General features: G+C 43.2%; 113 protein-coding genes (2 of these 113 cut by a window edge). 53 read left to right on the forward strand and 60 right to left on the reverse strand.

Annotated elements, in window-relative coordinates; translation table 11 throughout:
* Positions 1-21 carry the 3' end of a DNA polymerase III subunit delta gene (gene holA, locus BW980_RS10695; protein ID WP_076455204.1) on the forward strand. The gene continues 981 nt to the left of window position 1, outside the view, so only the last 21 of its 1,002 coding nucleotides appear in the window; its start codon lies off the left edge, out of view; the stop codon is at positions 19-21.
* A gap of 7 nt (positions 22-28) precedes the next feature.
* On the opposite strand, the gene BW980_RS10700 is transcribed toward holA, so the two are convergent.
* The 8 genes from BW980_RS10700 to BW980_RS10735 all read right to left on the reverse strand — a co-directional run bounded on the left by BW980_RS10700 (position 29) and on the right by BW980_RS10735 (position 12,559).
* Positions 29-403, reverse strand: a complete 375-nt coding sequence (locus BW980_RS10700; RefSeq protein ID WP_076455205.1) for a DoxX family protein — start codon at positions 401-403, stop codon at positions 29-31.
* Between the two features lie 145 nt (positions 404-548).
* Positions 549-2,960 (reverse strand): alpha-ketoacid dehydrogenase subunit alpha/beta, encoded by a 2,412-nt coding sequence (locus BW980_RS10705; RefSeq protein WP_076455206.1) that lies wholly within the window; start codon positions 2,958-2,960, stop codon positions 549-551.
* A gap of 162 nt (positions 2,961-3,122) precedes the next feature.
* Positions 3,123-5,987 (reverse strand): gluzincin family metallopeptidase, encoded by a 2,865-nt coding sequence (locus tag BW980_RS10710; protein ID WP_076455207.1) that lies wholly within the window; start codon positions 5,985-5,987, stop codon positions 3,123-3,125.
* Entirely contained in the window at positions 5,987-6,673 is a 687-nt protein-coding gene (locus tag BW980_RS10715; protein WP_076455208.1) for an LOG family protein, read from the reverse strand. The genes BW980_RS10710 and BW980_RS10715 overlap by 1 nt, the downstream gene beginning before the upstream one ends.
* 183 nt (positions 6,674-6,856) lie before the next feature.
* A complete protein-coding gene (locus tag BW980_RS10720) occupies positions 6,857-7,405 on the reverse strand; it encodes an HNH endonuclease (protein WP_076455209.1) in 549 nt (182 codons plus the stop codon).
* Positions 7,406-7,447: 42 nt separating this feature from the next.
* Positions 7,448-10,288 carry an excinuclease ABC subunit UvrA gene (gene uvrA, locus BW980_RS10725; RefSeq protein ID WP_076455210.1) on the reverse strand — a complete coding sequence of 947 codons (2,841 nt, stop codon included), beginning with the start codon at positions 10,286-10,288 and terminating at the stop codon, positions 7,448-7,450.
* Between the two features lie 191 nt (positions 10,289-10,479).
* Entirely contained in the window at positions 10,480-11,253 is a 774-nt protein-coding gene (locus BW980_RS10730; protein ID WP_076455211.1) for a TIGR03915 family putative DNA repair protein, read from the reverse strand.
* A gap of 46 nt (positions 11,254-11,299) precedes the next feature.
* Positions 11,300-12,559: a putative DNA modification/repair radical SAM protein gene (locus tag BW980_RS10735; RefSeq protein WP_076455576.1), complete on the reverse strand. Its 1,260-nt coding sequence runs from the start codon at positions 12,557-12,559 to the stop codon at positions 11,300-11,302.
* 172 nt (positions 12,560-12,731) lie between these two features.
* Between BW980_RS10735 and BW980_RS10740 the strand changes: the two genes are divergently transcribed.
* The gene (locus BW980_RS10740; protein WP_013995808.1) at positions 12,732-13,496 is read left to right on the forward strand and encodes an XRE family transcriptional regulator; all 765 of its coding nucleotides are present in this window, start codon (positions 12,732-12,734) and stop codon (positions 13,494-13,496) included.
* A gap of 7 nt (positions 13,497-13,503) precedes the next feature.
* On the opposite strand, the gene BW980_RS10745 is transcribed toward BW980_RS10740, so the two are convergent.
* From BW980_RS10745 to nfsB, 9 genes are all read right to left on the reverse strand, one after another.
* Entirely contained in the window at positions 13,504-13,968 is a 465-nt protein-coding gene (locus BW980_RS10745) for a GNAT family N-acetyltransferase (protein WP_217694799.1), read from the reverse strand.
* A 68-nt stretch (positions 13,969-14,036) separates the two neighbouring features.
* Positions 14,037-14,414: a nuclear transport factor 2 family protein gene (locus BW980_RS10750; RefSeq protein WP_076455212.1), complete on the reverse strand. Its 378-nt coding sequence runs from the start codon at positions 14,412-14,414 to the stop codon at positions 14,037-14,039.
* A gap of 26 nt (positions 14,415-14,440) precedes the next feature.
* Positions 14,441-15,061 carry a MarC family protein gene (locus BW980_RS10755; RefSeq protein ID WP_076455213.1) on the reverse strand — a complete coding sequence of 207 codons (621 nt, stop codon included), beginning with the start codon at positions 15,059-15,061 and terminating at the stop codon, positions 14,441-14,443.
* Between the two features lie 188 nt (positions 15,062-15,249).
* Positions 15,250-16,740 carry an aldehyde dehydrogenase family protein gene (locus BW980_RS10760; protein WP_076455578.1) on the reverse strand — a complete coding sequence of 497 codons (1,491 nt, stop codon included), beginning with the start codon at positions 16,738-16,740 and terminating at the stop codon, positions 15,250-15,252.
* Positions 16,741-16,777: 37 nt separating this feature from the next.
* Positions 16,778-18,625, reverse strand: a complete 1,848-nt coding sequence (locus BW980_RS10765) for an antibiotic biosynthesis monooxygenase (protein ID WP_076455214.1) — start codon at positions 18,623-18,625, stop codon at positions 16,778-16,780.
* A gap of 10 nt (positions 18,626-18,635) precedes the next feature.
* On the reverse strand, positions 18,636-19,577 hold the full coding sequence (locus BW980_RS10770) for an NADP-dependent oxidoreductase (RefSeq protein ID WP_076455215.1): 942 nt from the start codon (positions 19,575-19,577) through the stop codon (positions 18,636-18,638).
* 23 nt (positions 19,578-19,600) lie between these two features.
* On the reverse strand, positions 19,601-20,461 hold the full coding sequence (gene budA / locus BW980_RS10775) for an acetolactate decarboxylase (RefSeq protein ID WP_076455216.1): 861 nt from the start codon (positions 20,459-20,461) through the stop codon (positions 19,601-19,603).
* 33 nt (positions 20,462-20,494) lie between these two features.
* Entirely contained in the window at positions 20,495-21,118 is a 624-nt protein-coding gene (locus tag BW980_RS10780) for a putative quinol monooxygenase (RefSeq protein WP_076455217.1), read from the reverse strand.
* A 30-nt stretch (positions 21,119-21,148) separates the two neighbouring features.
* On the reverse strand, positions 21,149-21,802 hold the full coding sequence (gene nfsB / locus BW980_RS10785; protein ID WP_076455218.1) for an oxygen-insensitive NAD(P)H nitroreductase: 654 nt from the start codon (positions 21,800-21,802) through the stop codon (positions 21,149-21,151).
* Positions 21,803-22,041: 239 nt separating this feature from the next.
* On the opposite strand from nfsB, the gene BW980_RS10790 reads away from it, so the two are divergent.
* Positions 22,042-22,425, forward strand: a complete 384-nt coding sequence (locus BW980_RS10790; RefSeq protein WP_076455219.1) for a winged helix-turn-helix transcriptional regulator — start codon at positions 22,042-22,044, stop codon at positions 22,423-22,425.
* Positions 22,426-22,467: 42 nt separating this feature from the next.
* Here BW980_RS10790 and BW980_RS10795 read toward each other — a convergent pair whose 3' ends face one another.
* From BW980_RS10795 to BW980_RS10830, 8 genes are all read right to left on the reverse strand, one after another.
* A complete protein-coding gene (locus BW980_RS10795) occupies positions 22,468-23,364 on the reverse strand; it encodes a DUF6999 family protein (RefSeq protein ID WP_076455220.1) in 897 nt (298 codons plus the stop codon).
* Between the two features lie 9 nt (positions 23,365-23,373).
* Positions 23,374-25,224, reverse strand: a complete 1,851-nt coding sequence (locus BW980_RS10800) for a StlD/DarB family beta-ketosynthase (protein ID WP_076455221.1) — start codon at positions 25,222-25,224, stop codon at positions 23,374-23,376.
* 3 nt (positions 25,225-25,227) lie between these two features.
* The gene (locus BW980_RS10805) at positions 25,228-25,947 is read right to left on the reverse strand and encodes a sterol desaturase family protein (RefSeq protein ID WP_083690469.1); all 720 of its coding nucleotides are present in this window, start codon (positions 25,945-25,947) and stop codon (positions 25,228-25,230) included.
* Positions 25,948-26,641: 694 nt separating this feature from the next.
* Positions 26,642-27,502 (reverse strand): nuclear transport factor 2 family protein, encoded by an 861-nt coding sequence (locus tag BW980_RS10810; RefSeq protein WP_083690470.1) that lies wholly within the window; start codon positions 27,500-27,502, stop codon positions 26,642-26,644.
* Positions 27,503-27,751: 249 nt separating this feature from the next.
* Positions 27,752-28,597 (reverse strand): SDR family oxidoreductase, encoded by an 846-nt coding sequence (locus BW980_RS10815; protein ID WP_076455581.1) that lies wholly within the window; start codon positions 28,595-28,597, stop codon positions 27,752-27,754.
* Positions 28,598-28,710: 113 nt separating this feature from the next.
* Complete coding sequence (locus BW980_RS10820) at positions 28,711-29,583, reverse strand: AraC family transcriptional regulator (protein WP_076455222.1); 873 nt, start codon at positions 29,581-29,583, stop codon at positions 28,711-28,713.
* 74 nt (positions 29,584-29,657) lie between these two features.
* On the reverse strand, positions 29,658-30,065 hold the full coding sequence (locus BW980_RS10825) for a VOC family protein (protein WP_076455223.1): 408 nt from the start codon (positions 30,063-30,065) through the stop codon (positions 29,658-29,660).
* 47 nt (positions 30,066-30,112) lie between these two features.
* Entirely contained in the window at positions 30,113-31,318 is a 1,206-nt protein-coding gene (locus tag BW980_RS10830; protein WP_076455224.1) for a winged helix-turn-helix domain-containing protein, read from the reverse strand.
* 229 nt (positions 31,319-31,547) lie between these two features.
* Between BW980_RS10830 and BW980_RS10835 the strand changes: the two genes are divergently transcribed.
* Positions 31,548-32,828, forward strand: a complete 1,281-nt coding sequence (locus BW980_RS10835; RefSeq protein ID WP_076455225.1) for a serine hydrolase domain-containing protein — start codon at positions 31,548-31,550, stop codon at positions 32,826-32,828.
* Positions 32,829-32,906: 78 nt separating this feature from the next.
* Here the strand turns inward: BW980_RS10835 and BW980_RS10840 are convergent, their stop codons facing one another.
* A complete protein-coding gene (locus BW980_RS10840) occupies positions 32,907-33,905 on the reverse strand; it encodes an alpha/beta fold hydrolase (RefSeq protein WP_076455226.1) in 999 nt (332 codons plus the stop codon).
* A 370-nt stretch (positions 33,906-34,275) separates the two neighbouring features.
* A complete protein-coding gene (locus tag BW980_RS10845) occupies positions 34,276-34,725 on the reverse strand; it encodes an META domain-containing protein (RefSeq protein WP_076455227.1) in 450 nt (149 codons plus the stop codon).
* 446 nt (positions 34,726-35,171) lie between these two features.
* Between BW980_RS10845 and BW980_RS10850 the strand changes: the two genes are divergently transcribed.
* From BW980_RS10850 to BW980_RS10895, 10 genes are all read left to right on the forward strand, one after another.
* Positions 35,172-35,789 (forward strand): hypothetical protein, encoded by a 618-nt coding sequence (locus BW980_RS10850; protein ID WP_076455228.1) that lies wholly within the window; start codon positions 35,172-35,174, stop codon positions 35,787-35,789.
* Between the two features lie 267 nt (positions 35,790-36,056).
* Positions 36,057-36,722, forward strand: a complete 666-nt coding sequence (locus tag BW980_RS10855; protein WP_076455229.1) for a hypothetical protein — start codon at positions 36,057-36,059, stop codon at positions 36,720-36,722.
* Positions 36,723-36,915: 193 nt separating this feature from the next.
* Entirely contained in the window at positions 36,916-37,884 is a 969-nt protein-coding gene (locus BW980_RS10860; protein ID WP_076455230.1) for a bile acid:sodium symporter family protein, read from the forward strand.
* A gap of 143 nt (positions 37,885-38,027) precedes the next feature.
* Positions 38,028-38,744 carry a peroxiredoxin gene (locus BW980_RS10865; protein WP_083690471.1) on the forward strand — a complete coding sequence of 239 codons (717 nt, stop codon included), beginning with the start codon at positions 38,028-38,030 and terminating at the stop codon, positions 38,742-38,744.
* Between the two features lie 284 nt (positions 38,745-39,028).
* The gene (locus tag BW980_RS10870; RefSeq protein WP_076455232.1) at positions 39,029-40,066 is read left to right on the forward strand and encodes an alpha/beta hydrolase family protein; all 1,038 of its coding nucleotides are present in this window, start codon (positions 39,029-39,031) and stop codon (positions 40,064-40,066) included.
* A 376-nt stretch (positions 40,067-40,442) separates the two neighbouring features.
* Positions 40,443-41,360 carry an NAD(P)-dependent alcohol dehydrogenase gene (locus BW980_RS10875; protein ID WP_076455233.1) on the forward strand — a complete coding sequence of 306 codons (918 nt, stop codon included), beginning with the start codon at positions 40,443-40,445 and terminating at the stop codon, positions 41,358-41,360.
* A gap of 107 nt (positions 41,361-41,467) precedes the next feature.
* Positions 41,468-42,244 (forward strand): LuxR C-terminal-related transcriptional regulator, encoded by a 777-nt coding sequence (locus BW980_RS10880; protein WP_076455234.1) that lies wholly within the window; start codon positions 41,468-41,470, stop codon positions 42,242-42,244.
* 146 nt (positions 42,245-42,390) lie between these two features.
* Positions 42,391-42,942, forward strand: a complete 552-nt coding sequence (locus BW980_RS10885; protein WP_139327655.1) for a hypothetical protein — start codon at positions 42,391-42,393, stop codon at positions 42,940-42,942.
* A gap of 192 nt (positions 42,943-43,134) precedes the next feature.
* Positions 43,135-44,019 (forward strand): DUF4261 domain-containing protein, encoded by an 885-nt coding sequence (locus BW980_RS10890; protein ID WP_076455236.1) that lies wholly within the window; start codon positions 43,135-43,137, stop codon positions 44,017-44,019.
* 224 nt (positions 44,020-44,243) lie between these two features.
* Positions 44,244-45,044, forward strand: a complete 801-nt coding sequence (locus tag BW980_RS10895) for a DUF695 domain-containing protein (RefSeq protein ID WP_076455237.1) — start codon at positions 44,244-44,246, stop codon at positions 45,042-45,044.
* 64 nt (positions 45,045-45,108) lie between these two features.
* On the opposite strand, the gene BW980_RS10900 is transcribed toward BW980_RS10895, so the two are convergent.
* Positions 45,109-45,561 (reverse strand): Lrp/AsnC family transcriptional regulator, encoded by a 453-nt coding sequence (locus tag BW980_RS10900; protein WP_076455238.1) that lies wholly within the window; start codon positions 45,559-45,561, stop codon positions 45,109-45,111.
* Between the two features lie 158 nt (positions 45,562-45,719).
* Here BW980_RS10900 and BW980_RS10905 point away from each other — a divergent pair, with 158 nt between their 5' ends.
* The 4 genes from BW980_RS10905 to BW980_RS10920 all read left to right on the forward strand — a co-directional run bounded on the left by BW980_RS10905 (position 45,720) and on the right by BW980_RS10920 (position 49,525).
* Positions 45,720-46,838: a histidine decarboxylase gene (locus BW980_RS10905; RefSeq protein WP_076455239.1), complete on the forward strand. Its 1,119-nt coding sequence runs from the start codon at positions 45,720-45,722 to the stop codon at positions 46,836-46,838.
* Positions 46,839-46,989: 151 nt separating this feature from the next.
* The gene (locus BW980_RS10910; RefSeq protein WP_076455240.1) at positions 46,990-47,523 is read left to right on the forward strand and encodes a dihydrofolate reductase family protein; all 534 of its coding nucleotides are present in this window, start codon (positions 46,990-46,992) and stop codon (positions 47,521-47,523) included.
* A gap of 56 nt (positions 47,524-47,579) precedes the next feature.
* Positions 47,580-48,020 carry a hypothetical protein gene (locus tag BW980_RS10915; RefSeq protein ID WP_076455241.1) on the forward strand — a complete coding sequence of 147 codons (441 nt, stop codon included), beginning with the start codon at positions 47,580-47,582 and terminating at the stop codon, positions 48,018-48,020.
* Positions 48,021-48,391: 371 nt separating this feature from the next.
* Entirely contained in the window at positions 48,392-49,525 is a 1,134-nt protein-coding gene (locus tag BW980_RS10920; protein WP_076455242.1) for an MBL fold metallo-hydrolase, read from the forward strand.
* An 18-nt stretch (positions 49,526-49,543) separates the two neighbouring features.
* Here the strand turns inward: BW980_RS10920 and BW980_RS10925 are convergent, their stop codons facing one another.
* From BW980_RS10925 to BW980_RS10935, 3 genes are all read right to left on the reverse strand, one after another.
* Positions 49,544-50,260 carry a hypothetical protein gene (locus BW980_RS10925; protein ID WP_076455243.1) on the reverse strand — a complete coding sequence of 239 codons (717 nt, stop codon included), beginning with the start codon at positions 50,258-50,260 and terminating at the stop codon, positions 49,544-49,546.
* A 10-nt stretch (positions 50,261-50,270) separates the two neighbouring features.
* Positions 50,271-51,974, reverse strand: a complete 1,704-nt coding sequence (ggt, locus tag BW980_RS10930) for a gamma-glutamyltransferase (protein WP_076455244.1) — start codon at positions 51,972-51,974, stop codon at positions 50,271-50,273.
* Positions 51,975-52,035: 61 nt separating this feature from the next.
* On the reverse strand, positions 52,036-52,620 hold the full coding sequence (locus BW980_RS10935; protein WP_076455245.1) for an acyl carrier protein phosphodiesterase: 585 nt from the start codon (positions 52,618-52,620) through the stop codon (positions 52,036-52,038).
* 75 nt (positions 52,621-52,695) lie between these two features.
* On the opposite strand from BW980_RS10935, the gene glmM reads away from it, so the two are divergent.
* Entirely contained in the window at positions 52,696-54,084 is a 1,389-nt protein-coding gene (gene glmM, locus BW980_RS10940) for a phosphoglucosamine mutase (RefSeq protein WP_076455246.1), read from the forward strand.
* 152 nt (positions 54,085-54,236) lie between these two features.
* Here glmM and BW980_RS10945 read toward each other — a convergent pair whose 3' ends face one another.
* Positions 54,237-55,124, reverse strand: coding sequence for a lysophospholipid acyltransferase family protein (locus tag BW980_RS10945; protein ID WP_076455247.1), 888 nt, complete (start codon positions 55,122-55,124; stop codon positions 54,237-54,239).
* Positions 55,125-55,180: 56 nt separating this feature from the next.
* Here BW980_RS10945 and BW980_RS10950 point away from each other — a divergent pair, with 56 nt between their 5' ends.
* Together BW980_RS10950 and BW980_RS10955 are read left to right on the forward strand one after the other, a co-directional pair.
* Positions 55,181-55,831 (forward strand): rhomboid family intramembrane serine protease, encoded by a 651-nt coding sequence (locus BW980_RS10950; RefSeq protein ID WP_076455248.1) that lies wholly within the window; start codon positions 55,181-55,183, stop codon positions 55,829-55,831.
* Positions 55,832-56,010: 179 nt separating this feature from the next.
* On the forward strand, positions 56,011-57,651 hold the full coding sequence (locus BW980_RS10955; protein WP_245800036.1) for an LVIVD repeat-containing protein: 1,641 nt from the start codon (positions 56,011-56,013) through the stop codon (positions 57,649-57,651).
* Between the two features lie 75 nt (positions 57,652-57,726).
* Here the strand turns inward: BW980_RS10955 and BW980_RS10960 are convergent, their stop codons facing one another.
* Together BW980_RS10960 and BW980_RS10965 are read right to left on the reverse strand one after the other, a co-directional pair.
* Positions 57,727-58,845, reverse strand: coding sequence for a TlpA disulfide reductase family protein (locus BW980_RS10960; protein ID WP_076455250.1), 1,119 nt, complete (start codon positions 58,843-58,845; stop codon positions 57,727-57,729).
* 100 nt (positions 58,846-58,945) lie between these two features.
* Complete coding sequence (locus BW980_RS10965) at positions 58,946-59,464, reverse strand: hypothetical protein (protein ID WP_076455251.1); 519 nt, start codon at positions 59,462-59,464, stop codon at positions 58,946-58,948.
* A gap of 87 nt (positions 59,465-59,551) precedes the next feature.
* Here BW980_RS10965 and BW980_RS10970 point away from each other — a divergent pair, with 87 nt between their 5' ends.
* Complete coding sequence (locus tag BW980_RS10970; RefSeq protein WP_076455252.1) at positions 59,552-62,461, forward strand: FAD-binding and (Fe-S)-binding domain-containing protein; 2,910 nt, start codon at positions 59,552-59,554, stop codon at positions 62,459-62,461.
* A gap of 4 nt (positions 62,462-62,465) precedes the next feature.
* Here the strand turns inward: BW980_RS10970 and BW980_RS10975 are convergent, their stop codons facing one another.
* Positions 62,466-63,326 carry a UDP-2,3-diacylglucosamine diphosphatase gene (locus BW980_RS10975; RefSeq protein WP_076455253.1) on the reverse strand — a complete coding sequence of 287 codons (861 nt, stop codon included), beginning with the start codon at positions 63,324-63,326 and terminating at the stop codon, positions 62,466-62,468.
* 355 nt (positions 63,327-63,681) lie between these two features.
* On the opposite strand from BW980_RS10975, the gene aroC reads away from it, so the two are divergent.
* Together aroC and BW980_RS10985 are read left to right on the forward strand one after the other, a co-directional pair.
* A complete protein-coding gene (aroC, locus tag BW980_RS10980) occupies positions 63,682-64,752 on the forward strand; it encodes a chorismate synthase (protein ID WP_076455254.1) in 1,071 nt (356 codons plus the stop codon).
* 98 nt (positions 64,753-64,850) lie between these two features.
* The gene (locus tag BW980_RS10985; protein ID WP_076455255.1) at positions 64,851-66,176 is read left to right on the forward strand and encodes a dicarboxylate/amino acid:cation symporter; all 1,326 of its coding nucleotides are present in this window, start codon (positions 64,851-64,853) and stop codon (positions 66,174-66,176) included.
* A gap of 45 nt (positions 66,177-66,221) precedes the next feature.
* Here the strand turns inward: BW980_RS10985 and BW980_RS10990 are convergent, their stop codons facing one another.
* From BW980_RS10990 to BW980_RS11000, 3 genes are all read right to left on the reverse strand, one after another.
* Entirely contained in the window at positions 66,222-66,629 is a 408-nt protein-coding gene (locus tag BW980_RS10990) for a thiol-disulfide oxidoreductase DCC family protein (RefSeq protein ID WP_245800037.1), read from the reverse strand.
* A 107-nt stretch (positions 66,630-66,736) separates the two neighbouring features.
* Entirely contained in the window at positions 66,737-68,911 is a 2,175-nt protein-coding gene (locus tag BW980_RS10995) for an endonuclease MutS2 (RefSeq protein ID WP_076455257.1), read from the reverse strand.
* 78 nt (positions 68,912-68,989) lie between these two features.
* The gene (locus tag BW980_RS11000; RefSeq protein ID WP_076455258.1) at positions 68,990-69,499 is read right to left on the reverse strand and encodes a DUF3124 domain-containing protein; all 510 of its coding nucleotides are present in this window, start codon (positions 69,497-69,499) and stop codon (positions 68,990-68,992) included.
* A gap of 140 nt (positions 69,500-69,639) precedes the next feature.
* On the opposite strand from BW980_RS11000, the gene BW980_RS11005 reads away from it, so the two are divergent.
* Positions 69,640-70,305, forward strand: coding sequence for a uracil-DNA glycosylase (locus tag BW980_RS11005; protein ID WP_076455259.1), 666 nt, complete (start codon positions 69,640-69,642; stop codon positions 70,303-70,305).
* Here the strand turns inward: BW980_RS11005 and BW980_RS11010 are convergent.
* The 6 genes from BW980_RS11010 to BW980_RS11035 form a co-directional block, all read right to left on the reverse strand.
* Positions 70,295-70,726: a hypothetical protein gene (locus tag BW980_RS11010; protein ID WP_076455260.1), complete on the reverse strand. Its 432-nt coding sequence runs from the start codon at positions 70,724-70,726 to the stop codon at positions 70,295-70,297. The two genes, BW980_RS11005 and BW980_RS11010, sit on opposite strands and share 11 nt — an antisense overlap.
* Positions 70,727-70,800: 74 nt before the next feature.
* Positions 70,801-71,658: a substrate-binding domain-containing protein gene (locus BW980_RS11015; RefSeq protein ID WP_076455261.1), complete on the reverse strand. Its 858-nt coding sequence runs from the start codon at positions 71,656-71,658 to the stop codon at positions 70,801-70,803.
* Between the two features lie 126 nt (positions 71,659-71,784).
* Positions 71,785-72,657, reverse strand: coding sequence for a nucleoside phosphorylase (locus BW980_RS11020; protein WP_076455262.1), 873 nt, complete (start codon positions 72,655-72,657; stop codon positions 71,785-71,787).
* A gap of 4 nt (positions 72,658-72,661) precedes the next feature.
* Positions 72,662-73,594: a DUF1835 domain-containing protein gene (locus BW980_RS11025; protein ID WP_076455263.1), complete on the reverse strand. Its 933-nt coding sequence runs from the start codon at positions 73,592-73,594 to the stop codon at positions 72,662-72,664.
* Positions 73,595-73,712: 118 nt separating this feature from the next.
* Complete coding sequence (locus BW980_RS11030; RefSeq protein ID WP_076455264.1) at positions 73,713-74,042, reverse strand: translation initiation factor; 330 nt, start codon at positions 74,040-74,042, stop codon at positions 73,713-73,715.
* Positions 74,043-74,044: 2 nt separating this feature from the next.
* Positions 74,045-74,995 (reverse strand): isopenicillin N synthase family dioxygenase, encoded by a 951-nt coding sequence (locus BW980_RS11035; RefSeq protein WP_076455265.1) that lies wholly within the window; start codon positions 74,993-74,995, stop codon positions 74,045-74,047.
* A gap of 129 nt (positions 74,996-75,124) precedes the next feature.
* Here BW980_RS11035 and BW980_RS11040 point away from each other — a divergent pair, with 129 nt between their 5' ends.
* The 11 genes from BW980_RS11040 to BW980_RS11090 all read left to right on the forward strand — a co-directional run bounded on the left by BW980_RS11040 (position 75,125) and on the right by BW980_RS11090 (position 84,715).
* Positions 75,125-77,101: an alpha-ketoacid dehydrogenase subunit alpha/beta gene (locus tag BW980_RS11040; protein WP_076455266.1), complete on the forward strand. Its 1,977-nt coding sequence runs from the start codon at positions 75,125-75,127 to the stop codon at positions 77,099-77,101.
* A gap of 140 nt (positions 77,102-77,241) precedes the next feature.
* Positions 77,242-77,724 carry a lipocalin-like domain-containing protein gene (locus BW980_RS11045; protein WP_076455267.1) on the forward strand — a complete coding sequence of 161 codons (483 nt, stop codon included), beginning with the start codon at positions 77,242-77,244 and terminating at the stop codon, positions 77,722-77,724.
* Between the two features lie 10 nt (positions 77,725-77,734).
* Entirely contained in the window at positions 77,735-78,430 is a 696-nt protein-coding gene (locus BW980_RS11050) for a YiaD family glycine zipper/OmpA-like lipoprotein (protein ID WP_076455268.1), read from the forward strand.
* Positions 78,431-78,520: 90 nt separating this feature from the next.
* On the forward strand, positions 78,521-79,642 hold the full coding sequence (locus BW980_RS11055; RefSeq protein WP_076455269.1) for an NAD(P)/FAD-dependent oxidoreductase: 1,122 nt from the start codon (positions 78,521-78,523) through the stop codon (positions 79,640-79,642).
* Positions 79,643-80,347, forward strand: coding sequence for a methyltransferase domain-containing protein (locus BW980_RS11060; RefSeq protein WP_076455270.1), 705 nt, complete (start codon positions 79,643-79,645; stop codon positions 80,345-80,347).
* Positions 80,348-80,363: 16 nt separating this feature from the next.
* Positions 80,364-81,419 carry a type III polyketide synthase gene (locus BW980_RS11065; protein ID WP_076455582.1) on the forward strand — a complete coding sequence of 352 codons (1,056 nt, stop codon included), beginning with the start codon at positions 80,364-80,366 and terminating at the stop codon, positions 81,417-81,419.
* Between the two features lie 34 nt (positions 81,420-81,453).
* On the forward strand, positions 81,454-82,230 hold the full coding sequence (locus BW980_RS11070) for an enoyl-ACP reductase FabI (RefSeq protein ID WP_076455271.1): 777 nt from the start codon (positions 81,454-81,456) through the stop codon (positions 82,228-82,230).
* A gap of 53 nt (positions 82,231-82,283) precedes the next feature.
* Positions 82,284-82,727 (forward strand): 3-hydroxyacyl-ACP dehydratase FabZ family protein, encoded by a 444-nt coding sequence (locus tag BW980_RS11075; RefSeq protein WP_076455272.1) that lies wholly within the window; start codon positions 82,284-82,286, stop codon positions 82,725-82,727.
* Positions 82,720-83,994, forward strand: coding sequence for a beta-ketoacyl-[acyl-carrier-protein] synthase family protein (locus BW980_RS11080; RefSeq protein WP_076455273.1), 1,275 nt, complete (start codon positions 82,720-82,722; stop codon positions 83,992-83,994). The genes BW980_RS11075 and BW980_RS11080 overlap by 8 nt, the downstream gene beginning before the upstream one ends.
* Positions 83,995-84,030: 36 nt before the next feature.
* A complete protein-coding gene (locus BW980_RS11085) occupies positions 84,031-84,285 on the forward strand; it encodes a phosphopantetheine-binding protein (RefSeq protein ID WP_013995706.1) in 255 nt (84 codons plus the stop codon).
* A 1-nt stretch (position 84,286) separates the two neighbouring features.
* Positions 84,287-84,715, forward strand: coding sequence for a hypothetical protein (locus BW980_RS11090; protein ID WP_076455274.1), 429 nt, complete (start codon positions 84,287-84,289; stop codon positions 84,713-84,715).
* Positions 84,716-84,757: 42 nt separating this feature from the next.
* Here the strand turns inward: BW980_RS11090 and BW980_RS11095 are convergent, their stop codons facing one another.
* Both BW980_RS11095 and BW980_RS11100 read right to left on the reverse strand, forming a co-directional pair.
* Complete coding sequence (locus BW980_RS11095; RefSeq protein ID WP_076455275.1) at positions 84,758-85,714, reverse strand: TerC family protein; 957 nt, start codon at positions 85,712-85,714, stop codon at positions 84,758-84,760.
* Between the two features lie 118 nt (positions 85,715-85,832).
* Positions 85,833-86,345 (reverse strand): YceI family protein, encoded by a 513-nt coding sequence (locus BW980_RS11100; RefSeq protein ID WP_076455276.1) that lies wholly within the window; start codon positions 86,343-86,345, stop codon positions 85,833-85,835.
* Between the two features lie 149 nt (positions 86,346-86,494).
* On the opposite strand from BW980_RS11100, the gene BW980_RS11105 reads away from it, so the two are divergent.
* Positions 86,495-86,812 (forward strand): hypothetical protein, encoded by a 318-nt coding sequence (locus BW980_RS11105; protein ID WP_139327656.1) that lies wholly within the window; start codon positions 86,495-86,497, stop codon positions 86,810-86,812.
* A gap of 445 nt (positions 86,813-87,257) precedes the next feature.
* Entirely contained in the window at positions 87,258-87,596 is a 339-nt protein-coding gene (locus tag BW980_RS11110; RefSeq protein WP_076455278.1) for a hypothetical protein, read from the forward strand.
* A 531-nt stretch (positions 87,597-88,127) separates the two neighbouring features.
* Here the strand turns inward: BW980_RS11110 and BW980_RS11115 are convergent.
* The 7 genes from BW980_RS11115 to BW980_RS11145 all read right to left on the reverse strand — a co-directional run bounded on the left by BW980_RS11115 (position 88,128) and on the right by BW980_RS11145 (position 95,125).
* Positions 88,128-88,625, reverse strand: a complete 498-nt coding sequence (locus BW980_RS11115; protein WP_076455279.1) for a GNAT family N-acetyltransferase — start codon at positions 88,623-88,625, stop codon at positions 88,128-88,130.
* Complete coding sequence (locus tag BW980_RS11120) at positions 88,622-88,912, reverse strand: type II toxin-antitoxin system TacA family antitoxin (RefSeq protein WP_076455280.1); 291 nt, start codon at positions 88,910-88,912, stop codon at positions 88,622-88,624. Before BW980_RS11120 ends, BW980_RS11115 begins: the two co-directional genes overlap by 4 nt.
* Before the next feature lie 344 nt (positions 88,913-89,256).
* A complete protein-coding gene (locus BW980_RS11125; protein ID WP_076455281.1) occupies positions 89,257-90,645 on the reverse strand; it encodes an FAD-binding oxidoreductase in 1,389 nt (462 codons plus the stop codon).
* Between the two features lie 55 nt (positions 90,646-90,700).
* Positions 90,701-91,438: a methanethiol S-methyltransferase gene (gene mddA, locus BW980_RS11130; protein ID WP_076455282.1), complete on the reverse strand. Its 738-nt coding sequence runs from the start codon at positions 91,436-91,438 to the stop codon at positions 90,701-90,703.
* Positions 91,439-91,573: 135 nt separating this feature from the next.
* On the reverse strand, positions 91,574-92,665 hold the full coding sequence (locus BW980_RS11135) for a nickel-binding protein (RefSeq protein ID WP_076455283.1): 1,092 nt from the start codon (positions 92,663-92,665) through the stop codon (positions 91,574-91,576).
* Between the two features lie 182 nt (positions 92,666-92,847).
* Entirely contained in the window at positions 92,848-93,357 is a 510-nt protein-coding gene (locus BW980_RS11140) for a hypothetical protein (RefSeq protein WP_076455284.1), read from the reverse strand.
* A 250-nt stretch (positions 93,358-93,607) separates the two neighbouring features.
* The gene (locus tag BW980_RS11145; protein ID WP_076455285.1) at positions 93,608-95,125 is read right to left on the reverse strand and encodes a hypothetical protein; all 1,518 of its coding nucleotides are present in this window, start codon (positions 95,123-95,125) and stop codon (positions 93,608-93,610) included.
* A gap of 305 nt (positions 95,126-95,430) precedes the next feature.
* Here BW980_RS11145 and BW980_RS11150 point away from each other — a divergent pair, with 305 nt between their 5' ends.
* Positions 95,431-96,201 (forward strand): response regulator transcription factor, encoded by a 771-nt coding sequence (locus BW980_RS11150; protein ID WP_076455286.1) that lies wholly within the window; start codon positions 95,431-95,433, stop codon positions 96,199-96,201.
* Positions 96,202-96,375: 174 nt separating this feature from the next.
* Here BW980_RS11150 and BW980_RS11155 read toward each other — a convergent pair whose 3' ends face one another.
* The 3 genes from BW980_RS11155 to BW980_RS11170 form a co-directional block, all read right to left on the reverse strand.
* A complete protein-coding gene (locus BW980_RS11155; protein WP_076455287.1) occupies positions 96,376-97,305 on the reverse strand; it encodes a DUF4625 domain-containing protein in 930 nt (309 codons plus the stop codon).
* Positions 97,306-97,542: 237 nt separating this feature from the next.
* On the reverse strand, positions 97,543-98,037 hold the full coding sequence (locus tag BW980_RS11165) for a hypothetical protein (RefSeq protein WP_139327657.1): 495 nt from the start codon (positions 98,035-98,037) through the stop codon (positions 97,543-97,545).
* Between the two features lie 29 nt (positions 98,038-98,066).
* On the reverse strand, positions 98,067-98,831 hold the full coding sequence (locus BW980_RS11170; protein ID WP_076455290.1) for a hypothetical protein: 765 nt from the start codon (positions 98,829-98,831) through the stop codon (positions 98,067-98,069).
* 350 nt (positions 98,832-99,181) lie between these two features.
* Here BW980_RS11170 and BW980_RS11175 point away from each other — a divergent pair, with 350 nt between their 5' ends.
* Positions 99,182-100,489, forward strand: coding sequence for an NAD(P)/FAD-dependent oxidoreductase (locus BW980_RS11175; protein WP_076455291.1), 1,308 nt, complete (start codon positions 99,182-99,184; stop codon positions 100,487-100,489).
* Between the two features lie 191 nt (positions 100,490-100,680).
* On the opposite strand, the gene BW980_RS11180 is transcribed toward BW980_RS11175, so the two are convergent.
* On the reverse strand, positions 100,681-101,241 hold the full coding sequence (locus tag BW980_RS11180) for a DUF6642 family protein (RefSeq protein ID WP_175609880.1): 561 nt from the start codon (positions 101,239-101,241) through the stop codon (positions 100,681-100,683).
* A gap of 280 nt (positions 101,242-101,521) precedes the next feature.
* Between BW980_RS11180 and BW980_RS11185 the strand changes: the two genes are divergently transcribed.
* From BW980_RS11185 to BW980_RS11215, 7 genes are read left to right on the forward strand one after another with little or no spacing between them, the layout of a single operon-like run.
* Entirely contained in the window at positions 101,522-102,076 is a 555-nt protein-coding gene (locus BW980_RS11185; protein ID WP_076455293.1) for a LemA family protein, read from the forward strand.
* Positions 102,077-102,078: 2 nt separating this feature from the next.
* Positions 102,079-103,233 carry a glycosyltransferase family 4 protein gene (locus tag BW980_RS11190; protein WP_076455294.1) on the forward strand — a complete coding sequence of 385 codons (1,155 nt, stop codon included), beginning with the start codon at positions 102,079-102,081 and terminating at the stop codon, positions 103,231-103,233.
* 1 nt (position 103,234) lies between these two features.
* Positions 103,235-104,188, forward strand: a complete 954-nt coding sequence (locus BW980_RS11195; RefSeq protein WP_076455295.1) for a hypothetical protein — start codon at positions 103,235-103,237, stop codon at positions 104,186-104,188.
* Positions 104,189-104,193: 5 nt separating this feature from the next.
* On the forward strand, positions 104,194-104,601 hold the full coding sequence (locus BW980_RS11200) for a hypothetical protein (RefSeq protein ID WP_076455296.1): 408 nt from the start codon (positions 104,194-104,196) through the stop codon (positions 104,599-104,601).
* Positions 104,601-105,704 (forward strand): glycosyltransferase family 4 protein, encoded by a 1,104-nt coding sequence (locus BW980_RS11205; protein ID WP_076455297.1) that lies wholly within the window; start codon positions 104,601-104,603, stop codon positions 105,702-105,704. The genes BW980_RS11200 and BW980_RS11205 overlap by 1 nt, the downstream gene beginning before the upstream one ends.
* The gene (locus BW980_RS11210; RefSeq protein ID WP_076455298.1) at positions 105,701-106,318 is read left to right on the forward strand and encodes a hypothetical protein; all 618 of its coding nucleotides are present in this window, start codon (positions 105,701-105,703) and stop codon (positions 106,316-106,318) included. The genes BW980_RS11205 and BW980_RS11210 overlap by 4 nt, the downstream gene beginning before the upstream one ends.
* A complete protein-coding gene (locus BW980_RS11215; protein WP_076455299.1) occupies positions 106,318-107,124 on the forward strand; it encodes a hypothetical protein in 807 nt (268 codons plus the stop codon). Before BW980_RS11210 ends, BW980_RS11215 begins: the two co-directional genes overlap by 1 nt.
* Before the next feature lie 64 nt (positions 107,125-107,188).
* Here BW980_RS11215 and BW980_RS11220 read toward each other — a convergent pair whose 3' ends face one another.
* From BW980_RS11220 to BW980_RS11230, 3 genes are all read right to left on the reverse strand, one after another.
* Positions 107,189-108,520: a hypothetical protein gene (locus BW980_RS11220; protein WP_139327659.1), complete on the reverse strand. Its 1,332-nt coding sequence runs from the start codon at positions 108,518-108,520 to the stop codon at positions 107,189-107,191.
* Positions 108,521-108,597: 77 nt separating this feature from the next.
* Complete coding sequence (locus BW980_RS11225; protein ID WP_076455301.1) at positions 108,598-109,293, reverse strand: hypothetical protein; 696 nt, start codon at positions 109,291-109,293, stop codon at positions 108,598-108,600.
* A 57-nt stretch (positions 109,294-109,350) separates the two neighbouring features.
* Positions 109,351-110,277 carry a hypothetical protein gene (locus BW980_RS11230; protein WP_076455302.1) on the reverse strand — a complete coding sequence of 309 codons (927 nt, stop codon included), beginning with the start codon at positions 110,275-110,277 and terminating at the stop codon, positions 109,351-109,353.
* 303 nt (positions 110,278-110,580) lie between these two features.
* Between BW980_RS11230 and BW980_RS11235 the strand changes: the two genes are divergently transcribed.
* From BW980_RS11235 to BW980_RS11260, 6 genes are all read left to right on the forward strand, one after another.
* The gene (locus BW980_RS11235; protein ID WP_076455303.1) at positions 110,581-111,195 is read left to right on the forward strand and encodes a TetR/AcrR family transcriptional regulator; all 615 of its coding nucleotides are present in this window, start codon (positions 110,581-110,583) and stop codon (positions 111,193-111,195) included.
* Between the two features lies 1 nt (position 111,196).
* A complete protein-coding gene (locus BW980_RS11240; RefSeq protein ID WP_076455304.1) occupies positions 111,197-112,444 on the forward strand; it encodes a TolC family protein in 1,248 nt (415 codons plus the stop codon).
* A gap of 11 nt (positions 112,445-112,455) precedes the next feature.
* A complete protein-coding gene (locus BW980_RS11245; RefSeq protein ID WP_076455305.1) occupies positions 112,456-113,352 on the forward strand; it encodes an HlyD family secretion protein in 897 nt (298 codons plus the stop codon).
* On the forward strand, positions 113,349-114,251 hold the full coding sequence (locus BW980_RS11250) for an ABC transporter ATP-binding protein (protein ID WP_076455306.1): 903 nt from the start codon (positions 113,349-113,351) through the stop codon (positions 114,249-114,251). The genes BW980_RS11245 and BW980_RS11250 overlap by 4 nt, the downstream gene beginning before the upstream one ends.
* Positions 114,248-114,976: an ABC transporter ATP-binding protein gene (locus BW980_RS11255; protein WP_076455307.1), complete on the forward strand. Its 729-nt coding sequence runs from the start codon at positions 114,248-114,250 to the stop codon at positions 114,974-114,976. Before BW980_RS11250 ends, BW980_RS11255 begins: the two co-directional genes overlap by 4 nt.
* Positions 114,977-115,087: 111 nt before the next feature.
* Positions 115,088-115,343 carry the 5' portion of a GxxExxY protein gene (locus BW980_RS11260; RefSeq protein ID WP_076455308.1) on the forward strand. The gene runs 131 nt beyond the window's last position, so the window shows 256 of its 387 coding nt (coding positions 1-256); the start codon lies at positions 115,088-115,090; the stop codon falls past the right edge of the window.

Genomic DNA, 115,343 nt, shown 5'->3' on the forward strand with positions numbered 1-115,343 from the left:
TTATTGGTGAAAATTATATAAAGGGGACTTACCTTTTGTCTACGCTGTATTTACCGGGGCCAACAAGCATTATGGTTATGAATATGGTCAAGTAAACCAAGGCCATTTCTTTCTTTTGAAAAGGGTCTGCACCATGAGCAATAAAGGCAGCTACGGCCATAGTGATTGCTGTAGGTATTGCCGCCCATCTTGTCTTAAATCCGAAAATGATTAAAATAGGGCAAACCAATTCTGCCAATACGGCTAAAAATAGTGAGGGGGTGGAACCAATACCTATCGGGTCGGCAAAGTCAGCGCCATTGATCAACATTTGTAATTTTCCATACCCGTGAACGGCCATCATTGAAGATGCGGCAATACGTAAGAAAGCAAGGCCGATATCCTTTAAAAGTGTGTTAGACATAGTAGATTTCAATTTATAATAAAGATAAAAGTATTCTTTTTTACGAATTGGGCAAAATGCATTCCGACAAATGCCATACAAATATGGGGCAGGCAGGGCCTAGCCCATAGGGCGTAGTATGTCAATTGGGTTGATACTTAAAGTGTTAGCGTAATTTTGGGTAATTTTGAGGGTCGGCCTCGCTCATAATGGCATATACCTTTTCAAAAACATCTTCGGCATTGGGTTTTGAAAAATAGTCGCCATCGGTACCGTACGCAGGCCTATGTGCTTTGGAGCTCAAGGTTTGCGGAGCGGAATCCAAATAGGCGTAGGCCCCTTGTTTTTCGATGATTTCGTTTAGCAAATAAGCGGAACAGCCTCCGGGTACGTCCTCGTCTATGACCAATATTCGATTTGTTTTTTGTACGCTCTTTACCGTGTCTTCGTACACGTCAAAGGGCAATAGGGTCTGTGCGTCGATTACCTCTGCATCGATACCTACTTCTTTTAGCTCGTCTGCCGCTTGCATAACGATCCTAAGGGTAGAGCCGTAAGACACCAATGTAATATCGCTACCCTCTTTTAAGGTCTCGACCTTTCCTATGGGCGTGCAAAATTCACCTAGGTTGGTAGGTTTGTCCTCCTTTAACCGATAACCGTTCAGGCTTTCTATGACCAGGGCGGGTTCGTCGGTTTTTAGAAGGGTGTTGTAAAAACCTGCAGCTTGGGTCATGTTTCTAGGGGATAGGATATACATACCGCGCAAGGCGTGTATCAGGGCCGCCATAGGCGAACCGGAGTGCCATATACCCTCAAGACGGTGTCCTCTTGTCCGTACGATAAGGGGTGCTTTTTGCTTTCCGAAGGTACGGTAGCGCAGGCAGGCAACATCGTCGGTCAAAGTGGCCAAGGCATAAAAGATATAATCGAGATATTGAATTTCGGCAATGGGTCGGAGACCGCGTAAGGCCATACCTGTGCCTTGTCCGATAATAGTAGTTTCGCGAATGCCCGTATCGGAAACGCGAAATTTGCCAAACTTGTCCTGTAGGCCTTCAAGCCCTTGGTTTACATCACCGATGGTCCCACTGTCTTCCCCGAATACCAAGGTGTTCGGGTATTGTTCAAATATCTTGTCGAAATTGTCACGAAGTATGATACGGCCATCTACTTTTTCCGTATTGGCGGGATAGTGTGGTTTTACCTCTTTTACACTCAAGGCGCCTGTGGGGCCATCATTGTATAAATCGGCACTGTATTTTGGTTGGGTTTCCTCTAAAAAGGTATTCGTCCATTTTAGAAGGGCTTCCTTTTCGGGAAAGGACTCGCCCAAAACATATCGTAAGGCTTTTCTGGAACTAACGGCCAAATCTTTTTTAATCGGCTCCTCTATGGCTATCAGATCGTTTTTGACCTTGGCTATGAAATTTTTGTTTTGACTTTTTGCAGCCACTTGGTCCAAGAGGACCACCAATTCCTTTTTTAGGGTTTTGTGTTCGGAAAGGTATTCCGACCAAGCTTCCCTTTTTGCCGAACGCACTTCTCGTATAATGCTTTTTTCCAGGGCTTTGAGTTCCTCGTCGGTCGTGATTCCGGTTTCGAGTATCCATTCGCGAAAACGCTTGTTGCAATCGTTATCCTTTTCCCACTCCAGTCGCTCCTTACTCTTGTAGCGCTCGTGTGAACCCGATGAGGAATGTCCTTGGGGTTGGGTGAGTTCGGTAACATGTATGATTACGGGTACGTGTTCTTCGCGAGCAATGTCGGAAGCATTCTCGTAAGCGTGCATCAGGGCGGTATAGTCCCATCCTTTGACCTTGAACATTTCAAAGCCGGGTTTTTCGTCGGTGCGTTTAAAGCCGCTTAGCATTTCGGAAATATCTTCTTTGGTGGTATGGTATTCGGCAGGTACCGATATACCGTAATCGTCGTCCCAAATACTGATGACCATGGGAACTTGTAGTACTCCCGCGGCATTGATGGTCTCTAGGAACATCCCTTCACTGGTACTGGCATTACCAATAGTTCCCCAAGCTACTTCGTTACCGTTTTTGGAAAATTTCGAAGCATCTATATTGTTCAGGTTGCGATACATTTTGGAAGCCTGTGCAAGGCCAAGAAGGCGAGGCATTTGACCTGCGGTACACGAAATATCGCCACTGCTGTTCTTTTGTTCGGTAAGGTTTTTCCAGCTGCCGTCTTCGTTTAGGCTATGGGTGACATAATGCCCTCCCATCTGACGGCCTGCACTCATAGGCTCCTTTTCTATATCGGTAGTGGCGTAAAGACCGTGAAATAAATCCTTCGGGGTCATTAGGCCCAAGGCCATCATAAAAGTCTGGTCGCGATAATAACCACTTCTGAAGTCCCCGTCCTTGAACGATCGGGCCATGGCCAATTGCGGTAGTTCTTTGCCGTCTCCGAAAATGCCGAATTTTGCCTTACCGGTCAAGACCTCTTTTCTACCCAATAAACTGCAGGTCCTGCTAAGCACCGCAATTTTATAATCGTTTAAAATTTGGGTTTTAAAATCATCAAACGAAATGTCATTACTAGTTTTAGGCGAAATATCCATTAAGCAAATCGAGTTTCTACAAAAATAACAAACTGAAAGCATTTTTACAATGCCAATTTATCATAGTTGATTAAAAAATAATTAATAATATACCTTTAGAAATGATCTTTTGGTAATTTTAAATCCGTATTTCGATTTTTTTTTAGAGATTCTTTGATCGGGTCAGAACCACTTTCTGGTAAACAGACCAATAAGGGTTTTTGGGCTTACGGTAACGATAAAGCGAATTTTTTCTCCGTATTGGGGCTGGGCGACTTCCCATCCATTATTGGAATACATCGGAAAATAAAGTTCAAAATAGTCGGTCAGTAGATTGAGGCGGACCCCCGCATCGTAAACGAACTTGCCACTTACCCCTTTGTTCTTTACATAACCTAGGTCACTGTATACTTCAATCCATCGCCAAAGGTTGACACTGGTATTTATGGTCGTTAGGTAGTCGTTGGCGAATCGATATTCTTGGGGAAGAAAAGACTTAAAACCACCTTCCGCTATTATGATCTGCTGACTGTAAATGCCGGAATCTTCAGATCGTCCGAGGTAGCCGTAGTCGAACAGATAATCGGTAGGTCGGTCAAGGGCAAAGCTGAAGTAGTTCGGGTCTTTGTACTCGGTAGTCTTGTTTCTGATAAACTTACCCGCGTAGAAGCGGAAGTTGAATTGACGGTTGTTCTCGAAAAGTTTACGATATTCAAGTTCAAAGGCCACCTTACTGAAATCACTGGCGTGTTGTGCGTCGGCAAACCAAGAGATATAGTTGATGATTCCCGGATTGCGATTGGTGTATCTTAGGTTCAGTACGCTGTAATCGGGAGGCGTTTCAAAATCGCCGAGATTTTCGGCCTTGTCCCTTAGTACGTTAACGTACCTTAAGTTTAAAAACTCCCTTTTGTTCGAAATCAGATTGGAGGGTCTCCAGCCGAAGGTGACAGAAGGGGTTATGGTAGAGTAGCGCGAATTGGCCTGAAAGTGATAGGTAGAACCGGCTACACTGTAATTGGCCACGTAAAGTCCGCTCTTGCTCAGGTATTTTCTATAGGTAACCCTTCCCGAGCCCACAAAGGCTTTTTCACGAAAGGAGTAGGAGGGGGCAAAATCGTAAACGAAGGGGCGCTCTAATAAGGTTTTGTTGTAGAGGCGCATACCGGGCGTCCATCCGTCGTAAATATTGAAATTTAAAATCGGTACGTAAAAGACCTGATTGTAGTAGGGGTTTTCGGAATCGCGAAAGAACGTAAATTTCAACTTTTTGTTTCCGGAAAAGAAGCCGCCTAAAGATTTCCAGTTGTCCCTTTGGTTGAATTCGGGTATTTTCTGGTCGTAGTTCAATACCAGACGTTTTTCACCGTTCTTCGGAATGGTCACCGTCTTGATCGTATTGATGTCCGAAAACCAATATTTAGATACTACCGAATCGTTCTTGAGCCCGAATAGGGAAATGGGAACATTGGTTCCTTTTTTGTTCTTTATGGTCACCCGAAGTGAATCTTCGGTCTTTTCTACCTTTTTGATCTTAAAGTCTATTTTTCTATCGGTGGAGACGTATTCGTTAAAGAACCAGTCGATGTCAATATTGGTTTCCCTTTTTAAAATAGACTCAAAATCGAGGGTCTTGACTTGACTTAGTTTATAATGTTTGTAAAAGGTTTTTATGCTTTTGTCGACCTTTTCCTTACCGATATAACTGGCGAGGTAGGAGAGACCGAGTCCGGCCTTATACTTGTTGGCTATTTTTTGGTTGAACTTGATGAGTGAGTCGTTACTGGTATTCAGCGGTTGGTCTAAATTGGTACGTGCAGTAAGCATATAGAGGAAGGGATACTGCTCGTTAAAGTCCATTTTAGCCAGATTGAAACTGCGAATACCCCAGATCCTTGATAGTTTTCCCAATAGTTTTTGATCGGGATAGTATTTTTCAACATAGGCAATCATCAGGTAATTGGCGATGGCATCGCTTAGCCATTGTTCTTTTCGAGGGTCGAGAAATAAGGTTTCTTCAAGAATATTGATCAGTGCTGTCTTTAAAAACTTCATTTCAAATTGAAACTGTTCTTCGTAGGGCCTGATGAAGGAGGGCAATTGGTTGATGCCGTACAAGGGATTTTTTTCATAGTCCAATTGGCTGACCAAGAGCTGGGAATGGGGAAATTTGCCTAGGTTGTTCTCGATAAACTCCGTTACCCGATTGATGGAAATGCCCTTGCCGATTTCGTCATATTTTGAGGCTTCAATATCGGTTATGACCGTCATCTGTGGTGTTACGTGGGTAACGAAGCGCTTTTGGGGGCTCAGTAAGATCTCGCAGTTTTTTTGTTGTGTAGCCGAAAGTTGGGCCATTTGACCGTTCGGGAAATTACTATTGCCCAATATGGTAAAGTTGGAGGCCAAGTATAAGTGGGGCGGGTAGACGAAATTGACCACCGTTTCCGTCACTCCGGTATAAAGGTCTTCAAGGTTTTTGTTAGAGTACAGATGCCACGTGCCGTCAAAGTAGGCGGGGGTCAGGTACCAATCCTTTAGATAGAAACTGTTCTTTTTCTTGTCGTAACCATAAGGCGTAAACTTGTTTTCAGGAAGCTTTATAGTATAGGTAAGGAAGAGCTTGGTCGATTCACCTGGCGGTAAGGGACTGTTCAATTCTACCTTCAAGATGTCCAGTTCCTTGGTACGCCGCCAAAAGAGGCCCCTATACTCATCGTCAACGGCACTTATGATCGTGGTATATCCGCGTTCTTCGTTCTTTGCGAGGTGCAAACTCTTTTTGAATTCCTCTGAAAACCGCTTGGCCAACCCCGTGTTTTTACTGGCGTAGGCATGGGCCCAATCATTGAAATAAAGGGTGCTAAGGGTGACGTTCGAATTGTTGTGATAGGTGAATTCCTGTTGAATACGTATTTCCTTGCTTTCCCCGTCGAGGTTGGCCGTGAGTACGTTCTGGTGCTGCGCCGAAAGTACCCCGATACCGGATATCGATACAGCACCTAGAAAAAAACAATATATGAGGGATTTTAATTTCAAGGAAGGCATTAAAAATTAGGACTCAGATTTCGGCCTTTGTAGAAAGCATCGATAATATCGACCACTTCATCTTCGGTGTCCGCAATCTTAATAAGGTCTAGGTCATTGGGACTAATATTTTTTACGCCGAGCATGGTATTCTTTATCCAATCTATCAACCCGGACCAGAATTCGCTGCCGACCAAGATGATGGGAAACTTTTCTATTTTATTGGTTTGGATAAGGGTAATGGCTTCAAAGAGTTCGTCAAGGGTGCCAAAACCACCGGGCATTACGACAAAACCTTGGGAGTATTTTACGAACATGACCTTTCTGACGAAAAAGTAATCGAAGTCCAAGCTCTTATCCGAATCGATATAGGGGTTGTCGTGTTGTTCAAAGGGCAGGTCTATATTCAGTCCTACCGACGTACCATCGGCAAGGTGGGCCCCTTTGTTACCAGCTTCCATAATGCCTGGCCCTCCACCGGTAATGACACCGTAGCCTGCTTCTGCAATACTTTTGGCAATGCTTACGGCCAACTCGTAATACCTTTCACCCTCCTTGGTACGGGCCGAACCGAAAATAGAAACACAGGGGCCAATGGTACCCATCTTTTCAAATCCCATTACAAACTCGCCCATTATTTTAAAAATGGCCCAAGAATCGTTCGTTTTTATTTCGTTCCAACCTTTGTGGTGTTGTTCTTTTCTCATGTATGCTAATTCATTTATTCGTGGGTTGTTTACCCGACTAACAGTATTGACTATGGCTTGGATAAGGGCGGGGTGCTAGCTCCCGTCACTTAAAATCAGCCAATGAATTTATTACTTTTATTTTAGAGTGGCACAAAACTCGTTTAAATTTTAAGCTATAAGTAAAACTCCCTGTGCCCGTATTTAGTATTCGGTTACCGAACTCCAGTTTTCACCTGTTTTAATGCGGTGCAACTGCATTTCCGAAATGCCGAATTGTTTTGCGATCATTTTTAAACGTGTCCTGCGGTTGGGGTCGTTTAGTTTTCTCTTGATCAATTTGACCTTGGTTTCCGTAAGCTTGGAGTAGGTAATTCGCCTTGGTTTGTTCTTCCATTTAGGGCTACTGAACTGGTGCTCCTCCTTTTCTTTTTTTGTTGCCCATTTCAGGTTGTCCACATGGTTGTTCGTCTTGTCGTAATCGAGATGAATGACGAAAACGCCATCTTTTTGTTCTAAAAAATGTTCGGCTACCAATTTGTGAACGTACCTACTGGTCGATTTTCCGTTCCGTTTTTGCTTTAAGGGCAAGTTTTGGTATCCATTTATGAAGGATTCGGTAACCAAGAACTCTTCAGGGCCTTTACAATTGAGTATCCGGCCGTAATTTGATATTTTAAACTTTTCGTTTTCCGCTATCTTATCATCGAATTCAATTTCTTTCCATTCTTCGTTCCAATAGTTTCGCGTCATTTTCTATGTTCTTTTTCAAATACATATAATATTTCTTTCTTTTCAGTCCGGTATGTTCAGCTCAGGTCTCAAATATTTGGCCGTATAACTTTTTTTGTCCTGGGCCACTTCTTCGGGTGTTCCTTGGGCAACGACCTTGCCGCCGCCACGCCCCCCCTCATAGCCGATATCGATAATATAGTCGACCATTTTAATAACATCCATATTGTGCTCAATGACCAATATGGTATTTCCTTTGTCTACCAATCGGGTCAAAACTTCCATTAAAACACGAATATCTTCAAAGTGGAGTCCTGTTGTGGGTTCGTCCAAGATATAAAAAGTATTGCCCGTATCCCGTTTAGAAAGTTCCGTGGCCAGCTTAATGCGCTGGGCTTCACCTCCGGAAAGGGTAGTGGACTGCTGTCCTAGGGAAATATATCCCAATCCGACATCTTGTATGGTCTTTAACTTACGATAAATTTTGGGGATAAGCTCAAAAAAATCAACCGCTTCGTTGATCGTCATCTCCAAAACGTCTGCAATAGATTTGCCCTTATATCGTATTTCAAGGGTTTCACGGTTAAAACGCTTGCCATTACAGGTTTCACATTCTACGTATACATCGGGTAAAAAATTCATTTCTATGACCCGGAGTCCCCCACCTTGGCAAGTTTCACATCGGCCGCCTTTGACGTTGAAACTAAATCGGCCGGGTTTGTACCCCCTAATGGCGGCTTCCGGGGTTTTGGCAAAAAGCGAACGGATTTCGCCGAAAACACCGGTATAGGTGGCCGGGTTGGAACGTGGGGTTCTTCCTATAGGCGACTGGTTGATGTCTATTACCTTGTCAATATGTTCTAGGCCCGTAATTTTTTTATAGGGCATAGGTTTTTTTACGCCATTGAAATAATGGGCGTTCATAATAGGGTAGAGGGTTTCGTTGATCAAGGTCGATTTTCCACTGCCTGAAACTCCAGTAACACCGATCATCTGTCCTAAAGGAAAAGAGACCGTAACGTTTTTCAGGTTGTTTCCGGTAGAGCCGGAAAGCGTTATTTTCTTGCCATTGCCCTTTCTGCGCTTTTTGGGAACTGCAATTTCCTTTTTGCCCGTAATGTAATCGGCCGTAAGGGTATTTTCGTTTTTTAGCTCATCGGGATGCCCTTGGGAAATAATTTCACCGCCGTGTTTACCGGCCCTAGGTCCGATATCGATCACATGGTCGGCGCATTCGATCATATCGCGGTCGTGTTCTACTACGATAACGGAGTTTCCGATGTCTCTTAGGGCCTCCAAAGATTTGATCAGGCGGGTGTTGTCCCTTTGGTGAAGGCCAATGCTAGGCTCATCGAGAATGTAAAGTACCCCGACCAATTGAGAACCGATCTGGGTGGCCAGGCGAATACGCTGGGCTTCCCCTCCCGAAAGGGATTTAGAGCTTCGGTTCAAGGAGAGGTAATCAAGGCCTACATCCAAGAGGAATTGAATACGGGTCTTGATCTCTTTAATGATCTCTTCGGCAATCTTAAGCTGGTTGCCTTCCAGTTTCTTCTCAAGCCCCTTGAAGAATTCGGCCAATTCCGCAATATCCAAATGGGCCAATTCCGCGATGTTCCTTTCGTCTATTTTAAAGTAGAGGGACTCTTTTCGCAGGCGGGCGCCTTCGCATTCGGGACAAGTGATTCTGTCCATATATTCCTTGGCCCAGCGCTTTAATGCCGTTGTTCCTGCTTCCTCGTATTGGCTTTTGATAAAGTTGGCAATACCTTCGTAGTCGATTTTATAGTTGCGCTTTACGCCTAGGGTCTTCGAATCTACCTCAAAGGTTTCGTGTCCGCCGTTGAGTAGCACATCGATGGCCTCTTCGGAAATGCTGGAGATGGGATCGGTGAGCTCAAAGTTGTAGCGTTGGCCAATGGTCTCTATCTGCTTGAACGCCCACGATTTTTTATAATCGCCCAAGGGAGCGATCCCCCCGGATTTTATGGATAATTTTTTATTGGGAAAAATCTTTTTTTCGTTTACCTCGTATACATGGCCCAACCCGTTACAATTGGGGCACATGCCCTTGGGTGAATTAAAGGAAAAGGTATTGGGTTCGGGTACGGGGTAGGAGATGCCCGTTGAGGGACACATCAGGTCTCGGCTAAAATACCGCGCCACGGTCTGCCCTTCTTCCAAGACCATGAGTACGTTTTCACCACTGTACATGGCGGTATTTATGGTTTCGGAAAGACGCTTGTCCATGTCCTCGGTATCGGAAACTTTAAGGCGGTCGATAACGATTTCAATGTCGTGGGTCTTGTAGCGGTCTACTTTCATGCCCTTGACGATATCCTTCACTTCGCCATCGATCCGTACTTTTACGAAGCCTTGTTTGGCAATTTGCTCAAAAAGCTCGCGATAATGCCCTTTTCTTGATTTGATGACCGGGGCGAGTACGTTTATCTTTTTTCCGTTATAGTCTTTCTTAATAAGTTCCTTGATCTGGTCGTCGCTATAACTCACCATTTTTTCGCCCGTATTGTAACTGTAGGCATCGCCGGCACGGGCAAAAAGTAAGCGGAGGAAGTCGTATATCTCCGTAATGGTGCCCACGGTCGAACGCGGTGATTTGGATGTGGTCTTCTGTTCTATGGCAATCACCGGTGAAAGTCCATCGATCTTGTCTACATCGGGTCTTTCCAATCCCCCTAAAAACTGACGGGCATAGGCCGAGAAGGTTTCGATGTAACGACGTTGGCCTTCGGCATAGATCGTGTCGAAGGCAAGGGAAGATTTCCCACTTCCTGAAAGTCCGGTTATAACCACCAGCTTTTCCCGGGGTATGGTAACATCTATATTTTTAAGGTTATGGACACGGGCGCCCTGAACCTCAATATTTTCTTCGTAATTTATCATTTTCTATAGCAAAGTGGCAAAGGTACGTTTTTGACCCTTAAGAAAGAAGCGACCTTTACTTATATCTATGTTAAGGTAATTAGGGCCAACACCCTAAATAAAAGGTGTTTCGAACGATATGGGCACACATTTAACGCGATAAAAGCCCTCTCTTTGCGCAGTATTTTCAAAGCGGGCGTTAAGCGGTGGGGCTAAACCGCTTTTTTTTCGCTTAAATATTTCCAATACCGCTTGGGTACATGTTGTTTGTGAAGCTTTAAATTAATGCGCGATTTTATATTGGTGCTTTTAAAGTAATTGTTCCAGAGGTCTTGATAGTTGTATTCCTCATCGGTAAAATGGGCACTTTTGTTTATGCTGTTGGTATGGATGTCATCAAGGTCTAGGGATACGATTTCCACTCGGTTCAAATCGTAAAAAATTCCGTATTTCCGTTTGATATCGTAAATCAGCCATTGCTGGTCGGCATATCTTGAGCGAAAGTGTTTTGAAATAAGGGGAAGCACATTGAAATCAGGCTCTATGTTGGCGAAATAGATTTCGTCTTTGGTCAATTGAAACCTTACAAAGGCTTCCATACGATGCTTTTCACGACCCACGGAACGAGCGAGTTGACTGATCTTTAGCACGAGGCCGTCCGAGTAATCGGAGGCAATGGAAGTATCGGAGGCGAACATTTTCCGAATAAAGCGGTAGAGCAAGATCTCAATGCCCTTATGCTCGCTTAAAAATGCAAAGTAGATGTCCTTTATGGCGCTGTGGCTCTTCTTATGAATTCCGTTCCAGACCCTTTTGGCCTTGTCCATTTGGGTGAAAATGGTTTCCGTTTCCGAGAATAGTCCGTTTTGGCAGACCGAGTGTTTCTGAATATCGGACACCACTGCCTTTTCTTCAAAGGCCACAAATATGGCCGTAAGAAATCCGTTGAAACTACCGTCGTAAATAAGGGTCTTAGTCGAATTCATAATACATGCTTTTTTTCGGTTACTACTTTAGCTTATGTGCATTCCATTAAAACAATTGCAATTGGTTACTATATTCCTTTCTAAACTTTCCTGTCGAATTCTGAAGGATCAATCCCTTTATCTTGGCGCCTTCCATATCCCTATGTTCCCATTTGCTGGAATCACAGACAATGAAATACTTGGCACGGTTCAAGGCCACGCCAATTTTTTTAAGGTGCTCCCAGTTGAGTTTTCTAAAGCGCCGGGCACTAATGATTTTATGGACGCTTTTCATACCGAGGCCCGGTATGCGCGCCAATACGCTTTTATCGGCTTTATTGATGTCTATGGGGAAGTATTGCATGTTCCGAAGGGCCCAGCCTAATTTAGGGTCTACGTCCATATCGAGGTTGGGGTGGTCGTTGTTTAGAAGTTCTTGGACCCCAAAGCCGTAGAAGCGCAAGAGCCAATCGGTCTGGTAGAGTCTATTTTCCCTGAGCATGGGCACTTGGGTCCCGATGGCAGGTAATCGGCTATCGTCCGCTACCGGTACATAGCCCGAATAATAGACCCGCTTCATATGGTAGGTTTTGTAATAGTATGTGGCCGAGTACATAATATCTTTGTCCGATTCCCCGGTTGCGCCTACGATCATTTGGGTGCTTTGCCCGGCAGGGGCGTATTTAGGGGTGCTTTTAATGATTTTTTTCTCCGATTTATATTGAATGATTTCGTTTTTCACCTTTAGCATAGGCTTGGTAAAATCTTCGTGTTTTTTGTCGGGGGCCAAAAGTTTGAGCTCTGAAATTGTGGGCACCTCGATGTTGACCGATAATCGATCGGCGTAGAGTCCCGCTTCACGCATAAGCTCGTCACTTGCCCCGGGAATGGATTTTAAATGGATGTAACCGTTGAAATTCTCTTCCAAACGGAGTTTTTTGGCAACGGCCACTAAGCGCTCCATGGTGTAATCGGGACTTTTAAAAATGCCCGAGCTGAGAAATAGGCCTTCGATATAGTTACGGCGATAAAAATTGATGGTCAGGTCTACTACCTCTTGGATCTTGAATGCGGCCCGTTGCACGTCGTTACTCTTGCGGGTTACACAGTAGGCACAGTCAAAAATGCAGTGGTTGGTCAAGAGGATCTTGAGCAGGGAAACACACCTGCCGTCTTCCGTATAGCTGTGGCAGATACCCATGCCGCTACTGTCGCCTAGCCCATTTGTGTTGTTCTTGCGAACGCTTCCGCTGCTGGAGCACGAAACGTCGTACTTGGCGGCATCGGCCAAGATGTTCAATTTTTCCTTTATTCTATCAAATGACAATGACATAGGTGGGTTTGTATTTATTCCAAAATTATGGAAAAAATCCATATTATGGATATAATCCAAATAATATTTTGGATATATTCCAAAATGTGTATATTTGAAAATGAAAGGGTGGTGGAAACTTCAAGCCCTCGACAGTTTTGAACAAGAGACCCAATGCAAGAGTTCTATGGAAAATGAAATCACATTAAAACGATTTATCGAGGTACGCCGAGACTTGGGCTATACCCAAGCCGAATTTGCAAAATTATTAGGGCTGTCGAGTACTACGGCCGATATTGAAAGGGGGAGGACCAAACTTTCGGGAAAGGTGGTAATGGAGCTGTTGAAGCAGTTTAAGATCAATCCCCTATGGCTATTTGGAAGTAGCGACAATCAGTACTTGGAGACTTCGAAGACCAGCGTTATCCCAAAAGTCGTAACGGTCGATAACTCGGGAAATGAAAATATGGTCTTGGTGAATGCCAAGGCAGCGGCTGGCTATCCGCAAAACATTCAGGATACAAGCTGGTACGAACAGTTGCCGGCCTTCGACCTTCCGATACCGGAATTCAGGAATGCTACCTATCGGGGGTTTCAGGTAGAAGGGGATAGTATGCTCCCGAATTTAAAACCGGGCGAATGGGTCTTGGCCAGGGCCGTAGAGCATATCGACGATGTGAGTCCCAATAAAATGTACGTAGTGGTTTTGGAAGATGCGGTATTGGTCAAAAAAGTGGAAAAGCGCCCGAATTCGAACAACATTACCCTGGTTTCATTGAACGAGACCTATCCTCCCTATGAAATCAAACCGTATCAAATACAGGAAATTTGGCAGGTAAGTAGTAGGATTACCTTCGGGGAAGACGCTACTACGGAGAAAGGGCTTTTAAAACAATTGAAAGAGTCTATGGACGAACTCAAAAGTCAGTTACGCCACGTAAAGAAGGTCTAGACCTACTTCATGACCTTGGTACTTTTAGATTGTAGACCCCGCTTTCACGCAGGGTAAAACCTAGGCTTTTGTACAGGGCGATCGCCTTGGTTCTATGGTGGCCCGAAAATAAAAGGATATCATCTATATTCTTGTGTTGGGCCTCTTGCAAGAGTTTCTCCATTAATTTTCTACCGATTCCCTTACCTCGATGGTCGGCATCGACGACGACATCCTCCACCAGTCCCCGATAACCTGAAATCACTTTATAGGTAGCCAATAAGGCCATGCCAACGATTTGCCCTTCTTCTTTACAAACCACAAAGATAACTTGGTTGTCATCTTGAAGTATTTGATGCAAAGGTCGCTGTTCATTCTTGTCGTTCAGTTGTTTATATAGATTTTTTATCTGTAACTGAATGTCGTCGTTCAGGTCGTATTTGTGTAAAATTTCAATAGTCATACCAGGTGATTTGTCGTCTTTAAAGGCCATAAAACTAAGCATATATTGGATGCGAACATCTTCGTTTTTCTTAAATTGATCCTAAAATATAGAAGGGGTCAGTACATGGTATTTGGGTTTGCCGATGTTTTAGGAATCTGTTGAATGGAGTCCCAGTGTTCGCATATTTTCCCCTCCGTGTCAAAGCGGAAAAAATCCATGGTGATATATTGGTCGTTATCTGGCCAGATTTGGTGCGTGTGCAGGGCCACTAAATCACCCTCGGCAACGGCCCGAACGAATTTAATGGACTTTTCGGGATATTCCCTTTGCATTCTCTCAAAGTAATCGATAAAGCCTTTAGGGCCATTGGCCACATGGGGGTTGTGTTGAATATAGGTCCCGCCACAATACTTTTCTATGGCCGCCTTGGGCTTGCCTTCGTAGGCCATTCGGTAAAAGTCAATGGCATTTTTCTTGTTTTCCTTGATATTCATATATCTAAATTTTTAATGGACTTGGGTTAGCTGGATAGGGTGAAGGATATTTTGATACCCTGTATGATCATGTCGGTTCCTATAATGGCGATGATCAATCCCATGATTTTCCCGATTACCGATATGACGTTATGCCCGATTTTTTTGATAAAGAGTTCACTTAACATAAACGAGATATAGGTCATCCAGCACAAGAGGCCGAAAATCACGATGACCATTATGATTTTGAGGTATCCGGCGTTTGAAACAAAGTTCATTCCGGTAACAATGGTTCCCGGTCCCGCCAAAATAGGAATGGCTAGGGGCGATATGGCAATATCCTCATCAATATGGGTTTCCTTTAAATGCTTTACGTTAGACTTTTTAGACTGGAGCATATCAAAACCTACTACGAAGATTAAAATCCCCCCTGTAATCTTAAAAGCGGGTATGGTAATACCGAAAAGGAGGAAGATGAATTTCCCTAGAACGAGGAAGAGCGTAACTATGATAAAGGCCGTAAGTGTTGCTTTTTTACTGATGTTCCGTTGGGTGGTTCTATCGGCCCCACCTGCCAAGGATAGAAAGACGGGTATGTTCGACAGCGGATTCATTATAGCAAAAAATCCGGTGAACACGGTAATGGAAAAGGTCATAAGGTTATCCATGTAAAAACAATTTTCCTTTATTGAAAAACCAAAACTGAATTCCGTTTTTCGCGAGGGTTAGCATTTCTTTTTCATCTTTTTTCCAAGGGGAAGGGATGTGATTTACAAGATAGCCAAAAAAACCGTATGACCGGGTAGGGGGGGTACCTGCCCAGACATACGGGAATGTTACATATAGGGGACAGTTTTTATTGAAAATCCGCTGCCCTAAACGGATACTTTCTCGGTTCTTTCTGAATGGTAATCCAATGGGCAACGGTAAACGACTTGACGCCCCATTGTCCGTTAAACCTACCTAAACCGGAATTTTTAACACCACCAAAGGGAGCATAGGCGCTATCGTTGACGGGTTGGTCGTTAATGTGTGTCATACCAGCTTCGATTCCTTGTGCAAATTGCATGCCTTTGGCTTCGTCTCTAGTAAATACAGAACTAGATAAGCCATAATCTGTTGCATTTGCCAATCGTAAAGCATCATCCATATCCTTGGCACGGGCAATGGATACAGCTGGGCCAAAAATTTCATTTTTAAATAGGGGGCAATTTTCATCAACATCCACAAAAACATGTGGAGGCATGTGCCAACCTTCGGCTTCGCCACCAAGGGCCATTTTGTAGCCTTGGGCCTTTGCTTCGTCTATTAAATTTTTAACCGTGTCAAACTGTGCTTGATCAATGATCGGTCCGATAAAGGTGTCGGGGTCGTTCATGTCCAATCTTTTTAGGGTCTTAACCTTGGCTATGAATTTTTCGGTGAATTCATCATAGACTTTGTCTTCTACGATAATTCTGTTTATCGCCATACAAATCTGACCTTGGTTCATAAATTTACCCCATGCGGCAGCTTCAACCGCTTGATCAATATCTGCATCTTCTAAAACAACAAACGGACTGTTGCCACCTAGTTCTAACTCGATGTTTTTTATAACTTCTGCACTCAATGCATTTTGGCCCACTTGACGTCCCACCGGTGTAGATCCTGTAAAAGAAATCAGTTTTGAAATGGGGTGCTTGGTAATGGCCGTACCAATGGTACCTCCACCACCGGGCAATACGCTCAATAATCCTTTTGGAAATCCGGCTTCCTCTAGAAATGAAGCAAATAATAATCCTCCCGTAACTATTGATGTCGATGCTGGTTTTAGAACCACAGCATTACCAACGGCCAATGCCGGACCTAAAGTACGTGCCGTTAATTGCCCAGGAAAGTTCCAAGGCGATATTAAGCCAATGACGCCCAGAGGTTGTCTAACGGCAAGCGATTCTTTTCCGTCAATATCACGAGGTAATATTTTGCCTTCGACCAAGAGGGGCAAATGCACTGAACTTTCAAATACACTGGCGACCAATTCGGCTTCAAATAGGCCTTTGGCCAATGTTGCACCGACTTCCTTTCTTGCCCACTCTGCAAATTCTTGCTTCCGGTTTCTTACCACTTCGGCCAATCTTTGCATCATCCTACTTTTCTCGGGAGGTAATACCGCGGCCCATTTTTTCTGTGCTACCGCTGCTATTTCAAAAGCCTCGTCTACATCTTCGGTTGTTGCACTTTTTAACGTAAACAACTCCTCTTGGTTCCAAGGGTTGATATCTTTTATTGCCGGGCCTTTTCCGTCTTTCCATTCGCCTCCAACAAATATTTTTTGCGTGTAATTGGGTAATTGTTCTTGTGTTTTCATTTTCAATATGTTTAATATGTTCTTATTTATAGTCCTTCTAATTTTCAATTGGGTTCACAAAAAACTCTTGCAGCGAAGATTCTACAATAGCCACTTTCATTAATTTACCTGTAAGCTGTGTGTAAGATTGTTTTCTGTGGATAATGCCGGCTTCATTATTCTTCCAATGTTCTTGTATTACAAAAGAATTTTCTTTTCCCTTTATACTGTAAAATTCAAAGCGAATATTGCCTTCTTCTTGTCTAGTAAGTTCTGTATGCTTAATTAGTTGTTTTAAAAACCTTTCTTTATAACCTTCTTTTATTTCAAATATGAAAAACGATAACACTTCGTTTTTGTCTATTTTGATCCGGCTAAAATCATTCGTTGGTAATGGTTTTTCGTTATTTAGAAATAGGGTTTTAGGCGCTTCTATCAGAGCCGGTTTTACGCGATCTGCAATTCCTCTTTTGTCTACTGCTTCAGAATGTTCATCTAAAGTATTCTGACCTTCATTTATTCCGAAGACCAAAAAATTCCCTGGATTGTTCTTATCTTGAAACAACTTCATTTCTAAAGTGCCTGCCTCCTTACGAACTACATCTTGGTTGGATAGCATTTCTTTTTTAAACAAATCGATCTTATCCGATTTTACTTTAAAGGTTGATAAAATTGTGATTTCCGGGTCGTTCTTTTTATCATAAACCACAGACATTCCTGTGCCCTTATTTAAAATTAAACGCATTTTAGAGTCTGTAACATCAATCTGAATGCAGTCTGTCCCTAAATCCATAGTTCCTAGGGTGCTTGTTCTACAGAAATATTCATCTCGCCAATCCCAAGTGCCTTTAAGTTCTTGTCCTCCAAAATTTCCTTTAATAATTCCGGTACTTGTAGCAATAGATGTTCCGTCTTCATCACCATAATAATTATCAGCTCCTTTTTCTATGTATTCGGATTTAGTAGTGATTCTGTCCCAAGCAGTAGGTTGATAAGCAATTAGTTTATCACCAAAAATATAAGGCGCATAAATGATTTCACCATCTGTATTAATGTCTGCAATACCTTTTGAAGATGTATCAATCAAGTAACTTTTATCGCCATCAAAAGTGAATAATTGCCCAGTAGGATTACTGCTTGCTAACAAAACACCATTTATAGAGGTGACTCCATCAAATACTCCTTTTTTGTTGGAAGAAGCTATTAATTCTATCTTTTTAGAAGTGATATCAATGTTGTATAAAGCTCCAAAATCTTCAGGTTTCCATTCTTTTCGCATTAATCCTTCACCGTTTTCTAATCCGTAATTAGCAACAATTAAGGTGTTGTTTTCTACAAAAACACCATTTGGAAACGGGATTTTATCAGATTGTAACCACACTACTAATTTGTCATTTTCAATGGTGTAAATTTTACCACCTGGCACATCGGAAATGAAAATTTGACCAGTTTTCTGATTAATTGCTAAATCATTTAAAGAACCAGCTTCGTTAGCAGAATAACTCTTTATAATGCTTCCATCGTCTAGATTTATTAGATGCACTTGTTTTTGGTCTGCAACATACAAGGTGTTTTTATAAACATCAGAACCAGTTGGAGATGTTAACCCCGTTGTCCAGTATAGGTTGTCAACTACCCCGTCTTTAGAAACCCGACTTATAAAACCTGGTGCCGCACCGTTAGTATTAGAAACATATAACCATTTATGATTTGGCGATGCGTATACAGATTCTGGCATTTTAAAACCGTCTAATTCCCATTTTACAGCTACAGCAAAATCATTTGTAATTACATCTTTATTTTCTTGTTTTTCAGTAGCTTCTGAAACTTTGGCTGTTGTTCTGTCTTTGCAGCCGGAAAGAATCATTACAAAAAGAAGGGCTGTAATTTTGATAGAATTTTTCATAATCTTGTATTTAAACAGATACAATAACCTTTCCTACCGTTCTACCTTTTTCAACTTCTCTGTGGGCGTCTGCCATAGCCTCAAAAGCAAAGGTCTTATAGATGTTGGGTTTAATAGCTCCGCTTTCTAACATACCTTTTAAAGTGTTCATATCATCGCTATCAGATTTCACAAGCATACTAGAAAGATTTACTTTGTTTGCTTTTGCTATGTCTTGAGCTTCCTTGGGAAAATCTGGTCCAGTAGTTGTGAAAACGTGTCCATTTTCCTTAACCACTTTTACAGAATTGGTAAATACTTTTCCGCCTTGGGTATCCAGAACAAAATCAATATCGGACAATACATCTTCAAAATTTTGCGTGCGATAATCGATGGCTTCATCGGCACCAATGGACAATACAAAATCTTTGTTTTTTGCTGAAGCCGTAGTAATTACATAAGCTCCGAAGCTTTTTGCTATTTGGATCGCAAAGTGACCAACACCACCGGAACCTGCTTGAATCAACACTTTATCGCCTTTATTAATTTTTCCGGATAAGATTTGCAATGCTGTTAAGGCCGCCAAAGTGGTGGCTGCCGCTTCTTCAAAAGAAGTATGGTCTGGCATCTTGGCTAAATGCGCTTCTGGAGCTGCAACAAATTCCGCGTAAGCCTTACCCACACCGGGAAAGTTTACCATTCCGAATACCTTATCGCCTAATTTAAAATCACTTACCTCTGCTCCAACTTCGCTTACTGTACCGGCAATATCCCAACCTAAAATCACAGGTCGCTCTTTACCGTACATCATACCTAACATTTCGTCGTTGTATTTTGGTTTTACATCTGCGGGGTTCAGGGAGATCGCCTTTACGGCAACCAGTACTTCGTTCTTTTTTATGTTAGGTTTTTGTACTTCAGCCAAATGAAGGTTTTCTGGTCCTCCTGCTTTTTCTAATACGATTGCTTTCATTTTTATATGTTTTTTTGATTGATTTATTTCCCGTTTTGTTTAGCCGTAGCCTTTGGAGCTGCACCTTGTTTTAAGTCTTTATTTCTGAATTTTTCTGTTTCTGGAAGTTGTAAATTCACTTGATTTACTTCTTGGACTTCAATAGAAAGCTTGTCAAATTTGATGTCTTCTAGATGTCCCCCAATTTTTTTATCCTTCGATAAAAAGTGAAAGTGCATGCCGGGAATAACAATATTCCCTAAATAATCCGGAGTAAATAAACCTACTAGTGTCCCCTTAATGTTTTCCCTGGTATACATTACCCGCGTGTCTAAATATTCAAATAACGATACATCTTCATTTTCTACTTTATGGGCCGATGCCATTTTCAGGTACTTAAATTCACCTTTAATTCTATATGCATAAAAGCTATTTTTAGAAGTTGAATATTTTTGAAGCTCTCTGGTTAAATCTTCATAGGACTCAATATTTTCAACAGTTACGGTTTGTTTTGGTTGAAAATTTATCATCGTCATATTCGGAGATTCTAAATCATTTGGTGCTTCCGCTATACCACCTTCTGCATCAATCGTATAGACAACACCGTCTACAGCAACCAATTCGCCAGCTAAATGATTTACGGTGCCAATACCAATGTTACCTTGTTGGACCATCTGTTGGGGAGTGATATCGCCTTCGTAAATGCTATTTAATAAGGCAACGGTTGGTGCGTATTGATGAATAGTATTTTCGGTATGTGGTGCTAGGCCATGTTCATCTGTGCTATGCGAATGTGGATGCCCATGCTGGTGCTCGTGTTTTTCTGAAGAAGAAAGCCCTTCTTTTGTCTGATTTCCACAGCTTGCTAAAAGCGCCAAGGAAAATAATAGAATTATTTTTTTCATGATAGTGGTTCTTAGTTGAATTTGATGCTGTGTTTAGATTTCTGTCACAAAATTCATGTATTGCTTTAAATCGCCTATCACAGCTTTTTCCATTAGTTCGCCGGTTTTTACAGCGTACGGTTGATTGAAGTGAACGTCCCAAACATCGGATTCTGTTCTCCAATGCTCATAAACAGCCAAGGTATCTTCTTGCCCATCAACCGTGTATAAATCAAAGAGGATGTTCCCTTCTTCTTCTTTTCTAGTGTGGGTAATATGGTCTTCAAATTGATTTAAAAGTTCGTTTCTGTAGACCGTTTTTATTTTGAATATGAAGAAAATAACGAATACCTCATCTTCGGGGTTTGGTGATTTTGAGTGATCCGGTAGGGGATGGGTATCACCTAAAAAGTAAAAGTCTGGCGCGGTTTGCAAAGCAGTTTGTCCCACTTCCATTAACTTTTTGGTGTGGGGTTCATTGTCGTGAGACCCAATTGCCGCCTTATCTGTCCAACGTTCGTAAACAAAAAACTCATTGGGATCTGATTTGGATACAAATACCCTGATTTCTTTGTTGCCCGCTTCTTTTCTTGTGGCGACCTGTGCTTCTTTTAAGGTTGCCGCAAACATGTCTCTGTGTTCTGGTTTTGTTGTAAATTTTACAATGGTACTTTTCATTTCTATTTAGATTTTGACTATAAAGTCTATTTACAATTGTGTGATTATTGTTTCTTCTGGAAATCTTGATTTTGGAAGCTTAGCATTAAAATCGGTGTCCTTTCTATAACCTAAAGAGACAACTGCCAATGCTGTATATCCTTTTTTGCGTAGACCAAACTCTTCATCCAAGGCTTTTACATCTACACCTTCCATAGGTACGGCGTCTATACCCAAGGCTGCAACCCCCAATAATAAAGACCCCATATTTAAGTATACCTGTTTTTCCATCCAATGTGGAAGGTCTTTGAGGTCGTATTTGTGTATGTCGGCAAACAACATACGTCCACCGTGCATTTGGTCTTTGAATTCTTGGGCCGCAAATCGGCCATCTTTATCTTCTTGTTCCAAAATACTTCTCATATAGGCTTCATCAGCATTTGTTCTTGCGGCGATGACGATAACATGGGATGCATCCAAAATCTTGGGAGTGTTGAATTGAAAAAAACCTTGCGTAGCCTTTGTAATTCGTTCTTTGCCTTCTTGGGTATCGGCGATCAGAAAATGCCAGGGCTGTAGGTTTACACTTGAAGGACTCAAACGCAACAAAGCCTTTACTTGCTCAAAGTCTGAATCTGAGATTTTTTTAGCAGCATCGAATTCTTTTACGGAGTAACGATTGTTTAAAATTTCTGTGATGTTCATTTTATTAAATTTTATACTATCAAAATTATAGCAGCAAAAGTATGTATAGTAGCTTTTTCATGCAATAACGGTCAAAGTTGATAGTATGAATTTAATTTTTTAATTTATTGATAATCAATATTTTATGATGTAAAATTTTTACTATAAAAATTATAGTTGTATGCTAAAGTATAGTTGCGTAAATTTGCATTACTATATATGTAGTACTACCTAGGATAGGTTTTTAAATAAATTGATATATGGATAGAAAAGAATTGTTTGAAAAAAAACCGAAGATTAAGATAAACGGAAAGGTTTCTTCCTGTCCGACCAGTGCAGCAATGGAGTTGATCGGAGGAAAATGGAAGAGTGTTATATTGATCCATTTGGCGGATGACAAGAAGCGCTATAATGAGTTGCGAAAGGAAATAGAGGGAATTACGGAACGTACCCTGAGCTTACAGTTAAAGCAGTTGGAAGCCGATGGTTTGGTGACGCGAAAGGTCTTTTCGAAGAAGCCACCGTTAAAAGTGGTATATGCCTTGACCGAATTCGGCCAAAGTTTGGTGCCCATTCTTCAGAGCATACGCGATTGGGGACTTTTCGCCGCGGAAACCAAGGGCGAATTCTTACTGGAAGATTAGGCCGCATAAGGCATATAGGCCTCCTTACCTTTAGCATCAAGTCTAGGCCATAGGGGTTACGATACCATCACGATTTTTATTCAGTTTCATTTTTACCAAGACCTCGTGCAGGGTTTCGGCCGCCAGGCCATGTAATACCAACCTATAGGCTACACTGTACGTGGTAGCGGGCACCATGGGGTGTTTGTTGTTCACTAGGCCCAAATGCCCCGGGGTGTTAATGATTTGCGAAGTGTAAATGGCTATGGTCTCGTCCAATTGCAATGAATTGGATGCCCGTATAAAGTCGTTCGAGGTCAAAAACAATTGATAATAGGGGGTAAACAACTCTATGGCCGACCTAAGATCAAGAAAATTCGTCCATTTTCTCGGAAATTCGATATGGTCGAACTGATCTTCGGTAATCATGTCTAAGTTTATTTTTTCAGGAGGTTGTATTTTTGTGCCTTTCTGTTTCAACTGATTGTTCAATTGGATCACGAAATTGTACAGGTTCAAGTCGTGCTGTAAAAACAGGTCATCCTTGACATCTTCAAAGTCCTTTGGTTTTAAAGGATTTCCCACGATTTCTGCTTCGGGAGTGTTCGCCGCTATAAATTGTAAGATCTCGGTTCCAATATGAAAATGCCGAAAAACGAGCAAATTGGCATCTGGGCTAACGAAGTTTTTGAGTCCCCATGCCAAAATTCGGTGCAATACTTTAGAAGAATTGATAAGGTTGGGAAAGAAGAACTTAAAAATGTGGATAAAAAACATAGTTACTTTCGACCACAGGTGTATAATGGGCAATAGGTATCTGGCCGACTTTGAAGCGTTGTCCCGCATTAAGGCCAACTTCGTAGTTTGGTTTATAGGGATACTTTCATCTAAAAACAGAGCCAACCAGGGGTTGGGATCCCTTTCGTCATGCTTTGATATATCCAAGTTTTCGTCTATCATATCCTCAATTTAATAATTACCTAATTCGTTTAACTGCATGGTGTACAATTTACCTGTAATCTTTGCGGTCTTTACTATTCTCTCGGCTACCTCCATATGCATTTCCGGGTGGTTCAACGCTTCTTCCAAGTTGTGGAAATGGTTTTCATCGGCCACTCCGTGATAGGTGAAAAAAGAGACCTGATGCTCTTTCAAATTTAATTGATCCTTGATCATTTCGCCCCAATATCCCGCTAAACGCTTGCCAATACCCTCAATGATAAACATAGACCCCAGTAAATCGACCGGATTGGGTTTACTGGCCTGTTGAAACATAAAGGAGGTTAGGGCCACGGTACCGATATTCTTTTCCGCTTTCTGGATTGTTTCCAGGTCTTCGCCCAAGGCCACATAGTTTCGCTCCAACATTTGATAATCTTTATGCTCGGTGGCGGTGTGTTTTATAAAGGCCGACCGTAGGTCGAAAAGATGGATGTCGATATTTGATGCCGCCCTTGATATCCATTGGGAACCATCGATTACCTGCTGTCTGAGGTCGGTCAATAATAGTTTGTAATCTGACATGCTAAGGGTGCCTTCGTGTATTTTCTCGACTATGGGCACTTTAAGTAAGGCCGTCTCGAAATCTATCCATACTTGGGTGAGGTTCCGGATCAACCATTCGGAAGTCTCACTCTTGTTAATAACCAGTTCTGGGGATTCAATTTTTCGCAAGGGATACCGTTTGGTGTCGGTATTGTTGTCGCCAACTACGGTGAGTTGCATAAATGAGGTGATAAATCGGCCGCTTTCAGGCACCATGCACAGGATTTTGTTTCCCGGCACCAACTTTCCGGAGCGCATTAATTCGTCTAACATGATAAAAATGGAGGCAGAGCCTGTATTCCCCTTAGACGTAAGGTTGCTGAACCATTTCTTATCGGCAATTTCGCCCCCTCCCTTGAGCATGAGCTCTTTAATGGGAGCTTTGAACATTTCCGAAGAATAGTGGCAGCATAGCCAATCGATTTCCTTCCTGTTTATTCTTCCTTGGTCGATGAGTTCAAAGTAGTGGGCGACCCCGGTTTTTATTACTTTGTCCAACAACCTGGTGTCTTGTTTTAAGTTAATGGCACCAGCCTTTGAAGCTTCTTCGTAACTCGGGTAGTCCAACCATGTTTTTTCCGTTTCATTTTTGTTGTCCGTCTTCCCGGTATACATACACACGGGAAATTCGTTGGCATGTGATTTTAAGTCGATCCAATCTATTTTTAAGGAGAGGCCGTTTTCGTTTTTCTTGTTTTGAAGTACAAAGGCACCTGCACCGTCAGAAAGCATCCATCTTAAGAATTCGGCGTCAAAGGGCAGGTCATCTACACCCTGGGCTTCAAATCGAGGGGCCTTGAACAATCTACTGGCCAATTCACTTCCCACACAAACGGCATTCTTTTTTTCATCGCTTTTTATTTGTGCATAGGCATTTTTCAGGGCCATTATACCACTAGCGCATACACTTTGAAAATTGGCCACTTCACATCTGTTGAAATCCAATCCCGCATGTACCATACTGGCAAAACCGGGTATGGGGAGGTCGCCTTGGGTCGTTCCTGTGCACAACAATTCAACATCACTGCTTCTTAAACCGCTTTTTTGTATGGCATCGTTTATGGCGCTAACGGCCAATTGCGCATTGGAGTGGGTGCTTTCTTGGTTTTTATCGATTGCATAATGCCTGGTTTTGATTCCGTTTTGTTTCAGTACACGGCTTTTTGCACGGCTATCCTTACCGTTTATTCGGCCTAGGTAATCTTCTATTTCGTCATTGGAAATCGCCTTGTTGGGTAAAAAGGAACCTGTACTTGTTATATATACCTCACTCATATATTATTTGTTATGTCTTGAAAATATTTTATCTAAAAGGTGTAGGGCAAATCCGTAGTTTTGTCGGCCTCTGCTATGGTGTTCATTATGATGGGTGCCAAAAAGTTTCCAGCCTTTCCCTTTTCCGCTTCCAAAGCGATAGTTGCAATGTCCCGCAAAATTCAACAAGATGCTTATCAGGGGATAAATAAATATGGCGATTATCGAAAAAGGGATGAAAGGAGCAATGGTTACGGGGACCGTGCTTAGTAGAAGGGCCTCTACCCAATGAAAACTGAATACGGAATATACCGTCGGAATCCTAGATTTGTGGTGTACGAAATGTACGTGCCTCATCATGAATTTTTGATGCATTAACCGGTGTACCAAATAAAAATGAACCTCATTCCACAGGGAAAGGATTACGATTCCGATCAATATATTTGACCACGTATTGGGCAAGAGCTCAATTACTCCTTTCCGAATAAGAAAGACGATGGGGATGATGGAAAAACCAAAAATTACAATCGATTTTACGGAGTGCCTGATTTCAAAGGTGATTTGATCTTTTGAAACGGTTATGGGTTTGATCTTATTGAGGATGCCCCTGCCCTCCAACACCTTGCAAACGAATAAAAACAGCGAGCCTACGCCAAAGTACAAGGTTATAAAGTAGCCGAAGGTAAGGCCGTATAGTGCTGTATAACTATAATTTAAAATAATGTCTTCAATCAGAGACTCCAAGGGCAATGGTCTAATTTATATGTGAGACGAATGTCAACTCCTAAAATACAGTAAAGATTTATATCTAACAGAATTAATCTTGATAACGTATGTCTTTAGGTGTTTTATTGCCTTTGAAAAAGCATGTGTGCTTTCTTACTTGAAATTCATTGGCTTACAAAAAAGCGACTCACTAAGGAGTCACGGTTGAATATGGTGTACTTTATGCGAATTGGGTCAATTTGTCTAAAACATAAGAAAATTTTGGGTTAGGAGGGGGCTAGGGTAAAATAAGAAAAGGCCGCCCCAGGGCAGCCTTTTCCAAATCGGAGTGCAAACTTATGCATCACTTTACATTGTACCTCATCATCTACATGGTACTTCCATGGATCATTCCCGCATAAGTGGCTACCGATGTATCCTTCATAAACTTGTTCATAGAAGCTTCGGCGTCTGCCTCTGGCTTCCACCGTACGACCACTAAAACCTTTTTTTCTTGGTTATAGGCGCTTTCCCTACTGACAAAGCCGGGTTGATTGCTGGTGTACGTTTCTTGTATCTTGGCGTCTTCCTTCCAAAAATCATCGGGGTTGACCGTGTCTTTGTATTATAAACTTGTGATTTTCAGAATGTAGGAATCCCTTGGTTCTTCTTTTGGGTTCCAACTTGCCAAACTGAAACAAGTGATGATTATAATTAGATGTTTTATGGTGGATTAATTTGGGAAGTTAAACTTACCGTTAGTGTTCTTTCTGTCGGCTTCGGGGGTAATTGTTTCGATAACGTCCCAGTGTTCGGCTATTTTTCCGTTCTCTACCCGAAATAGATCGTAGTAAGAGGTATGTGCCCCTCCAAAATGACCTTCGCTGATGCTCAGAACGAAATTACCTTGCCCCAATATTTTGTGTATTACGGAGAATTCCATGGTAACTCCTTGTTCGGCCATGGCAGCCAAGGCGCTTCCTAGACCCGATAGGCCGTCTGCAATGCTCGGATTGTGCTGGATGTATTGGTCGCCTTCAAAATAATTTCCAATTTTATCCATATCCCCGTTTATCAAAATATCGGTAATGAAATTTCTTACCAAGGTCTTGTTCTCTTCGGTTTTGTCAAGATCGGTGATTTCGGTAGTGCCATCGATCATGGTATGGCCGCTTGGGTTGGGCTGTTCGGGTTTTACTTGTAGGTTGTCCCAGTGTTCCACGATCAAGCCGTTTTCGAACCTAAAAACATCGAAACCTATCTTTGGACCAAAAAAGTTGTAGTCTGTATGCGTAAATATATAGTCGCCATCTTCAAAGGCCCTTATTGTATTTACCTTAGCGGAATTTGGGGGCAAGGCCTGTAAAATTTCACCAAAACCGGCCAGACCGTCGGCCACCCCTAAATTGTGTTGTGTATATGATTCGGGATTGATGTAGGAGGCGGGTTCTTGTGCCCCTGTCTCTATCGATTTGAGTACTTCAATGACTTTTTCCTTGTTCGATACTTCCGGTGTTGCCGCATCATCATCCTGCCCGTTACAAGATGAAATCAAGGTCGAAATAAAAATTACTGTTAAGAATGTGCTTTTCATTTTTCTAAGTTTATAGGAATTAAATTCGGGGCAAAAATACGCTGGGTATCCATCCTGTTTGGGATAAAAAAATGCCTTTGAACTGTAAAAAAGGGAAAGTTGTGAATTGGCGATGCAAATGTACAAGGCTGTAATGCACATATTTCCTCTAATCGCTAAACATTAGTGGATTATAATGCGTAATGAAAAAGGGGGTGCCGATTTGTATACCTACAAACAGCCCCCCCCTTTTACGAACAATCAATGGGTTTACGCAATGCTGGCCGCTATGGAGCGGGATAATGGGGTAGTATGTCTGCCTAGTAAGAGCGATAGTTGATGACCGTCGTCAAAGAGGTCGCCTTTTTCTGTAGATACGTCAGAGCTGGCCAAGAATCCGGCAATAGGGGCGGGCATTCCCGCTTCTTGTAAGGCTTTGGCGTATTCGGCTTCCGGAAGGTTTACATAGGGAATGGCTTTTTGGGCCTGTCTCGAAACCTCGAGGGCATAATCGGTCATGGTAAACGCTTGGTCACCGGCCAATTCATAGGTTTTCCCTTCGTGGCCCTCGGTAGTCAATACAAGGGCGGCCGCCTCGGCATAGTCTTCGCGACTGGCGGAAGAAATTTTACCTTCGCCCGCGCTACCGTATATGGTACCCTTGGCGATAACGTCTTTTAGGGTGTCGGTGTAGTTTTCGGTATACCATCCGTTTCTTAAAAGGGTATGTGGAATTCCTGATTCGGCCAAGGCCTTTTCGGTGCCCAAGTGTTCGGGAACCAAGGAGGAACTAGATTTGTCTACATGTAAAAGACTGGTATAGGCCATGGCTTTTACCCCTGCGTTTTTGGCCGCGTTTATTACATTGGCGTGCTGGACCAAACGTTGCCCCAACTCACTTCCTGAAATCAACAAAAGCTTATCGACCCCCGCCAATGATTCCGTCATTTGCGCAAGGTTTCCATAGTCGAACGGACGTACTTCAACCCCTAGGTCCTTTCCTTTTTGTGGGGTTCTGGCCAATGCGACAATATTGGCTTCAGCGGTTCTTTCCTTTAGTTTTTCAATCACAAGTCTGCCTAATTTTCCGGTGGCACCGGTTACAGCTATTTTCATCTTCATTATATGTTTTAATCGATGTATAAAAATTTATAGGACAAATGTAGTTCGCTCCTTTGCGGGAAGGACTATATAAAAATGAAGTTATACTGTAGAAAACGGAAACTAGGTTAGGAGTGGAGTTGGCGGAAAACTTCAGGGGTGGTCTCGGTATTTTTTTTAAAATACTTATACATATTGGTAGGTTCGTCAAAACCGGAAGTATAGGCAATTTCGGTAACGGACATGGAGGTGTTGATCAACAAACGTTTGATTTGGGTCACAAGAATGTCATCTATGATCGCCTTGGCCGATTTCCCTACGATCGTCTTGCATATATTGTTGAGGGTTTTGGGGGTACAGCCCATTAAACTGGCATAGTCTAGGGTCTTTTTAGTGTCGAAGCAGCGTTTTTCTACCAACTGTTGAAAGGTGATAAAATCGCTTACATATTTATGCTGGGTAAAACTGACTCCTTGCTTTAGCTTGACGCGGAAGAGTTTAAAGATCAAGATATGGAGTAGGTTCCTGATAATACCACTTGAGAATTCGTCGTAATTCTCGTTGTATTCTACCTCTATTTCCTTAATGAGGTCATGGATGCCCTTAAAATCCGTATCGCTGGTGTTGATGTAGGGCGTGGTCAAAAACTCGTTGAAGAGTTCGTGTGAACGGGCAACTTCCTTTTGGCTCAACAGGCTGGCCAAAAAGTCTTCGGTAAAGATTAAAGCGTATCCCCTCGTGTCCGGATTTTTAAAGAACTTATGGATTTGGTCCTTCCTTATGGTAAAAATGGTTTTGGGACGGTAGTCATAGTCGGTAAAATCAATGGTGTGTTTCGATTCCCCTTGGGTAATGATCATAATTTGGTAAAATTCCACCTTATGGGGCAAAGTAATATCCTGCTCGATATCGCGTGAAAAAAGTTCTTCCAATTTAAGAAGCTCAAAGCCCGAATCGGGCCTGGTTTCATTGTTGAATTTTACATTCTGTATTTCGATCATCTCCAGTCTTTGTTTGGACGATTAAAAAGTCGGCAAAACTATGCTTTTTTAGCCGCATACATGGTGTGTAGGCGTTAATCTTCGGGGCCAATCCAAGCGAAGGGATTGTGGGCCACTTCCCATAAATATCCGTCAAGGTCTTTAAAATAGCCGTGAAAACCGCCCCAATCGGCCTTTTGCGGTGGCTTTACCAAAATGGCCCCGGCGTGTATGGCTTCGTTCAATACCGAAATCACCTCTTCTTCGCTAGAGACATTATGGGCGAGGGCCATACCTGAAAAACCGCTTCCTTCCGAAGAAATTCCCGCGTCTTTTGCCAAGTGTTCCTTCTCGGTGATCCCGAGCCAAGTTCCTTTCAAATCGAAAAAGGCCACGCCGGGAGGGGATTCGAGAAGGGGGAGGCCCATGCCTTCTTTGTAAAACCGGATCGAAGCTTTTAAATTTTTTACCCCTAAAGAAATCATACTTATTCTTGGCTTCATAGCATTGAGCGTTTATGTTGTACCAGACTAAATTTCGCTTGTTTTATTTAAACCACCAAATCGGGGTTGATATTGAGGAACTGTGGTTTGTAATTTGCGGGAACGGTGGTGTGCAGATAGAGCCCCTTACAGCCATTGAACCGAACAAAGGCTTTAAGTTCCTTCCCTAGGGCGGCCGAAAATGCGTCCCATTTCGTTAAGCTGGGTTCTAGGCTTAGTCGATGGATGTGCAAAATTCCCGTCTTTCGGTCGGCCTTACTGTCCATACGGGCCACAAGTTTTCCATCCCATAAGATAGGCAGGGTAAAATAACCGTGTTGGCGCTTGTGTTGCGGTACATAACACTCCAAAAGATAATCGAAACCAAAGAGTTCCTGTGTCCGTTTTCGCTGTATGAGCAGATTGTCAAAAGGCGATAAGATCTTGGCTTTTTTTCGCAAGGGCCGGTCCAATAGTTCAAGGGATTCGGGCAAAAGGTAATAGGGGGCTCCGGAAACTTTGATAGGCAATACTTCACCCTCGGCCAACATATGGTCAAGCGCCTTTGAGACTAGGGGTTTTACGTTTTTGAGCAGGTAGGTCATTTCTGAAAGCTTGCCCGGCCCATTGGCGCGCAAGTATTTTTTTACCAAAAACCTTGCGTATTCCGCGTCGGTCGGGGCCGTGGTGTTTACGGAATCGGGAAGCACCCTTTCGGTAAGGTCGTATACCTTATGGAAATTAATGCGCTTACAGATCATCAGGTCGCCCTGTATGAACAAATTTTCAAGGGCCTGTTTGGTGGGCGCGGTTTTCCATTCGCCCGGTTTACTTCCCTTTTTATCAAAATCCCTGGCCATTAAAGGGCCTTCGCTCTTTATGCGTTCCTTGACGGCATTCATAAGTTTTAGGTCCCGCTTAAACCAATGTTTCATTTGGCCCGTGGCAATAGCGTGTTTGCGTGGAAGGCTGAAGCGATAATCGGACATGGGCAAATACGAGGCGGCGTGTGACCAGTATTCAAAAATTTTCTTGTCGGCTATCAACTGGTCTATGTGGGAAGCTTTATAGTTCGGGTTTCGGTTATACAGGGTGTGGTGATGTGCCCGTTCGATTACGGAAATGGTATCGATTTGAATATATCCCAAATGTTCAATGGCGGAAAGGGTGGTAGCCTGGGCGGGACCTGTACGGGCGGCAGGGGGTAGACCTTGCGACAACAAGGCCAGTTTTTGGGCTTCACGGAGCGAAAGGTTTTTGGGTTTTGAACTCATAAGAAGAAATTAAGGAATTGCTGTGCAAAGGGAACAAAAGTAAGGACATCGGCCATCATTATAAGGTGAAAATATGCAAGTTGATATCGAACAAGGGGTGTAATGGTTCAAAATGTTAAAAACAATATAAAAAAGGGGGGAATTTATAAGAAAAAGTGCATTTTATCCGTTATTTAAGCAATTCATCCTATTTTTGTGCATCTCAACCTACCAAAAGAATAGCTTATCAATGCAGAGATATAAAATTTTGATCGCATCTGCGTTCGTCGTTTTCACCCTATCCGCACTTATTTCACGTGCATTCAACAGCGAATCTACCGAAGCCCCCAAAAAGGCGGTAACGGCCTCGACAATTGAAAAAGACCCTAAAATCGATAAGGAAGTCCTTCTTTACGCTTCCCGACAAAAGAAATTACAGGCTGCCCTGAATGCCTATTTCAAGAAGGCCATTGCCAATGGCGATGTCGTTGGGGCAGGGGTGAGCATCGTTAAGGGCGATTCCATTGTGATATCCGACGGTTTTGGAACAAAGAAAAGTACCGATAACAGTCCCGTAAACGGTGAGACGGTTTTTAGGTTGGGTTCCTTATCAAAAGGTTTTGCCGGCATGTTGGCCGCCAACATAAAGCACGAGGGAAAACTGAATTGGACGGATCGGGTAAGCGACTATCTTCCCGAATTTCAATTGGGCGATGGCTCCAATACCAAAAGCATCACCCTGGCCAATATTCTATCGCACACTTCGGGTACGCCCTATCACAGTTATACCAATTTAGTGGAAGCCGGTCTTCCCCTAAAGGATATAGCCAAGCGTTTTAAGGAGGTAATGCCCATTAGCAAGCCGGGAATCATGTACAGCTATCAAAACGCCATGTTCGCCCTTTGTGGGGAAATGATGAAGAAGGCCACCGGTAAAAAGATAAATACCCTTTTAGACGATCGTTTTTTCAAGCCCTTGGAAATGTGTACCACAACTACCGACTTCGAGACCCTGACCCATGAGGTCAATATTGCCATGCCGCACGTAAAAGCGCGAAACGGTTGGAGGGCGTCGCACTTGAGGGACAATTACTACAATGCGGTAGCTGCGGGGGGAGTCAGTTCCAATGCCCACGATATGGGAAGGTGGATGCGTTTTTTATTGGGGCACAACCCTGATATTATGGATAGTTCGGCCATAGGGGAAGCCTTTAATCCCTTTATCGAGATTTCAGGACATAGAAAATATTATCAGCGATGGCCAGGCCACACCCGTTCTTATTACGGCTTTGGGTGGAGGATCCACAAGTTCACCGAAGGGCAGGCCAATGTAGAAAAAACGATCTGGCACCATGGCGGAAGCGTCAATAACTACAGAAACGAGATTGCCGTATATCCGGAATCGGATTTGGGTATCTGTGTGCTCTTGAACAACAATTCGCCCATAGCCAAGACCGTAATTCCAGACCTGTACGAAATCGTAAAAAAGGTCTATAAAGAAGAAGAGGCCACCACCAGCAAAAGGATGTAGCCTCTAATTCCGTATGAGGAGGTAGAGAACCCCTTAGTTATTTTCTTCAAACAAGCATTTGGTTTTTGTCACTCGGCCTTACTCCTTTAGAAAGGAGGTCAGGGGTGCGATAAAGCGGTCAAAACTCTCAATATGGGGCAGGTGTCCGATATTCGCCAATTCTACCAACTCCGCATCGGGTATGCGCTCTTGGGTCTTTTTGCCCAGTTGGTTATAGAGTCCCATAGTCTTTCTCACCTTCTCCGTAACCAAAGGTTTTCCCAAGGCCGTGCGGTCTCGGGTACCGATGATCAAGAGGGTCTTGGCCTTGATGTTTTCAAACTCATAGACTACGGGCTGGGTAAAGATCATATCGTAGGTAAGGGCCGCGTTCCAAGCGATGCGTTCGTAATCGGAATTTAGCGTCCAACCCGCCAAAAGGTTCACCCATTGATCGTACTCGGGCTTCCATTGGTTGTCGTAATAGCTTTCGAGCTGGTATTTCCGTATGCCCTCATAGCTTTTCTTTAATTCGTTTTGGTACCACCATTCCACCGGTTGGTAGGGTACCTTAAGTTTCCAGTCCTCTAAACCGATAGGGTTCTCCAAAATCAGTTTTTCGGTAGTTTCCGGATACATCAGGGCGAAGCGGGCGGCGATCATTCCTCCCATGGAATGTCCTAAGACGGCCGTTTGGGAAATTCCCAAGGTATCCAAAAGGCTTTTGGTGTTTTGGGCCAATTGCTGAAAGGTATAGTGAAAATGGGCCGGTTTAGATGATTTTCCGAAGCCGATCTGATCGGGGGCAATGACCCTAAAGCCTTCCTTGGCCAAGGCCTCGATGGTAGTCTTCCAATAGGCACCGTTAAAATTTTTACCGTGGAGCAAAACAATGTTCTTGCCGTTGTAGTTCTCGGGCTTTACGTCCATATAGGCCATTTTCAGTTGTTGCTCCTGATTGTTGACGGTCAGGATCGACACGGGAAAGGGATACTCGTAATTGGATAGTTCTATATCGAGCCATTCGAGTTTTTCCGCTTGTGCACGGGCCACTTGAAAAGCGATCAGGGCAAGGAGGACGGGAATAATTTTTCTCATGATTTTGACTTTGTGTTTTTCGTTTTTATTAGGAGTTTACTGTTAGTCCGTAGCAACACAAGGGGCAACAAAGCCTTTGGGGACTATAGATTAGGGCCGGCCCCGCCCATACTGATCGGCATCCCCAAGGTAATTGCTAGGGAGACCCTGACCGATATAAGGTCGTTCTATGAGCCTTAGGTTATTACAGGCGGCAAAATTAAATCATCGGGATAGAGGGCGGCGATAATGTTTTGTTAATCGGAGGGACGATTGCGGTAATTTTTTGTTAAGATCAAATCGAAGGTGCGAAAGTGAAAGGTAGGGGCGTAACAAGTGTAACGGCCTACCACTAGGGTCCGTTTTCGTGTGACTTTGTGGGTAGGGAGGATTAACGTTGGTCGGTGGCCGAGGCTTCTTTCTTGGGTTTAAAGCGCATCATGGGCACCTCGTTCATCAACAGCTCTAGTTTACCGTCGGCATCGATTTGGTATCCGTTGATTTTCTTCATGGTGTTGAGAAAAAAGCCTTCCCCTTGGCCGCAGAACATCATGGTGGTAGGGCCGGGTTCGCCAAAGGAAATTTGCTTTCCGTCGAGGGTGAAATCGGCCGAATACCCATTGCAGCTATTGTCGCCTTCCACACGGGAGTTTTCTTGGTTAAAACGGATGACCGGCTTGCGATTGGGGTAGAGTCCGGAAAAGGCAATGCGCGGACCTGACAGGTATTCCAGTTCCCATGCGGAACTAAAGAGTGGGGTGTCCGCTGCTTTTTTGGTCGAGGAACAAGAGCCGAGTACTAAGGCAAGAAGCAAGAGACAGAGGGAAGTAGTGGTTTTCATAGTGATTTTTTTAAGGGTACGATCACCGCAAGCACTGGCTTGGGCGAAGTTTTTTAGGGCGAAAAATAACTTATTTTATGGAAAGCACAGGAAGGTAGGGCGCAAAGACTTTGTTAATTTTTCGCCCCCTTTCTAAGGAAGTCATGTTAAAAAATTTGCTGAAAACCTTACTGAAATCTGTAAGGAGGTTTGTTAAACTGCTGTAAATTAGCGGGGTAAATTAAAAGATGGGCGGGGATGTCCTCTCTAAGCCGAAGAGGGGCAATCCGGCAGAATGTGAAATCCATGGCCTGCCGAACAAAGTACGATATAATAGGCACAAGCATGATGCCTAGGCGGGTCGGGATAGGTATTTGGGAAATTCTTACTTTTATGGAATAAACAGGGTAGCGTCAATGGCTATATCTAGGTTTAGTTGTTGGCGGTCATAGAAAAAAGTACGATTCATGGAAATCACAAAAAACCAAAACAAGGCCGTTGACGACATCGTTGAGATGGTGGTCTCGGTAATCGGAAAGGGATCAAGGGAAATGGATGTTACGGAAGCTATTTCAAGCACGGCGAGACTGGCCGGCAGTTTTTTGTTCCGGTCCTTTGGTTTTAAGGTAGCGGATGCAAAGCCGGGTTCTGCCATGTTATCCGAAGAGGCCAATACCAAAGGTCCCCAGCTCGTTCAAATTACCCACGCCGTACTGCAAAATTTTGGGATACAGATCGACAATGACAAGATGTCGGGCAGCAACCGAAAGCGGGCCGAAAGCGATTTTGTAGATGCCATTGCCAAGGTTCAGGACCCGGCCTTGGTAATCATGAAAAAAAATGATTTAAGCTACGAACAAATGGCCCAATCGGCTGCCATTGCCACGGCCTTCATTATCCAACAAAGTGCGAACATCGCCCCTGAAGAGGGTTTTGGAACGGCCATTTACCATTATATTGAAGGCACAAAAACCTTTCCTCCCGAATTTTCCGACACATCGGAAAAACCGACCGACACCAAGGCTCCTGCAAAGGAAAAGACGGAGTCCAAAGGCGGTTCAAAATCTTGGTGGAAGTTTTGGTAATCGATTTTCCGTTCCAATAAGGCTATATCCGCAGTTCGGGGGAGAATCCAATAAGTTTTCAAAACTACTCGGTGATAGCAAAGTTAAATACGAATCAAGTTTAATGTAGACAGAACAATCGTTTGAAATAATCCCTTTCCCCACTCGACAAGTCCATCTCATTTTTCCTTATAAGGCAAAAAACCAACCGTGCAACCATTTTTCTGCTGGCACCTTATCAATTTTATTTACCTTGGCAAAAAACACTAATAAACCATACCGTACTTTATGAGACGCCTATTCTTATTGCTTGTCTTACTTTCTGTTGCAACCTCTTTTGGGCAAGCGCCACAAAAAGTAAACCTTACCGAATACATCAGGGAGATCCAAATATGGCACAAAGAAAACAACCAGATGTCCCTCGCTTTTTGGATTCCCACAGGCTATTGGAAAATCGCTACGGAGGGCAATGCCCAAATATCCGGTGAAACGGTAGACCAAATCGTTTCGGCCTTCGACGATTATGTCTTGGTATGTGGTCTCGATGTAGATATCCATACCAATGGCACGGCATCGTTCACCGACGAGGCCACTTTGTGCCAATCGATTTCCCTTATAGACGAACAAGGGGAGGTCTACCTGCCCCTAGTGGACGAAGAGGTAAGTCCCGAGGCTTCGGGCTTTTTGGAAGCCATGAAGCCCATGTTCCGCCAAATGCTAGGTCAGATGGGTGAGGGCATGCATTTTTTCTTCTTTAAGGTGCAGGACGAAAACGGGAAGACGGCCATAGACGAATACCAAGAGGGTAGCTTTACCATAAAACACTCCGATAGGGAGTTTAATTACACCTTGCCGTTGGTCGCCCTAATGCCGGGTAAAACATGCCCCGTGGACCATGCCGAAATGAAAGGAAACTGGAAGTACTGTCCTTTTCACGGTAACCTACTTAAATAATAACAGGCAGAAAAAGGCCTATGACCATATTAGTTGCCTAGGTGCAAATACAATAAGGGAGTTGTATTTCCGATTTTTAATTCTCCCTAAAATCGATGTTTGTCCCTTCTAACCTAGGTCAAAAAAGTATCTTTGTCCCTTTTATAAATATCATGAAGGTTTTTAGGCCTTTGATGTTACATATCTAAAAAATATGAAACTAAAGATCGACCGGTTTGTGCTATCCGTAATGGTGGTCATTGCCCTGGCCTACCTATTTCCCCAGTGGGGAATACCGGAAAGTAAGATTCCTATCGATAGCATAAGTGCGATAGGAATTTCGCTTATATTCTTTTTCTACGGACTCAAATTGAGTCCCTCTAAACTAAAGGACGGCCTTAAAAACTGGAGATTGCACCTTTTGGTACAGTCCTCCACCTTTTTAATTTTCCCCCTATTGGTCTTACTATTTTACCCCCTTATCCAGAACGAGGGGCAGGAAATTATCTGGTTGGCCTTTTTCTTCTTGGCCGCGCTTCCCTCTACCGTATCCTCATCGGTAGTTATGGTCTCCATAGCCAAGGGCAATATCCCGGCCGCCATTTTTAACGCCAGTATTTCGGGTATTATCGGGGTAATTCTCACTCCTTTATGGATGGGACTCTTTGTCAAGAACGCCCAAACGGAGTTTGACTTTGCCGAGATCTATCTACAACTTATCGTACAGATCATTTTACCAGTATTGCTCGGGGTGGGGCTTCAACGTTTTTGGGGAGCATATGCGCAGAAATACGGCAAGCAATTGACCCTCTTCGATAAATCGATCATTCTGCTTATCATTTACAAGAGTTTTGCAAGGTCTTTTGACGAGAACATTTTCAATGCTATTTCCTTTTTAGACCTGCTCCTACTTTTTGTAGCGGTTTTGGCTTTGTTCGGCTTCCTGTATGTCTTAACGGGCTTCTTGGCCAAGAAGTTGAAGTTCAATACCGAAGACCGGATTACCGCCCAGTTTTGCGGAACCAAAAAATCATTGGTACACGGTACCGTATTCGCTAAAATCATCTTTGGCAATGCCGCTACGATCGGCATTATTCTTTTGCCCCTTATGCTCTTCCACGCCTTGCAGTTATTGATCATAAGTGTGTTGGCCTCAAAAATGGGGGCTAAAAACCGGGCATAAATCTTATGAAGGATAAGAAGGGGGCTCTAGACCTCAGATTTGGGCGGTAGGCTTGTAAAATTACTTTCTGTAACCTAGGTAACTGTAGGGGTTTAACTTATCAAATACCTTGTTGCCATTAGTAATCGTAAATAATGGAAGTAATGGAACAAAATCAAGAAAATGAAGTAATCAGCATGCCAAGAATAGGCGATGCAGCCCCTAAATTTAAAGCGGTAACCACTCAGGGAGATATTAATTTTCCGGCGGACTATGAGGGAAGTTGGGTCATACTTTTTAGTCACCCTGCCGACTTTACCCCTGTTTGCACCTCGGAGTTTATGACCTTCGCCTCTATGGAGGAGAAGTTTGCCGAGGCCAACTGTAAGCTTGTGGGCCTTTCCATTGACGGTCTGTACAGCCATATTGCCTGGTTGCGCACCATCAAGGAAAAAATCGAATACAAGGGAATGAAAAACATTGAGGTCAACTTCCCCTTGATCGAGGACATCACCATGGAAGTGGCGAAAAAATACGGAATGATCCAGCCTAACGAAGATACTACCAAGGCGGTCAGGGCCGTGTTTTTTATCGACCCGAAGGGTATGATCAGAACCATCATCTACTATCCCTTGAGCTTGGGCAGAAACTTTGATGAATTGTACCGCGTGATTATCGCCTTGCAAGCCGCCGATGAATTCGATGTGGCCACCCCTGCCGATTGGCGTCCGGGAGATGATGTGATTGTCGGCCCTGCGGGTTCCTGTGGTACGGCAAAAGACCGAATGGAAGATGGTGATATCGATTGTAAGGATTGGTTTTTCTGTACCAAAAAACTCGATAAGGACACGGTATTGGACCGTGTGCTGAGAAAGAAATAAGAAAGGGTGATGGAGATATAGGGCGGATGCCGGTTTTTACGACTGGCATCCGCTTCTTTTTTTGAACAAGGGTGTTCCCAGCTGGTACGGGCGTCCTGCCTATACCAAGTATAAAAAGGGTAATACAAAAAAATGAAGCGAGCGCAGAGGGGAGGGATGTCCTCTAGTAAGCGAAGGGGAGGTATCGGGGGGCAATGTCAAATCACGTACTAGGGCCTCATTTATAGAAGTATTGTAACAATTGATTTTTTCCTTACTCTTTAGGGTGAGCGAAAAAACAAGACATGAAAACCCTATCGTTAATTGCCGTATTCCTATTGGTTTCCTGCGGCGGCCCGCAGAAAGAAAAAAACTTTGGAATAGGACAAAAATCAGTAAGCTTTGTAGACGAATCGCGGAACCGGCCCTTGCCAACGGAAATATGGTATCCGACCCTGGACACCTTGATCACACAGGAAGCGAAGGAAGGTAAAAAGAAGCTTTTTAAAAGCATGGAAACCATTCCGAACGCAACTCTTCCGAATAAAAAATTCCCCTTGCTACTGATCTCGCATGGTACGGGAGGGAATCGATTTTCGTTGACTTGGTTTATAGAAAGAATGGTAAAGGAAGGATATATAGTGGTTTCCCTGGATCACTATGGAAATTCCACTTTTAACAAGGTGCCCCGTGAATTCGTAAAATGGTGGGAAAGGGCCATTGACGTTCAATATGTTTTGACCCAAGTACTGAAAGACAATAACATCGGTGCTAAAATAGATACATCTAGAATTGGCGGTGTCGGATTTTCCTTGGGAGGCTATACCAATATAGCCTTGGCAGGCGGTTATGTTGATAGAAGTATAGGGGAAAATGATAATATGGAGGACAGGAAAGTGCCAGCTGAATTTCCCCATACGGACGAAATTATAGATTTTGAAAACGACAGTCTTATCGTTTCATCGTACAAGCGGTATAAAGACCGTGTAAAGGACGATAGGATCAAGGCATTTTTCGTTATGGCACCGGCAATAGGATTTGGATTCCATTCCAAGGGGCAAACGGAGAAAATAACCGCACCGATTTTTATTGTGGCAGGAAAAGGGGATGATGTAGCACCTGTCAAAACCAACGCGGAAAAGTACCATACACTTATCAAAACCAGTGAAATCTATCTTTTTGATGAGCATGTAGGGCACTACGTGTTTCTGAACGAAGCCACAGCTTTCGGAAAGGAAATAGCACCTGAAATAACGACCGATCATCCAAAGGTCGACAGAAAGGAAATTCACTTAAAAACATTGGAACTGGCATTGCATTTTTTTCAAGAAAAACTGAGGTGAAACGGGGCTCTTCCTTAGAGTGCAAATCCCCTTTTGAGGAGGGGGTGCCGGGCGGGGCTCGATGACGGGCCGACCCAATCAGGTAGAATGTTGAATCTAAGCTTCCTGTCCAATCGAAAAAAACACGAAGGGCAAGCCCGATAAAACGCGCTAAGGCGCAAACGAATAATTCTCGCGATAAGGGGGGTGGCTAGCCCATTTCTTTTAAGAAAACCCCTTTCCGTTCCCTCAAAAGCAGGGGCGGGCCTGCAATCTATGTATAGGGTATGATAGGGGGAAAGGGGATTATTTATATATTAGGGGGAGGTAAAGGAAATATCTGGGGAATAGGGTCTATAGGGCTGTTGTTCGAAATTTCCGAAAAACCAAAGGCAATATGAAAGCAGTTATTTACGAAGCGTATGGTCCCCCAAATGTCCTTACACTAAAGCAGGTAGAAAAACCGATACCGAAAGACGATGAGATTTTGGTGAAAATACACGCAGCCACGGTTACTTCAGGAGATGCACGGCTTCGAAGTTCCGATTTCCCCCCTTTGTTTTGGCTTCCTGCCCGATTGATATTCGGACTTTTTAAACCGAAAAAGAAAATTCTAGGCCATGAATTGGCCGGAGTCGTAGAAGAAATAGGAAAGGGAGTCACGCGATTTAATGTGGGGGACAGCGTATTCGGTACGACAACTATGCTGAGTACAGGCTCGTATGCCGAATATATATGCTTGCCGCAAAAATGGAAAAGTGGCGTTATTGCCTTAAAACCTAAAAACCTGAGTTACCAAGAGGCCGCGGCCTTACCGATCGGGGCTATGACGGCCATCTACCTTTTGGAGAAAGCCCAATTGAAAAAGGGGCAGAACGTATTGGTCTATGGGGCTTCCGGAAGCGTGGGAAGCTATGCCGTTCAAATCGCAAATCAAAAAGGTGCCATCGTAAAAGGAGTGTGTTCCACTTCCAATTTCGAAATGCTAAGATCATTGGGGGCGCAAAACTTGATCGATTATAAAAAAGAGGACTATTCCGCCGGCGATGAAAAATTCGATATCGTTTTTGATGCCGTTGGAAAGACCACCAAATCAAAGGCTAAAAAGGTACTAAACCCCGGGGGCACTTTCGTTTCGGTAAAAATGATGACCAAAGAAAAGGACGAAACCCTTGAGCTCATCAAAGAAATGGCGGAACAGGAAAAGCTAAAGGCTTTTATCGACCAACATTTTAAACTAGAAGAAATAGTAAAGGCCCACGAATATGTGGATAAGGGACGAAAAAGAGGGAATGTCGTTATTGAAACCCCTTAATAGACAGAAGCCTTTGCCCTTGCCGGTCAGGTTCGGTCGCAGAAAGATGGGCAACAGGGCTTAAGGCACCTAAACAAACAGTTTTTCAAGCTAAGAATGATGTACGAATGACCAAAACAAGCATTGATCTATTTAAAGAAATATTCAATACCAATAAAGAGTATCAAAATACGATAATAGAAAAACACCTCAATAAATTAAGGGAGCTAGAAGAGTACTTGCCCCGCAATGAGTCCTTTTTTATTGTAACCAATACCACGACACAGAAGTATGCCTTTGTCAGTAAAAATTTTGAATACGCCTTGGGCTTGGATAGAATTAAAATGGGTGATATAGGCGCCAAATATTGGCTGTCTTATTTTCATCCCGATGACCTACCTGTTTGGATGAGTGCCTTGGAAGATCTAATGCGCTTTACGATGACAAAAGTGAAACAAGAGGATCGCAGTAAACTAAACTATACCTGGAATTTTAGGGTAAAAAACAGTAAAGGAGCATATTGTAACATCTTAGAACATCAAACACCGACCTATTTCGATGAAAATGGTAAGCCTATTATCGGTATTGCCCATTGTACGGTTACCGGTAAGGGAGAATATAGGCCCATCGTATGTTCGATTAAAAAACTAAACGAAAACAATGAGTATGAAATATTGTACCACAAGAACTATTCCCAAAAGCTCATAGATACGAATTCCTTGACCAATAGGGAGCAAGATGTGATTCGTTTATTGGCCCTGAACAAGACCAGTAGGGAAATAGGCGAAAAGCTTTTTATTAGCTCACATACGGTAGATGGCCATAGAAGGAATATACTTAAAAAGCTGAATTTCGATTCCACACAAAAGCTGGTGCAGTACTGTTTGTTGAATCAATTATTTTGAAAACACTCAACATTGAGTGTTGCCGCATCAAAAATATTTAATGTTTTTTGTTTTAGATAAGGCTAGGTTTTCCATTGGCCCAATTGCCGACCCCTAGGTTTATTCGTCAGCCAAACAGCCAATGCCCGATATGAAACCAAAAGCCTATGTATTATACTTTGAATATGTTGCCTTCACAAGATCTTGGTGTAACTGAATGGGGAGCCCTTAGTGAAAGTGCAGACCGTTTTACTGACGGGGCATATAACAAAACCCTAATCCATGAAAAATTTACGGTAGAAGTCAATTTTACGGAAAAGAACCCGCCAAGCGACCTGATTTCACTGTATATACCCATTATGTCCGAACGGTTTATCTCGGCCCTTAAAAATGCAGGGGTAGATAATTTACAAACCTATCCGGTTATCTTAAAAAACTCGAAGCTAGGTCTCATATGGGAAGGCTTTTCTGTTGTAAACGTGTTTGGTTTGTTGAAATGTGTTGATTTGGATCTAAGTGAGGGGAATAAACTCCTAGGAGGGTATAATTTCAAAAAACTCGTCATTGATGTTCAAAAAGCGGAGGGCACATTGCTCTTTCGTCTGTACGAGTCGCCTAGTACGATCATGGTACATTATGACGTTGCCATTAAAATGTTTACGGAGCGATGTGAACCAAGGTTTATGGGGATTGATTTTGAGCCCGTTAAATCTGCCTAGGATACTAGGGGAACCCGACTTTCTACACGTTTAAGAGGGGGGGGCGGGCCGAGGGATGTTCGCCCTAGGCCGGCACAAGCATTACGTTCCTTTCTTCAAGAGGGGTATAAGGATTTATTATTTTGGCCGTTATACTTGCATCGGGGCAAGATCTAATTGTTGACTGCCATTATATAAATACCATAGAATCCAATGAGTCTGTTCAAAAAAATATTCGGAAATAAGCCAAACCTTGAAAACGAAGCAGATGTTCCTGAAAATGAATCGTTAGAAAATCCTCCTGAACTGTTAATGGTAAAATTATTCTTTGAAGATGAGCCCGTCCTTAACGATGAACTTATCGAAAAAGAGCTGAAAAATAAATTTGAAACAATAGGGTTCCCAGATGCTAAGGGTAAAACTAAAAACCTCAGGCAGTATTTCTTCAAAGATTATGAAGTGGAATTTGCCGAGGGGAACATTCCCGCCCAAGCAACGATATTAATACCTGACGAAAATAAAATTGAATATGCCGAATTAGAGAATTCTTTTCGACAATCTTGGAATTGGCAAGAGGCCGAAGAGACGGTCAAAAAATGTTCTTATGAAATCTTGTTGACGGACTTGATGTCTCGAAATTTAGGGTATAAGGAAAGAATCGAATTTTTTCAAAAGTTTGTAGCAAGTATAGTTTCTGCAATGATGCCGAGTGCGGTATGGATCCGAAACAGTGAAGTTATCTTGGAACCTAAGGATTTTCTCGAAAGGAGTAGCCGAGATAACTATCAAAATATAAATGCTTTTATGAATGTGCGCTTGTTCAATATTCAAGAAACACAAAACGAAATGATTATGGATACCCTTGGTTTAAGTGCTCTGGGGCTTCCTGACTTTGAATTTCGATTTGCCGATTATAATCCTCAACAAGTAGCGGGACTTTTATTCAATTATGGGGCTTATATTTTTGAAAACGGAGTTGTAATTGAGCACGGAAATACGATTGAGGGAGTTGAAGCCAATGAAAAATTGAAGTGCTATTTTAACCATTCACAACTTGAACCGAAAAGGATCGTAATCGAAATAATTAAAGGTGATTAGTGGAACTTATTGAATCACATGGGTTTGTGTTGATTTCCTTTCAAAGGCCGAGGGCACAGGGCTGGGGATGTTTGCCTTGGCCGGAACAGGCATCACGTTCATTTCTCCAATAGGGTATAAGGATTCGTTATTTTAGGCGTTATAATAGCGTCAATACTACCATCTAATGTGTTGTCGCAATTTGAAAAACCATCGCAACCAAGTACTAACCTTATACTTTTATTATGGAATCTTTAGGTAACACCTTCGGGCAATCTGAGCCAAAAAACGAATATCAACCTGATTGGACATTTTACTTCTCCAATGTAAATGAAAAATTGAGTTCGATTGCAACTGATTTAAACTTAAAGAGCCTTGCACCAATTAAGGGACAAGAAAATGTAGTCTACGTGTCCATTGAAATGCCCAATCCACAAGACAATGGTTTGTCGAGTAACGAAGATGCCGAGGAGTTATGGAAAATTGAGGATGAAATCATAGACCAATTTGACAAAAATAACCTGAATTATACTTTTGTGGGCCGACTCACGTCAGACGGGTATAGGGATTTATACTTTTTTGGGGAGCATACGATTTTAATGGAAAAGGAAGTTTCCGCTGTAATGACCGCATTTCCGAATTACAATTTTGACTATGGACATAAGTTGGATAAGGAATGGAGTGGCTATTTTGACTTTTTATACCCTATGCCCCAACAAATGCAATCCATTCAAAATAGAAAAGTACTCGCACAACTAGAAAAAGCGGGTGATCAACTGACGAAGGAAAGGGAAGTCTTTCATTGGATCTATTTCAAAACCCAAAATGAATTGGACCAGTTTGAAGATTATACAAATAGTTTAGGTTTTAAGACCTTAACGAAGGAAAATACAGAACAGCCGAGCGAATACAAATTCCTTATTTCCATATCGCGAATTGACAAAGTGGGGTATAATGAAATAGACGATTATACGCTTAAGTTGAGTCAAAAAGCCGCTGAGCTAAATGGTGACTACGATGGTTGGGAAACTTCGGTAGAGTTGTAATCCCCCTATGAAGGGGATGTCCTTTCGCGGGCGAAGGGATGCAAGCTTGGCAAGTGCCCGCACATCACAAATTATAAGCCGTACTGTCTTTCACGGAATCTAAGACAAAAGAAGTGTGTATGGTAGCGATGCCATTGATGATGGACAACCGCTCGTTGATGAATTCATGAAATCCCGCAATATCATCTACGGCAATTTTCAATAGGTAGTCAAAATTTCCGCTGACCTGATGGCACTCCATAATATCCGGAAGCAAAAGTACTTCCCGTTTAAAATTGTCCGCCAATTTCTTTTGTTGCTTGGTCAAGGTAACCTGACAATAGGCAATTAGCTTTTTGCCGATTTTGGCCCGGTCCAATAAGGCCACATAGGCACGAATCACTTCCCCTTGCTCTAGTTTTTTTATTCTTTCGTAAGTGGGGGTCACACTAAGGCCCACTTTACCGGCAATTTCCTTGGTATTTTGTTTTGCATTTTCCTGAAGTTGCATCAGTATTTTACGATCGATCCCATCCATGGCAGATTATTTTTCGGTTATCCCATCCTGTAAAAGTAAGAATCAGGCGTTTAAATCTAATATGTCAAATATAGTAGTTTTATATTCTGTAAAGGTGATTATTATAGAAATAAATTATTAGTAATTGTAATTTTGTAGAATAAAAATAATTGTTAGAAATGAATAATGAGCAACAAATAGAGGAGCTATTGGCCAAACTGATCCAAGAAAAGGATAGGGTTATCGGCTACCCCGTGGCCAAAGACTTTGATTACTCCGGCTTATATAAATTCTTAGAGCATCCTATCAATAATGTTGGAGATCCTTATGAGGCCAATACCTATAAGGTCCAAACCCATGAAATGGAAAGGGAAGTGGTCGATTTTTTTGCCCAGCTGTTTCGGGCAGAGCCAAAAGATTATTGGGGCTATGTAACCAACGGGGGCTCTGAGAGCAATTTGTACGGACTTTATCTGGCGAGGGAACTATATCCGAAAGCCATGGTCTACTTTTCTGAATCTACCCATTATAGCGTTAGAAAAAATATCCATTTGCTCAACCTTTCCAGCATTACCATCAGGTCGCAAGAAAATGGGGAACTTGACTATGAAGACCTTGAAAATACACTACAGTTGAACCGTGACAAACCGGCTATTGTACTTACCACCTTTGGTACGACAATGACCGAGGCCAAAGACGATGTTTCCAAAGTAAAAGGGATTTTAAAGAAATTGGCCATTCAAAGCCACTATATACATTGCGATGCCGCCTTGGCAGGGGCTTATGGGGCCTTTATCGAACCCCGTATCCCTTTTGACTTTCAAGATGGGGCGGACAGTATTTCCATTAGCGGGCATAAATTTATTGGATCGCCTTTTCCTTCGGGGGTTATCTTGGCCAAGCGTTCCTTAAGGGATAGAATAGCCCGGAGTATTTCTTATATCGGTTCTTTAGATACGACCATTACAGGGTCTAGAAACGGGCACAGTGCACTGTTTTTGTGGTACGCCATAAAGAAGATGGGAATCCAAGGGCTTGAGGCGCGTTATCGTCATAGTCTTGAAACCGCGGAATATTGTAAAAAGGAATTGAATAACATAGGCATACCGGCATGGACGAATAAAGGGGCCATAACCGTTGTGTTTCCCAAGGTGTCCCATTCCATTAAAGAGAAATGGCAATTGGCTACCGATGAGGCTACCCATATCATTTGTATGCCCAATGTTACCAAAAGCCAGATAGACGAGTTTATCCTGGATCTGGTAAGCGAGAAGGCGCCGGTGGCCAGCATGGCCTAAAAAGGGTGGCCGACGAACCGTTTTTATTAAACCTGTCGTACATCTTACAAAACTATGTAGGGCAGGTTTTGTTAATATTCCTTATCTTGCTATAAATAAGCCTTCTATAGGTAGACTGTCATAGCATGTTCAACCACAGTAAAAGCGAGTGATGCAAAAGATAATTTATTACGTAGCAAGTTCTTTGGACGGATATATCGCGGGAAAAAATGGCGATATAAGTGAGTTCATTATGGAAGGGGAAGGGGGTGAAAAATATCAAGCTGATTTGGCGAAGTTTGAAACCGTGATTATGGGCCGTAAAACCTATGAATACGGATATCAATACGGACTCGAACCAGGACAACCGGCCTACCTTAACATGAATCACCATATCTTTTCCGAAACGCTTAAAATTGATGCGCTTGCCGATAACGTCCGAATTGAAAACAGCTCGGTAGAACGGGTCAAGGAAATTGCCGAGGCATCCCCAACCGACGTTTATCTCTGTGGCGGTGGCGAGTTTGCGGGATGGCTGCTTGACCATGGGTTGATTGATCAATTGAAACTCAAGCTGAACCCGATAATACTAGGGGATGGGATTCCGCTTTTTGGAAGCTCAAAAGCCGTATCGGTCGGAAAGCTCATTGAAAAGGAAACTTTTGATGACGGCTTACAAATACTTACCTACGACTTAAAATCGTAGCCCCTAGGAAGCCTTGGGTGTTTTAAGGCGAAACCCATTTAAACCATTGCCCGATCATGAAAAAAAAAGCCGCGCTTCCCTACCTTGTTTTAGCTGGTGTCCTTCTTGGTGTCTGCTGTAATTCCGTTCCCGACGGCAAAACCGCCAATCCCATTGATGGGGTATGGGAGTTGAGCCATTTCTACCATCTTGCAAACGGCGACACCCTAAGTGTGGATACGAGCAAGGTACAGCACAAAATCTATTTAGACGGCCATGTCATCTGGAACACCGACCCGGCGGCAGATGCTTCCGAGTGGCACGGCTATGGGACCTACACTTTTAAAAACGATACCATTACGGAAACCCTGATCTCGATGTCTAAATCGATGCAGAGCGATGTGAATACCTATGTGATACCCATTGAACGCAGTAAAAACACCTACAAGCAAGTGAATACCTATAAACGAAACGATACGGTTTTCCATAATATCGAAGTTTATAAAAAATTGAATTAGGGTAAAGTAAAATGGTAATCCTATCATTGTATAAGCGGAATCAAAAGCCTTATTGATTGGTGGAAAAGTAAGGGTTCGTGCACCGATTCCTTAGGTGGCACCGTACATTGAAAACCGTATCGGTCGGAAAACTGATTGAAAGGGAAGCTTTTGATAAGGGCTTTTAATTACTTGCCCACGATTTCAAACCGTAAGTCCAACCCGTGATAATTAAATATGCTTCTGTTCGATTAAGCCGCCAAGGGCTTCATTATATCTTGTGTAAACCATACTTTTGCCAACAAGACTGAACTAAGGTCTTGTCTTACCTTGCAAAGGATTTTTCACAAGGCCTTTGAGGTGATACGAAGGGAATACTATTTAAAAGAAGAATGCTGGGAAAAATTATAAAGAAAGTACTGCTTACGGTGGTCATATTCATTGGGGCATTGTTTATTGCTTACCTCTTGTTCAATAATTTCTATCCAAGTCTTGGTGGTGATGTCACCAAAGAGCGGCAGTTGGTCTACGAAGGCTCAAATCAGTTCAAAGACGGAAAATTCAAAAATATCAAAGCTGTTCCAAAAGAATTAAGTTTTGGGGAAACCCTGGATCTTGCCTATAAATTTTTTACGACCGAGGTCAAAAATGGAAGGCCCAAAAAAGACTTGGAAGTCCTTAAATTAGACTCCGCCCGTGTAGCGGCCTATAAAAGCCAAACCAGAATGCTATGGTTCGGACATTCATCGTTTTTGTTGCAAATGGACGGTAAAAATATTCTTTTAGATCCCATGTTCGGCAAGGTCCCGGCGCCTCACCCTTGGTTGGGCGATGAACGGTTCAATAAGGAAATGCCCTTGGACGTTCAAAAACTGCCCAAAATTGATGCGGTCATTTTTTCCCATGACCATTACGACCATTTAGATTACGAAACTATTCTAGGTATTAAGGATAAAGTCGATCATTATTTTGTGCCGCTTGGTTTGGGCGTGCATTTGGAAGCTTGGGGGATTTCTTCGGACAGGATTACGGAATTGGACTGGTGGCAAGAGGAAGAATTAGGTGGGATTACACTGGTTTGTACGCCTGCACAGCATTTTTCCGGCAGAAAACTGAGCAATGGCCAAAGTACCTTGTGGAGTTCGTGGGTGGTGAAATCGGACTCTGAAAGCATTTATTTTAGCGGGGATAGTGGATACGCCCCGCATTTCAAGGAAATAGGTGAAAAATACGGTCCTTTTGACCTAGCCTTAATGGAGTGTGGTCAATACGACAAGATGTGGCCCGATATACATATGATGCCCGAGGAAACAGCACTGGCAGGGATCGATGTGAAGGCAAGGAAAATAATGCCCATACATTGGGCCGGTTTCAAATTGGCGCTCCATGATTGGAAAGATCCTATACTACGGGTAAAGAAAAAGGCAATAGAACTGGACTTAAAAGTGATTGCCCCCAGAATTGGGCAAGAAATCATGGTAGCCGATTCCCTTAGTACCTATGCGAACTGGTGGAAAGACCTTTAGTGTAGCTTGCTCCGGAATTTAATTATACCCTCTAACTTCCCCCATATCCAAGGTTAGCGGTCCTAGTTTGTGGGAGGTGGGCAAGAAGGCGCCACTTTCCATAATCTTCCAATCGTCCCAAGTCGCTTTGAGTCCCCCAATGGGAATAATACTGACCCACATTTGGAAGCTTTCAGGCAATCCGTTGGGCCCTATATGCCAGAGGTAGGAATCTCCAGGGGTACTGCCCCCTGAGGAATAGGTGACCAACAAAGCCTGCGAACCGTCTTCCAAGGTCACTAAACTGCGTTCCGTTCCGGTATCGAATACTTTAAAGGGGGCGACCAGCCAAAAGGAATCGTTATTGAAAAAACCTATGGCTTGATCAATGCGCTTTTTTCGGTCTTCGCCCAGCACTTCGGTCTCGTTTTCGAATACCTTGCTTTTTGACGGGCTGTTTAAATGTAAGAGTACACGGTAATCGTCCCATGCCACATCTACTTCGCCATTGGCTTTGTCCCATTTGTAGCGATGCGCACCCTTGGCAAAAGTCCATTCCAAGTATTGGGTTTGTGTATAGGCGTCGTTATTGATGGCCTTTAGCATTTTAACTGCGAGGGCATCGGCCTTTTCACCGGTAATTCCCGTAGGCAAGGCTTCGTCGTATATCATATACAAAACACCGAAGCCCACGAGGAGCAGGGCGGCAAGATACAGAAGTCCCTTGCCCAGAATTTTTAACAGTTTCCCTATCATCTCAAATACGTTAAAAGCCTACGGCCGTATCATCGCCACGGGGGTCGGCACCTCCTTCGAGACTGCCATCGGGCAATACACGAATGGCGTCTACCTTCCCTATAATGGGTGTGCGGTCTTCATTGATATGATATCCTTTTGATTTGAGTCCGCCCTTGAGCTCTTCTGAAAAGCCTTTGGGTTCAAAGACCACCATATCGGGTAACCACTGGTGATGGAAACGCGGAGCGCTTACGGCGTCTTGCATGCTCATATTGAACTCGTACCCGTTTAGAATGGTCTGGGTTACGGCCGTGATTATGGTCGAGCCTCCGGGTGTACCTACTACCATCCAAAGCTTGCCTTCCTTTTCTACAATGGTCGGGGTCATGCTGCTGAGCATGCGTTTTCCGGGGGCAATGCTGTTGGCTTCGGCGCCTACCAGGCCGAACATATTCGGAACACCGGCCTTGGCGCTAAAATCGTCCATTTCATTGTTCAGGAAAAAACCGAGCTCGTCACAATAAAGTTTTGACCCGTAGGCCCCGTTTAAGGTCGTCGTTACCGAAACGGCATTGCCTTCGGCATCGACAATGGAGTAGTGGGTGGTTTCCATACTTTCGGCCATTTGTATGTTTCCTTCGCGGACGTCTTCCGATTTGGTCGCCTTGTCAAAAGAAAAATCCTCCATACGTTCCTTTAAATAGGCATCGCTTAAAAGCTCGTCTAAGGGGATGTTCACAAAATCGGGATCGCCCAACCAATAGTTCCGGTCGGCATAGGCACGGCGCGCGGCCTCGGTAAACAATTGTATGGTCTTTTCTGAATTATGTCCGAATTTGGCAACATCGTAAGGTTCCATCATCTTTAAAATCTGGTTCATGGTAACCCCACCGCTACTAGGCGGACTCATTGATATGATGTGAAGGTCTTTGTAGTCGAAAACTATAGGCTGACGCCATTGGGCCTCGTATTGTGCGAGGTCTTCCTCGGTAACGAATCCTCCTTTTTCCTGAATGAAGGAAGCCAGTACTTTTGCGGTTTCCCCTTTGTAGAACCCGTCACGCCCTTCTTCCGCTATACGGCGCAGCGTATTGGCCAGGGCGGGAAACTTTACAAGGTCTCCGGCTTCGCAACCAATGGGAAAGGTGGTGACGCTATCGTTCACTTCCAAGATAATATCTTTGTAATTTTTAAAACGTTCGGCCTGTTTTTCGGTAATGATCACCCCTTCGTCGGCCAAGGCAATGACCGGTTCAAGAATGGTTTCCAAGGGCATGGACCCGAATTTTTTATGTACCTCTATGATTCCTGCCACCGTACCGGGAACCCCGACCGCAGTAGCACCTTTGGTACTCATACCCGGAATAACGTTTCCTAGGGAATCTAAATACATATCCTTTGTAGCGGCCAAGGGGGCTTTTTCACGATAATCCAAGGCCCCGATAGAACCGTCCGCCTTGCGGTAGACCATAAAACCGCCTCCGCCTACGTTTCCGGCAAAGGGATAGGAAACGACCAGGGCCAGCTCGGTGGCCACCATGGCGTCAAAGGCATTTCCGCCCTGTTTTAAAATGGTTGCCCCAATGGTCGAGGCTTCCTCGCGCGCAGAGACCACCATGGCCTTTTCGACAACGACGCCGGTAGGTTTTGCAGGTTTAAGAGGTTCGCTTTTGCAGCTTAGGAAAAAGAGAAGGATAAGGGTCTTAAGTAAAACAAATCGTACGGGTTTCATAAGTGGTCGGATTACTAAGGTTTACAAACGGTTTTAAAGTAGGTCGTATATGCTATGTCGATTAGAGTGATATAAATTTTTGCTTTGAAAATACCAAAAGTTCATCAAAGAAGGCCGTAAACTCTTCTTCGAATTTTTCGTAATGCTCTTCAAGGTCTAAAATGGCAAAGTTCATTTTAGAGATATTGTTGGTCCTACGGTTCATTCCCTTTAAGACCTTGGCAATACCCTCCATTTTGGAATAGTTGTAGATCCAGTTATCGGAAATCATATAGGGCATCATACGTTGTACGCCTACGGGTAGAATGGTGTAGTGCTCTTCCAATAGGTCGTAAAAATTATCCACATAAATATCCAAAGGCGTTTCGCTATAGGTATCCCAATTTTTGGCCAGGTAGTGGTCGTAAAAAATGTCTACGATCACCCTACTGTAATGGCTGTAGTTCTTGTGTAGGCGTTTACTGCTGATTTTGGGAATCTCGTGCGTATCGGTAAAGGTGTCGATATCTCGGTGTAACATGATCCCTTTTTGAACCCGTTCCGGTAGATGCTTGAATTTATTGCCCCTAATGCTGTCCGCAATAAAATTTCCCAAGGTAATTTCGGGGTCATCGAACGAAAGATAAATATGTGCTAAAAAATTCATAGGTTCGAATTTACAAATTGCAAACATAGTATTGGCCTTAGACCTGTATATTTGCAGAAACTATTTTACATAAACATGACATTAATAAAATCGATTTCAGGTATACGAGGCACTATTGGAGGTAGCCCGGGAGATAACTTAACCCCCATAGATGCGGTTAAATTTGCCGCGGCATATGGTATTTGGTTAAAGGAATATTCTAAAAAGGAAAAGCTAAAAGTGGTTATCGGTAGAGATGCCCGCCTATCCGGTGAAATGATCCAAAACCTGGTCGTATCCACATTGGTAGGTCTTGGTATAGATGTTATCGATTTGGATCTGTCGACCACACCTACGGTTGAAATAGCGGTTCCTTTGGAAAAAGCGGACGGAGGTATTATTTTGACCGCCAGCCACAACCCGAAACAATGGAACGCCCTTAAACTTTTGAATGAAAAAGGGGAGTTTTTAGATGCGGCGCAAGGGGCTAAGATTTTAGATATAGCCGAAAAGGAAGAATTTGATTTTTCTGAAGTCGATGATTTGGGAAGCATTACCCGAAACGATTCATATATAGATATTCATATCGACGAAGTATTGGACCTACCCTTGGTAGACGCCGATACCATTCGTATGGCCAAATTTAAGGTAGTGGTCGATGGTGTAAACTCTACAGGGGGGATTGCCATTCCTAAACTACTCGAAGAGCTTGGTGTTGAAGTGGTGAAATTGTACTGTGACCCAACAGGACATTTTCCGCATAACCCAGAGCCCTTAAAAGAGCACTTGGGCGATATCTGTGCCTTGGTGGTAGAGGAAAAGGCCGATTTTGGAATTGTGGTCGATCCCGATGTAGACCGTTTGGCCTTTATCGATAATACCGGGGAGATGTTTGGAGAGGAATACACCTTGGTGGCCTGTGCCGATTACGTTTTGGGCAAGACCAAAGGGAATACCGTTTCTAACTTGTCTTCTTCACGTGCCTTACGCGACATTACCGAAAAGCATGGGGGTACGTATGAAGCTTCAGCTGTTGGCGAAGTGAACGTAGTGACTAAAATGAAGGCGAACAAAGCCATTATCGGTGGTGAGGGAAATGGGGGTATTATTTACCCTGAAAGCCACTATGGTCGTGATTCGCTCGTCGGTACCGCTTTGTTCTTGATGTTGATGGCCGAAAAGGGAGGGGGTGTTGCCGAACTTCGTGCGAGCTATCCTTCGTACTTTATGAGCAAGAAGAAAATACAGTTGACCCCGGGTCTTGATGTCGACGGCATTCTTAAGGCAATGGCCGAAAAATATAAGGATGAGGAAATATCTACCATTGACGGGGTAAAAATCGATTTTCCCGAAAATTGGGTCCACCTGAGAAAATCGAATACCGAACCCATCATCAGAATATACACCGAAGCTAAAAGCCAATCGGAAGCCGATGCCTTGGCCGACCGTATTATCGATGAGATTAAAGCGGTAGCCGGTTTATAGCACAAGCTGCTCCCTGAGCATGGTCGAAGGGAGGCGTTAAAGCACAACGCTCGGAACGATCGAGATTCTTCTCGTTTTTATTCCGAGCGTTTTTTATTCTAGTAAAAAAGTACGCTTCCTATATCTAGTTAATTAAGTCGTTGAAGCGAGGGTTACTGAAACTCTGCGGGAACATTGTTCCTGTGCTTCCAACGCCTATGCGTCCAGAGGTAATATTCCGGTTTTTCCTGGATCTGCTGTTCCGCCAAGCGCAAGAAGGTGTCTGTAATCTCGTTTTTCTCGGTCGATTTCCCGGAAGTGGTAATAGGGATGAACTCTGCGGAGTAATAGCCTCTTTTGACCTTGGATACCTTTAGGAATACCACGGCAAGGTCCATTTTTCGCGCAAAGCTTTCGGCCCCGTTGATAACCGGTACCTTAACCCCCATGAATTCGGTCCAATACTGCGCCCTGCTCCGTTGTGGTGATTGGTCGCTTACCATGCCGAAAATCCCGATCTTATTGTTCAGGTGGTTTTTGAGTACCACTTTGGCCGTTTCTTCCTTGGTAATGAGAACGGTGTTCCATCGGGCACGTACCTTTTTGACCCATCGGTCAAAATAGGGATTGCTTATCCTTTGGTAGACCGCATAGCCCTGTGATGTTACGTGGTTGTTGATGCTTACGTTCCATTCCCAGTTGGCGTAGTGTGAGCAGACTACCAAAATGGTCTTTTCCTTTTCTATTTCCTGTATGACCTCAATATTTTGAATGGCATAGCGTTTGGCGACTTCCGCTTTGGATAGGTTCATGGTCTTGACCATTTCTAGGAAGGCATCACACATATGATGGTAGAATTTTTTTCGGATCGCTAGGATTTCTTCTTCCGTTTTGTCGGGAAAGGCCAGTTTCAGATTGGTCTTGACGACATCTTTCCGATAGCCTACCACATGGTAGACCAAGAAGAATACAAAGTCTGAAAAACCGTAGAAAAGGCGATAAGGCAAAATGGAAATGAGCCATAATAAAGGATACGCCAAAATAAAAACAAGCAGTTGCATTGAAACCTTTTAATCCACAAATATAGCTATATTTGAAGCTAAATTAACTGTGCTGTATGAACAACCTTGATATTGCTACGATCGTAGTAATCGCTGCCAACGTTTTGGTTTCCTTAAAAGGATTCAACGATACCGTATTTTTTGAGCGCTATAAGTTTGGGATCGGACAGATACAGGCCGGTCAGAAAGAACGTATGCTGACGTCGGGTTTTTTACATGTTGACGTAGCCCACCTGTTTTTCAATATGTTTACCTTGTACTTTTTTGCGCCGGTGGTAGTCAATTGGTTCAGTTCCGGAAAATTTCTGGCCATCTACTTTCTTAGCTTATTGGCAGGAAGCCTTTTAGCAATGTATTTTCACAAAAAGGAACCTTATTATAGTGCCGTTGGGGCCAGTGGCGCGGTAACCGGTGTACTCTATGCCGCCATTCTCTTGCAGCCCAATATGCAATTGGGCATTATGTTCATTCCCCTTCCCGTACCCGCTTATGTGTTCGGTATAGGCTACTTGCTGTATTCCATTTATGGTATGAAAAGCCGTATGGGCAATATTGGGCATACCGCCCATTTTGGAGGGGCTATAGGGGGCTATGTGGGAACCCTGCTTTTTATGCCAAAACTATTGGTCCATGAGCCTCTTATGGTAGGCTTGTTGGCAATACCGATCATCATACTGTTCATCATGGCGAAAATGGGCAAGATTTAGCCCTGATCTTTGTCGATTTTTTTCCTGAATTCTCTCTTTATTCTCTTAAAATAGGGGCTATGTTGCCGCATTTATCGTAATTGAGTGCGATTTGTCGAAAAAAGACGATTCATTTATACACTTCAAGGGGCTTTAGGCGTTAGGTTAACACCCAAACCTAATAGTGTTTAAACCTACTTATGATGAAAAAGCTTTCCCTCGTCGCATTGGCGGCCAGTACATTTATACTATCGTGTAGTGACGAAACCACGGTCTTTAAAGATACCGAAGATGATATTTCCATTGAAGCCAAGGCATCGGTTTTAGAGAATAGTATTCTCTATGACGACGCCGGTGTTCTTGAAATAAGAAAAACGGACGGTTCTACAGGAAAGACTTCCAAGACCATAGAGGAGATGGCTGGCGATTACCCCTTGACCTTGGTCGCCCGTGTTGATCCACCGTCTTATACGGGCGGAGATAACCTTACCGCATCGCATGTCGATGTAGACGGCAATTATGCCTACGTATCGTATAATACGGTAGAGGACGGTTATGCAGGTGGTATCGATATCATTGATGTAAGCGACCCGAACAACCCTAAAGTTACATCGCGACTGTATTATAGCAATGCCGATATCAATGCGGTAGAGTACGACAACGGCTATGTTTACGCTGTGGGCGGGGTAGATTCGGAAAAGTCCGCTAGGGCCACTTCCAATTCCTTTATTGTTAAAATACCTGCTTCAGGTGGTAAATTGGATGTCAGCAGGGAGTTGACCTATGGTTTCCAAGAAGGATTTACGGCCAATGATGTAGAGGTAACCACAAATGGTATATTGGTCACAAGCGGAAAAGATGGCTTGTTGACTTCCTATAAAAAAACCGATCTATCGACCAAAAACGACGTTTCTTTTTCCGATTTGCGTTCGGTAGCCTATGAAAATGGGGTTGTAGCCGTATTGGATGCGAGCCAAGGCGTAAGCATCATGGATGAAAATTTTGTAGAACGTAAAATCATTGCTATCGATTCCGATTTTGGACAGAGTAGCAAAAGGACCTTGGATTTTTCAGGGGAAAAAATAATCGTATCGGAAGGTGCCAAAGGTGCTGGGGTCTATAATATGGACAGTGGTAGCTTGATCGAGTATATTCCCATCCTTTTAAATCCTGTAGGTACCGAAACGGAAAACATCGTTACCAATGCCGTGGCTATGAACGAAGAGATTCTGTTAATGGCCAATGGGGGTGCGGGACTCTGTCTTACCGAAGATGTAGACGGGCAAACCAATATAGTGGGGGTGGTAGACCTTGATGGGTCGATCAACTACGTGGCCTCAAAAGGGGATTATGTTTTTGCGGCTTCGGGTAAAGCAGGACTCCAAATCGTAAAACTTAACCGACCGGATCAAAGTTTGGAAAACCGTTGTTCGGATCTTGATCCTTACCACGGTAGTGCCAACCTCTATGTGAGTGAAGGTGATGTAAAGGAATACAGTGGGTCTAAGCGTTTCAATAAACTTGAAGTAGATGGCTCTTTGCTACTTTGTGGTACGTGGACAGTGAACAGTACCAGTTATGTGAATAGTAATGGACTCTTCGAGATGAAGGGGACCTTGGTCGTGGGGAGAAACAATAAGAGAAAAAATATAGTCGTAAACAAGGATGCCGTGCTCAGGGTAGAAGGTAACCTGTACATATATGGTGACCTGATCTTGAATGAGGGCGCTACCGTAGAATTTATAGGTGACGATTCGGTTGCCAATATTTTCGGGAGTGTAAAGCTTCTTGAAAACGCCAAAGTAAAAGGTACGTTTAGGGACGTACAGGGGAAGTTCTAAGGAATTGGCCCTAATATAAAAACAAAAGCCCCGACCAGTTAAGGTCGGGGCTTTTGTTATTAGGTATAGGTAATTTTACTTTAAAAGCTCAGCTACTTTTTGTTCCAAGGCCGGACCTCTTAGGTTCTTGGCGATGATTACTCCATTTTCATCCAAAAGGAATGCAGCGGGAATGGCATCGACATTGTATAATTTGGCAATGGGATCGTTGAAATAAGCTAGGTTTGATACTTGGTGCCAGGCCAATCCGTCATCGGCGATAGCCTTTTTCCAAGCCTCTTCGGTCTTGTCTAATGAAACACCGACAATGTTGAGTCCTTTGTCATGGTATTTTTCGTAGACCTTAACAACATTCGGATTCTCGGCCCTACAAGGTTTGCACCATGCGGCCCAAAAGTCGACAAGGGTCACTTTACCAAGAACCTCGTTTAGGGCAACTGTTTTACCTTCGGGGTTAGGAGCCGAAAACTCAGGGGCCTTTGCGCCAATGGCCGTACTCTTTTCATTTTCCTCGGCCTGTTTTTGGGCTTCCAATTTCTTTACGATGGTAGCCGCAACCTTGGTCTTTTTGATTTCGGGTGAAAGCGCATCGTACATTTCCTGTGCCTCGGCAGCCGTAATGGCCCTTGCGCTGGTGGCACGGTCAATAAGTAAGGCCGCTATAAGGGCATTCGGATGCTCTTTGATATAGGTGATCTCAAAGTTTTTGTACTCCTCCTGAAGTTCCATCATTTCATCCCTAAGGGCCAAAGCCGTAGCCTCGTCCGCTTTTTGCATGTCTTGTTGGATCGACTGGGCACGGGCGGTAATCTCTTTTGATTTGTCCATGTAGTCCATGAACACATCGTTTTGTGCCGTGCCTTTTACATCGGCAAAGCCCAAGCTGTCTTTTTGTGCACTGAGTTCAATCTCGCCGTTTTCTAGGATCACAGCAGTATAGCCCATTAGTTTGTCTACAAAAACGTAGTGCATTTCTGGGGTGTCGGCCTGACCGGTAAAAACAAATTTCCCGTTTTCCACGGTGGTGGTATCTATATCAACAGGTTGACCGTTGTCGCCCATGGCCTTAAGAAACACTTTGGTGCCGTTTTCGACCTCGCCTCTAAGGTTTCCTGTAAAACTATAGCCTTCCGGTTTTTGGTTACAGGCGAAAAGACCCACTAAAATACAAACTGACAATACTACTTTTTTCATTCCTTTTATTTAAGATTGAGCAAATGTAGGTATATATCGGTACAAAAAAAAGCCCTTGACAGTATGTGTCAAGAGCTTAGGTGTATTTGAGGTATGATTTTTAAAACTGGTATCGAATACCAAGTGCGATATCAAAGTTGAAGCGATTGTCAAAATTGGAAAATCCGATAAGTCCGATTTCAGGTCTAAAGTCCAAAGACACTACTATCGGAAGGTCGAAGTTGTATTCCACACCCACATCACCGGCCAAGAAAACGAAAAGTCCCCCATCGGGATCTTCGGCAATGGTCGGGTTGTTTCTGTTGGGAACAGGGGCGAAATCTACACTGCCCAATCCGGCACCGGCACCGTAGAACCAGTTGAATCCCCTGTCTATGTTGTAGATCCATTGGTAGACTCCGGTCAGTTTGATCGCGTCGAACTCGCGGCTATCGCGGTAACCTAGGTCAAACTCGGCACGGGTATACCGGCCTATTAATCTTTGATAAGAGATTTCTGCCCCGAAACCATCGCTATCGCCAAGCCTTAAACCTAATGCGTTGTCAGATATGTCTTGGGCCTGTAGGGAAAGTGCCATAGAGCAAAAGCAAATAAAAAATAAAAATTTCCAATTTTTCATGTTCTTGTGATTTTTGGTTCTAAAAAGGCGTTTTACGTTCGTCTTTCAAGCATAAAAACTTAATTTAGCGTTCTAAATTGTCTACCGTTGAATAAAAATTTACTTCAAGAATTAGCTGACTCGCTACAAGGTCGTGTTTTATCGGATAGTTTAACAAAAACCCTATATGCCACCGATGCTTCGGTCTATAGAAAAATTCCTACGGCCGTTACTTTCCCGGAAACCGTAGAGGATCTAAAAACCTTGGTCCGGTTTGCCAACAAGCATAAAATAGGCCTAATTCCTAGAACCGCAGGTACCTCCTTGGCGGGGCAAGTAGTGGGTGAGGGAATCGTTGTAGATACCTCCAAGCACTTTACAAAAATCGTTAGTGTCGATGAGAAAAACAAACAGGTTACGGTACAGCCCGGCGTCATTCGCGATGAGCTAAACCAATTCTTGGAGCCTTACGGCCTGTTCTTCGGCCCCAATACCTCTACGGCCAACCGATGTATGATCGGGGGTATGGTAGGAAACAATTCTTCGGGTACGACTTCTATCAAGTACGGTATTACACGCGAAAAGGTAGTTTCCTTAAAAACCATATTGTCCGATGGCAGTGAAGTGGAATTCAAGGCCCTTACCGCCTCGGAATTCGAAGAGAAAAAGAGCCTGAACACTATGGAGGGCACCATCTATAGGGAGATTTATAGGGAATTGTCGCCCAAAGAGGTGCAAGAACGTATTTTTGAAGAGTTTCCTAAACCTGAGATACACCGAAGGAACACGGGCTATGCGGTAGATGAGTTGTTGAATACCAACGTATTTGGCGATACCGATAAAAAAATAAATGTCTGTAAATTGTTGAGCGGTAGTGAGGGCACCTTGGCCTTTACTACGGAAATTACCTTAAGCCTTGATGAGATACCGCCCAAGTTGCAGGCTATGGTGGTCACCCACTACAGGACCTTGGAGGACTGTTTGACGGATGTGGCCCCCGTTATGAAACACGATCTGCACCTGTGTGAAATGATGGACAAGGTGATCTTGGACTGTACAAAGAACAACAGGGAGCAGCTGAAGAACCGGTTTTTTGTGGAAGGCGATCCGGCGGCACTATTAATGTTGGAAGTAAAGGCGCATACCGAAGAAGATTTGGAGCGACAGCTAAAAGAATTACATACCACTATCGAGGCCTCTGGCCTAAGTTATGCCAGCCCCGTACTCTATGGGGCCGATGTAAACAAGGCCGTAGCATTGCGTAAGGCGGGACTGGGGCTTTTAGGAAACATGGTCGGTGACCGTAAGGCGGTCGCCTGTATTGAGGATACTGCGGTAGCCCTTGATGACCTAAAGCCTTTTATATCGGAGTTCACGAAAATCATGGACGGCTATAAGCAATCGGCCGTTTACTACGCCCATGCCGGGGCGGGGGAATTGCACTTGCGGCCGATCTTAAACCTGAAAAAATCAGATGATGTGGCCATGTTCAGGGGGATTACCACCGATGTGGCGCGGTTGACCAAAAAATACAAAGGCTCGTTCAGCGGGGAACATGGGGACGGAATCGTACGTGCCGAATTTATACCGATCATGGTCGGGGAGGAAAATTATCAGTTGTTGAGACGGATAAAATCCTTTTTTGACCCTGAGGGGATTTTTAATCCCGGTAAGATTGTCGATGCCTATCCCATGGATGAATCCCTTCGCTATGAAGTAGACCGCAAGGAACCTGAAATCAAGACCTTATTGGATTTTTCCGATTCGGAAGGTATTCTTAAGGCTACCGAAAAATGTAACGGAGGCGGAGACTGTAGGAAAACCGAAAATGCGGCCGGGGCCATGTGCCCAAGCTTTCACGCGACAAGGGACGAAAAGAATACGACAAGGGGAAGGGCCAATGCCCTTCGGGAATATTTGACGGTCGGGGAGAAGAAAAACAACTTCGACCAAAAGGAACTCAAAGAGGTTTTTGACCTCTGTTTGAGCTGCAAGGCCTGCGCTACGGAATGTCCGAGTAATGTAGACGTGGCTACCTTAAAGGCCGAATTTTTGTATCAGTACCAAGAAGCGAACGGCTACCCCTTGAGGAGCAAATTGTTTGCCTACAATACTCGCTTGAACAAATTGGGAAGTAAGGTGCCGGGCTTGACCAATGCCGTTTACGAATCGAAGTTTTTGAGTGGTTTATTAAAGAAATCTTCAGGGGTCGCTCCCGAGCGAAACCTACCCAAGGTTTATAGCTTTGATTTCGATGAATACCTGCAATCGATTAGAGCACAGTATACTGTAAGTAAAAGAAAAATAGTTTTATATATTGATGAATTCAGTCAGTACCTCGATGTTGAGCTAGGGAAAGATGCCATCGTCTTATTGGTGAAATTGGGCTATGACCTTCAATTGTTCTATGGGGAAAGTGGTCGTACCTACTTGTCAAAGGGCTTTTTAAAACAGGCTAAAAAATTGGCATTGGCGAATATTCCCAAGCTAAAGGCATTTGCTGATGCGGGACTTCCCGTAGTCGGTTTGGAGCCTTCTGCCATTTTAACCTTTCGCGATGAGTACAAGCGTTTCTCGCAAGATCCTGAGGTAACCGATGCCATAGCGCTCAATGCCTATTTGGTAGAGGAGTTTTTGGCAAAGGAAATAGAGGGCAACCAACTTTCCTCCGAACTGTTTACCAAAGAGGCCAAGACCGTTAAGATTCACTCGCATTGCCATCAAAAGGCCTTGAGTAACCAAAAAGTGACCTTTGATGTGCTTAATCTTCCCGAGAACTACAAGGTTTCCATCATCAGTTCGGGCTGTTGTGGTATGGCCGGTTCCTTTGGTTATGAAAAGGAGCATTACGAGGTAAGTATGAAGGTAGGGGAACTCAAGCTTTTTCCTTCCGTTAGAAAATCGCCGGAAGACACCATTATATCCGCTAACGGTACGAGTTGTAGGCATCAGATCTACGACGGTACCAAACGTGAGGCCCAGCACCCGGTAAGTATATTGAAGAACGCTTTGGTATAGGGGTCTAGGGCAGGGGAGGTTCGCCTTCCCTTTCGCGCCGCTCCGCCGTATCGGCAATGGAGTCGATCAGGTCTTGAATGTTCATGTTCTTCAGTTCTTCGTCCATAAAAAACGGCGAAAGCTTGTCGTGATTGTACCGGTAGACCTTCCAGCGCTTTAAGGAGTACTCCAAGGCGGTCAAATTTTCGACCCAATCGCCCGAATTGAGGTAAGTACAGGCTCCTTTATTGGTTTCGTATACGATTTTTTTAGGCTGGTGTATGTGTCCGCATACCACATAATCGTAGTCGTTTTCAATGGCGACCTCCGCTACCGAGCGTTCAAAGTTGGCGGTGTACTGAAGACTTTTATGGGCATTGTCCCTGATTTTTTTTGAAAGGGAATATTTTTCCCTGCCTATCTTTTTTAGTGACCAGTTAAAGGTTTTGTTGGCGGCAAAGAGCAAGACGTATCCGTATCCGCCCAATTTGGTAAGCCATTTGGTGTTTTTTATGGAAATATCGAAAATGTCACCGTGAAAGAACCAGGTCTTTTTGCCGTTCAGGTTCAGTACCAATTTGTCCACAATTTTTAGGTTGCCCAGGGCTAGGCCCGAAAAACGACGCATGGCGTCATCGTGGTTGCCTGTAATGTAGTACACCTCCGTGCCCTTCATGGAAAGGGTGATAATCTTGCGCAGTATTTTTGAATGGATAGGGGGGAAGAAGCTTTCTTTGTGGCGTTGGACTTCTAGAATGTCCCCGTTGAGCACCAATATTTTAGGTTGTACGCTGCTCAAATAGGTCAATAGCTCATCGGCATGGCACTCCCGCGTGCCCAAATGAACATCGGAAATTACTACGATGTCTAATTTTCGTTTTTTCATGTGCTCTGGTGGTTTGATGTGGAAAAAAAGTCCTTTACCTTTGAAGTCATGGCAATCGATTTGATGATCAATTTGTTTGTTGTGAGGACTTTATACAAATAAAACCTATGGATGTAAAGGGAATGTCAAATAGATGATATCAATACATTTTGAAACCATTAAATAAACATTAAGTCAGCTTTGGTTTGGGATAGGGGGAAATAGGGAAAACTGAATTTTGGTGGACAGTAATTTAAGATTTACCTTTGGTCGGCAAGAAAAACAAGGAGAAAATTGCTTGGACGTATATACGGATACATGAAAGCTCTATTTTCGGGATTGTTTTTTACGATTTAATAACTCTTAATTTTTAGGAATGGCAGGAAACACTTTCGGTAATATATTTAAGGTCGCAACTTTTGGAGAATCCCATGGCGCGGCCATAGGAGGTGTTTTAGATGGATGTCCGTCAGGAATAGAAATCGATTTTGAAGCCATTCAGAAAGAGTTGGACCGAAGAAAACCGGGGCAATCGGCCATTGTGACCCAGAGAAAGGAGCCTGATACCGTTGAATTCTATTCGGGAATCTTTGAGGGAAAGACTACGGGTACGCCCATAGGTTTTGCCATTCACAATACCAATCAGAAATCACACGATTATTCCCATATCAAGGATTCTTATCGTCCTTCCCATGCCGATTACGTCTACGACAAGAAATATGGCTTTAGGGACTACCGGGGTGGGGGACGCAGTTCGGCCCGGGAAACGGCAAGTAGGGTAGTGGCAGGGGCTATAGCCAAGCAGTTTTTGTCCGACATGAAAATCAACGCCTATGTATCGCAAGTAGGTGCGATGAAAATGGAAACCCCTTATCAAGAACTCGACTTTTCGCTGATCGAATCGAATCCCGTTCGTTGTCCAGATCCGAAAATGGCGGCAAAGATGGAGGAATATATCAAAGAGATCAGAAAGGAAGGCGATACCATAGGCGGTATTATCACCTGTGTGATCCAAAATGTACCTATAGGCCTGGGTGAGCCCGCTTTCGATAAATTACATGCCGAATTGGGCAAGGCCATGCTGTCGATCAATGCCGTAAAAGGTTTTGAATATGGGAGCGGGTTTGCCGGCGTGGCCATGAAAGGGAGTGCGCATAACGACCAGTTCAATCAAGATGGTACCACAAAGACCAATCATAGCGGGGGTATACAAGGGGGGATCAGCAACGGAATGGATATTTACTTCAACGTGGCCTTTAAACCCGTAGCGACCGTTATTCAGCCGTATCAGACCATTGATAAAGACGGCAATTTCGTGCAGACCAAGGGCAAGGGGCGTCACGACCCTTGTGTGGTACCGCGTGCCGTGCCTATTGTTGAGGCGATGGCCGCATTGGTAATGGCGGATTTTAGCTTGCTAAATCGCACCATTAAGGCAAATTCATAATAAGATTATTGGCAATTCTTTAAATCCGGAGGCGATTTGTAGGTTGCTTTTCAGCTTTCGGGTCAAAAACAGTATATTACTTGCTTAAACTTTGATGCATGCGAAAATTGGAATTACATTGGAGGATCCTGATAGGAATGATATTGGGTATTCTCTTTGGCTTTGGAATGACTAATGTGGATTGGGGGAAGGATTTTGTACTAGACTGGATAAATCCTCTCGGAACCATTTTTGTAAAACTCTTGAAGCTTATTGCAATTCCGCTAATCTTGGCTTCGCTCATAAAAGGGATATCCGATCTAAAGGATATATCTAAATTCCGAAATATTGGTCTGCGTACCATTGCCATTTATATCGGTACTACGGTGGTCGCTATTTCCATCGGACTTATTTTGGTCAATCTTTTAAAGCCGGGCATCGGTATATCTGAAGATACTATTACCCAGCTCACGGAAACATACTCGAACGACAGTGGGGTTACCTCGAAGCTGGAGGAGGCCTCTAAGCAGAAAGATAGTGGTCCGCTTCAGTTTTTGGAAGATATGGTGCCCGATAACGCCTTTAAGGCCTTGGGGGATAACAGCTTGATGCTTCAGGTTATCTTCTTTACCATATTTATGGGTATTTCGATGCTCCTTATAGGGGAGGAAAGGGCCCGGCCTTTAAAGAACTTCTTCGATGCCATGAACGATGTGGTGTTGAAAATGGTCGACCTTATCATGCTTACCGCGCCTGTTGCCGTTTTTGCCTTATTGGCCAACGTAGTGGTTTCCTCGGGGGATTCCAATCTGTTGTTTGCGCTATTGAAGTATGCCGGGGTCGTCACCTTGGGCTTGGTTTTAATGATCGTGTTCTACAGTCTTGTCGTGGCTACATTTACCCGTTATAATCCTTGGGCTTTCTTAAAAGAAATGAGTCCCGCCCAGCTTTTGGCCTTTTCTACCAGTTCCAGTGCGGCAACCTTGCCGGTAACCATGGAAAGGGTAGAGGAGCATATTGGGGTGGATAAGGAGGTATCGAGTTTTGTGCTGCCCGTTGGAGCTACGATCAATATGGACGGAACGAGCCTTTATCAAGGGGTGGCCGCGGTATTCATTGCCCAGGCCCTCAGTTTTGATTTGCCGTTTTCCGCCCAATTGACCATTGTGCTCACGGCCCTGTTGGCTTCTATCGGTTCGGCCGCCGTACCCGGAGCGGGTATGGTTATGTTGGTCATCGTTTTAGAGGCCATCGGTTTTCCCGAAGACAAACTGGCCATTGGCCTGGCCTTGATTTTTGCCGTAGACCGACCCTTGGATATGTTGCGTACGGTGGTAAACGTTACCGGTGACGCCTGTGTGGCCATGATGGTCGCCAAATCGGTCGGAAAGCTCGGAAAACCCAAAGTGCAGAATTGGGACGATTATTACGACGAGGTGAAATAATTTCCTAAGTCCTTCTTGTAGACCATCTTTTTTAAAGAAGTTGTGTTATTCTAAAAACTTGGCCCTTAGTTCAGGGGTCGGTACCATGCAATGCTCTTTTTTGCCGTACCATTTGTAGCGGTTCCGTGCGATAAAATCGTATACGATATCACGTAAACTCCTGGGAATCCATAGTAAAATGGATGAAAGGGTTTTGTATCCCTTCAATTGTTTCCCGATTTCCAGGGCGGCATCGGATTTGATGTAGTAGGCGACACCTGGGTCGATAAGGATGATGGAATCTATGCTGTCGGAGTCGATATTTCGTTCCGCAATCAACTTCTTTCCAAGTTCGCTTTGTAGCGGGGCATAGCGGAATACATCCAAGGTGTCCCTCTTTATGACAAATTGAACGGCCCCGTTACAGAGGTTGCAAACGCCGTCAAAAAGAATGATTTGTTTTGAATTTTCCACGTTGTAAAGGTAGTGTGCTATTTGATCAAGACCTAAATTTACAAGAGATTTAAGAGCTTGTCAAGCAAGGGGCCTTGGGTGTAAGGTTTTTTAGGAAGGTACGGGCATCACTTCTTCGTTCGTTCGACCAATTCCAGTTGGTCAACACTTACGTTTGTCGTGAATATACCGTAGTTTACAATGGCCTTGTTCTTTTCGAGGCTGTCTATGGTGCCAACGGATTTTCCGTCTTGCATGCGTACCCGGTCGCCTATTTTGAAAATGGGGCGCGGCTTGTTCTTCTCCTTGATGATTGCCTTTTTCTTTTCTACGATTTTTTTCTCGCGAATGACCTTGACCTCTTTCTGTACTTCTTGTACCACCTTGGCCTTCTTGGCGCGTTCGGCCTTGGCCTGTGTAGCGGTCTTTTTCTTGCGCTTGCTGTTTTCCGTTTCTACTATGCGCAGGAGTTCGGAGACCAGTACGCGTTTCTTTTTGTCGATAAAATAGCGGTCGGCGGCCTTGTCGACCTTATTGCCCAGTTGTACCATGCGCTGGTCGTGGTCGTAGAGCTCTTGGTAGTTCTCCAACTTGCTTTTTATCTTGGCGTTCAGCTTTTCGAGTCGGGCGGCTTCTTCCCTGGCCTTTGATTCTTCCTCTTGCAGTCTAGAACCCGTTTTAGCCATTTTGCTGCGTTCTTTTTGAAGTTTGGCTATGGTGGCATCAAAACGGACCTTACCGCGTTCTATCTTCTTCTTTGCCTTGTTTATGAGGCTGTAGGGGATGCCGTTCTTCTGTGCGACCTCAAAAGTAAAGGAGCTACCTGCTTCCCCCAAGACCAATTGAAAGGTGGGCTCAAGGGTTTTGCTATTGAATACCATATTGGCATTGGTGGTATGTGGCAGTTCGTCGGCCAGGGCTTTAAGGTTGGCGTAGTGGGTGGTGATGACCCCATAGGCTTCCCTTTCGTAAAAAACTTCCAAGAAGGCCTCGGCCAAGGCTCCACCTAATTCAGGGTCACTTCCGGTACCGAACTCATCGATAAGAAACAGGGTTTCCTTGTCGCAAATCCGCAAAAAGTTTTTCATGTTCTTTAAGCGGTAGCTGTAGGTGCTGAGATGGTTTTCTATGGATTGATTGTCGCCTATGTCGGTCAAAATGGTGTCAAACAAACAAACGGAACTCCTTTCGTGTACGGGAATTAGGAGTCCTGATTGAAGCATTACTTGAAGTAGCCCGATGGTCTTTAGGGTGATGCTTTTTCCCCCGGCATTGGGGCCACTGATGACGATGATCCGGTTTTCGGGATGCAGTTCAATGGTCTGTGGATAGGTTTCCGTATGCTGTAATTTATTGCTCAAATACAACAGGGGGTGGAAGGCATCTCGTAAATACAGCCTTTTGTCATTGTTGATTTCGGGCAGTAATGCGTTGGTGTCCGTGGCGTACGATGCCTTGGCGGCCGTGATGTCCATATGGGCGAGAAAGTCCTGGTACTCTGCCAATAACCAATCAAAGGGCCGTATTTGGTCCGTCAGTTCGTTTAAGATGCGTTGAATTTCCTCTTTTTCATCGTATTCCAGGTTGTTGAGCTCGCGGCTGTATTTTAGGGTGGCCTCGGGTTCGATGTATACGATGCTTCCCGTCTTGGAGGTGCCCATTACGGTGCCTTTTATTTTTCGGCGGTACATGGCCTTTACGGCCAAGACCCTTCGGTTTTCGACTACCGATTCCCTGATGTCGTCAAGATAGTCGGAGCCGTGGTAGGTGTTGAGGGCCGAGGCAAAGCTCTGTCCGATCTTGCCCTTCACCTGGTTCATCTGGCGGCGTATGTCGAAAAGTTTGTTCGAGGCCCTGTCCTTGACTTCCCCGAAACGGTCGATCACTAGGTCGATTTGCTTGGGAATATCGGTGTTCAATTCAATTTTATCGGAAACTTCAAAGAGTAAGGGGTAGTACTCCTTGAATTTTTTAAGGAATTTTTTCTGGGCGCCTACCGTGGTGCAAATGGTCGCAATCTTTTTAAAACTGCCCACTTCAAGGGTGGTGTTTTCGATACGGAGGAGCTGAAGTTCTTTGTTTATAGTGTCGAAACCATGGGGCGGGATGCGGTTTTCGCTGATAAAGGAGGATAGGTACTCCGCCGTTTGTCCTAAAATGGTAACAATGGATGCCTTATCGGCAATGGGGGCTATTTCCAATGCGCGTTCTTTTCCCAATTCGGTAGAGCAGCGGGCCGAAACCTGCTTTAAAACAGTAGGGAATTCTAGGTCTTGTACGGTTTTAGCGTGAATATTTGCCATTCTTAATTTATTGCGACGGCAAAGGTAGGCATTGGCGACGAGATGTGAAATCCTTGGGCTTGGGCGATAAAAGAGCTTTTATTCAATTCGTCTTCCCTGTGTGGTGAACGATAGTCCTTGTTGTGACATGGTCGAATTCATTATGCCTTCGAACAAGGGTTCGGGGCAACCTTTGGGGATTTTCCATTCAATGAGGAAATTAGAGCCGGTTCCGCCTTCGATATCGATCTCGTCAATGATGATTTCGGTGGTTTCCATAGGGGCGAGGTAAATGGGGTGGTCAAAATACGTACGGACCGCTTTGCCATGGGTGTCAAAATACTCCGCCTTTGTCAGGTAGACCGTATCCTTGTCGCTGGTGTTTCGCAAACTGGCCATTGCGGTCAGGTTGTGGGTCTTATGTTCCGAGATGCTATAGATTTGGGAATAGATGGAAAGGTAGGTTTTGCCGAATTCCAAGGAATCCTTCATTGAGATGTCTACCTTTCGCTTAGACCAGTTAACGGGGTCTATCGAGCTTATTTCCTTTTCCTCGATACAGCTGAACAGCAGGCTTAGGGTTGATAGGGTCAAAAGATATTTTTTCATTGTTCTCAGTGTTTAAAGGAACGCATCCTGTGGATGGCGCACTGTATTTTTTGAGTATTTTTGAAGCCGATGATAAAAGATTTCGAGGCTTGGTCCGGTTGTCGGCTATCATCACTGTAATACAAAAATGATAATAATAAATGACAGTACAAATACATAAAAGCTGGTTAGGGCCGCTTTCCGAAGAATTTGAACAAGCGTATTTTAAAGAGTTGACGGCCTTTGTTAGGGATGAATATACACGATATACCTGTTATCCCAAGGGGAAGGATATCTTTGCCGCCTTTGATCATAGCCCTTTTGATGCGACCAAGGTGGTGATCATCGGTCAGGATCCCTACCATGGCCCAGGCCAAGCGAACGGCCTTTGTTTTTCGGTAAAGGACGGGGTGCCCCACCCGCCATCCTTGGTCAATATTTTCAAGGAAATCGAAACCGATTTAGGGAAACCCTATCCCCAAAGTGGAAACCTTGAACGATGGGCCGATCAAGGGGTGCTTCTTTTGAATGCGACGCTTACCGTACGGGCCCATGAGGCGGGCAGCCATCAGAAAAAAGGGTGGGAAACCTTTACCGATGCGGTCATTAAAACGCTATCCAAGGAAAAAGAAGACCTTGTATTTCTACTTTGGGGCGGGTTCGCAAAGAAAAAAGCGGGGTTGATCGATAAGAACAAACACCATATCTTGACTTCTGGACATCCGTCGCCCTTAAGTGCCAATCGTGGCTATTGGTTCGGAAACAGACATTTTAGCCAGGTCAATGAAATTCTTGAAAAGAAAGGACTTAAGCCTATTAATTGGTAGTTTGGTTATCGGCAATGGCGTCTTCGAACCCTGTGTTTTTTGGCGGGAGGGGCTGTATCTCCGGTTTTACGCGTAAATATTCCTGATATTGATAGGGGTAGAGTACGTCTGCCATTTCAAAGCTTTCGTGCTTCGATATGGTTTTGAGGTGATGGCGTTTTTCCCCTTCTGACATGTTGGCATTATCTTCAATGGACTTTCGCTTCACCAAGTATTTGGCTACCGTACTTTGAAAATCTAATGCCTGTTCGGCGCCCATAACAAGGCTTGGTTGATATTCGGCCGTAATGTCCCTGGCTTTTTCGCGAATGTTACGGTCGATTTGAAGGGCGTAAAAGGTTTGTGCTTGTGCAAAAAGAATACCACAGAAAAATACAAGCACAACTAAAAACTGTGATGTTCTTGCTGGTTTGGTTTTCATTTTGAATAAGAATAAATTGAACTTTGGTTTAATCTAGCATAAAATTAAAATACAGTCCAATTCAAATCAAGGGGTCAATTGCTAAAAGTTTGTAAAATTTCGGCTGGTTTTAACTTTTTGTCGATTAACTTTAAGTTAAATAGGGTATCTATCACCTTTTCAATCGTTTGTGGACTCGTTTGAGTCTGTCCCCAGCGGGTCATTTTTAACCATTCTTTAATATCTTCAAGTTGTTGGCCGTATCTATTGGCCAGGGTGCGGTCAATACTCGGTATCTCCTTGAATTCCAAAGTGTAGTTGTTGATGATCTCTAAAATATGGTTTAGGGTGGCTGCCTCTTCATCGATAAATTTCTGTGTAGCGGCTACCACGAAACAGGGCCATGGGGTGGGGCAGTCGCCCAAGCGTCTAAAAACTCCTTGGTCTACTATAGGTTGGGTCGTAAAGTGCTCCCACATAAAATAGTCCGCCTGGCCTTCCGTCAAGGCGGTAACGGCCCCATCAAGGTTGTTGATAATTTCAAAGGAGAGGGAGTCGGTCGGCCATCCTTCGTTTTTGGCGTTTACAAAGGCCATTAAGTGGCTTCCACTACCTAGTCGGCTAATGGCGGCCTTGGTGTCCTTGAGGTCGGCTATGGATGTATATGGACTTTTGGCGCCTACGTGAATGCCCCATTGTAGGGGAGAGGAAATGTATTCTTGAACAATTCTGGTGGGATTCCCTTCGGTAATACTCTTTACAAGGCCTTCGGTCAAGATAATGGCCAGTTCGGTTTCCCGGTTTTGGAGCATTTGGCACATTTTGCCCGTTCCTTCGGGTATATCGGTCCATTCAAGGTCTATACCTCTTTCTTCAAAAGCCCCTTCTTCTATGGCCATATGCCAGGGAAGGTTGAAATGTTCGGGAACGCCTATGATTCTCACTTTCTTCATAATTGCTGTAATTCTGCTTGTAGCGGTAAAATTAAAAAAAAGAACGCCTTGACAATGCGATAAAACGAATGGATGTTAAGGTGTAGTCTTTTTGTGGATATGGGAAAAGTCGAACTGGATGTTCGTTTAGCCGGTGGTCAATTTTTCCAAGGTGTACCGGATCAGGTTTTCAACGGACTTGGTAGGCTCCGTGCTAAACGCGCCGGTTGCCCGATTGGCCAGAATGCAATTCATGGAAACGGCACGGTGTCCGAGTAATTTGGAAAGTCCGTAAATGCCCGAAGTCTCCATTTCAAGGTTGGTAATGTGTATGCCCTTGTATTCAAAAGAGTCGAGTTTGGCCTGTAGGTCTGGATCGCTCAGTTGGAGTCTTAAAACACGACTTTGTGGTCCGTAAAAGCCTATATTGGTTACGGTGGTACCTAATCGTATACGATTTGATATAAGTCGGTCGCCAAGGTTTTTGTCGTGTTTTACCACATAGGGCACCGATTTGTTCGGCGACCAATCGGCATGTGCTACAAAGGCTTTTGATATATCGGTTTCCTGTATGTGTTCGCTATCATAAAAGTGCAATAGGCCATCAAAACCCATGGCGTATTCGCTCATTAAAAAGGAGTCTATGGGAATGTCGGATCGGATAGATCCCGATGTGCCGATTCTTACGATATCCAATACCGTTTTCTCTTCTTTTGGACTTCGGGTGTCGAAATCGATATTGGCAAGGGCATCGAGTTCGTTGAAGACGATATCGATGTTGTCAGTGCCTATGCCTGTAGAGACGACCGAAAGGCGTTTGCCGTTCAGGGTTCCGGTATGGGTGTGGAATTCCCGTTTGCCTTTTTTTAGTTCTACGGTATCAAAAAACTTGGAAACCGCCCCTACGCGATCGGGGTCACCTACGGTAATGATGGTATGCCCGATATCCTCGGGGCGTAAATTTAAATGATAGATGCTCTTATCCGCATTTAAGACAAGCTCAGAGGGTCTTAATTGCATGCGGTTAGAGTTTTAAGATCCTATTCGCCTCGGTATTGTATAAAAAGTTGTACTTGAGGGCCCCGCCTAAATACACGTCGTTATCTTGAATGCACGAGTAGTAGCTGGTCTTGTTTTCGAGGATTTCCTTCCCTTTTTTCGATAATCGCACCGGGTTAAAGCTGGTGAACAAGGGTTTTAAGCGACCCAAGGCCCTATCGAACTGGTTATCGGTAAAACCGAGGAACTTTTGGTTTTCCATGATTTCGGAAACAAAGGCGCCTTTTGATTTTGGTTTCTTTTCCACGGCCAGCTGTAAAATACTGTTTTCCATCGCGTTCAGGCCGTTTTTTATACTTGGGAAACGGTGCAGGTGCGAATGTATGGCGTCGGAAAGGTAATTGAACTGAAACTCGCCGTAATCGGTAAGGTTCTCAAGGCGGATGGGGTTGTCGCTACAATACAGTTGCCATACGTAATCGGCATACTCTATATCGTCTTGACTTAATTCTATTTTGTTTTCGTATAGTTTCAAGAGCTGCTCATCGTTGAGCTCGTTGAGGGTGTACATTTTATTGGAGTCGTCTTCCTTACCGCTGCAGACCAGTGAAATCTGGGCATACTTGCGGTTGGTCTTTAGCCAGCTCAGTACGGCGATCATATTGATCTGACAAAAAAGGTCATACTCGAACCAAAGAACAATTTCATCTTGTTGCTTGTGGTTACATAGGGAACGATATTCCTTTAACGTTTTCTCTATAAACCAAGATTTTGAAACTTTATAGTTCTTGTTCAAAAACTCAAAACGGGCTTTCCAGAAAGGCTCGCTTCCCACGTTGGTCAGCGTTTTTCCTTCGCAGAGCATCTCACGCCATGTGATGATGTCCCCCTTAAGTTTTAATGATTTAAGTCTTTCCGTAAAGCTATCTCCGTTGGTGATGTGCAAAAGGGAACTCATTTAAGGTATAATTAGGTTCTAGTCAATAAAAGTACTATTTATTGAAAAAAAAGCAAAAATAATTAACACAATTACGGACTTGTTCTATATGTCGTGTCAGGGCTTGTGTTTACGGGACTTATCCGCCAACGCGTTTGACTGAAAAACCTTTTTCTTTCAATAAAGTCATAATGCGGTCCCTATAATCGCCCTGAATTATGATTTGTCCGTTTTTAAAAGAGCCCCCAACGCTGAGTTTGGTCTTAAGCTCTTTTGCCAATTTCTTAAAATCGCTTTCGGCACCGTTATAACCTTCTAAAATCGTGATAGGTTTTCCCTTTCGCTTTTCGTATTTGCAGATAATCGGGTCGTCTTGAAGCCAGATGTCACTTTTTTTCGCTGCCGTGGGTTCCGGGGTTTCGGGCTTGTGGTCCGGAAATAAGTTTTTGAGTTGGTCCTGTAAATCCATGCTTAACCTTTTATAAGTCCGAGTTCGATCAAACGCTCGTGAAGGAACTCCCCAGCGGTGATGTCTTCAAATTGTTTCGGGTGCGATTCGTCAACACAGTTTTCCAAACAGTTCAAGGGCATGCCGCTTATCGGGTGCATAAAGAAAGGAATGGAATAGCGTGAAGCGCCCCAAAGTTCCCTTGGCGGGTTGATCACCTGGTGTATAGTGGACTTCAATTTGTTGTTCGTGAGGCGCGATAGCATATCGCCTACGTTGATCATGAGCTGGTCGGGCCGTGCAATGGCATCTACCCACTCGCCCTTGTGGTTCTTCACTTGGAGTCCCCTTCCTTGGGCGCCCATTAATAAGGTAATAAGGTTAATATCGCCATGGGCGGCGGCACGTACCGCATTTTTAGGTTCGGAAGTTATAGGAGGGTAGTGAATCGGGCGGAGTATGGAATTCCCGTTCTTGATAAACTCGTCAAAGTAGTTTTCCTCCAAATCGAGGTGGAGGGCCAGGGCCCGTAATACGTATTTGGCCGTCTTTTCCAACATCTTATAGGTTTCCTTGCCTACCTCGTTGAACTTGGGCAGTTCGGCTACTTCAACATTGTCGGGGTATTCCGCTTCGAGCTTGGGGTCGTTTTCAACGTATTGGCCAAAGTGCCAAAACTCTTTAAGGTCGCCTTCTTTGCGTCCCTTGGCATGTTCCTTGCCGAAGGAAGTGTATCCGCGTTGTCCGCCAATGCCCTCTATTTCGTACTTGTCCTTCACCTCCTGGGGAAGGTCGAAGAATTTCTTTATTTCGTCGTATAGGTTCTTTACCAAGTCTTCCGATAGAAAATGACCGCTTAGGGCTACAAAGCCGATGTTCTCGAAAGCGGCGCCTATTTCTTTTATAAATTTCTCTTTTCTTTCGCTGTTGTCCGAAACAAAATCCCGTAAATCTACGCTAGGTATTGCACTCATGTGATTGCTTTATAATTTTTATCAAAGTTAGTAAAATATGGTCAACTATTATATATAACAAATCGAGCGTCAGATGTGGTATTTTTGTTACATTTAGCTGCTGAAATCCAAAAAGACACCCCCTGCATTATGCACTATGCCAAGCATCAACTTACTGAAGAGACCTTGTTTAAGCTGTACAAAGACCTCTTGCGGCCGCGAATGATCGAAGAGAAAATGTTGATCCTGTTGCGACAGGGCAAGATTTCCAAATGGTTCAGCGGTATCGGTCAAGAAGCCATTTCCGTAGGGGTGGTGAACGCCTTGAACCAAGATGAGTATGTGTTGCCCATGCATAGGAACCTCGGGGTGTTTACTACTCGTGGTATTCCCTTGCACCGCTTGTTTGCGCAATGGCAGGGCAAAATGAGCGGCTTTACCAAGGGGCGTGACCGGAGTTTTCACTTCGGGACCCAAGCGTATAAGATTGTAGGAATGATCAGTCACCTTGGTCCGCAATTGGGTGTGGCCGATGGAATAGCCCTAGCGGCTAAGCTGCAACAAAAGAAAACCGTTACCGCGGTCTTTACCGGTGAGGGCGGTACGAGCGAGGGCGATTTTCACGAGGCCCTGAACATTGCCTCGGTATGGGACCTGCCCGTAATCTTTTGTATAGAGAACAATGGATACGGACTTTCCACCCCGACCCGTGAGCAATACAACTGCAAAAACCTAGTGGATCGGGCTCTGGGCTATGGAATGGAATCGTATACGATTAATGGCAACCATATTGTAGAGGTGTATACCAAGCTAAAGGCCATTGCCGAAGATATTCGGGAAAACCCGCGCCCCGTATTGATCGAGTTCAAAACCTTTCGTATGCGTGGACACGAGGAGGCCAGTGGTACCAAATACGTGCCCGAGGAATTGATGGCGGAATGGGCAAAGAAGGATCCCATTACAAATTACGAAGCCTTTCTTTTGGATGAGGGTATATTGACCCCCGAAAAAATTGAAGCCCTACGTACCGAAATCGACGGCCAAATCAACGACCATTTAAAACTCGCCTTTGCGGAAGCCGAGGTGGAATCGGAAGAAGCACAGGAACTTTTCGATGTGTATGCGCCTTTTGGGGAGGAAGCCGTCGAGCCAGGGAAGATTGTTGAGCGGATTCGCTTGGTGGACGCCATTTCCAACGGCTTGCGACAGTCTATGGAAAAACACTCCAATCTGGTCATCATGGGGCAAGACGTAGCCGATTACGGAGGGGTATTTAAGATTACCGAAGGGTTTATGGATGCTTTTGGGAAAGAACGCGTTCGAAACACCCCCATTTGTGAATCGGGAATCGTTTCAACGGCTATGGGACTTTCCATTAATGGTATGAAGGCCGTGGTCGAGATGCAGTTTGCCGATTTTGTAAGCAGTGGATTTAATCCCGTGGTCAACTACTTGGCCAAATCGCATTATCGCTGGGGCGAAAAGGCCGACGTGGTCATCCGTATGCCCTGTGGGGGCGATGTGGGGGCGGGACCCTTCCATTCGCAGACCAACGAGGCCTGGTTTACCAAGACTCCGGGACTCAAGGTGGCATACCCGGCCTTTCCCTATGATGCAAAAGGCTTGTTGGCCACCGCTGTAAACGACCCCAACCCCGTGCTTTTCTTCGAACACAAGGCCTTATACCGCAGTGTATATCAAAATGTGCCGACGGATTATTATACGCTTCCCTTCGGAAAGGCGAGTGTCTTGAAGGAAGGTACGGACGTAAGCATCGTTACCTATGGTGCGGGTGTACATTGGGCCTTGGCCACTCTGGAAAAGCAAGCCCATATCAGTGCCGACCTAATCGATCTAAGGACCTTGGCGCCCTTGGATATCGAGTCGGTATATGCCTCGGTAGAGAAAACCGGAAAACTAATCATTCTCCAAGAAGACAGCCTGTTCGGGGGTATAGCCAGTGATATTTCGGCCATGGTTACCGAAAACCGCTTCACCTCTTTAGATGCGCCGATCAGGCGCGTGGCGAGCTTGGAAACACCGATTCCCTTCGCTAAAAACCTAGAAGACAATTATTTGCCAAAATCCCGATTTGAAAAGGCGCTACAAGAACTTCTGGCGTATTGATACAAGGCAAAAATCTTAGGTTTTGCGGCTGTAGGAAAACCCTCGAAACATTATTTTTGCAGTATTAATAATTGTTTAACGCTTTTAAGACAACAAATCGATTGTCTTAAACGTATATAGGCAAACCTTAAATCAAAATTATGATCAAAAATAGTGTATTGATGCTCGCACTGGCTCTGGTAGTGGCATCATGTTCCCTATCAAAAGAAGTGCGTGAACAACGTAAGACCATCAATGGTACATGGCTTTTAGAAGATGTTGGCTATGAAGGTGATGGAGGCTCTTTTAAATCTATGCTTTTTAACGATGCCAACGGGTTTTGTTTTGAAGGCAGTAAATGGTCCTTTTTGGAAAACAATAGTACGGGGAGCTATACCATACCCACGAGCAACAGTATTTGTCCCGGAGGCGCTCGAAACATCAGGTGGTCGGTGCTTGAAAATGAAAACGGCAACGATAAGTTGCAATTCAAGTTTATCGATGAAAAGAAAAAGGACTTGTATGGGAGAACGGGATATCGTCTAGAAATCCTATCCCTCTCAGATTCGCAAATGAGGTTGAAGTCCGACGTAAATGTCGATGGGAGTCCGGTTTCGGTTATCTATAATTTCGTAAAACAATAAGATCAGCAATATGAAAAAGCTCGTAATAAAATCAGCGTACATTATCATGGCCATGACTATGGTCGTAGGGTGTAAGACTATACAGAATGCCAATAACAAGCAAAAGGGAGCCGTAATAGGTGCCGGTAGTGGTGCCGCCATCGGTGGAATTATCGGAAACAATGTCGGGGACGGAAACAATACCGTATTGGGTGCGATCCTTGGTGCCGCTATCGGTGGGGTTGCCGGTGGTTATATCGGTGATCGAATGGACCGTCAGGCGGAACGTATCGAGGAAGAGATTCCCGGGGCGGAAGTTAGCCGTGTCGGTGAAGGGATCAACGTAACCTTTAACGAAGATGCCGGGGTTTATTTCGAAACCAATAAATCCGCCGTGCAAGGTACGTCAAGAACGACTTTGAACAGTATGGCCAAAATCTTAAAGGAATATCCTAAATCAAACGTATTGGTCGAGGGGCATACCGATAGTGCGGGGCCTGAAGATTACAACATGAACCTATCGAAACAAAGGGCTACCTCGGTAACGAATTACTTGATTTCACAAGGTATCGACAGGAGCCGCCTAGAGACCAAATGGTACGGTGAGACCCAACCTGTAGCGGATAACGATACCAAGGAGGGCAAGGCCAAAAACCGAAGGGTAGAATTGGCTATCGTGGCCAGTGAGGCGCTTAAGCAAGAAGCAAAACAAAAGGTAAAAGGGTAAGGGACTCGTTCTTAACCCATTCCATATATAGAAAAAATACCGGCAGCTCCTGTCGGTATTTTTTTTGTTTAAAATGACTATCTTCCAATAGTGAAGCATTTTGACGTCATCATTGTTGGGGGAGGTCTGGCCGGATTAACGGCCGCCATTCATTTGGCAAAGGCGGGTCATCAGGTGGCCCTCTTTGAAAAGAAGCCCTATCCCCATCACAAGGTGTGTGGCGAATATGTCTCCAATGAAGTGCTTCCCTACCTCAGGCGCCTAGGGGTGGATCTCAAGGATTTTGGTGCGGTCACTATCGACCAACTAAAGTTCTCCACCGCCAATGGGGCGGTGTTAGAGCTTCGGTTACCCCTGGGCGGTACCGGCATTAGTCGCTATGCCCTGGATCATTTGCTCTATCAAAGGGCGGTGGACTGTGGGGTGTCTTTTGTTTTTGGGGCCGTGGTTTCGATTGAGTTTGAAAAATCTATATTTGAGTTAGTTACGGAAAAAGATTCAAGGTATACTTCAAAGGTTGTGATAGGGGCCTACGGCAAACGGAACGTGTTGGATAAGCAGCTGGACCGAAAGTTTATTCGGCAAAAATCCTCTTGGTTGGCCGTTAAGGCACATTATCAAGTTGAAGGCTTTCCGGAGAACCAGGTGGGGCTCCATAATTTCAAGGGCGGTTACGGGGGGCTCTCAAAGACGGAGTCGGGAGCGGTGAATTTTTGCTACCTCACGTCTTATGATAGTTTCCGGAAGGAAAAGGATATTGGGCAGTTCAATGCCAATGTGGTCAGCGGCAATCCGTTTTTACGCGATTTTCTCGCCGATGCCCTTCCCTTGTTCGAGCAGCCTTTGACCATAGCCCAGATTTCCTTCCATCCGAAACAACCCGTAGAAAACCATATTTTGATGTGTGGCGATACGGCGGGCTTGATCCATCCCCTTTGTGGTAACGGCATGGCGATGGCCGTTCATAGCGCCAAAATAGCTTCGGGGCTCATCGATGCCTTTTTAAGGCAAGGCTTGAGTCGTAAAGCTATGGAGCGTGCCTATAGAAAGACCTGGAACCGTACCTTTAGGAAAAGATTATGGGCCGGTAGACAGTTGCAGGGATTGCTGTTGCATCCCACTTGGTCGGAAAGGGCGATTGCATATGTCGTAAAATGGCCCTGGCTCTTGAAACGGATGATTCGATTTACACATGGGAAACCGATACACTAGATGGCTGATTTTTTAAAAAGGAATAGGGAAACCGAGTTAATGGACGATCTGTCCCTAGACGAAACACGTCTTAATGCCGTATTGTTGGATATCGATCGGGCCAATCGCCTGTTGAACGGGAACAATTTGACCATAAAAGCCCTAGGAGCCTTAATATCGGAACACCCGAGGGAATCATATACGATTTTAGATATGGGTTGCGGCAACGGAAGTATGCTTCGATCCGTAGTTTTATGGGCGCGAAGGCGGAAAATTTCCATAGCATGTATAGGGGTGGACCTGAACGGGAAGAGCTTGGTCCTCGCTCGGGAGCAATCGCGTGATTTTCCTGAAATTACATATTTAAAACAAGATATTTTGGCCTTGCGGCCCGACGAATTGCCTTGTGATATTTTGCTTTGTACGCTCACCATGCACCACTTTAAAGATGAACAGATTCCCCGGTTTTTGGACCAATTTTCCAAACTGGGCCGAATCGGTTTTATTATTAACGATTTGCAGCGTAGCGTTTGGGCGTATTACCTTTTTAAAGTCTTTAGTACTATTTTTATACGCACGGATATCGCCAAGCGAGACGGACTCACCTCGATTAAGAGTGGGTTTGTCAAGGGGGAACTGGAGGCCTTTGCCAAAGAATTGCCCCAAATGAGGCATAGTATTGAACAAAAATGGGCTTTTAGGTACCTATGGCTGGCCCAACATTAACGACCGACTTAAATATATGAATGAAGTTCGAATAGTAAAAGCGGCCAAGCAATTGCCCGATTATAGCAAGCCTACGGAAGAAATATTGCCCCTTGTCAACCTGTGGCTTTCAGGGCAAGAAGACCGTTTTAGGCGTAAGGTGATAAAGATTTTTGAAGGGGCGGCCGTAGATCGGCGTTACAGTATTATGGCTCCTGAGGAGGTCTTTACCGCCACTTCCTTTGAGGATAAGAACGCCATTTACGTACGCGAGGTAAAAAAACTGGGGAAGAAGGTTCTGGAAAAGGCCTTAAAGGCCAGCGATTGGCAGGCCGATAGTTTGGATTATATCATCACCGTGAGTTGTACGGGTATTATGATCCCTTCCTTGGATGCCTATTTGATCAACGATCTGGGCTTGCGGCAAGATGTCGTTCGGCTTCCGGTAACGGAAATGGGCTGTGCCGCCGGGGTATCGGGCTTGATATATGCCTATAACTTTTTGAAGTCCCTTCCCGGAAAGCGGGCCGCGGTCGTTGCGGTTGAGAGTCCTACCGCCACCTTTCAGTTGAACGACTTTTCCATGGCCAATATGGTAAGTGCCGCCATCTTTGGCGATGGGGCCTCTTGTGTGCTCTTGTCTTCCGAGGCCGAGGCCGAGGGACCAAGGATCAAGGGAGGCGAAATGTACCATTTTAAGGATGCTACCCACCTCATGGGCTTCGACCTGACGAATCACGGACTCAAAATGATCCTCGATATTGCGGTGCCGGAAACCATTGCGGAGCATTTTCCCCTCATCGTACATCCCTTTTTGGAAAAACATGGTACCTCCATAGCTGCCGTAGACCATCTGATTTTCCATCCCGGGGGAAGGAAAATCGTTCAAACCGTGGAGGCCCTTTTTGGGTCCATGGGAAAAAATATAGACGATACCCGGGAGGTGCTGCGGCTCTATGGGAATATGAGCAGCGCGACCGTGCTTTACGTATTGGAGCGTTTTATGGACAAGGGATTGAAGCCGGGCGAACAAGGTCTTATCCTTAGTTTTGGGCCGGGATTCTCGGCGCAGCGGGTATTGTTGGAATGGTAGGAAAATCACGAACATAAACGAAATAAAATTGATCATGGAACAGTGGGTGCTTATTCTAGGGGGGAGTAGTGGATTGGGATTGGCCACGGCAAAAAAAATGGCCGCCCATGGCTATTCTATCTGTATTGTACATAGGGATAGAAAGCTTGATTTAGAAGAAATTAACTCCCATTTTCAAAAAATCACTTCAACAGGGGTGAGGCTCTTGAGTTTTAATGTCGACGTCGTAAATGCGGAAAGAAGAAGGGAGACCATCGAGGAAGTGAAACGGGTATTGTCCCCTTCCGGGAAGATTAAGGTGCTGGTGCACAGTATTGCCAAGGGAAGCCTGAAACCCATGCTTTCTGATGAAGGCCCCGGTTTGAACCGTCAGGATATCGAGATTACCTTAAACGCCATGGCCTTAAGTCTCTACGATTGGACCAAGGAGGTCTACGGTGCCGGCCTATTCGACAAAGATGCCCGTATCTTGGCCTTTACCAGTGAAGGCAGCAGCAGGGCCTGGGAGGGTTATGCAGCCGTTTCAGCGGCCAAGGCCAGTTTAGAGGCCTTGGTAAGGAGCATAGCCTTGGAATACGCCCCTAAAGGCATTAAGGCGAATTGTATACAGGCCGGTACTACCGATACCAAGGCCTTTCGTATGATTCCCAATAGTGAGGTGTTGAAGGAAAATGCCGTAAAGCGCAATCCGAACGGGCGTTTGACCCTGCCGGAAGACGTTGCCAAGGTGGTCTACCTTTTAAGTACCGATGAGGCCCAATGGATTACCGGTACCGTCATCAAGGTAGATGGTGGGGAGAGTTTAAGGTAGTTTAGGGCGTAGCGTAAAACAGTAAAGATCAAAACATAATAGAAGCTCAAATAATGGACCATAGCCATATCATAGACCAATTGCCCTATGCGGAACCCTTTCTGTTCGTTGACGAGCTCATTGCGGTCGATGAAAACGGAGCCAAGGGCAACTATACCTTTTGTAAGGATTCGTATTTCTATAAGGGGCATTTTAAGGACTTTCCCGTAACCCCGGGTGTTATCTTGACCGAATGCTGTGCGCAGATCGGCTTGGTATGCCTGGGTATCTTTTTACTGGGGCCGGAAGCTTCCAAGGGAGTGGAAATCGGACTCAGCAGTACTCAAATGGAATTTTTGCTTCCTGTTTTTCCGAATGAAAAGGTAAGCGTAAGCTCCCAAAAGATATATTTTCGCTTCAATAAGCTGAAGTGTAGCGTAAAAATGCATAATTCCCAAGGGAAGCTGGTCTGTAAAGGTGAAATATCGGGAATGCTCAAAACCCATACGTATGCGTAGAAGAGTAGTGATTACGGGAATGGGCGTATGTGCGCCCAATGGAATAGGCCTAGGGGCCTTTGCCGAGGCCATGGCCGACGGTAAAAGCGGTATCCGCTTCCAACCCGAGTTAAAAGAGCTGGAATTCGGCTGTCAGATTGCGGCCCAACCGGAACTTACCGAGGAATTGCTCGCCCGATACTTTACGCCCTTACAATTACGGGGGCTGAATGCCACGGGCATTATGTACGGGGTAATCGCCGGAAGCGATGCCTGGAAAGATGCCGGCTTGGCGATAGCCGAAAAGGAAGCGCCGGATTGGGACAGTGGTGTCCTTTTTGGGTCTGGGACCTTGGGCGTGGCCAAGTTTCGGGAAGCCATTCATCAAATAGATGCAAGGAACGTGCGCCGATTGGGCAGTACCAGCGTCATACAGACCATGGCCAGTGGGGTAAGCGCCTATTTGGGCGGTATTTTGGGATGCGGGAATCAGGTCACCACCAATTCCTCGGCCTGTACCACGGGAACCGAAGGCGTTCTTATGGGTTATGAACGCATCGCACAGGGGCAGGCCGAACGAATTTTGGTCGGAAGCTGTAGTGATAGCGGTCCCTATGTCTGGGCGGGTTTTGATGCCATGCGCATCCTTCCCCGGCAGTACAATGAGCGTCCGGAAGCGGCCAGTAGGCCCATGAGTGCCTCCGCAGCGGGATTCGTACCGGGCAGTGGGGCAGGGGCCTTGCTCTTGGAATCCTTGGAAAGCGCCCAGGCCCGCGGTGCCCATATCTATGCCGAAATCCTGGGCGGTGCGGTTAACAGCGGTGGCCAAAGGGGCGATGGCAGTATGACCGCCCCCAATAGTGAAGCCGTACAACGCTGCATCTTACGGGCAATCGGCAATTCGGGTATCGATAGCGCCGATATCGATGCGATCAACGGACATTTGACGGCCACGGGCAAGGATGCCCTGGAAATCGCCAATTGGAGTGCCGCATTAGGGCGCTCGGGAACGGATTTCCCTTATATCAATTCGTTCAAGGGCCATTTCGGACATTGCCTGTCGGCCGCGGGGAGTATCGAATGTGTGGCGGCCGTGCTTCAGTTTGAAAAGGAAACGCTTTTCGGAAACGTGAATTGCGAAGACGTGCATCCTGAAATATCAAAGATCATAGACCAGAGGGCCATCCCCCAAAAAAGTAGGGCTTATACGCCTTCAATTTTGGCAAAAGCCAGTTTTGGTTTTGGCGATGTCAATGCTTGTGTTATTTTTAAACGGTATACGGATTAAAACGAAACGTATAGAACTAGAATCGACTTGAAAATTATGGAGGAAGAGACAAAGTACAATAAGCTAAAAGACATAATAAAGGTGTATTTGCCCGAAGATGTTTCCGTCGATGCCATTGGCTTGGAAAGTAATTTTATCAGCGAGCTCAATATCAATTCGGCCAATTTGGTAGATATTGTACTCGATGTGGAAGACGAGTTCGATATTATGTTGGAGAATGCCGACATGGATAAAATGCAAACCGTAAAGGATGCGCTCGGTATTATCGACGCCAAACTTGAAGCCAAATAAAATGATAGCTGAGTTTTTGGCCTGGGCAAAATCCAAACTTTTGGTAGATAGGCGTTTATTGGCGCTCTATTGTATTGTTTATTTCAGTTGGGGCATGGGGATGAACTGCTTCGGTACCGCGATGGAAATTGCCAAGTTCACCTACTGGTGGCAGGTAATCAGCTGTTACATTTTATATATGGTGCCCATATCCTTGTTACTTAGAAAGCTTCCCTTTCACGCCCAATATGCCTATGGACTGGTAGCGATGGGGTTTTTGGAATTCGGGGGCTATTGTTTTGGTACTTCCTATGCCTATCCCGATAATTTAATGGACCAATTTTTTGGTATCCGGAACTTCAGTTTGGCGATGGCCTTGTTCTTTGCGCTTTACTTTCCCCTGGGTAATTGGGGCGTAGGCAAGTTGTACAGGGCCTTGTTCAAAAACTGAAGGGCCAAGGCCCCGTTTTTTCCTTTATCCCGACCAATGGATCTATTCCTCATTCCCTTCTTCCTCCTTGGCAGGAATAAGGAGGGAGGCCCCTATACCCGCTAACAAGGAGACGGATATCACAGCGAGGGACAACCATTCGGGGAGCTCGATTTGATGTGAGAACAGCATTTTCAGTCCTACAAAGGCCAGAATGACCACAAGGCTATAGTTGATAAACCTGAATTTCGCCAGCATCCTCGAGATCAAGAAATACATGGAGCGCAAACCTAAGATGGCCAATATGTTGGAACTGAATACGATAAAAGGGTCTGCCGTGATGGCCAAGATGGCGGGAATACTGTCCAGCGCAAATAATACATCGGTCAGTTCTATGACTACCAAGGCCACAAAAAGCGGTGTAGCCGCGTTGAGTCCCCTTTTTTTGATAAAGAAATCATGGCCGTGCATGGTAGAGGTAATGGGGTAGACCCGTCTGATCTGTTTGAATACCCAGGAATCTTTGGGGTTGAAGTCCTCATCGTCCCCTTTGAGCATCTTATAGGCCGTCCACAACAAGAAGAGGCCGAAGACGTAGATGATCCACTCGAATTTGGTGATCAGGGCCACACCGAAGAAAATCATCAATCCCCTAAAGACGATGGCCCCCAAGATACCCCAAAAGAGTACCCGGTGCTGGTAGAGGGCCGGTATCTTAAAGGACGAAAAGATCACCGCGATCACAAAAACGTTGTCGATACTGAGCGATAGCTCAATAAGGTAGCCGGTAATATATTTTAGAACGGCCTTGTTGGGGGTGAGGTTTGTGGGGTTTTCGACCATGCCGCTGGAAAACAGCCAATAGATGACGCCGCTAAAGGCAAGGGCCACCGAGACCCAAATAGCCGTCCATATAGCCGCTTCCTTGCTTTTTATAACGTGTTCGTGTTTGTTGAACACACCGAGGTCAAGCGCAAGAAAGAAGATGATCAGAGCAATAAAAAGGATCCAAACCCACATAATACATAATTTTTACGGCTGCGAAGATAATTCATTTTTACGGTTGTTGAAATGCGCAAAAGCGAAAGGATTTGATCCATTTCAAGGCAGGTTCCGAAATTGTGAAGGACGTGTGGATTTAAGGGGCCAGGTTAAGGTTGATTTGAACAAGGACCTTGTTGTCGGCCCTTTCCTTTTTTATGGCAATGCCGAAATCGGAGGAAAATAGGGTAGTGCTGCCCACCCATTGTGCATCTTTTTTTATAAAGTCGATCTGGATGGTTTTGGAGACTCCCTTTAAGGTAAGCTTTCCGGTGGCCGTAATGCCCTTTTCGGTTTCGCGGATCGTCTCGCTTTCAAAAGTAATATCCGGAAATTCGTCCGCATTGAAATATTTGCTTCCCTTTAGGGACCAGTCCCTTAAAAAATTACCCGTCTTTAGGGTGGCCACGCTTACCGAACCCTGGAGTTTTGATTGGACGATATGATCGAGGTCGATGTGCGAAGTGGACTTGAAGCCTGAAATACTGCCTTCGACATCTTTGGAAACGAAGGTAAAGCCGATATCGGCCGATACGATCTCGGTAGTCTGTGCGCTAAGGCAAAAAAGATTGGCGGTGCAGAGAACGAAGGTGATTAGAAGTGCTTTCATAAGGAGGAAAATAGTGGTATATAAAGGTAAGCTATTTCAAAATATCGGTAAAATGGCGGGAAATACCGCCCAATACGAATGTAAGGGGGGAAATAGAAGCCCTGACCAACAATTTACTATCTTCGTAAAAGAACCTATATGAAGCAGTTATGAAAAATCATCTTTTGCTGATTACTGCCTGTGTCTGTATGTACGCAGGGGGAGTATCGGCCCAAGAGAAACCAGTGGAAGTTACCAAGTACACGGTAATGGAGCGCTTTGAGCCCGAATTGATATTGAGTGCCAAGGAGCGGGAGCAATTAAAGGAAGAGCGTATTGCCGAAGTAAAACGCCGCCGGGAAATTTTAGATACCCTTAGCATTTCGGAAAGAAAAAGGGAACGATTGTTACAAGACCTGATCAAGGACCCGTTTTCGAACCGTTTGTCACGTACCATGGCAGAAATCGAGTTCGAGGACGAAGAATAAACATAACCACCTAAATAGGAGATGCCCTTAAGGAGCCCAGTGCTTTTTAGGGGTATTTTTTTAAATTTTCGGGAAGGGCTGAAGGTAATTCTGACGTTTTGGCCTTGAAAAACACAGGTATTTTTATTGATTTTAGATGATTTATGGTGCTGATTTGTAGAATTCTAGAAAAATATGCGAAAAAATAAGGGGTGATACGGGCCGTGGTGCGGACAATTTTATTGTAAGTAAATTCTTAACATAAGAGCTTATTTTTCAGTTGATTATCGGTTGATAACTTCTGTATAAAAAATGAAGATTTTGCTTGGGACATAGTATAGCAAAGAATATAAATTTCATGTTAAATGTTGATTATGTGGGTGTTAAGCCTGTTTTTTTTGAGGGATTTTTCTTAACTTAGTAAGGAACACGAAAGCATCTCATCAACCCTAAAAATCTTTGTACTATGACAACACTCGAGCGAAGCAGACCCAGATTAGAAGAAAATGAAAAAAATGCAATTGTTGTTAGGTTAGAACGCAATCAAAAGGATTTGATACAGTTACGAACCAAATTGAATTCCTACCGATGCGAGCCTAAAACGTACAGTTTGTACGAGAGTATAGAGAACTTACGTTCTAAAATGGATTCTTTAAGCCATACCAACCGTGAAATTATTTCTTCGTTAAAAGATACCCGTAAAGCTGTAAACGCGCATCTAGAGCGCGCTAAAAGGCAATTGGCGGAGTTCAGGAGACTTAACGAAGGCGTCGATGAATATTTGAACATTTGTTCAAGCCATTAACTATTTGCCTATTTTGCTTAAGCGTTTACGCTAGTTTGTAATGTTTGGTTGGGTCTTTGGGAAACCTGGATTTAACCAAACATTATTGTTTTATTCACATGGCATCGCACCGTTGAAGCCATCACAAGAAGAAGGGAGGCCTTTTTTAGCACGCACCTTTAAATTTCATAAAATATTTTAAAAGTTTGAATTCTCCTGTTTAGTAGGGCCTTTGAAATACTCTATTTTACATAATATAAATTATAGTACATTTTGGTACATTTCGTAAAACGGCGGATGCTTGCATTTTACATAATTGCAGATATGACCTTCGCGTCAGCGAATCATATCGTCAGCCATTATGTAAAAGCCGTTTTATCGGTTTTTATCGCGTATATCAAAGGAAACCAACACGCTAAGTAAACGGCGCATGCTTGCATTTTACATCATTGCAGGGCCGCTACCAATCGCTCGTCCCGATTTTACATCGGGATCGCCAGTGCTTGCCAGCGCGAAGCATAAATTTCTAAGCACTTGCTATCGTACATATCTTTAAAATAGTTGTTGAACAGTCTTCATAGGTAAAAACATTTTACCACTGTCAGGAAGCTTTATGAAACCATATTTTGAGTAGAAGTTTTCTGCGTCTTCATCGATTGGATCTACAATCACGGCAAATGACCCAATCTCTTTTGAAATCAAATTACTCCTTTTAAGTGCTTCAATTAGAAGTAGTCTCCCAAGACCGTTTCCCTTGAACTTCTTGCCAACTGCCAACCTTCCTAATAAAGCTGTTGGAATTGAAGTGTATGACCTAGGAAGCTTTTTTTTAAAGCTTTCGGGAACATGTTCAAGAGGAATTCCATTATTTGACAAGGTATAATATCCTTGTACTATTTTATCTTCCCCAACAAAAACAAAGCAAGCCGATAATTTTCTTTTGACATCTTGGCTTGCTTGTTTCTGAATATAATTGTCGAGCATTTCTTTTCCGCAAGAAAACTCCTTTTTAATATGAGAACTATCTAAGACTTCTGTTAGGAAACTCATTTTGAAACTGATTCATTGTAGTGTTTGGCAGCTTCAATTAAACTATCATTAGGTTTACCTGCATTAACAATAGCATCAAAGAAAACTTCGCTATCTTTTTCACTTTCAATAACTTTTTCCCAATCGCTAACAATTAATTTTGCTTTTTCTTGAGTAGCAGATATAACAAAATCAGTCAGACTGCGAAAGCCTCCTAAACTAGCCGCCCTCTCAAAAAACGCTTTTTGCTTCTTAGGAAGTCTCGTATCGAATCGAGCTTTCTCTTCGTTAGTCGCTTTTGTTTTCATGATTATTTTTTTTAAATGTACGTGTATTTTCCGTACCAATCAAATAGTTGTACGAATCTTTTCCGTACAAAATATAGCGGCTATTATAAAACCTATGTTTTAAATAAGGTATTCATGCATCTCATAAAAATATTCGATGTCACTCCCCTCCTAGCGTCGGCTCGTTTAATAAGTGTTTACTTTTTTTATTTAATTGTTTTTTAAAGGTATTCGTGAATGCGTCGCATTTCATTACCTTTTGAGAAGAAACTTTTTAGAAAGAAAACAACAACGAAGGTGGTAAGAACTTTGCCTGCGCACCATCGCGCTCAAATACCAAAATCCAATTCTTTTTTAAAAACACACTAACTAGGCCTTATATTCTGATTCACCCGAAAGAAATTTTCCGGATCGTATTTGCTTTTTATGGCCACTAATCTATCATAGTTGTGTCTATAACTGGCTTTAATGCGATCTTGACCTTCATCCATCATAAAATTTGAATAGGCTCCACCTGCGGAGTACGGATGCAAGGCCTCATAATACGATTTACACCAATCGGTAATTTTGCTTGCATTTTTAGGATCTATATCTACTCCTAAATATACACCTGCATATTTGGCATCTCTATACGCCCATGGCGTATCTTCGGCTCCTACCCTACTGGCTGCCCCGGTAATGGGGTATAAATGCATTTGAGAAAGTACTGTTGGTATTGCTGTGCCAAATTTTAGATGTTGGGCCCTTATATTGGCGTCTAATTCATTAAAAAAATCGGCTCTCCAATACCATTGCAATCCTGCTGGAAAGAATCCATCGAACATCGTTTGTAATGCGGGATAGGGCATTTCTCCAACATGTGCGAAAATGGGATTACGATCTAATACGGGCTTAAAAATAGAATCAAATCGATCAGGATCCCCAGTATAACACCAAACAATGCCACAAAACTTTTTATTATGTAATTCTGCCGGAAATGGGGATTCGGGAATCACCATAGTGCTTATAAATCCGTTTAAATCTTCTGGAGCTTCTTGAATAAAGCTGTCATACCACGCCATGATTTCTTCGACCCGTTCAATGGGCCATAAGGTTGGTCCGCCCATAAGCATGTTAACAGGGTGTGCCTGAAACGTAAACGATGTTATAACACCAAAATTTCCGCCTCCACCACGAATGGCCCAAAATAAGTCGGTGTTCTTGGTAGCGTTAACGGTAACAAAAGTACCATCGGCCAAGACCATTTCGGCTTCCAATAAATTATCTATGGTGAGTCCATATTTTCGGGTTAAATATCCTATACCGCCACCAAGTGTTAATCCACCAACACCGGTCGTTGAAATCATTCCGGAAGGCACAGCCAAACCATGGGAATGCGTTACTTCATCTACTTCATTCCATATATTTCCACCGCCTACTTTTACGGTATTATTTGAGGTATCAACGTTGACAAACTTTATGCCTGATAAATCGATGACCAAACCGTCATTGCATACCCCTAAGCCTGCACCATTATGTCCTCCTCCTCGTATGGCCACCAAAACGTTGTTGTCCCTTCCAAAATTTACGGCAGCTATAACATCATCAGCATCTTGGCACATGGCGAATACCCCAGGATGTTTATCGATCATACCATTATACACTTTACGTGTTTCATTATAGTCTAAATCCGTTGGTAAGATCAGCTTTCCTTTTAATTGGGAAGCAAAGGCTTTTAGGATGTTGGGAGTGATTTCTTTTACTGAATTTTTCATATGCAATGCCTATAATATTTGTTATTGGAGGTTACACCTTAAGGAATCTTCCTTTCTATTTTGTGCTTTTTGAAAAAGGAAGCAACATAGGTACATTTTTTTGGTATTCTTCGTAGTCTTTACCATGTATTTTGCGTAGATCCTTTTCTTCTAAATACTTGACAGCTATTAAAATGTATACCGTAGTAATTACTGCAAAAATTAAATGGCCTACTGTCATTAATGGTGTTGCCCAAAATGCAATGATAAACCCAAGCATTAAGGGATGTCTTACTATTTTATATAAAAAATTGGTTTGAAATTTTGGCGATTGGGAAGTTCTATTTTTAAAGTTGTCGAATATTTGCGTCAAGCCAAACAATTCAAAATGACTGATCATAAATGTAGAAAGCAAAACAATGAGCCAACCAAGAGCTGCTACTCCAATAATTATCCATACCAATAAGCTGTTATCGATTTCCCAAACCACGGTATTAATAGGTTGCCATTTCCAAAATAGTAATAGAAGTGCTAAACTCGTTAATAAAATATAAGTACTTCGTTCAGCAGGTTTTCCTATAATCTTGACCCACCATGCTTTAAAAGTCGGTCTAGCCATTACGCTATGTTGAATCGCAAAGATGCTTAACAAAACAAGATTTATTAAAATTGCTAAAAAACCTGTGCCTTCAGTAGCTGAGTTAATGGTTTTAGGCACTAAAAAACCACTTACAAACCCTATGGCATACAGAAATGAAATTAAGAAAACGAGGTAGGCTATAAGGCCATAAACAAGAATGATAAACTTTTTCATTTTTATTGGTTCTAAAATTAGTAGGGACTAAAAGTAGTATAGAACGGTATTCTGAAAATCTACATTTAGACCAAATAATTGTAATTTTAGATCAAACAAATTTTTAAAGCAACTTTCTGTATTTCAGTGTTTTATTTAATCACTATGGAGGTTTGACGGTAAAATGCCATATTTTTTATAGAAACATTTAGAAAAATACGAAGGACTACTAAACCCTGTTTGATAGGCTATTTCAGAAATGTTACCATCTTGTTTTTCCAATCTTTCCAAGGCTTTATTTAAACGGTAATCCCTCAAGAACATATTTGGGGATTTGCCCACTAATTGCATCATTGTTCGGTATAATTTGGATTTACTGTACCCTAAATTTTCTTCAAAATCGTTAACATTTGTTGTAGGGTTTGACCATATTTTTTCAGTATAATCCATTAAACGCGTCATAAAATCTTCTTCCGTACTATTTAAAACACGCACCGATCTATTTTCTGAGATTGGAATATTCTTATTTTCTCCTTCGTAGAGGTTCTTAACTTCTGTAGTGATAAATAAATCGTTTTGGGCAATTGCACTCAAATAATTGGAGGTTTTAATAGTATCTTCAAAAAGGCCGTCCTTTTCCGTAACTGGAATTCCAGCACTAATTCCTATCTTAAACTCTAAATCTGGAGTAATAACACTATTGCGTAATTCTTGAATTTTAATTCCACAATTAATAGCATCCGTAACAACTTTAAAAGACATCATAAAGGAATTTGCTTCTTGCTTTACCAATCTTCCATTATTATGGGATGTTAAGGTGTTTATAGAAGTAGTATAACCTCTAATAGCCGCTTTTAAGGTGTTCTTTTCAGAAACTCGAAGCGTTTTATTTTTTATTTTAACGACCATAATACTTCTAAAAGCTGGATCGTTAATAATGTTCAGTTTTGTGTTTTTTGATTTTTTAGGATCTTCTATACGACCTAAAAAAGATTCTACGATAGTATCATTCACTTCAATGATACGTTGTGGCACGGCACCATGCGAATTTTGATGTAAATCAATCACAGACTGTCTATCTGGGGCATCGATCAAACAAAAGGCTGTTTGCCTTATTTCATCGCACCAATAGGTTAATCCGCGACAATTATATTTGTGTTCGATATCTAAATCAGCTTGGTGCATTTCTGCAACATGTTTTGGGGAAACACCTTCAGGAAGGTCATGGAAATCCATAAATATTGGCATAGGTGCTTATTTTGAAGCGTAATGAATACGATCTGTTAAGGGGGGAGTTTTCTAAATTACGGAATATTAAGGGAATATCTTTTAGGACTGGTCGGAAATGTATTGGTTTATTTCCATTCCGCACACATATTATTTCCCTAGCTATCGGGCCACCCATAAAAAAAATCACAATCTTTCTTGGTTTAGAAGGCGCCTTTATGGACCGCTTCGTGCCAAACAAAATCATTTAATTCGTATTCGCTACCGTCAATGGTTTGAATATTCATCTCCAAATAAAGAAGATAGTCATCACTTTTACCGGGATGGCTGCAATCTACGTAGCCTTCCCTATCTGGAAAGTTCAGTACAGGAGCATAAGTAAACACCTCTCCGGGGCCTGGCACAAATGCCGATCGTACTACCAGCCTTATGGTGGTCTTGGTCGCTTCAACACTTTCGGTAACTTTCATTCCTTCCCCTGTACTTGAATCCGTTGAAGTATTGCGTAAGACTAGCTGTTCGAAATAACTCGCAGGTAAGTCGTTCATCGTGTTCGTGGCAAATTCTATGATCAGGTTTCCAGAGGCATCTTTTTCCACTTTGTCGATATTTATCGAAATAAAGGTGTCGCCAAAGCGGTCACAATTGTCTTTCCAACAACTGGATACTTGAAAGGCAATTACTAACAAAATGAACATGTTCTTGGTTCCCATAAAGCTTGTTTTACGATTATATATCGTTTTATGAAAATGAAGAAAGAAGGTTAACAACCGGGGCTACATATACGCTCATTTACCTGATTTTACGTATCCATCAAAGCTTAGGCTATCAGGCCCAAGAGGGCATTAGCATCTTAAATCATCAAATGTAGGTTGCTGGTTTTGATGGTAGTATTACAATGGGAAAGCCATTCCATATATGTCCGCTTCCCTCCTGTTGACGGCAGGTAAATTGGCAATGTGACTATTTGATATTAATAGGTAATCCTATTCCTATTCCGAAGCGTAAATCATTATCTGGCTGACTAGGGTCAAGATTTAAATCTGTTCTATCAAGAAATGTTTGAATGGTTAAAAGAGGTTTGTCCTTTTCTTTATTCTTTAAGCTAAACAACACGCCTAATCTCATTGGGTACATTTCTATATTGTCTAAGGTACTCCCTCTATTAAATCGTATATTTTCATATCCTATTTTGCCAAATAGTCCTACTGGGACTTTAAAAGGATAATAATAGGCTTCAAGAGAAAGGGAACTACTAAAACCATATTCAAAACCAGAATCTCCAATAAAAGCAGTATCAGAATTCGTGAAAATTACAGGGTTACCGTTTACATCACTTCCAAGTGGAGTATTTATATTTAAAGTACTATTCTTAAAATTTGAAAAATTAGAAGCTCTACCAAGAGAGGTAGAAAGCCTAATAAATAGATTCTCAGGTTTGAAGATGCTTTTTGAAGCCTCTCCCTTTTCTAAGCTATAATTCACAGACAAAGTTATCCCATAAATATTCCCTTTTTCACTAGTAAACATGTCTTTAAAACTTTTAGAATCGTCATAGGAAAACCTCTTTAAACCTTGCCTTTCATAAAAGGGACTTATACCCAAAAAGACAATATGATTTCCCGCCCATAGAGTCTCTGCATTTTTAAGTTCTGTAGATATTATAGAATCTCTTAAGCCTTTTAAAATAGTTATTCTTTTTGCTCTAAAATCCTTAAGAGTTTTATTTTGGCCTGCTTTCTCCTTTTTACTAGTGTCATCCTTTTTTTTACTATCCTTAGTATTTTCTTTGTCAGTCTCTTTTTCCTTTAATCTAATTGTAAACCCATCCTCTTTTAGCTCATAAATTGTCTTGTCGAATACAGATTCTTCTAATACTTTAAATGCTTCAGCTTCTTGGTCATTGATATGATATCCAATTAAATATTTTAATTCTTCAATGACTTCATCCTCATCTTCAACTCCATTTTTATTCTTCTCTTCTGATAAGAATTGAATCTCTATTTCTTCAACTGCTTCCTTAAGCTTATTGTATTCAGATAATTGCTTATGCAAAATCTCTACAATCTCTAATTTGGAGGTTAATTTGTCAATTCTTTTCTCTTTGTAATATTCTGAAAAAGAACATACATTTTTGTAAAAGTTAAATGTGATTTTTCCTTGGTCACTTCCTTTTTCTTGATCTAGGAAAAAAATACCATTGCTAGCTGCTAAATCAGCTTCAACCGACAACACACCCTTATTTCCGGAATACAAAAGGCCACTTATTTTTACGTTAGTTTTCTTTTCGTTGACAACGGCACTAATACCTTGTTGCGGCGAATTATCACCTAGCAACAAGAAATTTAAGTGTTTAGAAATTTTGCTGCTATAGGCGCTATTGCTGACTGGCTCTTCTTTCTTTTTGATAATTACATCCTGAGAAAGGCCAAATTTTGTAAAGATTAAGCAATAGAAAAGAGTGCAAACTAGTTTTTTCATGTCTATAGTATTGTTGGGTCAAAATCAATAAGGAACTTATAGAAATAAATACTACTAATGAGTATTTAAAAATGGGGAAGAAAAATGTAAGAAGTCAATCTTTTTGGGTATTTAAATGTATAAAAATCAACATCTTAAGTAAATACCCACTTTTGGGTATTTTAAATATTTGTTGTATTTTCCTTTTTTCTTATAGGATTTTACGTTATTAATCGTGAGTCTATAGGTTGCTCTTTCAAGGGACAAACCGTCTTTTTTCCCTGTACTCCCCTACCCAACAGTAAAGAATAACTAGCTTTTATACCGTGAACAAGGCCATTGTCTCCTATAAAAAGATATTTGATGCGGATAGCCCGTATGACGGGGCCGTGGTTATGAAATATATAGAGCGGTTAAAAAAATTGGATGACCATACCCCTTCAATGGAATCGTTTATTTTGGTAACCAATACTTCAAGACAATCCTATGAATATGTCGGCAATGATTTTGAAAAGACCTTGGGCCTTGATCGCAAACGCATGTTTTCAGAAGGACTTTCTTATTATCTGTCCCATTATCATTCCGAAGAACTGCCTTTATTACTAAATATTTTTGAGGAACTTATGAATTTTACAATGACCAAAATGACTTTGAAACAACGACAACGGGTCATCTATACCTGGAACTATCGCATACGGAATGGCAAGGGGCAATATAAGAATATGTATGTGCAACAAACACCTATTTTTTTTGATTTGAAAGGCATGCCCATCATTGGTTATTCACACAACTCCATCGTCGGGGATGGCAGTCCGAGCCCCATGATAGCGACTTGCAAATACCTAAACGAACAGGAGGAATTTGAAACCTTGTTTTACAAGAACTATTTTCAGGAAGCCTTCCTGCAGGTACTTACAAAAAGAGAAATGGAGGTGGTCAAATTATTGGCCAACAGCTATACCACTAAAGAAATCGCCCAAAAGCTCTATATCAGCGAACAGACTGTGGGCGTACATAGAAAAAATATTCTTGGCAAGTTGGAAATGCGGACCACAGCTGAAATAATCGAGTACTGTAATAAATACCACGTTTTTTAAGGTACAAGCCCCCTCCCCCTAATACCATCGGCCTTACAAAATAATACCCTCCCCCGGATAATTTTATTTTCTGGCAAATGCTAAAATCACACTTAAATTGCAGGGTTTTAAACCCCAAACTGAAACCCATAAAAAGAGCCCCCTTTTTGGAGGCTTCGATTTTGTACGAATTTCTTAATTTTCCAATGTAACCTCAAAATATTGAAATAAACTCATATTGTAGGTAGTGTTTTCATAGAGAAAACCTAAAACATAATCCCCTTCCTCCCATGCCTTTACATCGGAAATGGGGTTGGCCGTGGGTATATTGTTGTCAAATTCTGCTCCTATTACCAATTCGGGGTATCTTTCACTAACAATATCTTCATTGCCAAAGAGGGTAGGCTCCTCTATACCTGTGTGCTTATAAATATCCCAAATTATAGTTTTAGAGTAATCTATGGCATCGATGGTATGGGGTTTATGGTCAAGTTCCTTTTTAATAAGCACCACATACAGTTGTCCGTCTCCTTTTACCCCATTTATAAATGTACCTGCTCTTAGAAGTTCATTCATATAAAGGGTATTATCTGGAGTTCCAACATTAACTCCTGCACTGGCATTATATCTAATAACAGATCTGTTATTTTCTGGATTAAAAACACTCATAAAAAACCAAGCAGGATCAACAGCTAAGTTTTCAGGAAGAATTATAGTAATGTTTCTTTTTTCCTCCAGAACGGTACCGTTTTCATCGCTTACTACAATACTAAAATCATAATTGCCTTCTATTGCATCGTCGGGAATATCAAAATGTTTGTGTACGGTAGCATTTTTAACACCCTTGAATTCGTCCCAAGCTATTTCATAACTCCAAGTACCGGCATAGGTCTCTCCCTCCTTAGGTTCAATTTTTATTTGAACCATATCAATTTTATCACCTGCAAGAATTTCTGCATTAAAATGGAAATCACGGCCAACAACACCCGTCTCGTTGTTGCTGAGACCAACCTCTACATTGTCAATTGTCGCTAACAAGGGTTCGGGGTCATTGCTTTCACAGGAAGTGAATAACAAGAATGCCACAGGAATTACCAATAAGAGTGTTTTTAAATTTGTTTTCATTGTTTTCTAGCTTATTTATTTTATTGGTTTATTCATCTTTTCAATTAAATAACCGGTAAGGGCTGCCACTGCAAGTTCTTCGGATATTATCTTGCTCAGAAGGCAAGTGCGTATTGGATACTTGGCAACTTTGGTTGGTCCTTCCGTATCTATACCCCATCGAGAAAGTTGCTGCGCAATTGGCTTGTCCGAGAAAGGTTTTTGATTGTCCGTGATTATATGGCATGGCATCACTTTTTAATTCAAATGGAATTTTTCCTTGCAAATCAAATTGGAATAAATCGGATAAAATTTATTTTCCCGTTGGTTGTAAATTTTCCCTTTGATAGTAAGGGATTGCCCAAACCAATGGTTGAAATCATCACTAATCGCTTTAATTTTATGATTCAAATAATACGAAAACAGTAAATCTTGGGAGGGGTTGTCATCCCAAAATTCCAAGTGTTCTTTTTGCTCCCCAATATTCGTGTATAGCTTTTCCAAGCCCCTTATGTTTTTGTAAAATTGGTTCTCAACAGCATCTGAAATAATCTTGTTTTCACTGGAGAGTACAATAAATAGGTTAGTGATATTTTTCCTCCGAATCAATTTATAGAGGTATTCCATTGTTTTAAAATCCCGTGAAAAGGTATTGCCCAATGAGGTATAAAAATAATTTTCGCAACTATATACGGTGTTGATCACAGGTTCCAAATTATCTGTGGGACATAGGAGAAATAGATTGTTTCGCATTAAAGAACAGGTTAATAATGATAGACCAACTATAAGTTTTTAAATGCTTCCGTTTCCATAATGGATACCGATTTAAAATTGTCCGCTTGGTCGGTATTGACAACATCAAAGTTTCTAACATCCACATAATCGTTAAATTCTTCGCTCGTATTGATAATTACGCCGCCAAGCAGAAAAACTCTTTTACAAGAGAATTCCTTAATACTCATTTTTACCAATTGTTTTATCTGTTTATCTATGGCTATATAAGTATAGTCCGTTATAGCTTTTTTAGGGTTGTCAGATTGAAGGATATCGTGTTTAAAGGGCATTAAAGTTTGTTCCAATTGAATCTGTTGATGGTCGTAATACACGTTTTGAGGTACATAGATCTGTTCTTCATTTTTTTGGTCAAACCGCTCCAAGGCAAGCATTAAGGCTCCGCAACTATTTGTTAAACGCGTTTGACCTATTCTGCGCATGCGCCCCAGTTCTCCCTCATCGGTAATGCCAATATGCGGACCGTAAAAAATAAAGGCATCTCCACCGTCTGGAATGTGGTGGGAAAAAGCGACCATGCCCGTGAATCCTGAAAAAGGTAAGCCGCCTAGCCCCCCCATAGTAAATGGTCTGCTTAATACTTTTCTAAAATCTGTTGAAACATTTACATCATCTGAGCAAACCGAAGTGGCAAACAGCATTTTTTTTAGGTCGGATTTATACTCCGTTTCTAAGAGAGATAAATAACTTTCGGTTATTTCAGCTCCAGTTTTAGCACTTGGATAATGTGTATTTACTGTTTCCTTAATTTTCATGACTGAATTTGTTTAGATGAATCGGATCTCCCCTATAAGTTGCCGAGCCTGCATGGATAAAAAAGAAATGGGATTACTATACCAAGTACAATGTTTGGATAGGGTTTCTGTTTTTACTTTCTTTTAAAGCCATCGCTAATGCAACTGGGTTGCAAAATATAAATATAAACTTGTTAATGCAACTCAGTTGCGAAATTTAATTATCAGCCCGGCCATCCAACGGATCTCCTCCCCCCACATCCTCAAATATCCAAAAACTGGGGACTTGCCAATGGCCTTTTGTAACCAATGTTACCGAAACGCTAACGATAAAGCCCTATATTCATCAAATTCCTAAAATAAAACTATAAATGAGCACACATCATCAAATTCTTATAATCGGTGGCGGTACCGCCGGAATTATGGTAGCCGCACAGCTAATAGAACAAAAAAAGGCCAAGGATGTGGCCGTGATCGAACCGTCGGACACCCATTATTACCAGCCTGCTTGGACCTTGGTAGGGGCCGGTACCTATGACTATGACAAAACAGCCCGACCCATGGCCTCCGTTATGCCGAAAAAGGCCACTTGGATCAAGGACAGGGCAACGGGTTTCGACCCCGAAAACAGTACGGTACATACGGCGACCAAAGGTGATTTTACCTATGATTACTTGGTAGTGGCGCCGGGACTGGCCTATGATTTCAGCCTCGTCCCCGGTTTGGGCGATGCCATCGACAAAGGGGTGGTCTGTAGCAATTACACCAATCCGAAGCACACCTGGGAGGTTATTAAGAACTTTAAAGGGGGTACCGCCCTTTTTACACAGCCAACAACCCCCATTAAATGTGGCGGGGCACCCCAAAAGATCATGTACCTGGCAGAAAGCTATTTTCGCAAAAGCGGTGTACGCAAGAATACGGAAGTGGTATTTGCCACCTCCGGAACCGTAATCTTCGGGGTCAAGCAGGTTGCAGAAACCTTGATGAAGGTGGTGGATAGAAAGGATATCAACCTAAGGTTCCACCATAAGCTGGTCGCCGTGGATGGCGATAAGAAAATAGCCTGGTACGAAATGGGCAAGGATATTACCGCCGGTGGATGTGTTGTAATGTCCGGTGACGACGACAACGAGTTTTTGGATGAATCCTTCCAGTACAATTACAAGGATGTAAAGGTAACCCAAGACGGCGACCGCTACGGCATTCACTACGATATGCTGCATACGGCCCCTCCCTCGGTGGCACCCCAATTCGTTAGGGAGTCCCCCTTGGTAAACGAAGCGGGCTGGGTCGACGTCGATTCCAAGACCATGCAACACAAGAAATACCCTAATATTTTCAGTTTGGGGGATGTATCTTCCCTGCCAACGGCCAAAACGGGTGCCGCCATTCGCAAACAGGCACCGATAGTCGTTGACAATATCGATACCTTGATCAAGACCAAGCACAAGGGCAATAAGTCTTACAATGGGTATTCTTCATGCCCCTTGGTGACCGACTACGGAAAAATGGTGTTGGCGGAATTTGATTACAAGAACAATTTTACGCCGGACCCAAAGTTGAAAAACCTGTTGATCAACGACAGTTCAAAGGAACACTGGAGGCTATGGATGCTCAAAAAATACGGCTTGCCCTATTTGTACTGGAACAAGATGATGAAGGGCAGGGAGGTCTAATTCCAGCCTTCCCTAAAAATCAGAACTAAGTGTATGGATTGATTGGTTTAGGGAAGGCCATACCTTGATGAGGTTTTAAATATGAAATCGGTTTTATACTCCCATTCTTTTTCTTTTGAATAAGGTGCCGAAGAAGTTTTTAAAAAGGAAAAAGTTAAGGAAGAAGGATTTTATATTGCATTTATCAAGCTTTAATAATACAACCTAAAATCGAGCAATTTGCACACATTGTAATGCCTTTGGTGCAGCTCCTCTACCACATCGAACATATTGTCGTCTTCCTTAAAGAGGTTGAAGAAGGCCTTGTCTAGGTTGGCACTGCTTATTCCCTCATAGGCGTTGCCATAGCCGGAAATCGCTTTGGCGTTGGTAATATCCAAGAAGTATTGCGCTTCATCTTCGTCCAAATCCAGAATTTTGGCATTGGAAAAGTGCAAGATCTTTCCGCGCAAACGGCCTTCAAAGAGCTCCGCAATCTCCTGTAAACTGTAGTAGTAGCCATTGAGGCAGATGCTATTGGCCTCACCGGCCATGACCAGGTAGATAATTTCGTACTCCTTAAAATTATGGTCGTCCAAGACCAGGGCATTTAGGCTATCTTCGAGCCCTTCAATGGTGTCGCATGTTTTGTAAATGCTGGCAACCCCATATTTCATGGCCAATTGCCCCAAGCTTTCCTGTGTTTCGGTAACCTTGTCCGTTTCTATCTCTTGAACCGCTTCCAAACAATAGATGAAATAATCGGAATCCATCGATTGTTTTTGGGGTAACTGTCGTCTTTTCTCTAGCAAGTTTGTTTAATTATGTAAAGTGTATGAGGCACAAAATTAAGGGAACTCTTTTATTCCCTTTAACGTTTTCAAATAAAATACATGTCAGTTATCGTTAAACCTTTAAAGCGATCCGTTGTACCTAAGATTCTGATACTCGGTAAAAACCTTCATCTAAAGCATAAGCTTAGTTTACATTATCATTTTAATTCCTATAATAATAATCAGATTTTTCTGTTAAATTAGCATAAAAACTATCCTTATGGTTATATCTATTGTGCTAATTGGTATTGTTTGTATCTTGATTTTCTATGTCATTTCGGTGTATAACGGATTGGTTCGGAAGAAAGTAGAAATGGAAGAAGGCTGGAGCAGTATCGATGTTTTTCTAAAAAAACGATATGATTTGATTCCCGGTTTGATAGAAACCGTAAAGGGGTATGCCAGTCATGAAAAAGAAACCTTTGAAAACATAACCAAGGCCCGAAATCTAGCTCAAAGCGCTTCTTCGGTCGATGAGCAGGGTAAGGCGGAAAGTGTTTTAAAAAATTCTATGGTCAATCTTTTTGCCATCGCCGAGAATTACCCGGATTTAAAGGCCGATCGAAATTTCCGGGAACTACAAAACGAGCTGACCTCATTGGAAGACGATATTGAAATGGCCCGTAGGTATTACAATGCCACAGTAAAGGAAAACAATATCGCCATAGATAGTTTTCCGTCAAATATCATTGCCAATATGTTCACTTTTAAAAAGGGTGAGTTTTTTGAAGTTGAAAACGCGGCAGAAAAAGAACCGGTTAAATTCTCTTTCTAGTTTTGGAGAAAAGAAATGTCTACGCTACCTATGATGTGTTTCCTAGCGCAAAAGGTGCTTCTACACATATCAGGGAGATGATCTTGGTTTCGTCACAACAATGTGACCAATTACAATTGTACTGTTTACGGGGTAATAGCTCCTACCCTGCCGTACAGACGGAAGGCAATATTTTTATAAAGCGCTATTATAACGAAGAAAAGCTGAATTATCTAGAAAAGGCCTCCCTTTTTTCCCAGCAACTATTTATCGATATCCAAAAGCATAAGGAATCTATTCAAATAGGTCATTTTAGGGATGTTTGGAGCGGCATGGGATTGATCGCCGAACCGAGTATAAAAACCATCTTTGAGGTGAATGCCTTAACATCGGTAGAACTCCCCTATAGGTATCCTCATCTAACCCCTAGCTTTCTACGGAAATTAAAGGAGCTGGAGTTGCAATGTTTACAAAAATCGACCGTAATCATTACTCCTTCCGAGGTTACCAAAACCTATTTAGAGACCAATTATGCCGTCGATGCCGAGAAGATAAAAGTGATACCGAACGGGGCCCATATACCCGATTCCTTTGAAAGACCAATCGATGCCCCGGAACAATACCTAATTTATTTTGGGGCCATACAACCTTGGCAAGGTTTAGAGGTGTTGCTAAAGGCAATGACTTACTTAGAAGATTTTAAAGACCTAAAACTGGTCATTTGTTTGGCCGTAAAGGAAAAAGCCTTTAAACCCTATAGAAAACTATTAGAGAAATTAGGTTTGGAAAACCGTGTTATTCTAAAGTCTAGATTGCCTAAAAAAGAGTTGTACAACTACATCCATTATGCAGAAGCTTCCATTGCCCCGTTAAAGGCGTGTGACCGAAACATTACTCAGGGGTGTTGTCCGCTTAAGATATTAGAGAGTATGGCGTGTAAAACTATGGTGGTCGCTTCGGAATTACCAGTGGTTACCGAGTTGCTTACCGAAGAGGAAGCCCTACTTTTTGAACCCGATAGGGAACAAGATCTGGCACGGTGTATTCGGTTTATATTGGATGAACCGGAAAGAAAGGAAAGCTATATAGCCAATGCCTTTAAAAAGGTTCAAAGTGATTTTTTATGGGAGGGTCAAAAAGCCAAATTAAAAAAAGTATACCAAGATTTAATGCTCTGATATGGACAGACAAGGCAATGAATTAAATAAGGAACAATATATAGGGGCACCTATAGAAAGAGCCCACTTGCACAGAGGTTTTAATTCTAAAAAAACACCGGTTAAATGGATTCGGTTTTTTAGGGCTTGTGTAGTGCAAAGAGAAATAGCCGAAGAGAAAAAGAAGAAAAAAATAAAAAAGATATGGTTTATCTTTTTGGGCATTTTCATAGGTACTTTTATAACTTCTCCGCTAACGAATATTTCCCCTGTTTTTAAAATTCTACCCACCACACTGGGGATGCTCGTGTTTCCCGGTCTGATAGTGGCGATTATCATGACCTATAGAACGAACAAAAAGTTCAAAAAGAATTTTGCGGAAGGTTTTGACTTTTTTGCCGATTACTTTTCGGCCCTGTTTACTTTAATTGAAGAAGATTTGCAGGTAGAATCAAAGATAGCCTTAGAGGCCAACTTAAAGCACACGATAACAAAGGAAAACCTTATTAAGAACGAAGCCTACACTAGCGAGACTAGTGGATTTATTAAAGGGGAAGAAGAACATTACGAACGGGTAATAAGTAAGGGGTCGTGTTTGTTTTATGACGAATCGTTAATCTTCTTTCAGTTTACCGAAAGAACGAGAAAACGGATTATCCTGAAAAGAGGTAGTAGCGGTAAAAGAAAAACAAAATACAAGTATAGGGCGGCATATCCGTTTACCATTAAAATGAAGATACCTAAAAACAAATATCAATTGAACCCGTCTGTCGATACGAAAGAAATAAGTTTTGTTGAAGATGATGCGTATTATGTTTTTAAAGTAAGCCGAAAATTCGATGTTAAAAAGGAAAACCCAGAGCAATACAATCCCTATAATGAAAGTAGCATTACTGCTTTTGCGGTAGATTATTTTTCCTTAGAAGTCATTAACCTCATCAACACTTGCTACAGTTGTGTAACCCCTAGCGCTTAATCTTTATGGAAGAAAAAACAACACGTTGCGAAGAATTTACAGGGCTTTTTGTGGTTCGAAATTGTGAAAACAATGCAACCATAGTTTGTGATAAATGCAAAAAAAATGTGTGTAGTACACATGCCTTTAAAGCCAACCAAATTGTCAATCCAGGAAAGGAGCATGCGGTCTATAAAAAAAATAATTCCATTTTATGCATTAGTTGCTTTGTAGAGTTCGATGCACGACTTACCAATGATATAGAACTCTATTCAAAGGACCGGTCGGTTTGGAGGAGAAAAATGATACATCGATTCCATGCTGAATATCCATATATGGTATTTCTGGCCGAAGATTACGGTAGTTTATTCGATAGGAGCTCTACTGTATTTTTGCATGATGATTCTGATGAAGGATCTTATTTTGACAGTTAATGAATGTACTGCTAATCACTCAAAATTATCCACCTAATAAAGGAGGTATGGCCGTTTCCTGTGATCGGTTGGTGCGCAATTTCAAAAGAAACGGTATAAGGGTTCATATCATCCATTTTACGAACAGAAAGAAGAAATTCAGCACACAAACCGTTGTTAAAGGTACCTATTCCGCCGTACCGATTGAAAGTTCGGAGGAGTTTACCCTATCCTTAGCTGCCGAATTTGTTCAGCAACTCCCCTTTTTAGACACGCTAAGCTATATTGGTATATTTGGAGGAAACCTACCGATTAATTTAGGCCCTGTTTTATCTAAATGGATACATAAACCTTTGATTACCTTTATTAGGGGCAATGATTTTGATGAAGGTATTTTTTCAAAAAAGAGAGGCCATGTATTATATGCCCTTGAAAACTCTAGGTATGTATTTACGGTAACTAAAGAGAAAAGGGAGAAAATAGACAGCCTTGTATCGCACAACAACACCTATTTTACTCAAAACGGAATTAATACCGCGTATTGGAAACCCGCAAAAAGTCACTTCGAAAATATTGAACAATTAAAAAAGTCGTTCAATTCTAAAATCCCGATTGCTTTTATAGGGCAGTTAAAAGCCAAAAAGGGGATTGTCAATTTTGTAGAAACCTTTGCGAAATTCCCCTATAAAAATGATTTTGTACTGTGTTTAATAGGTGATGTAAGTGACGAAACCAAAACCTATATCCTTGATTTAGATATCAACGTTCAGTTTTTTTCTTTTGCTAACCAGAATGAACTCATATTGTTCTACAATGCCATCGATATAGTTGCCATACCCTCTTTTTATGATGGAATGCCGAACGTGTTATTGGAAGCGGCCGCCACCAAAAATATGGTAATCGGTGCCAATGTCGGGGGAATAAAGGATGTAATCAGCGATAAGAAGGACGGGTTCTTATACAATCCTTTTCAGCCAAATGAACTGTTGGACGTTTTATTGCAAATACATAAAATGTCACCTTCCGAAAAAGAACGGATGAGCGAGGCATTGTTCCAGAAAATTAAAACGGACTATACCGAAGAAATAGAAATATCAAACTACATAAACATTTTAAAACCATGAGAAAGACACACATTCTTTTTGTAATGACCCTATTTTTGCTGGCAAGTTGTAAAACAGAAACCAAGAACCCACCTGAAGCGGTCATAGACAGCCCAACAAGCACTTCTGCCAGCGCTAGTACAGGCAACCTTGACGTCACCATCACGACCGCTGACGGAGCTGTTTTGGGCGGTTTTGACCTGTCTCCCATAAAAATCCTTGCGAACAATACCAACTACACTTTTAAAAGTAAACCGGACAAGCATAAGTTTTATGCCAACGGAAGAATGAAGTATGAGGTAAAATTCAAGGAAGAAAGCTTAAAATTACGCGATGAGGATTCCGAATTACTATGGAAGGTTAAAATATACCCCGACAAGGTGAAAATTTCAGATAATGAGGAGAACGAAAATGCTTTTGAAGTAAGACCTTATGATGACAAGATCAAAATAAAGCGTGATGGAGAGGAATTATATAGGGTGAACCTGGAAGGAAACATTGTTAAGGTAAATGACAAGGAAGCTTATCAACTTTCTTCGGCCCAAGAGAATTATGTCTATGCTATTTTGGCCATAGAAGAGATACCCACTGATCATAAATTGTTCATCATAGCTGAATTATTAAATAAAATATAGTGTATTTATTTTATGTGTACGGTGCCGGCTTCGGGCATATAAACAGGGTACTTAATTTTATATACACACAAGAAATACCCTTGAGGGAGTGTGTGCTATTGACGAATTCTGTTTTTAAGGATCAGGTGCCAAGAGCTATAACGACCATACACAAGGAAGATGGGTTTTTTAAAAACCAGGTGAATTTCAATCTTTTTTTACTTGACTGTATAAAAGCGTATAAGATAAACACATTGGTGGTTGATGTTTTTCCTGCGGGTTTTCACGGAGAACTTGAAAAAAGCATTCCCCTTCTTAATTCAATACATACCATATTGCTGGCCCGAATTTTAGACGAGGGTTACTTTGAAGAATATTCGTGTCCGGTTTATGAAATTGTATACACACTTGAAAACGGAATTGCCTTAGCGAATTATCGCTACAAAGAGGTAATTCCGTTTACTTTCCAGATACGGCCTAGAGAAGGCACAGAAGCCTTAAAGCTTAAGCGGCCGTTTTTTTTGGTCATGCATTCTTCTCCCCTTGAAGAGGTTTTGCTATTGTACAGACAGGCCTTGTTATATCGCACCGATGAATATATTTATATCTATTCATTTGCGGAAATCCCAAAAGATCGGATGCGTGAAAACACCAGCAGTATAAATGGCGCGGGCATTGATGAAAAGACCCTAAAAAACGCTAGCAAAATTTTTACCGGTTGTGGTTTTAACACTATCCTAGAAACTGAAAAGTATAGAAAAAAACAACATATCCTCCCTTTTAAAAGAAGGTATGATGACCAATTCAAAAGAAAACAGCTGCTTTAAAAAACGGGCTTTGGGCCGGTGCAAGATCAATTACCTTTTTTAATTGGTCGTGAAGCCGTGTACATCAAAAATCGAGTACGGTAAAATAACACGTTCGGTCTACATAGCTATACGTCAAAAAAGTACTTCCTTCCCTGATTATTGAAATACTAAACGTTGTTGTTGTCTGGGCGGTAACGTAGATATTGAGACGGTTGGATCCTGTTTCTAAAAGACTTAATTGAATAGGATAGTTTGCGCTTGTTCTGGGCGTAGACATCGTAAAAGTATATCTGCCCGTAGCATTTTTAACGATACCGGAAATACCACTTGCGGTATATGAGTTTGAATCGGGAATCAGTATTCCGTACGATTTGATCGGGCTCTTATAGTATGCCCCGCCATCTGAACCTACCGAAATACTGTTATTGGCATTGGTGCTCACCAGGTTTACGGCTTGTGAGGTACCATCTTCGCTGTTGTGGGTTATAACCCCTGTACCTGTATTCTGGGCTATTGTCGTTTTTGTTTCCATACTGCCGATCGGTAATTTTTTCAAATTACCATTGGTATCTACCGTCACCAATTCATCTGACCCGGTACCTGTGGGCAGGGTCCGTATTCTTGTCGTGCCGTTTACATCTAATTTTGAAGATGGTGAGGCCGTTCCAATACCAATTCTGTCATCATCTCCGCTGATCACTAACGTATTGGAATCGAAATTGAGGTCGAAATTATTCTGGGTAATATCTCTATTGGTACTTAATGTTCCGTTATCGGAATATATGTTTTTATTGGGAACGGTTGCCAGTTCCGCCAAAGCGGCTTCTACATTTGTAGCCGTGTAATTTCCGGCCGTATCCTCAATGCTTACCTCTGCTGCATTCTGTAGCTCGTTGGTAGCGCTCAGATCGTCGTCGGCAGCAATATGGTTGTTGATCAAGGTGGTGTTCGCGGTGATATCGGAAGATTCTTCCAATGCGGACAGATCGGCGGAGAAATTCGTTGTTCCTTCATCTACTCTCAGATGGGTGCCATCGAAGGAAACATTGGTAATATCATCGTCGACCAATGCTGCCAATTCAGTATCAACATAGGTTTTTACGGCCAGTTCTGTTGGGAACTTGGTATTTGTTCCATCTGCCAAATTGATATCCGTTGATTTATTGGCACTATCTTCCTTTTTTGCCAAGGCATCAAGGTTTATCGTTAACCAAATCGTACCATTATACACCTTTGTTACTTCGGCTGCGGTATCGAACCAAATATCGTTTTGCAATGGGTCGCTTGGAGCACTAGCGGCAGTAGTAACAACGGTGTTTCTCACGCTTACTTGAGTTCCCTTATGATTAATGGCCATGGTTTCTTGAGCATACACTGTGGTTTGTAGAACCAAAATGATGATAAGTGTACTCAAACGATATGTAATACGTGCTATGATATCGATTTATTTATCCGTATAGGTTGTGACGGGTTGTTATTAAGACCCTGATCTTATTTGACGAACTGTACCTCTACAATATCACCAGCGTAAACAGACCAATCATTGGGAGCTGTAGTGTTTGGAACCAATGTAACGGTAGATGCCGCAATGGTGTAATCTACATTGGCGATTAATTTGGCTCCGTTTCTGTATACCCATACTTGACTGAAAGAAGGCAAAACAGGACTACCTGTTAAAGGATATGCTACTTGAGCGGCTGTAGCCGTAAAACTCTCTTGCCCGCTTTGAAGTAAATCTGAAGCCAATAACTTTTTGGTCGCACCTGTAGCTTCATCCCTTACCAAAATAGTATATCCCGTACCTGTGCCATGGTCAGATTCTGTAGTTGCGTCTGTGGAAGCGGTTTCCGTGGTAATCAATTCTATGCCATCAATGCCAAAAATAGTTCCATTGGCATCTATAAAAGTATCATCCGTAAGTGTTCCGCCCAGTTGCCAGGTTGTTGTAGTTACGTCATCTGTAGTATTGGAAAGCATGGTTATACCGTTTTTGGATTGTAGGTACTTAATGGTTCCCTTATTGTCCACTACCCGTACGGCACCGCCGGTAACCGTAGTTCCGGGAACAATATCTCCCTGTTTGGCGGTGTCCCCCGTAGTTTGTTGTGCGTTAGTTAGTCCGAAAGTCATTAAAATAAGTGCAAACACCCCTGTTTTCAAGGCCTTGCGATACGTAGCGTTTTTCATAATGTTGATTTTAAAAAGTGAATATTATTATTGGATTATAGGTGTGTAAATAAGTATCTAAAAGAATTGAACGATTCTAATTTCGTCGTTTTCATAGCATATAACATTAGCTTCCAGTTTTATAAGATTGACGCCTAAGGCATCAAAATCGATTTTGATCCCGTTTCGGTAAACGGCAATCTTTTTTGAATCGGTAATCGCAAGTGGAGTGGTAAACTCTTGTTGCCCGTCGACTGCAATGATCGTTAGTTCTTCCCTTTGTAGAAACGTATTGGGCGCAGCACTATGCAATACTCCCGTTGTTTCGTCTACGGTAAGAATTCTTACGTTGTTATCGGCCGCCTCGGAAAGACCCTCAATAGCCAGGGTATTGCCCGCATTGGTCGTGATGACCGTCGGTCGCCTTAAGGTTCCGCCCAGTTCTATACTATTTGAAGAAGAAATGGTAAGGCCATTTTCAACGCTGTAGATACCATTTTCTATCCACAGGCTACCGTTATATGCAAATATATTCCCAGAGCTACGGTCTACATAAATATCCCCGGCTAAGGGGGTGTTCATGGTGACACTACTAGGTGGCCCATCCCCGCTCGTGGGGTTCGTATTGGTAAGGATCCACTCAAAACCGTTCCATATATGTACTTTATGTGACGATTCTTCGATCCAAACATCTCCCGCAAAATTATTTATGGGGCTTGAGGAAGCGGTAGTTACCACCACTCCTGAATTACAAAGGTTCTTCCATGTGACACCGTCGAAAGCAAATATGCAATCATGATCGGTATTATAGACCAATGCCCCTTTCAGTGGGGTCATTGCATTCATTTGGGTATTGGTAATGCGTGTAGGAACGAATGCCTTGGTCTGGCTATCCAATTCTAATATAGATGCTTCATCAATGCTGCTGATATTGTCGCCAATTTTCACCTGCCCAAAAGAGAGGAACGTATAAAATACCAATGCTATGAAAAAAACATATTTCATAAATCGAAGTGTTCTAGGGAGTTATGTTCGGTGAAGGTATGCACAAAACCGACTGCGTAGTATTTTTTGTTGCGACTCGGTAATAAATGGAGGTTAAACAAGGTAAATATGTTGTAAGTAATGCCCTTCAAGTCTTATAGAGGCCAACTTCGACCCCGTTCAGGATGCTATCCCGGTCTATTGAATTTCGTTCCCTTATGCCCCACTTCCCCTTCAGAACCAAAGTTTTAAGTACTTCATAGGGTGGCCTATCATATAATAATGTAACTTTGTTAACCAAATGGTTAAACTATATAGTTGAATATGGCAAGGAAGAAGGATGAAAATACCGAAGCATTAATCTTAGAGGCCGCCAAAACCGTCTTCCAGGCCAAGGGAATGGACGGAGCCCGCATGCAGGAAATAGCGGACAAGGCGGGAATCAACAAGGCCATGCTGCATTACTACTACAGAAATAAGCAACTGCTGTTCGAGGCGGTCTTTACCCATGCCTTTTCCTTGTTGGCCCCGCAATTGAAGGCCATCCTTAACGATGATTCCCCTATCGAGGAGAAGGTTAGGAACTTTACCTCCGATTATATTTCCTTTATCATCGACTATCCCTATATCCCCAACTTCATCATCCAGGAACTCAATAGAAATCCTGACTTTATTCTTAAACTCAAGGACAATCCGAGCTTTCCCAACATCGATAAATTTAAAAAACAGGTAGATGAGGAGGTCAAACAAGGTATCCTAAGGCCGATCCGTGCCGAACAATTGTTTATCAATATCATGGCATTGAACGTTTTACCCTTCGTGGCCAAACCCTTGCTCAAGGCATTCACCAATACAGGGGAAGAGGCCTACCACCAACTTCTCGAAGCCCGAAAGACCGAGGTGGCGGACTTTATCATTCATTCCATTAAGACTTCGTAAAATGAAACAATTCCTAATCTTCCTCGCAATTTTAATGGCCATCCCTACCGTGGCCCAGCAGCGCATATCGCTTACGGAATGCTACCAATTGGTAAACGACCACTATCCCTTGGCCAAGCAAAAAGATTTGCTCGAGGCGCAAAGCACCTTGGAATCGGAGGCGGTCTCCACTTCCCAATTGCCGCAAGTCGCTTTCGATGCCTATGCAACCTACCTGTCGGACGTGATCGAGTTTCCCTTGGCCATGTCGGGCATAGAACCCCTCAACAACGACCAATACCGGGCTACGGTTTCCGTCAATCAATTGATCTACAACGGAGGGGCCACGGGGGCTTCCCTCGACCTGAAATCCGCACAGCTAAAGGCAAAACAGAAAGAAGTGGAGGTCAGCCTGTACCAACTGAAAAAGCAAATCAACCAGGTCTACTTTTCCGTTTTATTGGCGCAGGAGTCCGAGGCCTTGTTAAGCGCAAAGGAAAAGCAATTACGGGCCAAACTTAAGGAAGTGCAATCGGGAATCAAATACGGAGTGCTGTTACCGGCGTCGGACAAGGTGTTGGAGGCCGAGCTTTTAAAGATCGGTCAACAGTTTCAAGAGATCGAGAGCGATAAAAAAGCCTTGGTCGAAACGCTTTCGAGCCTCATCGGTAAGCCCTTGACCGCAGAAACGGTATTTGAAAGGCCCTTTGTACAAACGGACCTGCAAACCGATGTAAACCGGCCCGAACTCGAATGGTTCGAACTTAAAAAGGAGGAAATCGAAGGCTCGGAACACGTGCTGTCGAAACAAAATGCACCCAAACTATTGGGCTTTGCGACCGGGGGCTACGGAAATCCGGGACTGAACATGCTCGATAATTCCTTTCAGGGCTTTTATACGGTGGGAGTCAAATTGAACTGGAAGGTCTTCGATTGGAATGCCAACAAAAAGCAACGCGAGGCCTTGGCGATCAACAAGGATATCATTACGAAGGAGAGCGAGGCCTTTCGGTTGAATACCAACATCGAACTGAACCGCCAACAAAGGGAAATCGAAAAAATTGAAGGCTTTATAGCGTCGGACCAAGAGATCATAAGGCTCCGAAAGGAAGTGCTGCAATCGGCCGATTCACAGCTTAAGAACGGGGTGATCACCGCATCGGCCTACATTACGGAGCTCACCAACCTATACGAAGACGAAAACACCTTGATACGGCATAAGATCCAATTGGAACTGGCAAAGGCCAATTACAACGTAATTAAAGGATAATACAAACAGAAATGAAAAAATTCAATTATATACTCGGCCTGGGCCTTGTGGCCACTACCCTATTCTCCTGTGGCGATTCCAACGGAAAAGCCGACGGCTACGGAAATTTTGAAGCTACCGAGATCACCATTTCGGCCGAAAACAACGGAAAGCTGATGGCCTTTGATATCGATGAGGGCGATGTGCTTCAAAAAGGACAATTGATCGGTTATATCGATACCATTCCACTCGCCTTAAAACGCGAGCAATTGGAAGTGTCCAAGGCCGTGATCGCCTCAAAGTCCAGGGGCGTACTCTCGCAAATAGCGGTTTTGCGTTCCCGATTAAAAACCGCCCGGACCAACAAGGCCAGGGTAGAAAACCTGATCAAGGACAATGCAGGTACCCAAAAGCAGTTGGACGATGTGACCGGGGAAATCGACGTGATCCAGAACCAGATCAGAAGCATCGAGATCCAGAATGCCCCCGTGGTCAACGAACTGAAGTCCATTGACGTGCAGTTAAAGCAAATCGACGACCAAATCAGGAAAAGCAAGATCGTCAATCCCGTAAACGGAACGGTCTTGGCCAAATACGCCGAACCCAATGAAATTACGGCATTCGGGAAGCCCCTCTATAAGATTGCCGACCTAAGTACCATGCAATTGCGGGTCTATATCAGCGAGCCTCAATTGCAAAGCGTAAAGCTGGGGCAACAGGTGACCGTTAAAATTGATGCCGAAGATACGATGAAGTCCTACGACGGTACCATTGCCTGGATCGCCTCGGAAGCGGAATTTACCCCCAAGATCATCCAGACCAAGGAAGAACGCGTAGCCTTGGTATATGCCGTAAAAGTTGATGTTGCCAATGACGGTAGCCTGAAAATAGGCATGCCGGCCGAAATGTGGATATCCGAGGAACAATGAGCATCACTCTTGCCAACATATCAAAATCGTACAAGGGCCTAAAGGCCTTGGAGGCCATTTCCTTTGAAGTAAAGGCGGGTGAGTTGTTCGGACTCATTGGTCCCGACGGGGCCGGAAAGACGACCTTGTTCCGAATTCTGACAACCCTCCTGCTCGCCGATGAAGGCACGGCAAGGGTTACCGGTTTCGATGTGGTTTCCGATTATAAAAAGATCAGGAACAGTGTCGGCTATATGCCGGGGAGGTTTTCGCTCTACCAAGACCTGACGGTCGAGGAAAACTTGACTTTCTTCGCGACCATCTTCGGAACAACCATAGCGGAGAACTACGATCTGATCAAGGAGATCTACGTGCAAATAGAACCCTTTAAAGACCGTAGGGCCGGAAAGCTGTCCGGGGGAATGAAACAGAAATTGGCCCTGTGCTGCGCGCTGATCCACAAACCCGAGGTGCTGTTCTTGGACGAGCCCACTACGGGGGTCGACCCGGTTTCGAGAAAGGAGTTTTGGGAGATGCTCAAACGCTTGCAGCAAAAAGGCATTACCATTCTGGTATCTACCCCGTATATGGACGAAGCGGCCTTGTGCGACCGGATCGCCCTGATCCAAGGCGGGAAGATTCTACAGATCGACACGCCCCAGGCCATTGTAGGGCACTACCCCAAACCCATATATAACCTTAGGGCGAACAAGACCTATCAACTGATAAAGGCCTTAAAGGCCTATGAAAACAATTACAGTGTCTACCCTTTCGGGGAGTTTGTGCATTATACGGATCAAAGAACCGATTTTGATCCCTCGGAGTTAAAAGCATACCTCGAATCAGAAGGCCTATCGGATGTGGTCATAGAAAAGACCGAGGCCACTATTGAGGACACCTTTATGGAACTGGCAAAATGAAGCGAGAAAAAGTCATACAAGTAGCGGGCTTGACCAAGAGGTTCGGCGATTTTGCCGCGGTAGACGCCATTAGTTTTGACGTGTACAGGGGTGAAATATTCGGTTTTCTGGGGGCGAACGGTGCAGGAAAGACCACGGCCATGAAAATGTTGATCGGTATTTCCAATCCCACATCGGGCCAGGCCCAGGTGGCAGGGTTCGACGTGTTTACCCATGCCGAGGACATCAAGAAGAACATCGGCTATATGAGCCAAAAGTTTGCTTTGTACGACGATTTGACGGTTAGGGAGAACATTCGCTTTTTCGGGGGCATTTACGGCTTGTCGAGGGAGCGGATCAAAGAGAAATCGGATGCCCTGATCGAGGAATTGGGGCTGCAGGGAGCCGCCCATAAGTTGGTAGGTGCCCTGCCCTTGGGATGGAAGCAAAAACTATCCTTTTCGGTGGCCTTGATCCACGACCCTAAGATCGTGTTCTTGGATGAACCCACCGGAGGCGTAGACCCCATTACCCGACGTCAGTTTTGGGAAATGATCTACAAGGCGGCCCATCAGGGAACCACCGTTTTTGTAACCACGCATTATATGGATGAAGCCGAATACTGTGATCGGGTGTCGATTATGGTCAATGGCAAAATAGAGGCCTTGGACAGTCCAAAGCAACTAAAGGAGCAGTTTCAGGCGGCCAATATGAACGATGTGTTCTTAAAACTTGCTCGCGGATGATACATAGCCCGCAGATACCGCAGAGTTTCGCAGAAAATAATTAACAAACCATCTGCAACTATCAGCGCCAATCAGCAGGATAAAAAATGAAATATATGATACAATAGAATTATGAAAGAAAAAACAGAAAATGAGATATCCTATATCATTCGAGGGGCCATTTTCAAAGTCTATAATGAATTAGGTCCTGGGTTATTGGAATCTGTATACGAATCCGCTTTGATGCATGAGTTAAAAAAACAAGGATTATCAGTAAAAAGACAAGTACCACTACCTGTCTATTATGATGGTATCGAATTAGAAATTGGGTTTAGATTGGATTTGTTGGTGAACAATAAAGTAATCATTGAAATCAAATCTGTTGAAA

This window comes from Zobellia uliginosa (genome assembly GCF_900156625.1).
Lineage (GTDB): Bacteria > Bacteroidota > Bacteroidia > Flavobacteriales > Flavobacteriaceae > Zobellia > Zobellia uliginosa.

Coding starts and splice junctions, on each gene's coding strand:
- BW980_RS11090 (WP_076455274.1), top strand. CDS start 84,287: ATGATAGCTGAGTTTTTGGCCTGGGCAAAATCCAAACTTTTGGTAGAT.
- BW980_RS11010 (WP_076455260.1), bottom strand. CDS start 70,726: ATGAAAACCAAACCAGCAAGAACATCACAGTTTTTAGTTGTGCTTGTA.
- BW980_RS10815 (WP_076455581.1), bottom strand. CDS start 28,597: ATGAAAATAGCTGTAACCGGTGCCACCGGAAAATTAGGCAGACTTGTG.
- BW980_RS11140 (WP_076455284.1), bottom strand. CDS start 93,357: ATGGGAACCAAGAACATGTTCATTTTGTTAGTAATTGCCTTTCAAGTA.
- BW980_RS11185 (WP_076455293.1), top strand. CDS start 101,522: ATGGTTATATCTATTGTGCTAATTGGTATTGTTTGTATCTTGATTTTC.
- mddA (WP_076455282.1), bottom strand. CDS start 91,438: ATGAAAAAGTTTATCATTCTTGTTTATGGCCTTATAGCCTACCTCGTT.
- BW980_RS10925 (WP_076455243.1), bottom strand. CDS start 50,260: ATGATAGGGAAACTGTTAAAAATTCTGGGCAAGGGACTTCTGTATCTT.
- BW980_RS11060 (WP_076455270.1), top strand. CDS start 79,643: ATGGCTGATTTTTTAAAAAGGAATAGGGAAACCGAGTTAATGGACGAT.
- BW980_RS11125 (WP_076455281.1), bottom strand. CDS start 90,645: ATGAAAAATTCAGTAAAAGAAATCACTCCCAACATCCTAAAAGCCTTT.
- BW980_RS11000 (WP_076455258.1), bottom strand. CDS start 69,499: ATGAAAAAATATCTTTTGACCCTATCAACCCTAAGCCTGCTGTTCAGC.
- BW980_RS10825 (WP_076455223.1), bottom strand. CDS start 30,065: ATGAAGCCAAGAATAAGTATGATTTCTTTAGGGGTAAAAAATTTAAAA.
- BW980_RS10755 (WP_076455213.1), bottom strand. CDS start 15,061: ATGGATAACCTTATGACCTTTTCCATTACCGTGTTCACCGGATTTTTT.
- BW980_RS10880 (WP_076455234.1), top strand. CDS start 41,468: ATGACCAAAACAAGCATTGATCTATTTAAAGAAATATTCAATACCAAT.
- BW980_RS10795 (WP_076455220.1), bottom strand. CDS start 23,364: ATGATAGACGAAAACTTGGATATATCAAAGCATGACGAAAGGGATCCC.
- BW980_RS10860 (WP_076455230.1), top strand. CDS start 36,916: ATGAAACTAAAGATCGACCGGTTTGTGCTATCCGTAATGGTGGTCATT.
- BW980_RS11195 (WP_076455295.1), top strand. CDS start 103,235: ATGGACAGACAAGGCAATGAATTAAATAAGGAACAATATATAGGGGCA.
- BW980_RS11025 (WP_076455263.1), bottom strand. CDS start 73,594: ATGAGTTCCCTTTTGCACATCACCAACGGAGATAGCTTTACGGAAAGA.
- BW980_RS11020 (WP_076455262.1), bottom strand. CDS start 72,657: ATGCAATTAAGACCCTCTGAGCTTGTCTTAAATGCGGATAAGAGCATC.
- BW980_RS10715 (WP_076455208.1), bottom strand. CDS start 6,673: ATGAGAAAAGAACAACACCACAAAGGTTGGAACGAAATAAAAACGAAC.
- BW980_RS11045 (WP_076455267.1), top strand. CDS start 77,242: ATGATCAAAAATAGTGTATTGATGCTCGCACTGGCTCTGGTAGTGGCA.
- BW980_RS11175 (WP_076455291.1), top strand. CDS start 99,182: ATGAGCACACATCATCAAATTCTTATAATCGGTGGCGGTACCGCCGGA.
- BW980_RS10950 (WP_076455248.1), top strand. CDS start 55,181: ATGAACAACCTTGATATTGCTACGATCGTAGTAATCGCTGCCAACGTT.
- BW980_RS10870 (WP_076455232.1), top strand. CDS start 39,029: ATGAAAACCCTATCGTTAATTGCCGTATTCCTATTGGTTTCCTGCGGC.
- BW980_RS10705 (WP_076455206.1), bottom strand. CDS start 2,960: ATGGATATTTCGCCTAAAACTAGTAATGACATTTCGTTTGATGATTTT.
- BW980_RS10745 (WP_217694799.1), bottom strand. CDS start 13,968: ATGGCCTTTAAAGACGACAAATCACCTGGTATGACTATTGAAATTTTA.
- BW980_RS10915 (WP_076455241.1), top strand. CDS start 47,580: ATGAAAAAAAAAGCCGCGCTTCCCTACCTTGTTTTAGCTGGTGTCCTT.
- BW980_RS10845 (WP_076455227.1), bottom strand. CDS start 34,725: ATGAAAACCACTACTTCCCTCTGTCTCTTGCTTCTTGCCTTAGTACTC.
- BW980_RS10920 (WP_076455242.1), top strand. CDS start 48,392: ATGCTGGGAAAAATTATAAAGAAAGTACTGCTTACGGTGGTCATATTC.
- aroC (WP_076455254.1), top strand. CDS start 63,682: ATGGCAGGAAACACTTTCGGTAATATATTTAAGGTCGCAACTTTTGGA.
- BW980_RS11110 (WP_076455278.1), top strand. CDS start 87,258: ATGACAACACTCGAGCGAAGCAGACCCAGATTAGAAGAAAATGAAAAA.
- BW980_RS11230 (WP_076455302.1), bottom strand. CDS start 110,277: ATGAAATATGTTTTTTTCATAGCATTGGTATTTTATACGTTCCTCTCT.
- BW980_RS10905 (WP_076455239.1), top strand. CDS start 45,720: ATGAATAATGAGCAACAAATAGAGGAGCTATTGGCCAAACTGATCCAA.
- budA (WP_076455216.1), bottom strand. CDS start 20,461: ATGAAAAAAATAATTCTATTATTTTCCTTGGCGCTTTTAGCAAGCTGT.
- BW980_RS10750 (WP_076455212.1), bottom strand. CDS start 14,414: ATGAATATCAAGGAAAACAAGAAAAATGCCATTGACTTTTACCGAATG.
- BW980_RS10890 (WP_076455236.1), top strand. CDS start 43,135: ATGAGTCTGTTCAAAAAAATATTCGGAAATAAGCCAAACCTTGAAAAC.
- BW980_RS11040 (WP_076455266.1), top strand. CDS start 75,125: ATGCACTATGCCAAGCATCAACTTACTGAAGAGACCTTGTTTAAGCTG.
- BW980_RS10700 (WP_076455205.1), bottom strand. CDS start 403: ATGTCTAACACACTTTTAAAGGATATCGGCCTTGCTTTCTTACGTATT.
- BW980_RS11145 (WP_076455285.1), bottom strand. CDS start 95,125: ATGAAAAAACTAGTTTGCACTCTTTTCTATTGCTTAATCTTTACAAAA.
- BW980_RS10835 (WP_076455225.1), top strand. CDS start 31,548: ATGCAGAGATATAAAATTTTGATCGCATCTGCGTTCGTCGTTTTCACC.
- BW980_RS10855 (WP_076455229.1), top strand. CDS start 36,057: ATGAGACGCCTATTCTTATTGCTTGTCTTACTTTCTGTTGCAACCTCT.
- BW980_RS10955 (WP_245800036.1), top strand. CDS start 56,011: ATGATGAAAAAGCTTTCCCTCGTCGCATTGGCGGCCAGTACATTTATA.
- BW980_RS10945 (WP_076455247.1), bottom strand. CDS start 55,124: ATGCAACTGCTTGTTTTTATTTTGGCGTATCCTTTATTATGGCTCATT.
- BW980_RS11180 (WP_175609880.1), bottom strand. CDS start 101,241: ATGGATTCCGATTATTTCATCTATTGTTTGGAAGCGGTTCAAGAGATA.
- BW980_RS10965 (WP_076455251.1), bottom strand. CDS start 59,464: ATGAAAAATTGGAAATTTTTATTTTTTATTTGCTTTTGCTCTATGGCA.
- BW980_RS10840 (WP_076455226.1), bottom strand. CDS start 33,905: ATGAGAAAAATTATTCCCGTCCTCCTTGCCCTGATCGCTTTTCAAGTG.
- BW980_RS11100 (WP_076455276.1), bottom strand. CDS start 86,345: ATGAAAGCACTTCTAATCACCTTCGTTCTCTGCACCGCCAATCTTTTT.
- BW980_RS10875 (WP_076455233.1), top strand. CDS start 40,443: ATGAAAGCAGTTATTTACGAAGCGTATGGTCCCCCAAATGTCCTTACA.
- BW980_RS10830 (WP_076455224.1), bottom strand. CDS start 31,318: ATGAGTTCAAAACCCAAAAACCTTTCGCTCCGTGAAGCCCAAAAACTG.
- BW980_RS10780 (WP_076455217.1), bottom strand. CDS start 21,118: ATGAAAAGTACCATTGTAAAATTTACAACAAAACCAGAACACAGAGAC.
- BW980_RS11035 (WP_076455265.1), bottom strand. CDS start 74,995: ATGAGTGCAATACCTAGCGTAGATTTACGGGATTTTGTTTCGGACAAC.
- BW980_RS11165 (WP_139327657.1), bottom strand. CDS start 98,037: ATGCGAAACAATCTATTTCTCCTATGTCCCACAGATAATTTGGAACCT.
- BW980_RS11085 (WP_013995706.1), top strand. CDS start 84,031: ATGGAGGAAGAGACAAAGTACAATAAGCTAAAAGACATAATAAAGGTG.
- BW980_RS10895 (WP_076455237.1), top strand. CDS start 44,244: ATGGAATCTTTAGGTAACACCTTCGGGCAATCTGAGCCAAAAAACGAA.
- BW980_RS10960 (WP_076455250.1), bottom strand. CDS start 58,845: ATGAAAAAAGTAGTATTGTCAGTTTGTATTTTAGTGGGTCTTTTCGCC.
- BW980_RS11225 (WP_076455301.1), bottom strand. CDS start 109,293: ATGAAAAACGCTACGTATCGCAAGGCCTTGAAAACAGGGGTGTTTGCA.
- BW980_RS10985 (WP_076455255.1), top strand. CDS start 64,851: ATGCGAAAATTGGAATTACATTGGAGGATCCTGATAGGAATGATATTG.
- BW980_RS11075 (WP_076455272.1), top strand. CDS start 82,284: ATGGACCATAGCCATATCATAGACCAATTGCCCTATGCGGAACCCTTT.
- BW980_RS11250 (WP_076455306.1), top strand. CDS start 113,349: ATGAGCATCACTCTTGCCAACATATCAAAATCGTACAAGGGCCTAAAG.
- BW980_RS11065 (WP_076455582.1), top strand. CDS start 80,364: ATGAATGAAGTTCGAATAGTAAAAGCGGCCAAGCAATTGCCCGATTAT.
- nfsB (WP_076455218.1), bottom strand. CDS start 21,802: ATGAACATCACAGAAATTTTAAACAATCGTTACTCCGTAAAAGAATTC.
- BW980_RS11210 (WP_076455298.1), top strand. CDS start 105,701: ATGAGAAAGACACACATTCTTTTTGTAATGACCCTATTTTTGCTGGCA.
- BW980_RS11120 (WP_076455280.1), bottom strand. CDS start 88,912: ATGAAAACAAAAGCGACTAACGAAGAGAAAGCTCGATTCGATACGAGA.
- BW980_RS11255 (WP_076455307.1), top strand. CDS start 114,248: ATGAAGCGAGAAAAAGTCATACAAGTAGCGGGCTTGACCAAGAGGTTC.
- BW980_RS10850 (WP_076455228.1), top strand. CDS start 35,172: ATGGAAATCACAAAAAACCAAAACAAGGCCGTTGACGACATCGTTGAG.
- BW980_RS10720 (WP_076455209.1), bottom strand. CDS start 7,405: ATGACGCGAAACTATTGGAACGAAGAATGGAAAGAAATTGAATTCGAT.
- BW980_RS11200 (WP_076455296.1), top strand. CDS start 104,194: ATGGAAGAAAAAACAACACGTTGCGAAGAATTTACAGGGCTTTTTGTG.
- BW980_RS10790 (WP_076455219.1), top strand. CDS start 22,042: ATGGATAGAAAAGAATTGTTTGAAAAAAAACCGAAGATTAAGATAAAC.
- BW980_RS11080 (WP_076455273.1), top strand. CDS start 82,720: ATGCGTAGAAGAGTAGTGATTACGGGAATGGGCGTATGTGCGCCCAAT.
- BW980_RS11030 (WP_076455264.1), bottom strand. CDS start 74,042: ATGGATTTACAGGACCAACTCAAAAACTTATTTCCGGACCACAAGCCC.
- BW980_RS11170 (WP_076455290.1), bottom strand. CDS start 98,831: ATGAAAATTAAGGAAACAGTAAATACACATTATCCAAGTGCTAAAACT.
- BW980_RS10935 (WP_076455245.1), bottom strand. CDS start 52,620: ATGAATTTTTTAGCACATATTTATCTTTCGTTCGATGACCCCGAAATT.
- BW980_RS10820 (WP_076455222.1), bottom strand. CDS start 29,583: ATGATCGAAATACAGAATGTAAAATTCAACAATGAAACCAGGCCCGAT.
- BW980_RS10740 (WP_013995808.1), top strand. CDS start 12,732: ATGGAAAATGAAATCACATTAAAACGATTTATCGAGGTACGCCGAGAC.
- BW980_RS11005 (WP_076455259.1), top strand. CDS start 69,640: ATGACAGTACAAATACATAAAAGCTGGTTAGGGCCGCTTTCCGAAGAA.
- BW980_RS11155 (WP_076455287.1), bottom strand. CDS start 97,305: ATGAAAACAAATTTAAAAACACTCTTATTGGTAATTCCTGTGGCATTC.
- BW980_RS10770 (WP_076455215.1), bottom strand. CDS start 19,577: ATGAAAGCAATCGTATTAGAAAAAGCAGGAGGACCAGAAAACCTTCAT.
- BW980_RS10765 (WP_076455214.1), bottom strand. CDS start 18,625: ATGAAAAATTCTATCAAAATTACAGCCCTTCTTTTTGTAATGATTCTT.
- ggt (WP_076455244.1), bottom strand. CDS start 51,974: ATGAAACCCGTACGATTTGTTTTACTTAAGACCCTTATCCTTCTCTTT.
- BW980_RS11095 (WP_076455275.1), bottom strand. CDS start 85,714: ATGTGGGTTTGGATCCTTTTTATTGCTCTGATCATCTTCTTTCTTGCG.
- BW980_RS11245 (WP_076455305.1), top strand. CDS start 112,456: ATGAAAAAATTCAATTATATACTCGGCCTGGGCCTTGTGGCCACTACC.
- BW980_RS10910 (WP_076455240.1), top strand. CDS start 46,990: ATGCAAAAGATAATTTATTACGTAGCAAGTTCTTTGGACGGATATATC.
- BW980_RS11235 (WP_076455303.1), top strand. CDS start 110,581: ATGGCAAGGAAGAAGGATGAAAATACCGAAGCATTAATCTTAGAGGCC.
- BW980_RS10995 (WP_076455257.1), bottom strand. CDS start 68,911: ATGGCAAATATTCACGCTAAAACCGTACAAGACCTAGAATTCCCTACT.
- BW980_RS10900 (WP_076455238.1), bottom strand. CDS start 45,561: ATGGATGGGATCGATCGTAAAATACTGATGCAACTTCAGGAAAATGCA.
- BW980_RS10760 (WP_076455578.1), bottom strand. CDS start 16,740: ATGAAAACACAAGAACAATTACCCAATTACACGCAAAAAATATTTGTT.
- BW980_RS10800 (WP_076455221.1), bottom strand. CDS start 25,224: ATGAGTGAGGTATATATAACAAGTACAGGTTCCTTTTTACCCAACAAG.
- BW980_RS11105 (WP_139327656.1), top strand. CDS start 86,495: ATGAAAAATCATCTTTTGCTGATTACTGCCTGTGTCTGTATGTACGCA.
- BW980_RS11070 (WP_076455271.1), top strand. CDS start 81,454: ATGGAACAGTGGGTGCTTATTCTAGGGGGGAGTAGTGGATTGGGATTG.
- BW980_RS10885 (WP_139327655.1), top strand. CDS start 42,391: ATGTATTATACTTTGAATATGTTGCCTTCACAAGATCTTGGTGTAACT.
- BW980_RS10730 (WP_076455211.1), bottom strand. CDS start 11,253: ATGAATTCGACTAAGACCCTTATTTACGACGGTAGTTTCAACGGATTT.
- BW980_RS10865 (WP_083690471.1), top strand. CDS start 38,028: ATGGAACAAAATCAAGAAAATGAAGTAATCAGCATGCCAAGAATAGGC.
- uvrA (WP_076455210.1), bottom strand. CDS start 10,288: ATGATAAATTACGAAGAAAATATTGAGGTTCAGGGCGCCCGTGTCCAT.
- BW980_RS10710 (WP_076455207.1), bottom strand. CDS start 5,987: ATGCCTTCCTTGAAATTAAAATCCCTCATATATTGTTTTTTTCTAGGT.
- BW980_RS11115 (WP_076455279.1), bottom strand. CDS start 88,625: ATGAGTTTCCTAACAGAAGTCTTAGATAGTTCTCATATTAAAAAGGAG.
- BW980_RS11240 (WP_076455304.1), top strand. CDS start 111,197: ATGAAACAATTCCTAATCTTCCTCGCAATTTTAATGGCCATCCCTACC.
- BW980_RS11050 (WP_076455268.1), top strand. CDS start 77,735: ATGAAAAAGCTCGTAATAAAATCAGCGTACATTATCATGGCCATGACT.
- BW980_RS11015 (WP_076455261.1), bottom strand. CDS start 71,658: ATGAAGAAAGTGAGAATCATAGGCGTTCCCGAACATTTCAACCTTCCC.
- glmM (WP_076455246.1), top strand. CDS start 52,696: ATGACATTAATAAAATCGATTTCAGGTATACGAGGCACTATTGGAGGT.
- BW980_RS10810 (WP_083690470.1), bottom strand. CDS start 27,502: ATGAAAAGCACATTCTTAACAGTAATTTTTATTTCGACCTTGATTTCA.
- BW980_RS11205 (WP_076455297.1), top strand. CDS start 104,601: ATGAATGTACTGCTAATCACTCAAAATTATCCACCTAATAAAGGAGGT.
- BW980_RS10975 (WP_076455253.1), bottom strand. CDS start 63,326: ATGAAAAAACGAAAATTAGACATCGTAGTAATTTCCGATGTTCATTTG.
- BW980_RS11135 (WP_076455283.1), bottom strand. CDS start 92,665: ATGCCAATATTTATGGATTTCCATGACCTTCCTGAAGGTGTTTCCCCA.